113 protein-coding genes, 2 tRNA genes and 5 pseudogenes are annotated in these 111,683 nt (G+C 63.1%); 52 read left to right on the top strand and 68 right to left on the bottom strand.

Features of this window, described 5'->3' with window-relative positions; all coding sequences use genetic code 11:
• Positions 1 to 294: 294 nt before the first annotated feature.
• The 4 genes from D8Y22_RS17050 to gvpA form a co-directional block, all read right to left on the bottom strand.
• Complete coding sequence (locus D8Y22_RS17050) at positions 295 to 639, bottom strand: CHY zinc finger protein (protein ID WP_141465893.1); 345 nt, start codon at positions 637 to 639, stop codon at positions 295 to 297.
• Positions 640 to 842: 203 nt separating this feature from the next.
• Positions 843 to 1,397, bottom strand: coding sequence for a gas vesicle protein GvpO, halophile-type (gvpO, locus tag D8Y22_RS17045; RefSeq protein WP_141465892.1), 555 nt, complete (start codon positions 1,395 to 1,397; stop codon positions 843 to 845).
• Positions 1,398 to 1,424: 27 nt separating this feature from the next.
• Complete coding sequence (gvpN, locus tag D8Y22_RS17040; protein ID WP_141465891.1) at positions 1,425 to 2,456, bottom strand: gas vesicle protein GvpN; 1,032 nt, start codon at positions 2,454 to 2,456, stop codon at positions 1,425 to 1,427.
• 6 nt (positions 2,457 to 2,462) lie between these two features.
• Positions 2,463 to 2,747, bottom strand: coding sequence for a gas vesicle protein GvpA (gene gvpA / locus D8Y22_RS17035; RefSeq protein ID WP_141465890.1), 285 nt, complete (start codon positions 2,745 to 2,747; stop codon positions 2,463 to 2,465).
• 157 nt (positions 2,748 to 2,904) lie between these two features.
• On the opposite strand from gvpA, the gene D8Y22_RS17030 reads away from it, so the two are divergent.
• From D8Y22_RS17030 to gvpM, 9 genes are all read left to right on the top strand, one after another.
• Entirely contained in the window at positions 2,905 to 3,324 is a 420-nt protein-coding gene (locus D8Y22_RS17030; RefSeq protein ID WP_174811895.1) for an acyl-CoA thioesterase, read from the top strand.
• Positions 3,325 to 3,478: 154 nt separating this feature from the next.
• On the top strand, positions 3,479 to 4,102 hold the full coding sequence (locus tag D8Y22_RS17025) for a GvpL/GvpF family gas vesicle protein (protein WP_141465888.1): 624 nt from the start codon (positions 3,479 to 3,481) through the stop codon (positions 4,100 to 4,102).
• Between the two features lie 2 nt (positions 4,103 to 4,104).
• Entirely contained in the window at positions 4,105 to 4,359 is a 255-nt protein-coding gene (gvpF, locus tag D8Y22_RS17020; protein ID WP_141465887.1) for a gas vesicle protein GvpF, read from the top strand.
• Positions 4,359 to 4,979: an Hsp20/alpha crystallin family protein gene (locus D8Y22_RS17015; RefSeq protein WP_141465886.1), complete on the top strand. Its 621-nt coding sequence runs from the start codon at positions 4,359 to 4,361 to the stop codon at positions 4,977 to 4,979. The genes gvpF and D8Y22_RS17015 overlap by 1 nt, the downstream gene beginning before the upstream one ends.
• Positions 4,972 to 5,868, top strand: coding sequence for a hypothetical protein (locus D8Y22_RS17010; RefSeq protein WP_141465885.1), 897 nt, complete (start codon positions 4,972 to 4,974; stop codon positions 5,866 to 5,868). Before D8Y22_RS17015 ends, D8Y22_RS17010 begins: the two co-directional genes overlap by 8 nt.
• A 123-nt stretch (positions 5,869 to 5,991) precedes the next feature.
• Entirely contained in the window at positions 5,992 to 6,612 is a 621-nt protein-coding gene (gene gvpJ, locus D8Y22_RS17005; RefSeq protein WP_141466081.1) for a gas vesicle protein GvpJ, read from the top strand.
• A gap of 1 nt (position 6,613) precedes the next feature.
• Entirely contained in the window at positions 6,614 to 6,958 is a 345-nt protein-coding gene (locus tag D8Y22_RS17000; RefSeq protein ID WP_141465884.1) for a gas vesicle protein K, read from the top strand.
• Positions 6,955 to 7,854 carry a gas vesicle protein GvpL gene (gene gvpL, locus D8Y22_RS16995; RefSeq protein ID WP_141465883.1) on the top strand — a complete coding sequence of 300 codons (900 nt, stop codon included), beginning with the start codon at positions 6,955 to 6,957 and terminating at the stop codon, positions 7,852 to 7,854. The genes D8Y22_RS17000 and gvpL overlap by 4 nt, the downstream gene beginning before the upstream one ends.
• A complete protein-coding gene (gvpM, locus tag D8Y22_RS16990; RefSeq protein ID WP_141465882.1) occupies positions 7,851 to 8,099 on the top strand; it encodes a gas vesicle protein GvpM in 249 nt (82 codons plus the stop codon). The genes gvpL and gvpM overlap by 4 nt, the downstream gene beginning before the upstream one ends.
• Here the strand turns inward: gvpM and D8Y22_RS16985 are convergent.
• The 4 genes from D8Y22_RS16985 to D8Y22_RS16970 all read right to left on the bottom strand — a co-directional run bounded on the left by D8Y22_RS16985 (position 8,059) and on the right by D8Y22_RS16970 (position 10,383).
• Positions 8,059 to 8,307, bottom strand: a complete 249-nt coding sequence (locus tag D8Y22_RS16985; protein ID WP_141465881.1) for a glycine zipper 2TM domain-containing protein — start codon at positions 8,305 to 8,307, stop codon at positions 8,059 to 8,061. The two genes, gvpM and D8Y22_RS16985, sit on opposite strands and share 41 nt — an antisense overlap.
• A gap of 84 nt (positions 8,308 to 8,391) precedes the next feature.
• The gene (locus D8Y22_RS16980) at positions 8,392 to 9,171 is read right to left on the bottom strand and encodes an HAD-IIA family hydrolase (RefSeq protein ID WP_141465880.1); all 780 of its coding nucleotides are present in this window, start codon (positions 9,169 to 9,171) and stop codon (positions 8,392 to 8,394) included.
• 71 nt (positions 9,172 to 9,242) lie between these two features.
• Complete coding sequence (locus D8Y22_RS16975) at positions 9,243 to 9,806, bottom strand: DUF420 domain-containing protein (protein WP_141465879.1); 564 nt, start codon at positions 9,804 to 9,806, stop codon at positions 9,243 to 9,245.
• A gap of 492 nt (positions 9,807 to 10,298) precedes the next feature.
• Positions 10,299 to 10,383: transfer RNA gene (locus D8Y22_RS16970), tRNA-Leu, on the bottom strand.
• Between the two features lie 139 nt (positions 10,384 to 10,522).
• On the opposite strand from D8Y22_RS16970, the gene D8Y22_RS16965 reads away from it, so the two are divergent.
• The 6 genes from D8Y22_RS16965 to D8Y22_RS16940 all read left to right on the top strand — a co-directional run bounded on the left by D8Y22_RS16965 (position 10,523) and on the right by D8Y22_RS16940 (position 16,239).
• Complete coding sequence (locus D8Y22_RS16965) at positions 10,523 to 11,038, top strand: helix-turn-helix domain-containing protein (RefSeq protein ID WP_246084485.1); 516 nt, start codon at positions 10,523 to 10,525, stop codon at positions 11,036 to 11,038.
• Positions 11,039 to 11,105: 67 nt separating this feature from the next.
• Positions 11,106 to 12,404 (top strand): alanine--tRNA ligase-related protein, encoded by a 1,299-nt coding sequence (locus tag D8Y22_RS16960; RefSeq protein ID WP_141465877.1) that lies wholly within the window; start codon positions 11,106 to 11,108, stop codon positions 12,402 to 12,404.
• Between the two features lie 45 nt (positions 12,405 to 12,449).
• Complete coding sequence (locus D8Y22_RS16955) at positions 12,450 to 13,100, top strand: bifunctional 4-hydroxy-2-oxoglutarate aldolase/2-dehydro-3-deoxy-phosphogluconate aldolase (protein WP_141465876.1); 651 nt, start codon at positions 12,450 to 12,452, stop codon at positions 13,098 to 13,100.
• Between the two features lie 125 nt (positions 13,101 to 13,225).
• Positions 13,226 to 13,684 (top strand): response regulator, encoded by a 459-nt coding sequence (locus tag D8Y22_RS16950; protein WP_141465875.1) that lies wholly within the window; start codon positions 13,226 to 13,228, stop codon positions 13,682 to 13,684.
• A gap of 181 nt (positions 13,685 to 13,865) precedes the next feature.
• Entirely contained in the window at positions 13,866 to 14,933 is a 1,068-nt protein-coding gene (locus D8Y22_RS16945) for a glucose 1-dehydrogenase (protein ID WP_141465874.1), read from the top strand.
• 67 nt (positions 14,934 to 15,000) lie between these two features.
• Complete coding sequence (locus D8Y22_RS16940; protein WP_141465873.1) at positions 15,001 to 16,239, top strand: mandelate racemase/muconate lactonizing enzyme family protein; 1,239 nt, start codon at positions 15,001 to 15,003, stop codon at positions 16,237 to 16,239.
• Between the two features lie 25 nt (positions 16,240 to 16,264).
• On the opposite strand, the gene D8Y22_RS16935 is transcribed toward D8Y22_RS16940, so the two are convergent.
• From D8Y22_RS16935 to D8Y22_RS16925, 3 genes are all read right to left on the bottom strand, one after another.
• Entirely contained in the window at positions 16,265 to 18,229 is a 1,965-nt protein-coding gene (locus D8Y22_RS16935) for a glycoside hydrolase family 15 protein (protein WP_394348214.1), read from the bottom strand.
• An 81-nt stretch (positions 18,230 to 18,310) separates the two neighbouring features.
• Positions 18,311 to 20,512, bottom strand: coding sequence for an AAA family ATPase (locus tag D8Y22_RS16930; protein ID WP_141465871.1), 2,202 nt, complete (start codon positions 20,510 to 20,512; stop codon positions 18,311 to 18,313).
• Between the two features lie 63 nt (positions 20,513 to 20,575).
• On the bottom strand, positions 20,576 to 21,208 hold the full coding sequence (locus tag D8Y22_RS16925) for a helix-turn-helix domain-containing protein (protein ID WP_141465870.1): 633 nt from the start codon (positions 21,206 to 21,208) through the stop codon (positions 20,576 to 20,578).
• 84 nt (positions 21,209 to 21,292) lie between these two features.
• On the opposite strand from D8Y22_RS16925, the gene D8Y22_RS16920 reads away from it, so the two are divergent.
• Positions 21,293 to 22,204: a ribonucleotide-diphosphate reductase subunit beta gene (locus D8Y22_RS16920; RefSeq protein ID WP_141465869.1), complete on the top strand. Its 912-nt coding sequence runs from the start codon at positions 21,293 to 21,295 to the stop codon at positions 22,202 to 22,204.
• Positions 22,205 to 22,502: 298 nt separating this feature from the next.
• On the opposite strand, the gene D8Y22_RS16915 is transcribed toward D8Y22_RS16920, so the two are convergent.
• Entirely contained in the window at positions 22,503 to 22,748 is a 246-nt protein-coding gene (locus tag D8Y22_RS16915; protein ID WP_141465868.1) for a DUF7508 domain-containing protein, read from the bottom strand.
• 8 nt (positions 22,749 to 22,756) lie between these two features.
• Positions 22,757 to 23,257, bottom strand: a complete 501-nt coding sequence (locus D8Y22_RS16910) for a DUF5796 family protein (RefSeq protein ID WP_141465867.1) — start codon at positions 23,255 to 23,257, stop codon at positions 22,757 to 22,759.
• Positions 23,258 to 23,514: 257 nt separating this feature from the next.
• On the opposite strand from D8Y22_RS16910, the gene D8Y22_RS23175 reads away from it, so the two are divergent.
• Together D8Y22_RS23175 and D8Y22_RS16905 are read left to right on the top strand one after the other, a co-directional pair.
• The gene (locus D8Y22_RS23175) at positions 23,515 to 23,649 is read left to right on the top strand and encodes a hypothetical protein (RefSeq protein ID WP_281282408.1); all 135 of its coding nucleotides are present in this window, start codon (positions 23,515 to 23,517) and stop codon (positions 23,647 to 23,649) included.
• Positions 23,650 to 23,677: 28 nt separating this feature from the next.
• Positions 23,678 to 23,995, top strand: a complete 318-nt coding sequence (locus tag D8Y22_RS16905) for a chorismate mutase (protein ID WP_141465866.1) — start codon at positions 23,678 to 23,680, stop codon at positions 23,993 to 23,995.
• 296 nt (positions 23,996 to 24,291) lie between these two features.
• Here the strand turns inward: D8Y22_RS16905 and D8Y22_RS16900 are convergent, their stop codons facing one another.
• From D8Y22_RS16900 to D8Y22_RS16890, 3 genes and pseudogenes are all read right to left on the bottom strand, one after another.
• On the bottom strand, positions 24,292 to 24,645 hold the full coding sequence (locus tag D8Y22_RS16900; RefSeq protein WP_141465865.1) for a type II toxin-antitoxin system PemK/MazF family toxin: 354 nt from the start codon (positions 24,643 to 24,645) through the stop codon (positions 24,292 to 24,294).
• A complete protein-coding gene (locus D8Y22_RS16895) occupies positions 24,642 to 24,881 on the bottom strand; it encodes a hypothetical protein (RefSeq protein WP_141465864.1) in 240 nt (79 codons plus the stop codon). The genes D8Y22_RS16900 and D8Y22_RS16895 overlap by 4 nt, the downstream gene beginning before the upstream one ends.
• Before the next feature lie 408 nt (positions 24,882 to 25,289).
• Positions 25,290 to 25,856, bottom strand: a pseudogene (locus tag D8Y22_RS16890) (IS6 family transposase).
• A gap of 94 nt (positions 25,857 to 25,950) precedes the next feature.
• Here D8Y22_RS16890 and D8Y22_RS16885 point away from each other — a divergent pair.
• Positions 25,951 to 26,625, top strand: coding sequence for a type I 3-dehydroquinate dehydratase (locus D8Y22_RS16885; RefSeq protein ID WP_141465863.1), 675 nt, complete (start codon positions 25,951 to 25,953; stop codon positions 26,623 to 26,625).
• Positions 26,626 to 27,213: 588 nt separating this feature from the next.
• On the opposite strand, the gene D8Y22_RS16880 is transcribed toward D8Y22_RS16885, so the two are convergent.
• From D8Y22_RS16880 to trxA, 3 genes are all read right to left on the bottom strand, one after another.
• The gene (locus tag D8Y22_RS16880) at positions 27,214 to 28,161 is read right to left on the bottom strand and encodes a shikimate kinase (RefSeq protein WP_141465862.1); all 948 of its coding nucleotides are present in this window, start codon (positions 28,159 to 28,161) and stop codon (positions 27,214 to 27,216) included.
• 96 nt (positions 28,162 to 28,257) lie between these two features.
• Complete coding sequence (locus tag D8Y22_RS16875; RefSeq protein WP_141465861.1) at positions 28,258 to 28,707, bottom strand: universal stress protein; 450 nt, start codon at positions 28,705 to 28,707, stop codon at positions 28,258 to 28,260.
• 381 nt (positions 28,708 to 29,088) lie between these two features.
• On the bottom strand, positions 29,089 to 29,448 hold the full coding sequence (gene trxA, locus D8Y22_RS16870) for a thioredoxin (protein WP_141465860.1): 360 nt from the start codon (positions 29,446 to 29,448) through the stop codon (positions 29,089 to 29,091).
• 323 nt (positions 29,449 to 29,771) lie between these two features.
• Between trxA and D8Y22_RS16865 the strand changes: the two genes are divergently transcribed.
• On the top strand, positions 29,772 to 30,053 hold the full coding sequence (locus tag D8Y22_RS16865) for a hypothetical protein (protein WP_141465859.1): 282 nt from the start codon (positions 29,772 to 29,774) through the stop codon (positions 30,051 to 30,053).
• Positions 30,054 to 30,109: 56 nt separating this feature from the next.
• Here the strand turns inward: D8Y22_RS16865 and D8Y22_RS16860 are convergent, their stop codons facing one another.
• From D8Y22_RS16860 to D8Y22_RS16830, 7 genes are all read right to left on the bottom strand, one after another.
• Positions 30,110 to 30,514, bottom strand: coding sequence for a helix-turn-helix domain-containing protein (locus D8Y22_RS16860; protein ID WP_141465858.1), 405 nt, complete (start codon positions 30,512 to 30,514; stop codon positions 30,110 to 30,112).
• A gap of 168 nt (positions 30,515 to 30,682) precedes the next feature.
• Positions 30,683 to 31,375, bottom strand: a complete 693-nt coding sequence (locus D8Y22_RS16855) for a class I SAM-dependent methyltransferase (protein ID WP_141465857.1) — start codon at positions 31,373 to 31,375, stop codon at positions 30,683 to 30,685.
• 29 nt (positions 31,376 to 31,404) lie between these two features.
• Entirely contained in the window at positions 31,405 to 32,304 is a 900-nt protein-coding gene (locus D8Y22_RS16850) for a thiamine-phosphate synthase family protein (protein WP_141465856.1), read from the bottom strand.
• 607 nt (positions 32,305 to 32,911) lie between these two features.
• Complete coding sequence (locus D8Y22_RS16845) at positions 32,912 to 34,855, bottom strand: archaea-specific SMC-related protein (protein WP_141465855.1); 1,944 nt, start codon at positions 34,853 to 34,855, stop codon at positions 32,912 to 32,914.
• Between the two features lie 67 nt (positions 34,856 to 34,922).
• The gene (gene rdfA / locus D8Y22_RS16840; protein WP_141465854.1) at positions 34,923 to 35,555 is read right to left on the bottom strand and encodes a rod-determining factor RdfA; all 633 of its coding nucleotides are present in this window, start codon (positions 35,553 to 35,555) and stop codon (positions 34,923 to 34,925) included.
• 795 nt (positions 35,556 to 36,350) lie between these two features.
• The gene (locus D8Y22_RS16835; RefSeq protein WP_141465853.1) at positions 36,351 to 36,761 is read right to left on the bottom strand and encodes an acyl-CoA thioesterase; all 411 of its coding nucleotides are present in this window, start codon (positions 36,759 to 36,761) and stop codon (positions 36,351 to 36,353) included.
• A 391-nt stretch (positions 36,762 to 37,152) separates the two neighbouring features.
• The gene (locus D8Y22_RS16830) at positions 37,153 to 38,838 is read right to left on the bottom strand and encodes a thiamine pyrophosphate-binding protein (RefSeq protein WP_141465852.1); all 1,686 of its coding nucleotides are present in this window, start codon (positions 38,836 to 38,838) and stop codon (positions 37,153 to 37,155) included.
• An 832-nt stretch (positions 38,839 to 39,670) separates the two neighbouring features.
• Between D8Y22_RS16830 and D8Y22_RS16825 the strand changes: the two genes are divergently transcribed.
• Positions 39,671 to 40,522, top strand: coding sequence for a TatD family hydrolase (locus D8Y22_RS16825; protein ID WP_141465851.1), 852 nt, complete (start codon positions 39,671 to 39,673; stop codon positions 40,520 to 40,522).
• Positions 40,523 to 40,596: 74 nt separating this feature from the next.
• Positions 40,597 to 41,175, top strand: coding sequence for a DUF2150 family protein (locus D8Y22_RS16820; protein ID WP_141465850.1), 579 nt, complete (start codon positions 40,597 to 40,599; stop codon positions 41,173 to 41,175).
• Between the two features lie 58 nt (positions 41,176 to 41,233).
• On the opposite strand, the gene D8Y22_RS16815 is transcribed toward D8Y22_RS16820, so the two are convergent.
• The gene (locus D8Y22_RS16815) at positions 41,234 to 42,526 is read right to left on the bottom strand and encodes an HAD family hydrolase (RefSeq protein ID WP_141465849.1); all 1,293 of its coding nucleotides are present in this window, start codon (positions 42,524 to 42,526) and stop codon (positions 41,234 to 41,236) included.
• Between the two features lie 105 nt (positions 42,527 to 42,631).
• Here D8Y22_RS16815 and gfcR point away from each other — a divergent pair, with 105 nt between their 5' ends.
• Positions 42,632 to 43,282, top strand: coding sequence for a transcriptional regulator GfcR (gene gfcR / locus D8Y22_RS16810; protein ID WP_141465848.1), 651 nt, complete (start codon positions 42,632 to 42,634; stop codon positions 43,280 to 43,282).
• 98 nt (positions 43,283 to 43,380) lie between these two features.
• The gene (locus D8Y22_RS16805) at positions 43,381 to 45,063 is read left to right on the top strand and encodes an acyl-CoA mutase large subunit family protein (protein ID WP_141465847.1); all 1,683 of its coding nucleotides are present in this window, start codon (positions 43,381 to 43,383) and stop codon (positions 45,061 to 45,063) included.
• Positions 45,064 to 45,081: 18 nt separating this feature from the next.
• Here the strand turns inward: D8Y22_RS16805 and D8Y22_RS16800 are convergent, their stop codons facing one another.
• Positions 45,082 to 45,588 (bottom strand): GNAT family N-acetyltransferase, encoded by a 507-nt coding sequence (locus tag D8Y22_RS16800; RefSeq protein ID WP_174811894.1) that lies wholly within the window; start codon positions 45,586 to 45,588, stop codon positions 45,082 to 45,084.
• 63 nt (positions 45,589 to 45,651) lie between these two features.
• On the opposite strand from D8Y22_RS16800, the gene D8Y22_RS22485 reads away from it, so the two are divergent.
• Complete coding sequence (locus tag D8Y22_RS22485) at positions 45,652 to 45,822, top strand: hypothetical protein (RefSeq protein WP_174811893.1); 171 nt, start codon at positions 45,652 to 45,654, stop codon at positions 45,820 to 45,822.
• A gap of 11 nt (positions 45,823 to 45,833) precedes the next feature.
• Here D8Y22_RS22485 and D8Y22_RS16795 read toward each other — a convergent pair whose 3' ends face one another.
• Complete coding sequence (locus tag D8Y22_RS16795) at positions 45,834 to 46,148, bottom strand: YbjQ family protein (protein ID WP_141465845.1); 315 nt, start codon at positions 46,146 to 46,148, stop codon at positions 45,834 to 45,836.
• A 121-nt stretch (positions 46,149 to 46,269) separates the two neighbouring features.
• On the opposite strand from D8Y22_RS16795, the gene mce reads away from it, so the two are divergent.
• Positions 46,270 to 46,653, top strand: a complete 384-nt coding sequence (mce, locus tag D8Y22_RS16790) for a methylmalonyl-CoA epimerase (protein ID WP_141465844.1) — start codon at positions 46,270 to 46,272, stop codon at positions 46,651 to 46,653.
• A 112-nt stretch (positions 46,654 to 46,765) separates the two neighbouring features.
• Here the strand turns inward: mce and glmS are convergent, their stop codons facing one another.
• A complete protein-coding gene (gene glmS, locus D8Y22_RS16785) occupies positions 46,766 to 47,215 on the bottom strand; it encodes a methylaspartate mutase subunit S (RefSeq protein WP_141465843.1) in 450 nt (149 codons plus the stop codon).
• A gap of 229 nt (positions 47,216 to 47,444) precedes the next feature.
• Positions 47,445 to 48,155, bottom strand: coding sequence for a phosphoribosyltransferase family protein (locus D8Y22_RS16780; protein WP_141465842.1), 711 nt, complete (start codon positions 48,153 to 48,155; stop codon positions 47,445 to 47,447).
• A 176-nt stretch (positions 48,156 to 48,331) separates the two neighbouring features.
• Between D8Y22_RS16780 and D8Y22_RS16775 the strand changes: the two genes are divergently transcribed.
• Together D8Y22_RS16775 and D8Y22_RS16770 are read left to right on the top strand one after the other, a co-directional pair.
• Positions 48,332 to 48,538 (top strand): DUF2196 domain-containing protein, encoded by a 207-nt coding sequence (locus D8Y22_RS16775; RefSeq protein WP_141465841.1) that lies wholly within the window; start codon positions 48,332 to 48,334, stop codon positions 48,536 to 48,538.
• A 70-nt stretch (positions 48,539 to 48,608) separates the two neighbouring features.
• Positions 48,609 to 49,112: pseudogene (locus D8Y22_RS16770) on the top strand (YhjD/YihY/BrkB family envelope integrity protein); the annotation flags it as partial.
• Between the two features lie 114 nt (positions 49,113 to 49,226).
• On the opposite strand, the gene D8Y22_RS16765 reads toward D8Y22_RS16770, so the two are convergent.
• The 10 genes and pseudogenes from D8Y22_RS16765 to ppc form a co-directional block, all read right to left on the bottom strand.
• Complete coding sequence (locus D8Y22_RS16765) at positions 49,227 to 50,759, bottom strand: (R)-citramalate synthase (RefSeq protein WP_141465839.1); 1,533 nt, start codon at positions 50,757 to 50,759, stop codon at positions 49,227 to 49,229.
• Positions 50,760 to 50,933: 174 nt separating this feature from the next.
• On the bottom strand, positions 50,934 to 51,257 hold the full coding sequence (locus D8Y22_RS16760; protein WP_246084492.1) for a DUF192 domain-containing protein: 324 nt from the start codon (positions 51,255 to 51,257) through the stop codon (positions 50,934 to 50,936).
• 141 nt (positions 51,258 to 51,398) lie between these two features.
• The gene (gdhB, locus tag D8Y22_RS16755) at positions 51,399 to 52,706 is read right to left on the bottom strand and encodes a glutamate dehydrogenase GdhB (protein WP_141465838.1); all 1,308 of its coding nucleotides are present in this window, start codon (positions 52,704 to 52,706) and stop codon (positions 51,399 to 51,401) included.
• A gap of 2 nt (positions 52,707 to 52,708) precedes the next feature.
• Positions 52,709 to 52,849 (bottom strand): rubrerythrin-like domain-containing protein, encoded by a 141-nt coding sequence (locus tag D8Y22_RS16750; RefSeq protein WP_141465837.1) that lies wholly within the window; start codon positions 52,847 to 52,849, stop codon positions 52,709 to 52,711.
• A gap of 127 nt (positions 52,850 to 52,976) precedes the next feature.
• Positions 52,977 to 55,868 (bottom strand): bacterio-opsin activator domain-containing protein, encoded by a 2,892-nt coding sequence (locus tag D8Y22_RS16745; protein ID WP_141465836.1) that lies wholly within the window; start codon positions 55,866 to 55,868, stop codon positions 52,977 to 52,979.
• Between the two features lie 79 nt (positions 55,869 to 55,947).
• A pseudogene (locus D8Y22_RS16740) lies at positions 55,948 to 56,292 on the bottom strand (YhjD/YihY/BrkB family envelope integrity protein); the annotation flags it as partial.
• A gap of 168 nt (positions 56,293 to 56,460) precedes the next feature.
• A complete protein-coding gene (locus tag D8Y22_RS16735; RefSeq protein ID WP_141465834.1) occupies positions 56,461 to 56,658 on the bottom strand; it encodes a hypothetical protein in 198 nt (65 codons plus the stop codon).
• A 47-nt stretch (positions 56,659 to 56,705) separates the two neighbouring features.
• Positions 56,706 to 58,097 carry a 4Fe-4S ferredoxin N-terminal domain-containing protein gene (locus D8Y22_RS16730; protein WP_141465833.1) on the bottom strand — a complete coding sequence of 464 codons (1,392 nt, stop codon included), beginning with the start codon at positions 58,095 to 58,097 and terminating at the stop codon, positions 56,706 to 56,708.
• Positions 58,098 to 58,256: 159 nt separating this feature from the next.
• A tRNA-Ser gene (locus D8Y22_RS16725) sits at positions 58,257 to 58,341 on the bottom strand.
• A 64-nt stretch (positions 58,342 to 58,405) separates the two neighbouring features.
• Positions 58,406 to 61,144 carry a phosphoenolpyruvate carboxylase gene (ppc, locus tag D8Y22_RS16720; protein ID WP_141465832.1) on the bottom strand — a complete coding sequence of 913 codons (2,739 nt, stop codon included), beginning with the start codon at positions 61,142 to 61,144 and terminating at the stop codon, positions 58,406 to 58,408.
• 152 nt (positions 61,145 to 61,296) lie between these two features.
• On the opposite strand from ppc, the gene D8Y22_RS16715 reads away from it, so the two are divergent.
• Together D8Y22_RS16715 and D8Y22_RS16710 are read left to right on the top strand one after the other, a co-directional pair.
• Positions 61,297 to 61,746, top strand: coding sequence for a MaoC family dehydratase (locus D8Y22_RS16715; protein ID WP_141465831.1), 450 nt, complete (start codon positions 61,297 to 61,299; stop codon positions 61,744 to 61,746).
• Between the two features lie 142 nt (positions 61,747 to 61,888).
• Positions 61,889 to 62,809 (top strand): thiamine-phosphate synthase family protein, encoded by a 921-nt coding sequence (locus tag D8Y22_RS16710; RefSeq protein ID WP_141465830.1) that lies wholly within the window; start codon positions 61,889 to 61,891, stop codon positions 62,807 to 62,809.
• 45 nt (positions 62,810 to 62,854) lie between these two features.
• Here the strand turns inward: D8Y22_RS16710 and trkA are convergent, their stop codons facing one another.
• The 4 genes from trkA to cobN form a co-directional block, all read right to left on the bottom strand.
• Complete coding sequence (gene trkA / locus D8Y22_RS16705; RefSeq protein WP_141465829.1) at positions 62,855 to 64,189, bottom strand: Trk system potassium transporter TrkA; 1,335 nt, start codon at positions 64,187 to 64,189, stop codon at positions 62,855 to 62,857.
• Between the two features lie 248 nt (positions 64,190 to 64,437).
• On the bottom strand, positions 64,438 to 65,241 hold the full coding sequence (locus tag D8Y22_RS16700) for a cobalt-precorrin-7 (C(5))-methyltransferase (RefSeq protein ID WP_141465828.1): 804 nt from the start codon (positions 65,239 to 65,241) through the stop codon (positions 64,438 to 64,440).
• Positions 65,238 to 66,005, bottom strand: a complete 768-nt coding sequence (locus D8Y22_RS16695) for a precorrin-8X methylmutase (RefSeq protein ID WP_141465827.1) — start codon at positions 66,003 to 66,005, stop codon at positions 65,238 to 65,240. The genes D8Y22_RS16700 and D8Y22_RS16695 overlap by 4 nt, the downstream gene beginning before the upstream one ends.
• Positions 66,006 to 66,065: 60 nt before the next feature.
• Positions 66,066 to 69,959 (bottom strand): cobaltochelatase subunit CobN, encoded by a 3,894-nt coding sequence (gene cobN, locus D8Y22_RS16690; protein ID WP_141465826.1) that lies wholly within the window; start codon positions 69,957 to 69,959, stop codon positions 66,066 to 66,068.
• A 34-nt stretch (positions 69,960 to 69,993) separates the two neighbouring features.
• On the opposite strand from cobN, the gene D8Y22_RS16685 reads away from it, so the two are divergent.
• A complete protein-coding gene (locus D8Y22_RS16685) occupies positions 69,994 to 72,228 on the top strand; it encodes a VWA domain-containing protein (protein ID WP_141465825.1) in 2,235 nt (744 codons plus the stop codon).
• A gap of 116 nt (positions 72,229 to 72,344) precedes the next feature.
• Entirely contained in the window at positions 72,345 to 73,961 is a 1,617-nt protein-coding gene (locus D8Y22_RS16680) for a uracil-xanthine permease family protein (protein ID WP_141465824.1), read from the top strand.
• Here D8Y22_RS16680 and D8Y22_RS16675 read toward each other — a convergent pair whose 3' ends face one another.
• A complete protein-coding gene (locus D8Y22_RS16675; protein WP_141465823.1) occupies positions 73,962 to 74,588 on the bottom strand; it encodes an RAD55 family ATPase in 627 nt (208 codons plus the stop codon).
• Between the two features lie 147 nt (positions 74,589 to 74,735).
• On the opposite strand from D8Y22_RS16675, the gene pyrB reads away from it, so the two are divergent.
• The 4 genes from pyrB (at position 74,736) to D8Y22_RS16655 (ending at position 78,518) form a co-directional block, all read left to right on the top strand.
• Entirely contained in the window at positions 74,736 to 75,671 is a 936-nt protein-coding gene (gene pyrB / locus D8Y22_RS16670) for an aspartate carbamoyltransferase (protein ID WP_141465822.1), read from the top strand.
• Positions 75,664 to 76,152: an aspartate carbamoyltransferase regulatory subunit gene (pyrI, locus tag D8Y22_RS16665; protein ID WP_141465821.1), complete on the top strand. Its 489-nt coding sequence runs from the start codon at positions 75,664 to 75,666 to the stop codon at positions 76,150 to 76,152. The genes pyrB and pyrI overlap by 8 nt, the downstream gene beginning before the upstream one ends.
• Before the next feature lie 260 nt (positions 76,153 to 76,412).
• Positions 76,413 to 77,252, top strand: a complete 840-nt coding sequence (locus D8Y22_RS16660) for a hypothetical protein (protein ID WP_141465820.1) — start codon at positions 76,413 to 76,415, stop codon at positions 77,250 to 77,252.
• Between the two features lie 207 nt (positions 77,253 to 77,459).
• Positions 77,460 to 78,518 (top strand): hypothetical protein, encoded by a 1,059-nt coding sequence (locus tag D8Y22_RS16655; protein ID WP_141465819.1) that lies wholly within the window; start codon positions 77,460 to 77,462, stop codon positions 78,516 to 78,518.
• A 67-nt stretch (positions 78,519 to 78,585) separates the two neighbouring features.
• Here the strand turns inward: D8Y22_RS16655 and D8Y22_RS16650 are convergent.
• The 3 genes and pseudogenes from D8Y22_RS16650 to D8Y22_RS16640 all read right to left on the bottom strand — a co-directional run.
• Positions 78,586 to 79,218, bottom strand: a pseudogene (locus D8Y22_RS16650) (PRC-barrel domain containing protein); the annotation flags it as partial.
• Between the two features lie 220 nt (positions 79,219 to 79,438).
• Complete coding sequence (locus tag D8Y22_RS16645; protein WP_141465817.1) at positions 79,439 to 80,107, bottom strand: helix-turn-helix domain-containing protein; 669 nt, start codon at positions 80,105 to 80,107, stop codon at positions 79,439 to 79,441.
• A 379-nt stretch (positions 80,108 to 80,486) separates the two neighbouring features.
• Positions 80,487 to 80,771 (bottom strand): annotated as a pseudogene (locus tag D8Y22_RS16640) (hypothetical protein); the annotation flags it as partial.
• Positions 80,772 to 81,069: 298 nt separating this feature from the next.
• Between D8Y22_RS16640 and D8Y22_RS16635 the strand changes: the two are divergent.
• A complete protein-coding gene (locus tag D8Y22_RS16635; protein ID WP_006087710.1) occupies positions 81,070 to 81,264 on the top strand; it encodes a cold-shock protein in 195 nt (64 codons plus the stop codon).
• 221 nt (positions 81,265 to 81,485) lie between these two features.
• On the opposite strand, the gene D8Y22_RS16630 is transcribed toward D8Y22_RS16635, so the two are convergent.
• The 3 genes from D8Y22_RS16630 to D8Y22_RS16620 all read right to left on the bottom strand — a co-directional run bounded on the left by D8Y22_RS16630 (position 81,486) and on the right by D8Y22_RS16620 (position 83,558).
• Complete coding sequence (locus D8Y22_RS16630) at positions 81,486 to 82,151, bottom strand: MBL fold metallo-hydrolase (RefSeq protein WP_141465816.1); 666 nt, start codon at positions 82,149 to 82,151, stop codon at positions 81,486 to 81,488.
• A gap of 117 nt (positions 82,152 to 82,268) precedes the next feature.
• On the bottom strand, positions 82,269 to 82,871 hold the full coding sequence (dcd, locus tag D8Y22_RS16625; RefSeq protein ID WP_141465815.1) for a dCTP deaminase: 603 nt from the start codon (positions 82,869 to 82,871) through the stop codon (positions 82,269 to 82,271).
• A gap of 81 nt (positions 82,872 to 82,952) precedes the next feature.
• Positions 82,953 to 83,558 (bottom strand): DsbA family protein, encoded by a 606-nt coding sequence (locus tag D8Y22_RS16620; RefSeq protein WP_141465814.1) that lies wholly within the window; start codon positions 83,556 to 83,558, stop codon positions 82,953 to 82,955.
• A gap of 94 nt (positions 83,559 to 83,652) precedes the next feature.
• Between D8Y22_RS16620 and pth2 the strand changes: the two genes are divergently transcribed.
• The gene (gene pth2 / locus D8Y22_RS16615; protein WP_141465813.1) at positions 83,653 to 83,991 is read left to right on the top strand and encodes a peptidyl-tRNA hydrolase Pth2; all 339 of its coding nucleotides are present in this window, start codon (positions 83,653 to 83,655) and stop codon (positions 83,989 to 83,991) included.
• A gap of 54 nt (positions 83,992 to 84,045) precedes the next feature.
• Here the strand turns inward: pth2 and udk are convergent, their stop codons facing one another.
• Both udk and D8Y22_RS16605 read right to left on the bottom strand, forming a co-directional pair.
• The gene (udk, locus tag D8Y22_RS16610; protein ID WP_141466079.1) at positions 84,046 to 84,717 is read right to left on the bottom strand and encodes a uridine kinase; all 672 of its coding nucleotides are present in this window, start codon (positions 84,715 to 84,717) and stop codon (positions 84,046 to 84,048) included.
• Between the two features lie 67 nt (positions 84,718 to 84,784).
• The gene (locus tag D8Y22_RS16605) at positions 84,785 to 85,543 is read right to left on the bottom strand and encodes a hypothetical protein (protein ID WP_141465812.1); all 759 of its coding nucleotides are present in this window, start codon (positions 85,541 to 85,543) and stop codon (positions 84,785 to 84,787) included.
• Positions 85,544 to 85,655: 112 nt separating this feature from the next.
• Here D8Y22_RS16605 and D8Y22_RS16600 point away from each other — a divergent pair, with 112 nt between their 5' ends.
• The 4 genes from D8Y22_RS16600 to D8Y22_RS16585 all read left to right on the top strand — a co-directional run bounded on the left by D8Y22_RS16600 (position 85,656) and on the right by D8Y22_RS16585 (position 88,395).
• Positions 85,656 to 86,429 (top strand): AAA family ATPase, encoded by a 774-nt coding sequence (locus tag D8Y22_RS16600; protein WP_141465811.1) that lies wholly within the window; start codon positions 85,656 to 85,658, stop codon positions 86,427 to 86,429.
• 50 nt (positions 86,430 to 86,479) lie between these two features.
• Positions 86,480 to 86,689, top strand: coding sequence for a heavy-metal-associated domain-containing protein (locus D8Y22_RS16595; RefSeq protein ID WP_141465810.1), 210 nt, complete (start codon positions 86,480 to 86,482; stop codon positions 86,687 to 86,689).
• Between the two features lie 248 nt (positions 86,690 to 86,937).
• A complete protein-coding gene (gene mch, locus D8Y22_RS16590) occupies positions 86,938 to 87,870 on the top strand; it encodes a methenyltetrahydromethanopterin cyclohydrolase (RefSeq protein WP_141465809.1) in 933 nt (310 codons plus the stop codon).
• Positions 87,871 to 87,894: 24 nt separating this feature from the next.
• A complete protein-coding gene (locus tag D8Y22_RS16585) occupies positions 87,895 to 88,395 on the top strand; it encodes a hypothetical protein (protein WP_141465808.1) in 501 nt (166 codons plus the stop codon).
• A 15-nt stretch (positions 88,396 to 88,410) separates the two neighbouring features.
• On the opposite strand, the gene D8Y22_RS16580 is transcribed toward D8Y22_RS16585, so the two are convergent.
• Positions 88,411 to 89,400 carry an NAD-dependent epimerase/dehydratase family protein gene (locus D8Y22_RS16580; protein WP_141465807.1) on the bottom strand — a complete coding sequence of 330 codons (990 nt, stop codon included), beginning with the start codon at positions 89,398 to 89,400 and terminating at the stop codon, positions 88,411 to 88,413.
• An 85-nt stretch (positions 89,401 to 89,485) separates the two neighbouring features.
• On the opposite strand from D8Y22_RS16580, the gene D8Y22_RS16575 reads away from it, so the two are divergent.
• Entirely contained in the window at positions 89,486 to 90,142 is a 657-nt protein-coding gene (locus tag D8Y22_RS16575) for a helix-turn-helix domain-containing protein (RefSeq protein WP_141465806.1), read from the top strand.
• Positions 90,143 to 90,176: 34 nt separating this feature from the next.
• Here D8Y22_RS16575 and D8Y22_RS16570 read toward each other — a convergent pair whose 3' ends face one another.
• Both D8Y22_RS16570 and D8Y22_RS16565 read right to left on the bottom strand, forming a co-directional pair.
• On the bottom strand, positions 90,177 to 90,482 hold the full coding sequence (locus tag D8Y22_RS16570) for a hypothetical protein (RefSeq protein ID WP_246084484.1): 306 nt from the start codon (positions 90,480 to 90,482) through the stop codon (positions 90,177 to 90,179).
• A gap of 260 nt (positions 90,483 to 90,742) precedes the next feature.
• Positions 90,743 to 92,359 carry a GTPBP1 family GTP-binding protein gene (locus tag D8Y22_RS16565; RefSeq protein ID WP_141465805.1) on the bottom strand — a complete coding sequence of 539 codons (1,617 nt, stop codon included), beginning with the start codon at positions 92,357 to 92,359 and terminating at the stop codon, positions 90,743 to 90,745.
• Positions 92,360 to 92,502: 143 nt separating this feature from the next.
• Between D8Y22_RS16565 and D8Y22_RS22475 the strand changes: the two genes are divergently transcribed.
• Positions 92,503 to 92,679: a hypothetical protein gene (locus tag D8Y22_RS22475; protein ID WP_174811892.1), complete on the top strand. Its 177-nt coding sequence runs from the start codon at positions 92,503 to 92,505 to the stop codon at positions 92,677 to 92,679.
• Between the two features lie 4 nt (positions 92,680 to 92,683).
• Positions 92,684 to 92,947 (top strand): hypothetical protein, encoded by a 264-nt coding sequence (locus D8Y22_RS16560; protein ID WP_141465804.1) that lies wholly within the window; start codon positions 92,684 to 92,686, stop codon positions 92,945 to 92,947.
• A 3-nt stretch (positions 92,948 to 92,950) separates the two neighbouring features.
• Here the strand turns inward: D8Y22_RS16560 and D8Y22_RS16555 are convergent, their stop codons facing one another.
• The 4 genes from D8Y22_RS16555 to D8Y22_RS16540 all read right to left on the bottom strand — a co-directional run bounded on the left by D8Y22_RS16555 (position 92,951) and on the right by D8Y22_RS16540 (position 96,915).
• Complete coding sequence (locus D8Y22_RS16555; protein WP_141465803.1) at positions 92,951 to 93,274, bottom strand: hypothetical protein; 324 nt, start codon at positions 93,272 to 93,274, stop codon at positions 92,951 to 92,953.
• A gap of 75 nt (positions 93,275 to 93,349) precedes the next feature.
• Positions 93,350 to 94,102: a tRNA-dihydrouridine synthase gene (locus tag D8Y22_RS16550; RefSeq protein WP_141465802.1), complete on the bottom strand. Its 753-nt coding sequence runs from the start codon at positions 94,100 to 94,102 to the stop codon at positions 93,350 to 93,352.
• Between the two features lies 1 nt (position 94,103).
• A complete protein-coding gene (gene cofD, locus D8Y22_RS16545; protein ID WP_141465801.1) occupies positions 94,104 to 95,096 on the bottom strand; it encodes a 2-phospho-L-lactate transferase in 993 nt (330 codons plus the stop codon).
• A gap of 265 nt (positions 95,097 to 95,361) precedes the next feature.
• A complete protein-coding gene (locus D8Y22_RS16540; RefSeq protein ID WP_141465800.1) occupies positions 95,362 to 96,915 on the bottom strand; it encodes a hypothetical protein in 1,554 nt (517 codons plus the stop codon).
• A gap of 117 nt (positions 96,916 to 97,032) precedes the next feature.
• Between D8Y22_RS16540 and D8Y22_RS16535 the strand changes: the two genes are divergently transcribed.
• The 4 genes from D8Y22_RS16535 (at position 97,033) to D8Y22_RS16520 (ending at position 100,970) form a co-directional block, all read left to right on the top strand.
• Positions 97,033 to 97,611: a hypothetical protein gene (locus tag D8Y22_RS16535; RefSeq protein ID WP_141465799.1), complete on the top strand. Its 579-nt coding sequence runs from the start codon at positions 97,033 to 97,035 to the stop codon at positions 97,609 to 97,611.
• Between the two features lie 9 nt (positions 97,612 to 97,620).
• A complete protein-coding gene (locus D8Y22_RS16530; protein ID WP_141465798.1) occupies positions 97,621 to 98,586 on the top strand; it encodes a hypothetical protein in 966 nt (321 codons plus the stop codon).
• A gap of 163 nt (positions 98,587 to 98,749) precedes the next feature.
• Positions 98,750 to 100,561 carry an ATP-dependent DNA ligase LigA gene (gene ligA, locus D8Y22_RS16525; protein WP_141465797.1) on the top strand — a complete coding sequence of 604 codons (1,812 nt, stop codon included), beginning with the start codon at positions 98,750 to 98,752 and terminating at the stop codon, positions 100,559 to 100,561.
• Between the two features lie 70 nt (positions 100,562 to 100,631).
• Positions 100,632 to 100,970: a DsrE family protein gene (locus tag D8Y22_RS16520; RefSeq protein WP_141465796.1), complete on the top strand. Its 339-nt coding sequence runs from the start codon at positions 100,632 to 100,634 to the stop codon at positions 100,968 to 100,970.
• 56 nt (positions 100,971 to 101,026) lie between these two features.
• Here D8Y22_RS16520 and D8Y22_RS16515 read toward each other — a convergent pair whose 3' ends face one another.
• Positions 101,027 to 101,887 carry a UbiA family prenyltransferase gene (locus tag D8Y22_RS16515; RefSeq protein WP_141465795.1) on the bottom strand — a complete coding sequence of 287 codons (861 nt, stop codon included), beginning with the start codon at positions 101,885 to 101,887 and terminating at the stop codon, positions 101,027 to 101,029.
• Between the two features lie 113 nt (positions 101,888 to 102,000).
• Between D8Y22_RS16515 and D8Y22_RS16510 the strand changes: the two genes are divergently transcribed.
• Both D8Y22_RS16510 and D8Y22_RS16505 read left to right on the top strand, forming a co-directional pair.
• A complete protein-coding gene (locus tag D8Y22_RS16510) occupies positions 102,001 to 103,689 on the top strand; it encodes a thiamine pyrophosphate-binding protein (RefSeq protein WP_141465794.1) in 1,689 nt (562 codons plus the stop codon).
• Positions 103,690 to 104,054: 365 nt separating this feature from the next.
• Entirely contained in the window at positions 104,055 to 105,149 is a 1,095-nt protein-coding gene (locus D8Y22_RS16505; RefSeq protein ID WP_141465793.1) for a glycosyltransferase family 4 protein, read from the top strand.
• Between the two features lie 73 nt (positions 105,150 to 105,222).
• Here the strand turns inward: D8Y22_RS16505 and D8Y22_RS16500 are convergent, their stop codons facing one another.
• The 6 genes from D8Y22_RS16500 to D8Y22_RS16475 form a co-directional block, all read right to left on the bottom strand.
• Positions 105,223 to 105,696, bottom strand: coding sequence for a 50S ribosomal protein L11 (locus D8Y22_RS16500; protein WP_141465792.1), 474 nt, complete (start codon positions 105,694 to 105,696; stop codon positions 105,223 to 105,225).
• 85 nt (positions 105,697 to 105,781) lie between these two features.
• Positions 105,782 to 106,084 carry a divalent-cation tolerance protein CutA gene (cutA, locus tag D8Y22_RS16495; RefSeq protein ID WP_141465791.1) on the bottom strand — a complete coding sequence of 101 codons (303 nt, stop codon included), beginning with the start codon at positions 106,082 to 106,084 and terminating at the stop codon, positions 105,782 to 105,784.
• A gap of 67 nt (positions 106,085 to 106,151) precedes the next feature.
• A complete protein-coding gene (locus D8Y22_RS16490; protein ID WP_141465790.1) occupies positions 106,152 to 106,343 on the bottom strand; it encodes an HEWD family protein in 192 nt (63 codons plus the stop codon).
• A 90-nt stretch (positions 106,344 to 106,433) separates the two neighbouring features.
• A complete protein-coding gene (locus D8Y22_RS22470) occupies positions 106,434 to 107,864 on the bottom strand; it encodes a hypothetical protein (protein WP_174811891.1) in 1,431 nt (476 codons plus the stop codon).
• A gap of 328 nt (positions 107,865 to 108,192) precedes the next feature.
• Positions 108,193 to 109,704: a phosphoenolpyruvate carboxykinase (ATP) gene (locus D8Y22_RS16480; protein WP_141465789.1), complete on the bottom strand. Its 1,512-nt coding sequence runs from the start codon at positions 109,702 to 109,704 to the stop codon at positions 108,193 to 108,195.
• A gap of 301 nt (positions 109,705 to 110,005) precedes the next feature.
• Positions 110,006 to 111,244, bottom strand: a complete 1,239-nt coding sequence (locus D8Y22_RS16475) for an MFS transporter (RefSeq protein ID WP_141465788.1) — start codon at positions 111,242 to 111,244, stop codon at positions 110,006 to 110,008.
• 191 nt (positions 111,245 to 111,435) lie between these two features.
• Between D8Y22_RS16475 and D8Y22_RS16470 the strand changes: the two genes are divergently transcribed.
• Positions 111,436 to 111,576 (top strand): rubrerythrin-like domain-containing protein, encoded by a 141-nt coding sequence (locus D8Y22_RS16470; RefSeq protein WP_141465787.1) that lies wholly within the window; start codon positions 111,436 to 111,438, stop codon positions 111,574 to 111,576.
• The last annotated feature ends 107 nt before the right edge of the window (positions 111,577 to 111,683 follow it).

Raw genomic sequence — 111,683 nt, 5'->3', positions numbered from 1 at the left:
CGCCGCTGCATCGGTCCACTCGAAGAACCAGGATGGTATTCGTTCGAGACACGCCGCTCGGCGAGACTCGTTGCAGTCGTACTCGAGATCGGCCGCGCCAAAATGGCTGGTGAATCAAGCCAGCCGTCGACGATACGTCCAGTGTACGCAAGCCCTGACAGGCCTGCATATCGACTGACCACACTGTGATAAATAAGGCTATTCGACAGGTTCTGGAAGGTCACGATCGGCTGTCTTTCTAGCACTCGAGAAAGAATCGGAAACGCAGATATTGCATATTCTAGTCGAAACGGGCTACGCCTCGTCAGTTCGGGAGTTCGTCTCGAAGTACAACTCGGCGTGATTCGCACAACCCGGGTTGAATTCGGCGTCGCAGTCGGGACAGCGATAGTCGGCCTCGAGGTAGGCGGGAACGGTCAGTTCGGACCCGCAGACGCCACACAGGACCGAGGGCTCGTCGAAGCGAGCGCGAGGCCACGGCACGGCGTCGTGATCGGTCACCGCTTCGTGACAGCGAAAACAGGGGAAGTAATCCTCACAGCAGGCGAATCTGAAGGCGACGACGTCGCGTTCGGTGTGGTAGTGTTCACACCGCGTGTCGTCGTCGACGTCGACGCCGCGGACGGACGGGGAAGACACGAGTGATCGTTCGAACCGACGGCCTCACGGGCCTTCGGCGTTGTGAATCCCGCTTCGGGTACGTCTCGACGGGTAACTCCCCTCGCAAGTGACCACTCACCGCAAGCGACGAAACCTGGCGCTCTCGAGGTGGCGAGCCTGTAACTCGAGGTGGCATCCGCAATGGCTGGGGAGCCGAGCGAGCCGGCTCTCGAGGCCACGCCTCACTCGAAGGCCGCGGTATCGCCGCGCCGGTAGCGGTCCAGTCGGCGGTAACCGTGGACGGTCGCCTGGGTGTCGAGTTCGATCTCGTAGCGGCCGATGATGTCCTGCGTGTCGGGGACGGAGCGGCGCTCGACCACCTCGACGACGGCACGCCAGCCCTCGTCGGTGGGTGCAATCTCGCTGACGGCGTCGAACTCACGGCCGATGAGGTCGCCGGCGGTCGACTGGACGGTCCGGCGCACGGCGAGGACGCCTTCGATCTCCGAGTCGGCGTCGACATCCTCCGTGTCGACCGAATCAGGGTCGGTCTTTTCTTCCGCCGTCATCTCGGTCGCGTCGAGCTGACGGCTTCGGCTCTCGCCCTCCTCGCTCTCGGTTTCGTCCTGTTCCTCTGCGTGCTCGGTCTCGGCTGTTTGACTGTCACTCACGGTTGGATCACTCTCGTCGTGTTGGAAGCAAAATCCGTCCTCGGTGGCCGGCCGCGAACAGCGCTCGCCGTCCCCGGTGAGCGCGAGACATCGATCGGTCGCATCGTTCGTGTCGGCTTCGGCCATTGTCGGTCTCCTGTGATTAGGTCGGTCTCATACCGTCTCGGCGATCGTCGAGCGGAGTTCTTCGATATCCTCCACGCCGGCCTCGGCGACTTTCGGCGCGAGCACGTCGGTAAAGACGTCTACGAGTAGCTCGTCCTCGAACTGCCCGTCCTCGTCGCCGCCCCGTCCGTCGAACACCGTGAGCCCCTTCGCGGCGGTGATCGCCGCTCGCGTTCCGACGACGATCTCGAGGTCGTCGCGCAACGCGCGGGTGGTGCCGACGATCGTCTCGATATCGTCCTCGGGGAGGTCGACGTGGGCCTCGACGACATCGCGTTCGGTCTGCTCGTCGTAGTAGTCGACGTGGACGCCGACGAACCGGTCGAGTAACGCGTCCTGCTGGCGGTGAACGCCCGCGTACTCGGCGTCGTTCGAGGTGACGATGGCCCGGAACTCGGGGTGGACCTCGATCGTGCGATCCTCGCCGCGCTTTCCCGGGCGCTCCAAGACGCCTTCCTCGAAGACCGAGAGCAAGACGTTGTGTGCCGCGGGATCGCTGCGCGAGAACTCGTTGTAGACGAGCGTCGCACCCTCTCGCACCGCGACCGAGAGTGGGTTGTCCACCCAGCGTTCGCGGACGATCTCGGTCTGCTTGCTGACGCCGCTGACGAACCGGTCGTCTTCCGTGTAGCGCTCTCCGCCGGCGTGTGCGCCGACGAGCGCCGCCGTGTCGACGGCCTCGTCGCCGTTGAGCCAGACGACCGGCCGGCCGCGTTCGGCGGCCGCCGACAGGGCCAAGGCCGTCTTGCCACAGCCCGTCGGTCCGATCAGGTGGACCGGTTGATCGGCCTCGAGCCAGCCGGTGATCCGATCTCGGATCGATTCGACGGCGTCGGTTTCGACGAACGGCTCCGGGGTGATGTCAGCGGGGTCGGCGAGCGGAGTGTCGCCGTTTCGCTCGCGCGCGTTCGAAGCCGTTCGCGCCAGTTCTTTCTTCGCTCGTCGCCCTTCTTTCTGGGATCGATCGCTCCTGATCTTCCGACCGCGGACCTTACGCTTGCGCGAGGTGTCGTCGGCCATCGAGCGTTACTCCGCGGACTGGGGCGACGATTCGGGTCGCTGTTCGACCTCGAGCTCTTCGAGCTCCTCGAGATCGCCCTCTGCGGTGGCTTGCTCAATTTTTGCGATCTCCTCCGCGTAGTGCAGGAAGGTGTCGACGGATGCGACGACGACACGCGCTTCGATCGTCAGCAGTTCGATGCCGACGACGGACACTCGCGCCCAGATGTCGATGACGACACCCTTGTCGAGGATCCGGTCGAGTACCTCCGCCAGACTCGAGGAGTCGGGCCGTCGTTGTGGTTGTGCCATGCCGTCTTGGCGTTCACGACCGGCTCCCAACACGACTTGCACTGCGACTGCAAGCCACCGGCGGTCGCCTCGTCGGTCTCCGAGCCGGTCCGATCCGACACGTTCCGAACGGCTGATCGACCCGGACGTTTATTCGATACCGCTCCAGAGTCGTGGTATGCACGAGGTGTACGAAAATACGGTTCGCTTCGAGGAAACCGACGCCCAGGGCATCGTCTTCTTCGGCAACTACACGACCTACGCCGACGAGACGCTGATGTCGTACATGGACGCCATCGGCTACCCCTACGAGGAACGCAACCCGCTGGAGTGGGAGCTCCACGTCGTCAACGTCGACCTGTCCTATCACGCGTCCGCCGGCGTTCGGGACCGACTCGTCAACTCGATGCGCGTCTCGAGCATCGGCACCTCGAGTCTCGAGTTCGAGTACGAGTGTCGACGCGCGGCCGACGACGAACTGATCGTCAGCGGGACGCTCACCCACGTCGGCGTCGACGACGACGGCGAACCGACCCCCGTTCCCGACGATATTCTCGCGGCGATCGAGGCCTTCCAGGGCGAACTGCCGACGGCCTGACCCGCGGCGGCGGTCGAGGCCGTCCAGGGCGAACTGTCGTCCCGTTTTTCGAGCGCGTCTCGAGTGACAGCTCTTTCCGGTCGGCGACTGGCGACTGCAAGCACCACCGTCAGGCCGCGTCCTGTCGAACGACCGCCACACGTTCCTCGAGTCCATGACCAACCGCTACGTATACGGCATCGTCGATGGCGAGCCGATCGAGTTCGAGACCGACGCCGTCCACGGCGAGGAGTCCGTCTACACCATCTCCTACCGTCGGCTCGGCGCCGTCGTCTCGGATATCGAGACGACCGATCCCGAGGAGACCGACGAGGACGCACAGCGCCACGACGACGTCCTTCGGGAAATAATGGACCACGACGGCGGTCGAACCATCGTTCCGATGCAGTTCGGGATGGCCTTCGAGAGCGACCGGGCGCTGAAGAATGTCCTTCGGGGTGCGCGACCGGCGTTTCGACGCGCGATCAACGACATCGAGGGGCGGTTCGAACTCGGTCTGAAAGTCGTTCGCGACGAGGACGCCACCGTCGACGTCGACACGGTCGAAGCAGGCGTGGCCGACGCACTCGAGCCGATCGCGGCCCAGTCGGTCCCCAACGATCTGTTCAGCGACCGGCTCGTGACCAATCGATCGTATCTCGTCGACCGTGACGAGCGCGAGACGTTCGACGCGGCCGTCGCGGATCTCGAGGAGACCTACGACGATCTCACGTTTCGCTACACCGGCCCGTTCGCACCGTACAGCTTCGTCGACGTCGAAATCGGCGCCCAACGATAATCATGTTCGTACTGGACGACCTCCTGTTGCGGCCGTTCGTCGGCATCGTCGACGCACTGCATACGATGGCGCTGGACGAACTGTACGACATCGAGGCCCTCGAGGACGAGCGCAAGGAGAATCAACTGCTATACGAACTCGGCGAGCGGTCCGAAGACGAGTATCGGCGCCGCAAGGAGGAACTCGAGGCCGAACTCGAGATCGCTCGCGAGGTCCACGACCACCTGCGAAGCGGCAAGATCGAGGTAAAATCCTAATGTCCGACGACCCACACCGCGACGACGCGGACGAACCGGGAGACGAGCGCGACGACGCGAGCGGGGACGCCCCATCCGACCGCGACACCGACGGCTCGATCCTCGACGGTGGTGGAGCCTGGCTCTCGAGTCTGCTCTCCGCGCTCGAGGATCGTGGCCACGGGTCGGCGTCGGGACGGCGACGACCCGATCGCTCGACGCTCGAGTTCGACGTGTCGATCCGTTCGATCGCGGACGCGCTCGAGGAGTCGGCCGACCGCGAGCGGTCACGCCGAGACACCGACGCCACGGGTCGCGGGCGAGAACGACAGAAACGACGCCGTCGAGGACCGACGGTGTCGAACCATCACCTCTCGGCCCGCCACCGCGACGACGAACTGCTCGTGACTGCAGACGTCGCCGGGGCCGATCCGGACGCGGTGACGGTCGGCTTCTCGGATTCGACGCTGGTCGTCGCCGTCGCCGGTCGCGAACTCGAGCGCGTCGAGGTGCCCTGGACCGCTCGAACGGCCGAGGCGCGACTTCGAAACGGCGTGCTCACTGTTCGCGTGGAACCCGACGACCGCGACGGCGAGGGGACGATCGACGAGACGACCGGTTCGGAGGGTGACGATGAGTGAGACGGACGCGCTCGAGGACGGATTCGACGCGCTACTCGAGGAGGGCCAGGACGCCCTCGACAACCTCGAGTCGGTACTGGGCGACGCCGACTCGCTCGAGGACCTCGAGGGCAGTACGCTGGAGTCGGTGTTGGGGGACATCGAGACGCTCGCGGCAGTCGCGACGGAAACCGAGGAACTGCTCGAGGCGATCGACTTCAGTAACTTGCCCGACGCGGTCGACGGCGACGACCTGCTCGCGGCGATCGACGCCGGCGAGATTCCAGACGCCCTCACGGACGCAGACACCGGCGTCGGCGACGTCGTCGATTTCACGCAGGTGTTCCGGGCGATCGACTTACTCTCGGCCTGGGACGCGACGGATCTCGGGGCCATCTGGGAGGAGAAACGCGAACTCGAGGATGCGGTCGACGATATCGGCGACGGCGGCCTCGTCGAGACGGCGGCAGATGCAGTCTCCGGCGAGGGTGACGACGAGTTGGTGGGCGACGATGGACTGATCGGTGACGACGATATGCTCGAGGACGCAGACCCGGTCGAGGCGCTCGGCGACATCGACGTGATGGAGGACCCCGAGGCCTACCAGGTCGCGATCCAGCAGGGTGCGATGGCGGGCATCGACGCCTTCCGCGAGGCCTTACTCGAGACCCACGCGACGTTCAATCGACTCTACCAGTTCAACCGCGAGAAGATGCGCCGCCAGGACACCAGCCCGAACTCGCGAAATCCGACGGCGGCGTCGACGATGCCGACCGAACGCGCGGCCGTCGGCAGCGGCGTCAAACACGCGACAGTTCCACAGGACGTGCACCTCTCGACGGCCCCCAGCCGCAGGCGCATCTACGGCCAGCGGTTCGAGCGAGAACGGCAGCGACGGAGACGACGATGACTGATCCACCACCACGACCGATCCGGCGAGGTACTGCCTGCGACCGAATCCGATCTTCGAGCGAGCGTGGCCGACAGCACGATCCACGTCCGAAACGAGGCCTCGAAAAGGGAGGTGAGTGCCGTGGTCGATGACTTCCAGCCGAGCCGCCAGAAGACGGACCTCGCCGAGGTCGTCGAGATGCTGCTGGACAAGGGGATCGTTATCAACGCCGACATCGCGGTCTCGATCGGCGACACGCAACTGCTCGGCGTCCAGCTTCGTGCGGCCATCGCCTCCTTCGAAACCGCGGCGAAGTACGGCCTCGAGTTCCCCGAGGGAACCGATATGCGGCGAGTCGCCGAGGCGGCCGGCGATCCCGAACTCGCGGAGATGGAACGACCGAATCCCGCGATCGATCCGACCCGAAGCGTCAACGTGACGCCCGACGAGAGCGACGGCGGCGACGCGAACGCTGAGGGATCGAACGACGGCGAGAACCGGAGTGGCATTGTAGCCAACGACGGGGACGAAACGGACAGCAGTTTCGAGCCATCGGATCGGGGCACCGAACACCTCGGCGCGCGTCCGGACCCGGAACGGCCGACGGCCGGCGGCTTCGACATGATCAGCGACGACGAGGGTGAGCGGGATTCGGGCGACGCCGCCGAGGACGATGCGAGTGCTACCGGGGAAGGCGATACGGCGGATATCGACGACCAACCAACCACCGAAACAGCGACCGAAGAATCGGGGGGTGAGTGACGTGACGCAGATCGACGTCGGCGACGGCACGGACGCCCGCCAGGGGCTGCTCACGCTCGTCGTGACCGTCGTCGAGATTCTGATCGACGCACTCGAGCGCGAGGCAGTTCGGCGGATGGAGTCGGGCGCACTGGCCGACGAGGAGATCGAACGCCTCGGCACCCAGCTCGCGACGATCGAGGCCGAGATCGAACAGCTCAAAGCCGACGAGGGAATCGAAGACGGCGTCGAGGACCTTCGCGGGGATCTCGACGGCCTCGTCAACGACGCGATCGAGCAACTTCACGGCGAGCCGACGATCTCTCAGGCGCCCGGCTACTCGGTCTTCGGAGGTGAGCAGGAGTGAGTTTCGAGAACGCCGATCCGGGCGACCGGACCGCTGAGACGACCGATACCGCGGGGGACGTTCCGGAATTTGACGAGGGCCGGTATCTCTACTGCATCGTCCAGGCCGGGGCGGATACCACGCTCGAGACCACCGGTGTCGACGACGAGCCAGTGTCGGTCGTCGTCGAGAACGGCATCGGCGCGGTCGTCCACCCCTGCGACGGGCTCTACGACTCGTCGGATCTGACGGAGATTCGGCGCTGGCTGGTGCGCCACCAGACCGTCGTCGACGACGCCGGCGAGAGATTCGACACGCCGATCCCCTTCCAGTTCGATACGATCCTCCGGGGGGACGATGGGGCCGTCCGCGAGTGGCTCCGCGAGGAACGGGAGACTCTCGAGCGTGCACTCTCGGGACTGGCCGGCCACTGGGAGTACCGCGTCGAGGTCGTCGAGACGGATCCGATCGACGACGAGACGTTGATCGAACGCGACGAGCGACTGGCCGACCTGCAGTCCGAGATCGACGACGCCGAAGACGGTACCGCCTTTCTCCTCGAGAAACAGCGCGACCAGCGTCTGGCCGAGCGACGGGCCGCTCGTCGGGAATCGGTGACCGCCGACCTCGAGTCGCGACTGGCCGAGACGGTCCGGGAGGTCCACGCCCTCGAACGATCACCGACGGCCTCGCTCGACGCGGATGCGGTGTCGGACGAGCGCGACGAGGGCGAGACGCTCTGTCGGCTCACGCTGTTGGCCCACGAGGCCGACGAGGGGGTGGTCGGCTCGATTCTCGACGACGTAGCCTCGACCGACGGTCTCGAGGTTCGATTCACCGGCCCGTGGCCGCCGTATACGTTCGCGCCGGAACTGGGCGAGTCGGACCCACAGGACGCTGGAGGGGCGAATCCATGAGACCGAGCAAGGACCAGGAAGCGCTCGTCGACGTCCTCGATGTGCTGTTGCGAGATGGGGCCATCCTTCGGGCGGACGTGATCCTCTCCGTCGCCGACGTGCCACTCGTCGGGATCAAGCTCACCGCGGCTATCGCGGGGATGAAGACGATGACCGAGTACGGGCTCTTCGAGGAGTGGGACCTCGAACACCGCCGGTCAGCGGTTACTCGTCGGGGCTCTTACGGGTCCGGACGTCGTCGATAACCGAACTGGCGGTGTCCTGGGTATCGGCGACGAGCGCGCCGGCGAGCCCGCCGATTGCGCCGCCAGTACTGGCCGCGTTACGGCTGAACACCGCGCCGATCGCGGCACCGACTGCAGCACCGATCGCCGCGTATCGAGCGCGGCGTGCGATCGTCGTCAGATTGTCTCTTAGTGCCGAGATGTCGTCGGTCGGGAGTTTCGCTTCCATACCTAGTCCGTGGTGAGTCACGTAAATAAACATGTCTCTCGAGTCGGCGATCACGCGTCCGCTGTGAACGGCTCCGATCGCCGGCTACAGCAGCCGGTCGACCGCGGCGAGCGACTCGAGGACGTAGTCGGGTTCGATCCGCGAGGCCTCGAGCGTCGCGGGGTCGGTCACGCCGGTTTCGACGACGGCCGTCGTCATGCCGGCCCGGTTGCCGAGCGCGATGTCCGTATCGAGGCGGTCGCCGACGACGAGCGTTTTGGCGGGCTCGGTCCCGAGACGATCCATCGCCGCCTCGGCCGCGACGCTCGAGGGTTTGCCGAGGACAGCGTCGGGTTCGCGGCCGGCGACGGCTTCCATCGCGGCGAGGATCGCGCCCGAGCCCGGTATCTGGCCGTCGTCGATCGGAATCGTCGTATCCGGATCGGTGCCGTAGAAGGGAACGTCGCCCTCGAGCGCCCGCAGTGACTCCCACAGCGTGCCGTAGGAGAACTCCTTGTCGAACGAGCCGAGGACGACATCGGCTGCGTCGGGATCGTCGGTAAGCTCGACGGCCGCGCCCTCGAGAATCGCCTCGAGGCGGTCACTGCCCACGAGATACACCGTCGCACCGGGGTGATTGTCGGACAGGTACGACGCGGCGACGGCCGCCGAGGTGAGCACCCGCTCCGGATCGATGTCGATCCCGTGTGGCTCGAGTCGATCGCGATAGTAGCCACCGTCGCGGGTCGGGTTGTTCGAAAACAGGAGTCGATCACAGTCCGCGGCCTTGAGGGCTGCCAGGCCGTCGGTCACGTTCGGGAGTAACGCGTCTCCCCGAACGATCGTCCCGTCGACGTCGAGAATCGCCGCCTCGTAGTCGGTCATGGACTACTGTAGGGACGGCCGGCGATTGAGTGTTTGGAAAGGGTGTCCCCGAACCGACGCCATACGGACAATCAGTAGATGACGTGACCGAGTACGAACACGACGATGCCCAGCGAGAACGAGACGAGCCACAGCGCCGCGGCGATGCGCCCGACGCGGGCGTGGGCGGTCCGACGCAATTCCGTCACCGAGTGTGCGCCCGCGAGCAACAGCGCGTAGTAGACCAGCGGCACGCAGACGATCGCGAGCAGGATGTGGATCGCGAGCACCGGAAGGTAAACGAACTGGTAGACGGTCTCGGGGCCGGGAAACGGCTGGGGCCCGCCGGTCGCGACCAGCCGATACAGATAGAGGACGAGAAAGCTCGCGAACAGGCCGAACGACGCGACCATCGCGAGTCGGTGCCGGTCGACGTTCCCTCGACGGATCGCTCGCCACCCCACCGTGATCGTCACGATCGCGGCCGCGCTGATGCCAACGTTGACGTACGGGATCGACTCGAGCACCCACTGGGGCGCGGTCGGTACCGCCGATCGCGGAACCTGGCCGCCGGCGGCCGCAAACACCACCACCAGCGAGACGACGCTCAAGAGAACCGTCAGCGGACGGACGCGCTCTCGCGGGACGAACGTCATATGCCGACCTTCGACCGGGACGGGAAAGCCGTTTCTGTCTCTCCGCGCGACTCGACGGCGGCGCGTTCGACTCGTCGAACTCGAGCGAAGACGCCTTCGGGGTGTCGCCGACCAGCATCGGCCTGCTGGTGGACGGTCTACACCGCCCGGCGCTTGTCTTCGTGCCGTTGTGCGGCGTGCTCGCCGATCGGTACGGTCGCACTCTCCTGGATCCGGACGGCCGGTGAACGAGGTGGACGACCGAGGAGTGGTACGGATTACTGTAACGATGTACCGACGCAACCGCCGCCCGGGTCGCGGCTGTGCCGGTACATCGTTACAGTAATCCGTATCAGTATGCTGAGTCGGTAGCCCGTCGCGAAGCCGTCGCTTTTGGATCGTAGTGTTCTGAAGGAATATGCGTGGGTGATGTCCACGAAGGGAGATCACCTGCATCGTTGTGCTCGGCGGCGATGCCGCCTCGCAATTGGTGGAGATCGTCCACCCGTGCGATGCGTGGGACCGGATTCGAACCGGCGGACCCCTACGGGACAGCGCCCTCAACGCTGCGCCGTTGGCCTGGCTTGGCTACCCACGCTCGCGGTGTCTTTCTTACTGCACTCAATCGTATCCAGCGTGATTATAAAAGCCCTTTCCTTTGTGCTTGCGACTGCGTCGACCTCACACGGAACCGGGTCGAACGGAGCGTTAAAATGCGACAGTTGCCAAATGGTATCATGGCCAAATACTCGACGGGTTCGTCCTCCGGGGGCGGCGGGACGAACTGCGAACTCTGTGGCGCCGAAAGCGATTCGCTCCGGCTCGCGAACGTCGCCGGTGCCGAACTCGAGGTCTGTCGGGACTGTGCGCCCCACGACGACAGCCAGCGCGGCCCAAGCGGACAGGACCAGTCTCGCGACGACTCGCGCGAGGACGAACCGAGCCGCAAGCAGAAGGCGGCTCAGAACGTCGCCAAGGCGAACCCGGTGTGGGACGGCGACTCCGAACACTGGGAAAAAGAAGGGACGAACTACAGCGACGATCCGTTGCCGTATCTCGTCTCCTCTTACGGCGATGTCCTCGTCGAGGCGCGCCAAGAGGCGGGCTTACAGCGCGAGGAACTCGCCGAGGAACTGGGCGCTCGCGAGAAGGATCTCCTCGCGATCGAACAGGGACGAGCAACGCAGGCCGGAATCGGTGGCGGCCTCATCGAAGCCATCGAGGACTACCTCGAGATCGAACTCTCGGAGTGATCGCCGACGCGAGTGAGCGGGTGCCTCGGCGAGCAGCTTTTTGGTGGCGGACGGTAGAGTACGACCGATGAGCGGACAACGGGCAGCTGCAGAGCCGTATACGACGCGATTCGAGACCGAGGTGACCGCCGTCGACGGACGGCAAGTCCGGCTCGAGCGAAGTTACTTCTACGGAGAAAGCGGCGGCCAGCCGGCCGACCGGGGCTCGATCGGCGAGTATGAAGTCGTCGCCGTCCAACTCGTCGACGGCGAGCAGGTGCATCACCTCGCGGCGGAGCCGTCGTTCTCGCCCGGCCGGCGGGTGCTGTGTTCGATCGACCGGGCGTTTCGACTGTACTGTCTGCGGGCTCACACCGCCAGTCACGTCCTCTACGGCGCCGGCAGACGGCTTCTCGAGGACCTCGGCTACGCCGGGTTCGACATCGGCGAGCAGAAGGTTCGAGTCGACCTCGAGACGCCGACGCCGATCGACGACGAGACGATGATCGACCTCGAGCGACTGGTCAACCGCGTCGTCTGGGAGTCGCGGCCGGTCTCCTGGGAGTCGGTGCCAGTCGGGTCGGTACGGGACCGGTCGGACGTGGCGTTCAACGACGCGACCGAAGACGGCGCGCTCGAGGACGGCCGCGTTCGACTCGTGACGATCGGCGGGAAAGACAAGACCGAGAACGGACACACGACCGCGCTCCGCAATGGATCGACCGGCAGTATCGCCGACGGGGACGGTTCCGACAACTGGGACGTCGCGGCCTGTGGCGGTACTCACGTCCGGAACACGCGCGAAATCGGCCCAGTGACGGTGCTCGGCCGATCGAACCCCGGCGAAGGGAAGACCCGTCTCGAACTGGCTGTCGGGCCGATGGCGATCGATCGCCGAGCGGCGGAGAAACGGGCAGCCTTCGACGCCAAACGCGTGCTCGGAACGAGCATCGATGCGGTCGGTGACGAGGCGGCGCGACTCGTTGACGACCGGGAGGCCCTTACCGACCAACTTCGAGAGCGAGAACGCGAACTCGTCGCCGAGCGACTCGAGCGCGCATCGACGATCGACCGGGACGACGAAGGATGGCTACTCGCCGACGTCGGCGACGTGCCAACGGATGTCGTCAGCGATGTCGTTCAAGAGCAGACCGACGACGAGGGGGTGGCCGTCGGCGTGGACGACGGGCAAGCGGATGTCGTCATCGCCGTCGGCCAGAGTGACACTGGGTACGCGGTCGTCGGTGCGGTCGGTTCTCAGTCGGCGACGGCGGTTCTCGAGGAGATAACGGCGACCGTCGGCGGCGGCGGTGGTGGCTCGGCGCAACTCGCACAGGGTGGCGGGTTCGACGCGGGCCTCGAGGACGTTCGTCGCGCCCTCGAGTAAGGCTCAGTGTCAACGCTCTTAATGTAGGCGCTCGAAGACGCGCCAATGGCTTCGACCCAACAGGTCCGGGATCGAATCGTCGACGGTGGCGTCATCGCAGTACTCCGTGGGATCGACGAATCCGATATCGTCCCCGCCGCGCGAGCGATACACGAGGGTGGCGTCGACGCACTCGAGGTGACTGCCGACGGGACGCGAGCGCGCGAGAAACTCGTCGCCGTCGCCCGAGAACTGGCGGGAACCGACGCCGTCGTCGGTGCGGGAACGGTCCACGACGCCGCGACGGCCCAGTCGATGATCGACGCCGGCGCGTCGTTCGTCGTCTCGCCGCATACGGATCTCGAGGTCGTCGAGACGTGTAACCGACACGGCGTGTTGTCGGCACCCGGCGTGATGACGCCGACGGAGACGATGACGGCAATGGAGGCCGGCGCGGACGTACTCAAACTCTTTCCCGCCGCGACCGTCGGCCCGGCTCACATCAGTTCGATCCGGGGGCCGTTCGGCGACGTCGACATCGTTCCGACCGGCGGGATCTCCCAGGACAACGTCGGGGCGTATTTCGACGCCGGCGCTGTCGCCGTCGGCGCCGGCAGCGCACTCGTCGATTACGACGCGATCGCAGACGGCGATTTCGACGAAGTGCGCGAGACGGCCGCGTCGTTCGTCGAGGCCGTCGAGGCAACGCGAACGTGATCGGGACTCGGTAGTACAGTTTCCGCCCGTTCAGCTACGGAATGTCGAACAGTGACGACTCCAGATACGTGTCAGGTTACGTTAGCGCCTACGGTATTTTACCGGTGCGCTCGAAAGGGTCTGGCATGACTGGAACAGGCGATGAGCACGTAAATCTGATCGATATCTTACTGATCGAACCAAACCCAGGCGACACTCGCCTCTTTACCGAATCCTTCGCCGAGACGCAGCTAACGAACAGCGTCTACACCGTTTCCGACGGTGACGAGAGCCTCGACTTTCTCTATCAGCGAGGGGAGTTTGCAGACGCCTCACAGCCGGATCTGATTTTGCTCGAGCCGCAGTTACCGGGAACGGACGGTGCTGATATCCTCTCGAGGATGAACGACGAGCCGGTGCTCTCGGACATTCCGGTCGTCGTGTTGACGAGCTCGAGCGTCGGCGAAGAGATCATCAAATCACACGGCCTCGAAGCCGACTACTACGTCCAGAAACCGGTCGAGCCCGAGGATTTTCTCGAGTTTGTCCAGGAGATCGAGGATCTGTGGTTGTCGATCGTCCAGCAACCGCCCACGGAGAGCTAAGAAGGACCGTTGTACGCCGTCACCGGCGTAACGGGGAGCGGTTCTGTGGATGTGCCAGAAACACGTTAGACCAGACCGTATGAGTCCGTATGAATCGGCCGTTTACCTACTCTATCAGCTCGATTCCATAATTCACTACCGATTGAGTAAATGATTTAGGCTTCGGGACTAACGTGGACGTATGAAAGCGATCGCAGTCGAGCCCGGGGCTGGAACACCGGCTCTCGTCGACGTTCCCCGTCCCGAACCAGCGCGGGGCGAGGCCCTCGTTCGGACGCTTCGCGTTGGCGTCGATGGAACCGACCACGAAGTCATCGCCGGCCACCACGGTGACGTACCTGCGGGGGCGGACCAACTCGTCCTCGGTCACGAGGCCGTCGGCGTCGTCGAGGATCCGAACGGCACCGACCTCGAGCGGGGGGAGTACGTCGTCCCGACGGTCCGACGGCCGCCAAACGGCACCAACGCGTACTTCGAGCGCGGTGAGCCCGATATGGCCCCTGACGGGGAGTACGTCGAACGAGGGATCGTCGGCGCTCACGGCTTCATGGCCGAGTACGTTACCAGTCCGGCGACGGATCTGGTGGCGATTTCCGCCGACCTCGCCGAACACGGATTCCTCGTCGAGCCGATCAGCATCACCGAGAAAGCCCTCGAGCACGCCTTCGCCTCGCGAGCGGCCTTCGAGTGGGATCACGAGTCGGCGCTCGTCCTCGGAAACGGGTCGCTCGGCCTGTTGACGCTGGCGATGCTCGAGACGATCTACGACGTGGATCGGACCTATTGTCTGGGTCGACGCGACCGTCCGGATCCGTCGATCGATCTCATCGAAGCGCTGGGATCGACGTATATCGACTCTCGCGAGACGCCGGTGTCGGCGATTCCAGAGGCGTACGAAGCCGTCGACCTCGTCTACGAGGCGACCGGCTACGCCAAACACGCTTTCGAGACGGTCGACGCGCTCGCACCCAACGGCGTCGGCGTCCTCCTCGGGGTCCCCGAGCCGTGGTCGTTCGAGGTCGACGGCGGCCGACTCCACCGTGAACTCGTTCTCCACAACAAAGCGCTGCTTGGCACGGTCAACTCGAATCGCGGCCACTTCGAATCGGCGATCGACACGCTCTCACAGTTGCCCGAGTGGGTCCTTGCAGACCTCGTAACCGGTGTCTACGATCTCGAGGCGTACGACGCCGCGTTCGGGACGGGGGATGACGTTATCAAGACGGCCGTCGAATTCGATACCGTCTGATCTGCAAACGCCTCAACGAAGCGACCGATGAAAACCATTACTACGATCAAAGTAAGTAATTCAGCCTATGGGAGTCGACTACTCACAACTACACGACCCGAACGCCGAGTACACGATGCGGGACCTCTCCGCGGAGACGATGAACGTCACTCGCGAGCGCGGTGGCGGACGGGATGTCGAGATCACCGATATCCAGACCACGATGGTCGACGGCAACTTCCCCTGGACGCTCGTCCGCGTCTACACCGACGCTGGCATCGTCGGCACCGGCGAAGCCTACTGGGGGGCAGGCGCGCCCGAACTCATCGAGCGCATGGCGCCGTTTCTCCGGGGTGAGAATCCACTCGACATCGACCGTCTTACCGAACACCTCGTCCAGAAGATGTCCGGCGAGGGCTCGATCGGCGGCGTCACCGTCACCGCCATCTCCGGCATCGAGGTCGCCCTGCACGATCTGGCAGGAAAGATCCTCGAGGTGCCGGCCTACCAGTTACTCGGTGGCAAGTATCGTGACGACGTCCGCGTCTACTGCGACTGTCACACCGAAGAAGAAGCCGACCCCATCGCCTGTGCCGACGAAGCCGAACGCGTCGTCGAGGAACTGGGCTTCGACGCGCTGAAATTCGACCTCGACGTCCCCTCCGGCCACGAGAAAGACCGCGCGAACCGCCATCTCCGCGAACCGGAGATCGAACACAAGGCATCGATCGTCGAGGCCGTTACCGAACGGGTCGGCTCCCGTGCCGATGTCGCCTTCGACTGTCACTGGTCGTTTTCCGGCGGCTCCGCCAAGCGCCTCGCGAAACGCCTCGAAGAGTACGACGTCTGGTGGCTCGAGGATCCCGTCCCGCCGGAAAATCACGACGTGCAGCGAGAGGTGACCCAGTCGACGACGACGCCGATCACCGTCGGCGAGAACGTCTATCGTAACCACGGTCAGCGTCGGCTGATTGAAGGTCAGGCCGTCGACATCATCGCCCCAGACATGCCGAAGGTCGGTGGCATGCGCGAGACAGCAAAAATCGCCGACCTCGCGGATCTCTACTACGTGCCCGTCGCGATGCACAACGTCGCCTCACCGGTCGCGACCATGGCGAGTGCCCACGTCGGTGCGGCCGTCTCGAACGCCCTCGCCGTCGAGTACCACTCATACGAACTCGAGTGGTGGGCCGACCTCGTCGAGGAGGATGTCATCGACGACGGCTACATCGAGATTCCGGAACAGCCGGGCCTCGGTGTCACGCTCGACATGGATGTCGTCGCCGAACACGCCGTCGAAGGCGAGGAGATCTTCGACGAGGCCTAACCGATCGACGGAGCCGAGCCACCGCTCACGTCGTCGGCGAATCGCCGCGCCTGAACAGCGTCTCCACGTGGTCCGGGTGGAAGTTCTCGGGTGTCACGTCGCCGTCGACCTCGAGCGCTCGCGAGAGATAGGTGACGCTGTTTATTAGCCCGAGGTGGGAGAACGCCTGCGGAAAGTTCCCAAGCAAGGTTCCGTCGTCGGGATCAATCTTCTCGGCGTAGAGTCCGAGCGGGTTCGCACAGTCGAGGAGCGATTCGAAGTACTCTCGAGCGAGATCGATTCGATTCGACAGCACGAGCGCGTCGATCAGCCAGCACGAACAGAGGACGAACCCCGTCTGCTCGTCGGGACGGATCTCCGAGTCGACGAACCGGACGACGAATCCCTCGTCGGTAGTGAGGCGCTCGAGGACGGTGTCGATCGTCGACTGGACGCGGTCGTCCTCGGGTGGGAGGAACTCGTAAATCGGAATCAGCAGGGCGACGGCGTCGATCGCCTCGTCGGTCTCGAAGTGCTGGACGAAACTCTCGGCCGATTCGCTGTATCCCCGGGTTTCGATGGCCTCACGAACGGCGTCGCGACTCTCCGTCCAGCGATCGATCGGGGCCTCGAGGTCGTGGTCGGCCGCCAGTGCGAGCCCGCGATCGAGTGCGACCCAGCACAGTAGTTTCGAGTGCAGGAAGTGACGACGCTCGTCGCGAAACTCCCAGATGCCGGCGTCGCGTTCGTTCCAGTGGTCACAGACGTAGTCGACGATCGAGTAAATCGCGTCCCACTCGTCGCGAATATCCGTCGTCTCGTCGAACTGCATGGTCTCGTAGATCGCCTGCACGATCGTGCCGTAGACGTCGAGTTGCCGCTGTGGCGCCGCGCCGTTGCCGATCCGTACGGGTCCAGTCTCACGATAGCCAGCGAGATGCTCGAGTTCCCGCTCGACGATATCGGTCTCGCCGTGGAGGTCGTACAGCGGCTGGATATCTTCGGGATCGGTCCGGGCGATGTCGGCGAACCACTCGAAGTACTTCCTGGCTTCCTCGCGGTGACCGGTGTCGTGCAGTGCCTGAACGGTAAACTTGGCGTCGCGGATCCAGTTGTAGCGGTAGTCCCAGGTGCGGTCCGAACCGATCTTCTCCGGAATCGATGTCGTCGCCGCGGCGGGAATCGCCCCCGTCTCCTGATGGATGAGCAGTTTCAGGACGAGTTCCGAGCGACCGACCATCTCGTGCCAACGCTCGGGCATCGCACCGGGCGGCTCCTCACGGTGGCCGAGCCACTCCCGCCAGTAGCGCTTCGTTTCGTCGAGCGTCGCTTCGGGGTCGCCGGTCGCCAACGGTTCGCGACCGCCGTACTGGACGCCGGTCCAGCAGCTCTGGCCGGCCTCGAGCGATGCCGTGCCCGTCACGGTCGCCGACGACGATAGCTCGAGATCGTCGATAGCGCCGCCTGCATACAGCGCCAGCCGCTCGTCCTCTCCCGCAGCGAGAACGCCGTCGTCGACTCGCTCGAGTGACGGCGTCGTCCGGGCGTAATCGAACCGCGGTGCGAACTCGAGTTCGAGATCGATCTCGCCGCGGTCGCACTCGAGGCGGCGGTAGATCGCCTGCTGAAACAGTTCTTCGACCCCCGATTCGCGTTCGGCACCGGTACTCCCGTCGGGAATCGGCATGAAGTCGGTGACCGTCGCCTGCCCGTTCGCCGTCTCGAACGTGGTCTCGAGGACGTTGGTCCGGTCGACGTAGTCGAAATGCGCTTCGTAGGCCGCGGCCGGCGAAATAGCGAAGTGACCACCGTCTGCAGCGTCCAGCAGGCGAGCGAAGACGCTCGACGACTCGAGGTGAGGAAAACAACACCAATCGATCGAGCCGTGACGGCTCACGAGTGCACACCGGTCGTCGTTGCCGATAACGCCGTAGTCACGAAGTGGTGGATACTTCATGCAGGATAGTCGGTGTCGATGTAACCACCGCGTGTGCCAAGAATCGTTGGCCAGCAACCGCCGGGACGCCGTCGGCGACCGTCACAGGCGGCGACGGTCTCCGGGACTTTAGATGCGACCCGTTTTCGAATCACTTCAGGTGTCGACGTTCTCGCGTGCTGCCTCGAGGTGGCGTCGCTCGACGACGACCTCGTCGGCTTTGGCGTTTGCATCGTCGGGATCGTGCTCGCTGGCGACCTCCCGAATCGCCTTCATCGAGGCGTCTCTGACCAGCGCCTCGAGGTCGGCGCCGGTGTAACCCTCGAGGTCCGCTGCGAGATCGGCCACGTCGACGTCGTCGGCGAGCGGTTTGCCTCGGGTGTGGACCTCGAGGATCTTCTCGCGGGCCGCCTGGTCCGGTTCGCCGACGAGGACGTGCGTGTCGAGTCGGCCCGGCCGGAGCAAGGCGGGATCGATCTGGTCCTTGCGATTGGTTGCCGCGAGGACGACGAGATTCGGGTTCTCGCGCATCCCGTCGAGTTCCGTCAGGAGCTGGGAGACGACCCGTTCGGTCACTTCGTGACTCTCGCCGCGTGCACCGGTGATGGCGTCGATTTCGTCGAAGAAGACGATCGAGGGGGCGGACTGGCGGGCGCGTTCGAACACCTCGCGAATCGCCTTCTCGCTCTCCCCGACGTAGCGGTCGACGATCTCAGGGCCGTCGACCCGAACGAAGTTGACGTCCGTCTCGCCGGCCAGCGCGCGGGCAAGCAGCGTCTTGCCAGTGCCCGGCGGTCCATAGAGCAGGACGCCCGAGGGTGGATCCGTGTTGGTTTCCTCGAAGAGCCGATCGTAGGTCAGCGGCCACTCGACCGATTCCCGAAGCGTTCCTTTGGCGTCCTCGAGACCACCGACATCCGCGAAGTCAGTGGTCGGCGACTCGGCGACGTACTCGCGCATCGCGGACGGTTCGACCGACGCCAGCGCCTCGTCGAAGTGACGTTTGTGGACCAGCGGATCGCGGTTCCACGCCTCGCGTTCGTCGGTTTCGGTCGGGCGATCCCGGATCGCTGCCATCGCCGCTTCGCTCGCGACGCCGTCTAAGTCGGCACCGACGAACCCGTGCGTTCGTCGAGCGATCGTCTCGACCGTGACGTCGTCGGCGAGTGGCATCCCACGGGTGTGGACCTCGAGGATCTCCGTGCGCCCCTCCTCGTCCGGGACGCCGATCTGGATCTCGCGGTCGAAGCGCCCGCCCCGGCGAAGTGCGGGGTCGATCGTGTCGACCCGGTTGGTCGCCCCGATGACGATCACGTCACCCCGACCGTCGAGGCCGTCCATCAGCGTCAACAGTTGGCCGACGATCCGGTTTTCGGCGTCGCCCTCGTCGTCGCGGGTGCCCGCGATGGAGTCGATCTCGTCGAAGAAAATGATCGTCGGCGCGTTCGCCTCGGCCATCTCGAAGACCTCCCGCAGACGCTCTTCGGATTCGCCCTTGTACTTCGACATGATCTCCGGCCCGGAGATCGTCTCGAAGTTGGCGTCGACCTCGTTGGCGACCGCGCGGGCGATCAGCGTCTTGCCTGTCCCTGGCGGGCCGTAGAGCAAGACTCCCGAGGGTGGCTCGACGCCCAGTCGCTGAAACAGTTCTGGCTCCGACAGCGGGAGCTCGATCATCTCGCGAACGAGCTCGAGTTCCTCGTCTAACCCGCCGATGTCCTCGTAGGTGACGCCGGAACTGGGCTCGACGTCGCCGTCGTAGTCGGTCTCGGTGTTAGACGCCGTCGACTGTTCGGTCCCGCCGCTGGTGGCCGTCGACGAATCGCTCGAGGCGGTGTTCGACTCGGTCTGGACGACCCGTATCGTCGTCGAACTCGTGATGCGAACGTCCCCGCGAGGATCGGTGTCGACGACCCGGAACGGATCGGTGCCGACGCCCTCGATACGGACCTGTTCGCCGACCCGAACCGGGCGATTGCGGAGTTTCTTCGTCGCCTCGCGAGTACTGAGCTGGTCGGCACCGCTCGAGACCGATGGCGGGGGGGCGAGTGTTACGCGCTCGGCGTCCCGGATCGAGGACGTATCCTTCGAGCGAACGGTGACCGTATCCCCGACGTGGACGCCGGCGTTGGCTCGCGTGTCCGCATCGACCTGGATGGCGTTCTCGGGGATCGATGGATCCGCGGGCCAGAGCTTGGCGACGGTCCGCTCGTCGCCTTCGATGACGACGGTGTCGCCGCTCAGGACGCCGAGTCGTCGTCGCGCCTGTTCGGGGACCCGTGCGACGCCGCGACCGGCGTCGCGCTTCTCCGCGGCTTGGACCGACAGCGTCACGCCGTCGGCGTCCGATCCACTCATATCAGTTCCTTTCGCGTCGATCGTCTTGAGAATTGCCCCACGCCTCGAGCGGTCGAGTCTCGGTCACAGCGCGTTCTCGAGCACGCGGTCGATCCCGCGTCGGATGCGTTCGGACGCGGCCGGTGGCGAGATACCGAGTTCGTCAGCGATCGCCTTCGTCGAGGTTTCGCGGGGCACGGTGAAGTATCCCTCCTCACGGGCGACGAGCAGGGCGTCGTACTGTTGTTCGGTGAGCCCCAGCGGCGGACCGTCGCTGCCCGGTTCCTGGCGCAACCGCTCGAGGGAGAAGGTGCCGCCACGGTCGAGACAGAACGCCCGATACTCGGCCAACGCCTCGCGGTCGGGAAAGCGTGCTCGAGACCACCAGCCGTCGACGGTGACGATACCGCCAAGCGGGGTGGTCCCGACCTCGACGAACTTCCGGTAAATCGGCAGCGGCGGATCGGAGAGCGTAATTCGGTAGAGGGCGCTCTCCGTCGACTCGTCGACGGTGGCGTGGGCATCGACCGTTGGATCGTCTGCCAGTGCCTCGCGGAACGCTTCGTACGGACCGACGGCCCGACAGAAGACGACCGGTCGATCCGGATCGACGACGAGAATTCGATCGATGTACAGCGTGACGTCCGGCACCGCAGCAACCGCATCGGTCAATGGTAACTCGAGCGAGCGAACCTGAAACTCCGCGACGAGACCCATACCCACATGTTCGGCGACAGTATATAAATGGCTTAATGTATGAGAGTTACGCTCAACGCCGTCTGGCAAATACTCACGATCGATATGGCAACTAGCAGCCAGCCGCAGATGCAACTCGACGACGAGCGACGGTCGCATCGATACTATCGCAACGCAGTCGAACGCCATTGGGACCCACACGACATCGACCTCGAAGCCGACCTCGAGGGTGTCGCGGAGCTGTCCGAGCCCGGATTCGAGGCACTCAAAGAGTCACTCGCGAAGTTCGGTGCCGGTGAAGAGGCCGTTACCGAGGACCTCGCGCCGCTGGCCGTCGTCCTCGAGGATATCGACGATCAGCTGTTCATCACGACCCAACTCTACGAGGAGTCGAAGCACGCGGACTTCTTCGATCGCTACTGGCGGGAGGTCGTTCACACGGAAGAGCAGCGACGTGGGCAGGAGCTCTCGTCGCCGACGGCCGACCACTGGTTCGACGACGCCTACGACGAACTGTTCGAGCGCAACGAGGAAGCGATGACGAGACTTCTCGAGGAGGACACGCCCGAGACGCGGGCGAAGGCCCACTGTCACTACCACATGACGATCGAAGGGATTCTGGCTCAGACGGGCTACTACGGTCTAACGCTGGCCTACGGTGAAGACGAAGACGCGCTTCCGGATCTTCCCGGCCTCGTCGATGGACTCACACAGATCCGCGGCGACGAGGGCCGCCACGTCGGATTCGGGATGGCCCAACTGAAGGCATTGGTCGCCGAGGAGGACGTCGATCCGTCGCTCATCCGGGAGACGGTCGGCGATCTGGTCCCGCTCGTCCAGTCGAGTCTCGTGGACGGCGGCGACGGTGGCGACGGCGGTGGCGCAGATGGCCCCGGCCCGAGCCCGTCCGAACTCGCAACCTACGCGACCCAAAAGCACGAACAGCGAATGCAACAGATCACCTCCGCAAGCGCCGACATTCCGGACGTGGAAGAGCTCACACAGCTTGACGCCTGATACGGATTGCTGCAACGGTTTACCGGCGCAACCGCGAACCGACGGCGGTTGCGCCGGAAATGACTTCCAGTAATCCCGCTACGGGCGTACTCGACTCCGTCACATCACCTCTCACATCGGAGAAACGCAGATACACGTTCGCCACGTCACCGTGTGGTATGGTCGTCCAGACCCAGCGGGACGACGCCACCTGGTACGAGTGTAAACTACCCTCCCCTACGTCGCTCGGGGACAATAGCCCCGCTCATTCCGGGAACACGTTACAGCCGAACGTATCCGTGACTGCTGTCCGGACATCTCACTCGAGTCGGTCGCGATGCTCGGCGGCGAGCTCGCGGGCCTGCTCGATAGTGTGGGTCGTCGTCCAGCGAACACGGTCGTCGTCGCCGTATGCCAGCGCGCTCTTGAGGTCGTCCTGCAACGGACCGTAATCGATCGAGACTACCGTCCCCGACTCGTCGCCAAGTTCGTAGACGCCGGGTCGGTCGGGGACGCTCGAGACGGTCTCGCGGTCGAGGGATTGCCAGGATTTCTGGAGTGGCATCGACTCGATCACACCCCAGCGGTATCGTCAGCGGTGGAGCTCTCATCGTCGAGACCGCCCGAAGCCGACTGCTCGTCGACGGTTTCGGGGGCGACGAGTTCGTAGGCGTGTTCGCTCATCTCGTCTTCTGCGAAGACGAACACCCGACCGTCGACGACCTCGAGGTCGGCCTCGACCCGGATCGAATACGCTGCCGTCGAGACGGTGACCCCAGGATACAGCACCTCCTCGTCGTCTTCCTCGAGCATGACCCGACCGACGCCGGTCGTCTCGAGAATGTCGTCGTGGGTGTCGCGGTCGTTGACATAGGTCATGACCCCCTCGATCCCGTCGGGATCGGTGACGAGAACGTGGACGTGCTTGCCAGGCGGCGTCGTCAGCGACTCCGCGACCGGATCCGGCGGCCCGTGGTAAAAAACCTCACGACCGTCGAGATACTCGACGACGACTCCGCCATCGACGAGATCGACGCCGATCGTACTCGGGGCGACGTTACTGCGTGCACTCATAGTGGTCCGTTCGTTCGGATCGGGGAAAAACGGTACGTTCCCAACGACGTAGGCGCCGTTCGAGGACAACGACCTCCATGCAGGTCTTTGGATCTCGCGGCTTTCGCCAGAACGGACGGCTCCGGAACCACTCCCACATCAGCCGCGAGTACGCCGATACGTGCTCTACGGCCTGCTCGAGTCAGTGCGAAAGGGTCCATCGCAGCCCGCTCGGTGATACCGTCAGCCGTAAATACGCGGTCTGAGAGTGGTTCCGTATGGACGGCCGCGCCGTCGCGCCAGCAGCCGGATCGATCCTGAATGCGTTTGCGATCAGGGCCGGCGTTCGACTCCATCCCGCTCGAGGAGGCTACGACTGGGGGACGACCGCGGCGGAGCGAGACGATTACTGACGATGCGAACGGACGACACACATACGACATGACTCGAGAGACCGCTACAGACGGCACGGGGAATCGGACGCCGGACGAGATGAGTCTGGACGAACTGCGCGAGGAGATCGAAACGATCGATCGCGAAATCGTCGAACTGATCGCCCAGCGAACCTACGTCGCGGACACGATCGCCCAGGTCAAAGCCGAGCAGGATCTGCCGACGACCGACGAAAGCCAAGAACAACAGGTGATGGATCGGGCTGGCGAAAACGCCGAACAGTTCGATGTCGACGCGAATCTCGTCAAGGCGATCTTCCGGCTGCTGATCGAACTGAACAAGGTTGAGCAAAGGAACACTAGATAGCACTAATCGGGTTTCTAAGCGCGTGTAGCGCTAATAAGCGATTAGAAATCTTCCGGCTGCTGTTCAGTTGGTTTGTGTTGAACGGATTGAGCAGTAGACCGATCACCAGAACCAGCGGACACTACACGTGCATACGTACCTTTTTCTCGTCGGGTTCGCTCGCGTTGCTCGCTCACCGCTCCTCGAAAAATCTACGCTAAAAAGGCCGCTCGCTCCCGTTGGTCGCTCGCGGGTGCACTGCTTGCATCACGACCGCAGCGGTAACGCCTCAGCCTATACTGATCACAGCAGATACGTCAGTCCAGTCCGAGACTCAGTTTCAACGCTTCGTCCACTGCCTCCACCGACTCTCTGTCGAGACTCCCAAGCACCGAGTGAATCCGTTTTTCGATGGAGACGACACGAATTTGATCGAGGCGAATCGAGGAATCCTTCTCGAACGGCGACTCCGCTGCTTCAACGAGAACCTCGAACGGATAGCCCCGATATGTCCCCGTCGCGGGTGCAACGATAGTCGTGCTAGCATTGTTATTCCCAACGTCGTTCTGGACGACTACCGCAGGGCGAGTTTTCTTCATTTCGTGCCCTTCCGCAGGATCGAGTCGAACGATAACAACGTCGCCGCGACGAATTTCCGAGTCCTCGCTCATTTATCCAGCCTGTCCCACGCCTCGTCCGATGCTTCGTCCCACTCTTCTGCAAGCTCTTCCGCACTCTCAGATGCCTCGCGGTACGCAGCAGCCAGTTCATCTTCGTTGGGATGGTCAGATTCTACCTCAACAACGGCGACGGTCACACGCTTGTTCGCGTACTCCGTTCCGAGATAGATTCGACCTCGATCATCGGTCTCGTTAGTTCGTAGGTCCCGAGCATCTACTTTCGTCATGTTACCGACTTGGACCCACTGCTGAATAAGTGTTGCCCACTATTACCCACGGCAGATATTTTCTGTGACTCGTACCATGGATTTCATCTACCTGAACAAAGTTGAGCAGCGAGAGAATCGGTAGGATTTAAAACACACGTCTTAGATACTCTATCTCGTGAACTACTCCGCCCTACTCACTCACGGCTTGCGCCGTTCGTTCCTTGAGGACGGAGCTTCCTGCTTCTACGACGCGACTTGCAGACACGGAAAGCGTATCCACAGCATCCACGAGAACGGAGTTCTCGTGCGGGCGTCCTCAGAACCGAAGTTCTGATGGGCTGTACAAGAGCTTGCTCTTGTGAACGCTGTATCCCCGTCGCTATGCTCTGTTCGCTCCTTACGGACGAGGGCTTAGCGCCCTCTATTTCAGCTAAAGAAGTTTGAGAAACAGAAAGTCCGTCGTTTTATATCGAAGGACACGTTCAACAGCATTCCGATTTCCATGTTGCTCGGATCTGAAATCGAAGCCGTGACGCTGACATGCATCTTGTAACGAGTGCGATCCATCGACGGAAAACACGGCGTCGAAGATGTCGTGTTTCTCGGAGAATTCCGTCAGAAACGAATGAGCGAGTACCTTTGCTGTTGTCGGTTCAAGCTTTGTATGGCACAATTCGTTAGTCTCAGGATCGACTGCAGTGTACAGCCAATACTGCTCATTATTTAGTTAGATTATAGTTTCGTCAACCGAAACGTAATCCGGACACCGACCAGACCCGGGCTGTAGGTCGGCCATGAGAACCCAATTGTGAACGGTGGGCTGAGCGCGTTCGACACCAAATACCTCAATAATAGATACAGTATTCAAAAGCGAGAGTCAGCAAGATGCAGCTAAATACTGCGCTTCATTAGCAATCGCGGTGTCGCTTCTTGTTCAACAAACGCTACGGTGATCTCGTCTAAACAACCGTTGAGGCGGTCGTTTTCGGGCATAGATCACTCAGAAAACGAATCGCCTCATCCTTATCTGAACACCGCCAGTACAGACGACAGTAGATATAAATATTATACCACCACTCGTCCAGGTATGACACTCGATTTCGAGCCGTTTACGCTTGCTGCGGCGATAGCGGATCTCTCTGAGGAACCGAATGCGCGTCCGTCCGCCGACGCTATCGAGTTCCGAATGGACCTCGCCGACTCTCCGCTCGAGGCCCTCGCCGAATACGACGGCGACCTGCCTCTCATCGTGACGAACCGCGCCGAGTGGGAAGGTGGTGAGGCACCTGACGAAAACCGGATCGAGACGCTGACCACGGCAGTCGATTCTCCCAACGTCGAAGCCGTCGACATCGAACTGGCGTCACTCGAGGACGGAGACGGAACCGAACTACTCGAGGCAGCATCGCAACAGGACGTCTCGGTTATCGTTTCGACGCACAACTTCGAGGAGACACCTCCCGCAGACGAACTGAGTCGCCTCTTACGTGACGCTGGCGAATACGGCGACGTTGCCAAGCTCGCTGTCACAGCAGACGACTACGATGATACGCTCGCTCTCCTCGAGGTGACATACAAACACAGTTCACGTGGTGAAACGGTCGCTACCATGTCGATGGGTGCTGTCGGCGGTCACACGCGGGCCGTCGCGTTCGCGTACGGTTCCGCAATCGGATATGCACCGGTCGACCCGACGAAGGCAACGGCACCCGGCCAGTACGATATCGAGACGCTCCGCCGTCTCGCCGACGACCTCGTATAATGCGCTCGAGTACCAGCCACATTGCTCCGTATTTTCGGTCGCTGCTCTCTCCGATCGACCGCAGCCCGCTCACTGAATTACAATAGTCCATATGTGAGTAAAGTGACTTCGAATGGGGATCGGGCGTCCAACCCAGGGAACCAACTACTAACCATCCCTCGTTACGAAACGGCTAGTTCGAGATCCCTTCAACAACACGAACGACTCCAGTGACCGATCGATCATCGCCGTATTACCAACAGCGTCGGTCGTGAATGCAACCAGAGCACATCTGTCCAACCGACACAACTATAAAATACATTCTCTGCGATGCGATGAGAAGATAGCGCATGGCAGACACTGATGCAGGAAGTAGCTACTGAAATCGATGTACGTTCATGAAAGCAGTCAGTGCGGAAGCGACCGTTGGTTTCGCCGGCTGTATGGACGATCTCAGCGGCGAGAACGAAGAGTAGTCGACAGGAGTGCGGGACTCCACAGAGGACCATGGCAGATGCACATCTCGACGAGCTACCGAATATGGATTCTCTCAACTGGTAATTTCAATGTTCGATAAAATCCCGGGAAAGACACAAATCAAACATGTATTCATAAGATTCGTGCACCGTCTTCCACCGTCGTCGTAAACCAGACTGACCCCTCGCGAAGCTCCCACTTTTCTTTAACCGACTCGAGGGATTCTCGCTCGCCGACGGCAACAAAGCTCGGTCCGGATCCAGAAAGAGAGACGCCCTTCGTCGCTGGTAACGCTTCGAGAATCGGTTCTGCAGTAAACCGTAGCGCCGTACAAAACGCAAATCCGTTCAGCATCATCGCTTCCTTATACCTCCCCTCTACTACCATGTCGAGTATTTCGTCAGCAACCGGTGCCAACTGTTTACAACGATCGTGATCGACTTCGGAACTGAACGCCTGTTTTGGTGGCGTCCAAACCAGGACATCCCAGTCGATGGTGTCGCGTTGAATGAGCTCGTCTTCTGAATTATCTGTCACTGTCACACCACCGAACATTGATGCCGTCGCATCGTCGAACGCACCGGTCGTGGTGACGTTTGCATCCCGTGCTGCGTTGACGCCGATGCGAGTTGCTTCTAGCATCGTCACCGAGTGATCGGCGTCGTTGGTGCTAGTGGCGTCGTTTTGCCCGGTGATACGTCGCTGTCCACCATCGCTCCGGACGCCGTTCTGTGTCGTTGCATCGAGGATTGCAACGTCGAGCGCATCGAGTGTCGCCAGTACGGACGCGTTGGCGACGACGCTCGAGGATTTGAGGCCCGCGGCCATCGGAATATCACTATCGGTCGTCACGGTCGCTCCTTCCCCGTCTCCGAACCGTTCGATACAACGTTCGGCGCACCGTTCGATGAGCGTCGTATCGATGTTGGATTTTCCTTTGACCGCTCCCGTAACCGTTCCAGAATTATCGAGTTCTACAGTCGCAGTCCCGTATTTGTCGATACCGAACGCGGATCCGTATCCTGTTGCGAACGCACAAAGAATTGTCCCAGCAGCAGGAGCAGCAGCACGACCTTTCATTGAGGGTCCGTATGGAAAGAGTGTACAAAGGAATAGCGATTCATGAGTAGCTCCTCCTCACACGGTATTCGTATCATCCGGGTTCTCGAGGGCTCGTTACTCGTCGACGGGAGTCTTGACGATCGTCACCGGTCGTTCGGCCATGTTCGCGACGCGTTCGGCGACGCTACCGAGTAACCGTCGATATTCTCCCGATCGGTTTTTCGAGCCGACGACCGTCAGATCGACATCGCCTTCGTCCATGTACAGCAGGATTTCCTGGTGGGGAACGCCGTGGCGGACGACAGTTTCGGTATCGACGCCGGCGTCGGCCGCCCGGTCGGCGATCGACGCGACCGCATCGCGGCCCGCCTGCTCGAGAGCGTTCTCTAACCCCTCAAACTCGTGGACGTACTCGTCGCCGGGATAGGAGCTGTAGGCCTCCGCGTCGACGACGTAGAGGACGTGCAACTCGGCGTCGTAGCGCTGTGCTGCGTCGATCGCGTGGTCGATCGCCTCGTTGACGCCGGGGCTCAAATCCGTCGGTAACAGTATTCGGTCGTACATTTCACTTCCGTCTACTCGAGGAATGGTGATAATTCTGTGGTCAATTCTATCGGCCGTGGAACGAGGACGGATTCGATATTCTCGTTTCGGAGTGACGATACAGTGACACGAACCGTTCAATTGCTCCGTTCGGACTCGACGAGCGACTGGAGCTTGCAGTGGCGGGCCAGGATTCGAGCTATGCTTCGGCCTCGAGTGCGAACGATTCGAGATTCGCTCGTGGGCCGAAACGGCCGCCGAGAGGCCGGGGGTGTCTGATACGGATATTGTGGGTGGGTACCGGAGCGACCCCAGGACGGCTCGCGGTCTCCGGCAAAACGGTACGGCAGACGATATGAGCCGACGATAATCACATCGCGCACGTCGGGGTCGGTGTGGCGTTCAGTCGGTGTAGTTCTCGACGATCGATCGCAGTCGGTCACCTGACAATGCGCCTGTGTGCTGTTCGACCTGCTCGCCACCGGCGAAAAAGACCAGTGTCGGTACGCCGCGAACGCCGTAGTCGCCGGCGAGTTGTTGCTGCTGGTCGACGTCGACCGTCGCAACCGTCGCCGCCGTCTCCGAAGCAAGATCCTCAAGAACCGGCTCGAGCATCTTGCAGGGGCCACACCAGTCGGCATAGAAGTCGACGAGGACGACATCGTGCTCGTCGCGAACCGCCTCGAGGTGGGCGTCGCTCTCGATGTCGAGTGGATCAGTTGGTGACCGTTCCGCAGACCCATCGGATGCATCAGGTGTCATCACGCTGTCCTACGGGACGAGAGTGTTTAATTATTTTGTATTTATTATACAATATAGGCGTGCGACGATCACACCGTGGCCGTCACTCGAGCGTCAACCGGTGGACCGGACCGACAACCGAAACCATATTGGACGCTGTTGGTCGGTCTTGAGGTGCCATTATCCCTGGAATAGGACGGAAAGTCATAACTGCTACCGGGCCCGACCCCGTGGGATACCGTCGTAGCGTCGAGGCTATAGCTGCTGGCATAAACAATATCTCTGCAAGAAATATTGTGCAATATGCACAAACTATTATGCTGGGTGAGTCCGTATCGCCAACTATGGCCGACGACATCGAGACGGTACGCGTCTGGCTGGTCGAACGCACCTATTCGGACGACGAACAGAATCTGATCATTTTGATCTATGCGACACCCGATGGCACGCGATACCGCCGAAAAGAGCGGGCGCTGACGAGTTCGACGGATACGCGTTCGACGACGGCAGCAGTCACCGTCGATTCATCGAATCTCGGTACCGTCGGCGATCCGGCGGTACAAGCACAGTACGCCACCGAGGCGACCCGGATGGCCACTGAGTACGAACCAACAGATACCATTTGACGAGCGCTGATACCAGCTGACGGGGGCTAGGACGCTCGAGCGAAACGCCGATATCGTTACCCTTCGACTGTGACACTGCGGTCCTCGACCTGGTCGTACTTGTTTTCGAACTCGTGGATGAGTTGACCCATCTTGGCGTACCAGTCGTTGAGCATCCGTTGCATGTCGGTTGCGATCTGGCTCGGGTCGGTCGGATAGTAGACGTGGTAGTATCCGCCCTGATCGTAGTTGATCTGTTCTTTCTGGATGAAACCGCTCTGGAGCAACCGCTGGATCGCACGGTAGGCCGTCGAACGCTCGCGGTCGACGCGATCGGCGATGTCGTCGATCGTCAGCGGCTCTTCGCTTTCGACCAATACGCGAAAGCAATCCTTATCGAGCTGTTTGAGGCCGTGAATACACTCGAGTAACCCTTCACACTCCATATCCTGTTGCAGTTGTTCAGCCAGCGAGTTTCCCATAGTTCTATCGTCGATAGGAGACCGGCCGGTATAAGGGTTGTGTGTATATTGTGCAAACCCACAGCGATGCTCGGTAACCGTCGATATGCGCTGTACGGAGGCGATCGATGCTGGTGTCGTAATGCGGTGCAGGTCGCCAACCTCGACAGCCGGCTACCCGCGTGACAGCTACTCGAGTCGGCCGCCGGTGAGTCGAACGACCCCGAAGACGTGGGTTTCGTCGGCAACTGCACTCGAGCGCTCGCGAAGACGGCTGTGGGCGCCAGCGATCTTCTCGTCCAGGCGGCGATGGGGTTGGCCCTCGTACCGCAGCTTCGTCGTCGGCGGTGTCGACAGGACGACGACCGCCCGAAAGACGGCGTTGACCGGTAGTGCGTACCACTCGTCGCTCAACGCGGCGTTTGCGAGCACAACGTGTCCGTCCGGGCCAACCAGCTCACACCAGTCGTCGACCGCCCCCGGCGGATCCGCGAGCATTCCGACGACGAACGTTGCGAGGATAGCATCGATATCGGCCCTCCCGTCCATGGTGTCGGCGTCGAACCCGATCGGTGGCTGCGTCGCATCACCGCGAACGACGTGGACGTTGTCGTACTCGGCTGTGTGCGTGCGTGCACGCTCGAGTACCGGCCCGGTGAAGTCGATGCCGACCACAGTGCCATCGGGGCCGACCTGTTCTCGCAGGTACGGCAGGTTCGCACCCGTCCCACAGCCCATCTCGACGACGGTATCGCCGGGCTCGAGTCGACAAGCGAGTGCTCCGCGTCGACGCAGCGCCGGAATGCCGGGCGTTCGACGCGCGATCAGATCGTAAAGCCGCTCCCAGCGGCCGTAGAATTCCTGTGCAGTGTCGGCTGTCATGGTTCGTGGCTTGGAATACGCGGACGATGTTATACGAGCGAGCGAATCGTCTCTGCGACGGACTCGGCGTCGGTTCCCAACACGTAAATCAACGGCTCGATTCCCATCCCGCCGGTCTGGTACAGTACCGTCGCGTCGGGCTCGTCAGCGAGCGTCTCGGCGATTCGTCGTTCGATCGCCTCCGATTCGTCGAATTCGGCCGTGACGTATCCTGCCTCGGCGAGTGTCTCGAGCAGCGCCGGCTCGTATCTGACGTTGATCGCTGCCGAGACGTCACTCCCCTCTCGGCGGGCAGCGAGCAACACGGTCGCGACGTGCTCGGAGACGCCGAACTCGGGGTCAGCAGGGACGGTCGCCTGTCCCTTGACGTCGAAGATCCGACCCGGGACGCCGGCGACGTCGTCCAGATCGGCGGCGTCGGGGGTACACGCGACGAGGTTCGAGCCGACCGCCGGGATGAGCCCTGCGAATCCGCTCGTGTTCTCGAGCAACCGCAGTCCGCGTCGCAGCGACGAAAGCACTCGTTCAGTGGTGCGCAAGTCGCTATCCGGATCGTGAATGCGGAAACTCGAGTCGCGGTCGGCGAGACCAGGGACGGCGTCCTCGTGGAGTTGTGCGAGGAGATCACCGCCGGATTCTAACTCGCGGATCAACACCTCGATTTCGATGAGCGCCTGTACTGGGGTGACATCTCCCGACGCCAACCCGTCGGCCAACTCTTCGGTCAGGGCCTCGACGCGCTCGTCGGTCGCGATTCGATCGTTGGTCGCGACATCGGCGTGGGCGTACTTCGAGACCGCACTCTGGCTAATGCCGAGGACGGTAGCGACCTCGCTTTGCGTGAGTCCTCGCTCGCGGAGTTTCCCCGCCAGCAGCGACCGCACCGTCGGGAGAAACTCGTCGACGACGATTTCTTCGACGAATTGCATTCTATAGTAGTGTTTCGAACGCCCACCGGATAATTGTATTGTGCTCCCGAGGCCGTTCGTGATCGTGACCAGTTGTACTTCGCACCCCTAGACAGACTAGTAGATATAGAAGAAACACGAATATAGTTTCTAAACGTTCGCGTATGTATTTGGTAATCGACTGCTGTGACGCCATACGATACTCGAATCAAATTACGGTAGTAGATGCGCAGAAGGGCTCAGAAGTCCCATATGATCGTACCTGTTCGACGGACGATCCTAACACACCAGACCCCAGGAATAAATAATATGTATTTATGGCGTGTATTTTAACTATATGTGTCCATATAGCCTTTAGAATTTTAAATGTGAGCCTCTATACAGTATTAGAGCACATAATATCTACGGGTCGGGAGAGGAGGAAAGCGGCGAATAGAATGATAGGATAGGTGATCATTATAGAAGAAAACTATCTATTGTTGTATCATATCCGGATAATGAGGAGGCGATACAGCCGGTCGAATCGAGATGAGCACGCGGCGCGATTCATACGGATTGCTGTAACGATTTACCGGCGAAACCGCAGACGGGTCGCGGTTTCGGCGGTAACGACTTACAGTAAACCGTATCAGGCAACCGACATGTAGGTATACGCGTCGTCGAGTGCCGCCGCGTCTTCGTCGAGCAATGCGACGACGAGATACGGTGTGTACGCCTGTAGGTAATCGATCAGCGCTGCAATTCGCTCGGAATCGATCGCCTCGAGCGAGTCTAACAGGAGGAAGGGAACCTCCTCGTAGACCTCGTGAACCAGATAGCCCGCCAGCGCAAAGACGAGGCCGACGACCTCGCGTTCGCTCTCGCTCAAATGGTCGACCGTGTCCTCGTAGGTCGTCCCATGGGTGGTCTGTCTGACGATGTGCAGCTCGAACGTGCTTTTCGCCTCCGTCCGTCGGCCACGCGTGACCTGCGTTTCCGTCCGCTCGAGCCAGATACGGTCGATATTCTCGTAGCCGAGTCGCTCGAGGACGGTATCCATGTGGTCGTTGAACTCCTCGATCGCCGTCCGCTCGATGCGTTCGATCCGCGTGCGCAGCTCCTCGATATCCGCTACGATCGCCTCGCGGTCGGCTTCGAGGTCCTCGGCGTCTTCGAGTCGCCCTTCGATCTCGCTGATCTCGGATTCGACTTCTTCGAGTTGCGTCTCGAGCGTCCCGAGATCGTACTCGTACTGGTTGGCTTGGCGGTGCAACGCGAGGACGTCCTCTCGCATGTCCGCTTCTTGTTCCTCGATGGCTGCTTCCAGGGTGGCGATCTCGTCTCGCAGGTCGTCGCGTCGGTCGGTGAGCCTGTCGATCGTCTCGGTTGTGGTCTCGATTTCGGCGTCGATCTCGTCCTGTCGGCGGTCGATTCGCTCGCGCTCGCGTTGCTGCTGTTCGATCTCCGCGCGTCGCTCCGTGAGTGCTGCGAGCTCGTCCTCGATATTGGAAATCTCTCCGAACGTCTCCTGGCTCTGGCTCTGCAGCATCGAAATCGTCTCCTCGATCTGGTCCGCGTCGACGGTGCTTCCACACGTCCAGCAGGTGACCGAGTCGTCGGCCACCAGCTGGTCGGTCACAGCGCCGTCGTTCCCATCGCCCGGATTGGAGACGAGGCCGCCACCGGATTCCTCGAGCATCTCTTCGTTGAACTGGATCACGCTCTGGAGCTCGCTACTCTTGCTCTCGAGCCGTTGCTTGCGGGTTCGGAGCCGATCGATTTGGGCCTCGATATCTTCGTACTCGCCCATCGGCGCGTCCGGCAGGGCATCGGCCTCGTCCGCGAGTTCGGACTGTTCGCGCCGCAGCGAGTCGAGGCTCTCCCGTTCGGTTTCGATCTCGTAACGAACGGACTCGAGGTCGCCGCGTTTGTCCTGCAGTTCGGAGAGTTTCGCCTCGACATCGTTTTTTTCTTCGCGAGTCTGTTCGACGCCCTCGTCGAAGGATTCGAGTTCCGCTTCGGTTTCGGCCAGTTGCTCCGCGGTCGATTCGATCTCGGCCTCGAGCCGGGTCCGTTCTTCCTCGAGTTTCGGCAGTCGCTTCTTGCTGTCGTCGATCGCCTCGAGTTCTTGCGTTATCGACCGGCGTCGGTCGACGAGCTGATCGATCTCGGCGTTGATCTCGTCGGTATCGATCGGCTGCATGATGAGATCGCGGAGGTCGGTCTCCGTCGTGACGGCCCGTCTGGCTTCGTTAGACTCGAGTAAAAAGGCGAACAGATCCGCGAGCAGCGGCTCCTCGAGGTATGGATCGCCGTCAGTTCGGATCGTGCCGTCGACCCGTTCGAACTCCCGCGTGTACGTCTCGTTGCCGGTCGTGAGTTCGATGTGGGCATCGTCGGCATCTGCTTTCATCGATACGTCGTTGCTCCCGAGACCAGCCATAATCCCCTGCAGAAACGACGTTCGGTTCGTCGCGTTGCGCCCGGAGAGAACGGTTACTCCGGCGTCGAACTGTGCTTCTGTCTCGTCGATACCGCCGATATTAGCGATCGAAATGTCGATGTGGGTAGACTGCGGCTCTCGATTACTCATATATTCAGGTTTCTGACCAGGACGGCAATAAACGTTCCTTTCTCTTCCGACTTAGCTATGTTACTCACTAACTGTCCGAACCGACGCAGTCACACTGCGTCTCGGCGGTGAGCTCGTCGACGCTAAACTGCCTGCCACAATTCGCACACGCGATCCGAACGTCCGCGATGACGCTCGGGTTTTCGATAGTGAGGGCAGTGTTGTCATCGACGCGCTCGAGTCTGTCGTCGGTGACGGTGACGAGTTTGCGCTGGAGGCGGTCGACGGCGGTCTGGAGTTGGTCGATCGGGTCCGTCTCGGCTGGGTCGTAGCTCGCGCCACGATGGTTCTGGAGGTACGTTCTGATGGCCTGATAGGAGACGAACTCCGACTCGAGTGTCCCGACGTCGATGTCATCGCGTTCGAGCCGCCGTCGGATCCGGGTCCGATCAGCGGTGCTCGTTTCGTCGTCGGTCAGCAGTCGGTAGAAGTTCTCGACCTCGCCATCGAGTGTCTGGATACCCGCATCGCGGAGTTTCTGGCGAAGGAGTTCCTGATTGAAGTCGTCGGCGAGATCACGCAGACTCCGACGGTGTTCGTCGTCGCTCGTCCACGCAGCTTCGATTTCGGCACCGATGTCGTCCAGATCGTACTGATCGATCAAACTGACCACCTTGCTCGGCCGGCCTCGAGTGCTGCTCGAATTCTCGTCTCGACCCATACGCGATACTCATACTCGTCGCTTTAATGAGTTGCTATCGATAACAATAGACGGCCACGACACGCAGTGTGATATACGATCCGTTGTACCGATATACTGGTGGTTTCGCAGGACGGTCGTGGCCAGTCGGGACTGACGGATAGTCTGTACGATTGTCCGTCGATATCGTCACCCTCGAACGATGCCGAATCGTCGGTATAGCCCCTGTATCACTGAATACAATAACACTCGATCTACTGTTAGTGAAACGGCGATCACCGTCGAATCGCATACCAGTGATGTGTATATGGACCCCGGTGACGATCTCGTTCTTCCGTCGGACTGGCACTACGAAATTCGGCTCGAATCTGGTGCCAGTAAGCCGTATCAGTTCGGCTCGATTTCGACCGATCGTTTGCCGACGTTTCCGCCCTCGAAGGGGTGGTGTGCGGTCGACGGTGCGTCTGTTTCACACAGCATCGACGCGTGAAGCCGTACTGGCGTTAGCAATCAAGCTGGTTCAATAGCAGCGTTCCTATTCGAAATCAAACTATAGTAAATAAATTATACTTTTCGATCTATATCTGGGGGAGAATATACTAGGGTGATTCACAGAGGTCAGCGGACGGACTCTCTCAACCAGTCGAACGGACGCGTGTCACACTCAGATCAGACCATCCAGTCTCACGAAAGCCTCGTTCGTGCAGCCCCACTACTCACGGATTCGAACGAATCTCCCAGCAGATGGTGAACTGCCACCCGGAGAGCACCACCGCCAACATGCTAATTCGTCGGTGCTTGGCTTGTCGTCGGTCGTCAGACCGTCCTCTCGAGTCCCGCGTCCGCTTGGAATCGAGTACGAATGGGCTCCGGAATCGGCGTCGGATCGCCCGTTTCGGCATCGATCTGGACCAACACGGTTTCGGCCGTTGCAGCGACCCCGTCGTCGACATCGATCTCGTAAGTCATTGTGAAGCTGCTCTCACCGAGGTCGGTGACGGTGACCGAGACGGTCGGTTCGTCATCGCGGACGATCGGTTGCAGGTAGGAAATTTCGAGGTTCGCGACGATAAACGACGCTTGCTCGTAATACTCACCCAGCACGTCCGAAAAGTAGTGGACGCGGGCGGTCTCGAGGTAACTCGCGTAGACGGCGTGATTGACGTGTTCGAGGGGGTCGAGGTCGCGAAATTGGACGGGAACGTCTATCGAATATGTCTCACTCATCGTTCGGTAGCGAGGGCCGGCTGCCTAAAAGTCTCGCCCATTCTCCCGTCGACTATAGTAGCCATTGCACGTCACTACATCCCTGATCGCACGACGAATGCGCGGTTCGGAGAACAGCGTGAGCGAGAACCGCGGCATAGCGAATAGCGCGGAATCGTGACGATCAGCAGTCGACGCGTGGGAAGTACTAGTTGCAGTTGTTACTATGATCTACTCGTTCTATAGTGATAAAAAACCAAATAACTCAGACATAATGTCGGAAATATATGTATGTAAGCCATAATACTGTAGATCGAATTGCCTCGAGAGGGGGTTCTGTTAGCGTACACCACGGAGTAGCGTTCGACGCAACTCCGCCTCGGCGTTGGGATGTTGGAATACTCCCGGGCTCCTACACTTTGCTCCGGTGTCGAACGTGGTGGTTGAGCTTGCAGTCGACGACGAGTTGGCCGTCCGGTTCGGCGCCGAGTCTGTCCGCGATCGCCGTTAAATCCGCCCGGCTGCGGACAGTGTGGCCCTCGGCACCGAGCGATTCGGCGACATCGGCGATATCCGGGGCGGGGACGAGCGCCACCTCGGGGTCGTTCCCCGCGACATCCAGACTGTGATACTCGGAGTTGAGCGAACTATCGTTCATGACGATGATCGTCATCGAAACGTCGTTGCGTATCGCCGTCTCGAGCTCTTGCATGGACATCATAAACCCGGCGTCGCCACAGACGGTAACGCAGGGTTTGTCTTCGGACGCTACCGCCGTCCCGATTCCCACCGGAAGGCCGAGGCCGATGGAGGCGAAATCGAGTGTGAACGTAAAGTCTTCCGGCGGCGTCTGGATGCCGTCTAACACCCAGCGCGTGAAGTGGCCACCGTCGGCGACCACTTTCTTTGCCGCCGGGAGCAGGTCGTTCAGCTCGCGAACGAGGTCACGGGGATCCATCGTCTCGGGAACGTCGGGGTACGTCTCGTCGTTCATCGGACTCGTCTCATCGAGTCGAGCCGCGAGTTGGTCGCTCCAAAGCTCGCCCTCGCGGTCGATGTCGCGTCGTTCCAGTTCCTCGTTGATGGCTCGGACCGTCTCGCGGGCGTCACCCTGGATGCCGAGGGTCGTATCGGCGTACCGGCCGATAGCAACGGGATCGCGGTCGACGTGAATGACCTGCGTTTCCTCGCCGAAGACGTGACCCTCGTCGATCGTGTAGGGGTTCAAGCTCGCACCGACGGCAAACACGACGTTCGCTTCGCTGGCGTACTCGTTCGCGACGTTGGTTCCCCAACTCCCGGTGAACCCGAGATAGTAGGGGTGGTCCGCAAACAGGTTTCGGCCCTGTAAGGATGTCGCTAGGAGCCCGCTGGTCCGACGAGCGAGCTCCTCGAGTTCGGCTTTGGCGTTTGCTTCGACGGCACCACGACCGGCGAGGATAATCGGCGGCTGGAACGCGTCTGACTCGACGTACGTATCCACCGCTTGGCTCACGAGGTCGGGACGAGGCGTGACGGTCCCGCAGGGGAGAGCAACGCCAGTATCGGTATTGGCACCCGAAACGGTGTCGGCGTTGGTCTCGAACGACGCCGGAACGTCCATGTCGCCGTCGAGAATATCCCACGGGATCTGGACCGCGAGCGGGCCGTCCGCTACCCGAACACGTCGCAGCGCCTCCCTGAAATCGCGAACGAGCGTGTCATGGCTTCGGATCGAGACGACGGAGCCGACCGTCGACTGGAGATACGTCTCCTGTTCGAACTCCTTGACGTCGTAGCCGTCGGATAACGGGGATTCGGGGACGACGAGTAACACGTTCGAGCCCTTCTTTCGGGCGGTAACGAGGCCGTTTCCGGTCTGAGAGACGGCGGGTCCGCGTCCGACGAGACAGACGCCGATATCGTCCCCCGTGCGGGCGTACCCGTCGGCCATCGCGACTGCCCCCTGCTCGTGTCGCGTTTTGATCAATCGGAACTGGTCGGCCCACTCCGATTCCATCCGCGACATCATCGCCATCGTATCCTCCGACATCAATGTAAAGACCGTGTCGACACCGTCGTCGTGGAGCAACCGTATGATTGCCTCGTGTGCCTTCATGACGTGCCGCACGGTACTGGGTGCAGTTATTTAACCGTACTTATGTTCGAGCCCCCTCACACGGGCGTGTTCCCGTTCGACGAGTGGTCCGAAATCGCGATGTGAGAGCCAGGTTGTTTTCAATCGATCAACCCAGTACTTGTACTTCTCGCTATCTCGGTCCCACACGCCGTGTTCGACGGGCTCCTCAGAAAGTCCGTACGGATATCCCGAGTACACGCCTGTGGAAAACTGCCAATCGCGGTTACGGACCGATAGCGAGGAAATAGCGTCTCGAGTCAGTGAACTCGTTTCTCTTAGCAGAACGGGCGATGTCGATTGACGGATTGCACCGAACGCCGATCCGCACGCTTTCTTGGGTTTCAATTACCAACATTTATTTAATCTACATATGGCTGTTCATATTTTGAGCAATATTCAAACCAGGTAGATGTAGTACTATATGCACCAGATACCACGATAGTGCCGGAAAATATAACACAATGTGTTTCTTCACCCGATATTATTTATAACACCTCGAGGTTGGGCTGATTTTCCGCTACATTACTCGTGTTAGATCGGGTCAATAAAGATGCCTGATCATACAACAGCCGTGAAGCTGGCGTGTAAATAGCTGCAATTGGCACTATCGTTCTCGACTATCGGCGATCGGTACTGTCAATAGAATTGCTCACAACTATAAATATTACCTACAGAAAAATATAGTTGATATCAATTATATCTCCGAAAGGGCGTCGTAATTCAACGTCACAGTGGAGCGGCAGTCTGGTGATTGGCGGAGATGGCCATCGTGGAGGACATCGCTTTTCCTCGTGCGGGCAAACGTACGACCATGATCGACGACGAGACGCCGGTTCTCGACAACCACTTGCATCTCGACCCGGACAATCACCGCGGGATCGAGGCGGTCCGTGACTTCGCTCGACTCGGCGGCACCCACTTGCTGATAGTAAACAAACCCTCCTGGCATCTGGGCATCGAGGCCGAGACCGGCGAGGATTTTCGGGCGGTCTTCGAGCGCACCATCGACATCGTCACCGCGGCAAACGAGCTACTCGAGGGCCGCGCCTGGCCGGTGCTTGGCGTCCACCCCGGGTTGATTTCGCGGCTCGTCGACGACCGCGGATTCGAGCCGGATGAGGCCCGCGATCTGATGCAGGCCGGGATCGACATCGCTGCCGAGTATGTCGAGTCGGATCAGGCACTCGCGCTGAAATCCGGGCGGCCACACTACGACGTCGACGAGGCCGTCTGGGACGCCTCGAACGCCGTCATGCGACACGCGTTCGAACACGGTGGCGAACTGGGCTGTGCCGTGCAGCTCCACGCCGAGGCAACAACAGAGATGACCGAGGTGGCTGCGTGGGCCGAGGACGCTGGCATGCCGGCTCACACGGTCGTCAAACACTACGCTTCCGGCCGCCTCGAGGGGCCGACCCCGAGCGTCATGAGCGACACCGACCGCCTCGAGGTGGCCGTCGAGCGCGGCGACCCGTTCCTGATGGAGACCGACTACATCGACGATCCCGACCGTCCTGGGGCCGTTCTGGGACCGAAGACGGTTCCGCGCCGAGTAAACTGGTTGCTCGAGAACGGCCACGACGACGCGGTTCGGAACGCCCACGTCGAGACGCCGGAACTCGTATACGGGATATCTACGACAGAGACGCTCGAGAAAGCCTGAAACCGCAATTCGTGTTTGGTCGTTTTGTCGGAAGGTAGAGAAAGGCATTTCAAGCGGCCGGTGTAGGTGTCTGTATGAGCAATCCCCCGACCGAGTTCTACTCGGAGGAACGTTGGCAGAACTGGATCGACCGCATCAAAGACGAAGAGATCGATCCGGAGGACGAAGATTCGGCCCGACTCCTGTTGAATCTACAGGACGATACGGCGATCGCTATCGCAAAGATCGTCGCCGCCTACGACGACGGGGAACTCGAGCAGGAGAACGCGCTCGGTGAAATCGACGACGTCCGCGAGATCGTTCTCGGCGAAGTCGACATCGAGGACGAAGAGACGCTGATCCTCGTCGACGGCGTCCAGACGAGCCTCGTTTGCGTCTTTTTCGCCGCCGAGGAGTTTATCGCGAACGGGCCGGCCGAGGACGGCAGCGTCGGCGACTACCTGGGTGCGGCTGCAGACGCCGAAGCCGAAGAAGATCTGGACGCGGCACTGGGCTATGCTGCCCAGGCCGGGACGCTGATCATCGACGGCGACGAACTCGATATGACCATCGCCGAAGATCTCGAGTACGGGCTCGTCACCGAGTGGATCAACGGCCTCGACAGCCTCCAGAGTGCGATGAGCGATCCCGAGGTCGTCGAAGAAGACGAGTAGGTTCGTTTTCGGGTGCGGATAGATACTACGTCGCCACTCGACCTGATGAGAGTACTCGTCAATCGAGACGGGTCAGTCGATTGAGCGCGTAGATCGTTCGGAGCACGTCCCCACTCTTGCCCCGATCGAAGACCAGTTCGTCGGTCTCGAGGACGTGTTCCAGGGTGTCCTGTGAGGCGTGTTCGGGCGCGGCGGCGATGCCAGCGTCGTGCTCGTCCACCCATTTCATCACGCGCAGATCACTCTTGGAGTCACCCATCACGAGCGCGAACGGGTCGTCGACGCCAAGCACCTCGAGCGCGCGCTCGACGCCGACGACCTTGTTCAACTCGAGGCTGCCGATCTCGGCCGCGTCGGCCTCGTAGTAAGCGACGTCGATCCGCTCGAGGACGGCCCCAAGCTGACCGGGGATGGCCGTCGACTCGAGGTCCGGATAGGCGCTTTCGCCCTCGAGCACGGCTCTGATCTCGGGATCCTGGTTGGCGTAAAATGCGCGGGTCCAGTCGGTGATCGTTTCCCCCGCGAGTTCTCGGTTGCCGTCGAGATGGCCGTCCGAATCGCGCGTGGACCCGTTCTCGAGCGTCGAGCCGACGGCGTCGGCCAACAGATCGATCAGATAGACCAGCGCCTCGTCGATCGTCTCTCGGGCGTCACTCGAGCCGGTCTCGTAGTTGGGCTTCATCGTGACGTTGAACTCGTTGCCCTGCAGGTGACAGCCCCGTCGCAGGTTCTCGGGGGCTTCCGGGAGGATTCGCGAGCGAACGTCGTCGAAGACGGTCCTGATTTCGGGCTCGAGATCCTCGTAGAGCAGTTGCTTCGTGTCCGCACCGTGGCCCGGCGTGAAAACGCCCGTTCCCGCCTCGTAGACGATCGAGAGATTCCCGGAGTGGACGACTTCGCTGCCCAGCCCCTGAATCGCGAAGCCTTTGACGTTCTCTAAGGTTTGGCCCGTACAGATGACGATCGGGACGCCGGCCTCGTAAAACTCCGTCAGGAGGTGTAACGTCTCGCGGGGAATCTCGTTGTCCGTCCCGCCCGCAGACCGCAGCGTCTCGTCGACGTCCAACACGAGAACGTTCACCGCACGGCCGTACTTCGCCTCGAGGTCGAGCGCGGTGAAGGCCTGATCGCGCGTCGCCCGAGCAGCGACCTCGGCGAAGGTCTCACCGGCGGCAAACGCCGATCGGATCTCGTCCTTGCGAGCCTCGAGCTCTTCGGTCGCGTCCTGCCAGTGCGCTAAGGCGACCCGGGAATCGACCGGTGGGAAGACGTCGACGAACTCCTGGTATTCCCGCAACGTCGTCGTCTCGTACTGGTCGTAGAGCTGGTAGATGAGGTCGTACCGTTCCATGTCAGATAGAGGCATGGCTGTCGGATAACCGTTTTCGGTATCGACCGCACGCGATCGTTTGCAGACGACGACACGACTTTAAAAACGGCGTGCGAACGCGGAGGTATGAAAAACGTCGACGACCTGATCGAGAGCGCCGCCGACCTCGCAGACCGCGGCCTCTCGAAAGGCGAAATTGCGGACGAACTGAACGTCTCGAGAGAGACGGCGAGTTGGCTCGTCGAGCGCAGCGAAGCGACGACGGAGCCATCCGACCAGCAGACGACGCCTGTGGCCCAGGCAAACGGCCCACAGGATATCCACGTCGACTGGTCGGCGATCGGTCGGGACAGCAAACGGATGCGCTATGTCAGTGCTGCGATGGCCGATCTCCTCGCGAAACACGGCGAAGACGTCGATCTCACCGTCGGCATCGAGAAGGCCGGCGGTCCGATCGCGACGCTCGTCGCACGCGAACTCGAGACGGATCTGGCGACGTATACGCCGGCGAAACATCAGTGGGACGACGACGATATCGAGGAGCTGGGCGGCACGTTCTCGCGGAACTTCGCGGGGATTCGCAATCGCGAGTGTTACGTCGTCGACGACACGATCACGAGCGGGACGACGATGCGCGAAACGATCGATGCGATCCGCACCGAGGGCGGCGAACCACTTGCCTGTGTCGTCCTCGCGGATAAACAGGGTGTCGAGGAACTCGACGGCGTGCCGGTCTACTCGCTGCTCGGCGTCATCAGCGTCGGCAAAGAGGACTGACCGTCACGGCGAGTGCCGGGTTTGCTCTCGCTCGAGGCTGTGGGCAACCTTGTCGCGTTCATCAAACTTCAAGCCCCGGCGGCCCGTCGGTAACTATAATGTTCGATCCCGACGAACTCGAGGACATCCGTGCCAGCAAGGACGAGTGGCACGAGTCGGAAGTGCAACCGGTTCTCGAGCGCTTTGGCGAGCGCAAGGAGACGTTCACGACGGATACAGGAGGACAGGAAGTCGACCGGCTCTACACGCCGGACGATGTCGGTACCCTTGAGTATCAGGCGGATCTCGGCAATCCAGGAGAGCCGCCGTACACGCGTGGCGTCTACTCGACTGGATATCGTGGGCGGCTCTGGACGATGCGCCAGTACGCCGGGTTCTCGACGCCCGAAGATACCAACGAGCGTTATCACTACCTGCTCGATCAGGGCCAGACCGGGCTCTCGATGGCCTTTGATCTGCCGACCCAGATGGGCTACGATTCCGACGCGAGCATGGCCGCGGGCGAGATCGGGAAAGCCGGCGTCGCGATCGATTCGCTCGCGGACATGGAGACCGTCTTCGACGGCATTCCGTTGGACGAGGTCTCGACCTCGATGACCATCAACGCGCCGGCATCGGTGTTGTTGGCGATGTACATCGCCGTCGGCGACCAGCAGGGCGTCGACCGCGAGGAGCTTCGGGGGACGATTCAAAACGACCTCCTGAAGGAGTACATCGCGCGCAACACCTACATCTACCCGCCCGAACCCTCGATGCGGATCATCACGGACATCTTCGAGTTCTGTGGCGCCGAGACGCCGAAGTTCAACACGATCTCGATCTCGGGGTATCACATCCGGGAAGCCGGCTCGACGGCCGCACAGGAACTCGCTTTCACGCTCGGCAACGGCATCGAGTACGTCGAGACGGCGATCGAGGCCGGCCTCGATGTCGACGAGTTCGCGCCACAGCTCTCTTTCTTTTTCAACGGCCACAACAACATCTTCGAGGAGGTCGCGAAGTTCCGCGCGGCCCGCCGAATGTGGCACGACATCATCGACGAGCGCTTCGACCCCGACGACCCCAAATCCAAACAACTCAAGTTCCACACCCAGACCGCGGGCTCGATGCTGACAGCCCAACAGATCGAGAACAACGTCGTCCGGGTCGCCTACCAGGCGCTGGCCGCGGTACTGGGGGGTACCCAGAGCCTCCACACCAACGGCAAGGACGAAGCACTTGCGCTCCCGACCGAAGAGTCCGTCCGCACCGCCCTGCGAACCCAGCAGATCCTCGCCCACGAGTCCGGCGCGGCCGACACGATCGATCCGCTGGCGGGCAGCTACTATGTCGAGTCGCTCACCGACGAAGTCGAGGAAGAGGCCTACGAAATCTTAGACGAAGTCGAAGAACGCGGCGGCATGCTCGAGGCCGTCGAACAGCAGTGGGTCCAGCGACAGATCCAGGACACCTCCTTCGACCGCCAGAAGGAAATCGAGGAGAAAGAGCGCATCATCGTCGGCGTCAACGAGTTCGAAGTCGACGAAGACCCCGAGATGGACGTCCAGGAGATCACCGAGGAAGACCAGCAACGCCAGATCGACAGCCTCGAGTCGACGCGAGCCGACCGCGACGACGAGGCGGTCGAGGCGAAACTCGAGGCGCTGCGCGAGGCCGCCCGTGGCGACGAAAACCTGATGCCGTACATCATCGACGCGGTGAAAGTCTACGCGACGGTCGGCGAGATCTGTAACGTCATGCGCGACGAGTTCGGCGAGTATCAGCCCGGAAGCGCAGTGTAAGTTCGAAGCCGAGACGTGTCACTCGAGGGGCTTTCGCATTTCCATCACCGGCAAGTCGTGGTCGCCACCGTCGTACGTCCCGAACGGTCCGTCGGCGCCGTTCGCGTCGCGCTCGCCAACCCGTTCGAACCCACAGGCCTCGTAGAACGCGACTGCGTTGAGCGCAGCAAATACCGAGAGGCGCTCGAGTCCACGGTCTCTGGCGTGGGATTCGACGCCCTCGAGAACTCGCGTCCCGATACCGTTACCACCGTGGGACGGATCGACAAAAATACCCAACAACGAACCGGTGTTTCGACGGACGCCACCGAAGCCGACGATATCGTCGTCGACATCGGCGACGGCGACGTATCGGTCCGGACCGAATAGGTTTTCGCGAATTTCCTCGGGACCGACATCCGTCGGCGCGAGACGGGCTACCTGTTCGTCCTCGTAGCACGCGCCACCGTAGTGGTGAAGCGATACGGTGTGGATTCGCGCGATAGCCGGTGCATCCTCGAGGGTTGCCGTACGGACGGTGATCACGATACGATCACCAGGGACGGCAATACCAACAGTATTACTGTTCGCGAATCTAGATGACGGGTCGTGACTGGCCCATCGCTACAGCGATTCGGTATCCTCACCGTGTTGTTCGGCGGATTCTCAGCCTATATCGACCCCTCGAGTAGCGCCACGGCGATGACAATCATGCTGATCGGATTCGTCGTCGGTCTCGTGGGGTTCGTCCTGGAGGGGTTGGCGGCGATGGGCGACTGATCGATGTCGTGCTATCGGAGGCGAACGGCCGTCCCGTAGGCCATCACTTCCGAACCGCCGTCGGTAATCTGGGAGGTCTCGAGGCGGACGTTGACGACGGCGTCGGCACCCATCTCCTCGGCGTCGGCTTCCATTCGGGTGATCGCTTCGTCGCGGGCTTTCGTCAGGAGGTCGGAGTAGCCCTTGAGTTCGCCGCCGAAGACGTTGCGAATACCCTGTGTGATGTCCTTGCCGACGTTTTTCGCTTCGACCGTGTTGCCTCGGGCGATACCCAGTACTTCGACGATTTCTCCATCGGGGACCGTTTCAGTGTTGGCGATATACATCGACTCGAGATTGTGTCGGCCATCTCATAAGTTTTCTGACTACATTTCGAGCGTCGGCGGCGTGAAACCCACCACCAAAAGATCCCAACGCTATTTGACGGTCGGTCGACAACGAACGATCATGCACTTCGACCACGCAGGGATCGCAACAGAGGACGCACGCGAACTCGCCACGCTGTACGAGGCCCTGTTCGGTCTCGAGACCGTCCACGAGGAGGCATTCGACGGGATGCGCGTCGTCTTTCTCGAGGTCGGCGACGGCTACTTCGAACTGCTCGAGCCACTCGAGGATGGCACCATCGCCAGCTATCTCGAGGACAACGGCGCGGGCATCCACCATCTGGCGCTTTCGACCGACGACATCGAGGGCGCACTCGAGACCGTCCGCGACCACGACGTGGCGCTCATCGACGAGGAGCCACGGCCCGGCGCCTGGGGCCACTCAGTGGCGTTTTTGCATCCGAAAGACACCGGCGGAATTTTGATCGAACTCGTCGAGCACTGATACGGTTTACTGTACGTCAGTTCGCTGGGCCGACACGGCTCGCTGAGCGGATGGATACCGAAACTCGTCTTCTCGGCCAGTGACGGGCAAAATAGAACCGCTCGAGCCGTCGTCAGGCTCGGATCGTCTGGCCTTCCTGTTCGGCTTCCGAGGAGCGCATATCCAGATCGGCCCGGAGTGCTTCGATCGCTTCTTCCGGATCGGTCTCGGAGTCAAAGACCCGATCGAAGCCGAGTTCGCGGAAGAATTGTCGGGTTTCCTCGAAGTCGTCCTGCCCGACGGCGAGGTTGCCGCCGATGTAGGTGGTCACGTCCTCGAGGTCGGCGTCTGCAAACTGCTCGTGAAAGCCCTCGCAGTCCTGTTTGGCGTGTCCGTAGAGCGAAGAGACGAGTACAGCCTCGGCGTCGTGTTCGGTGGCCGCGTCGACGAACTGCTCCTGGGAGGTCTGGACGCCCAGGTTGACGACGTCGAATCCGGCTGCCTCAAACGCCTGTTCAAGGATGGTGATCCCGACGACGTGGGCGTCGGAACCGATCACGCCGAGGATGACTGTCTTCGTCATGTCCGTACCACCACAAACAGGGAGGATCACCATAAACCTAATGATTAATAATACGTTAGTCACTCACACGATTTTCGCCGGACTGCAGCGGTGTGAATACGATCGATCTGGAACTCGAACACCACCTACACGGTAATTCGATCACCTTCGTGAACTCGATGACAACAACCGTTCGAGAAAATCGCCAAACGAGGATTGGATATCGACGGCGGAACGTGATCGACCGCGATCAGACCGAGACCAGCGCGTCGACCGGGGCGTCGGTTCGCTCTCGGGCGCGTCGAATCCCGTCGTCGCCGGCCGCGATGAGCGTAAACACGCCGGCGACGTCGGCGTCCGCGGCCTCGACGATATCGAGCAGCAGTTCCTGGGTTTCGCCCGAGCGAATCAGATCGTCGACGACCAGCACCGACGATCCAGGATCGATCGCCGACGCGGGCAGGTAGTAGGTGAGTTGAATGCCGGACTCGAGGCGTTCGCGCGCCTCGATGAACTCCTCGACGGCGGTTTCCTTGCGTTTTTTCGCGTAGGCACAGGGAATGCCGTAGTAACTCGCCAGTGCCGCTGCGAGCGTGATACCGTCGGTCGCCGCGGTGAGGACGACATCCGGACGATCGAATGCGAAGCTGTTTGCGACCACGGGTGCGGCAAGATCGAGCAACGGCTGGTCGAAGACGGTGTCGGTGTTGTCGACGTATCCCTCGTCGTCGACGCGAAGCCGCGCCTCGAGTTCGGCCGCGAGGGCGGTCTTCCCGAGATCTTCGACGACCTCGCGTGCGCGATCGGTTCCCGGCAGGACGTGTCCGTTGACGTAGCGGTTGAGATCGCCAGCGGGGAGGCCGGTCTCGTCGGCGAGTTCGTCGTACGTTCGGGTTTCTTTCAACATCTGCAACACGTCGACGGCACGTAACTGGAGGGCGGCTTTCTCCGCGCGGTTCATACCGATACCCACTGTTCCGTAACTATGGGTATTTCGATCGTCGACAAGACCTGGAATCACCACGTTCGTGACTGCTTGTCGTGGTCTCGAGTCGCGCGGTCGAGCCACCGTCCAACGGCCAGCGCTGCCCTCGAATGCAGGCACGACGTTTTTCGCCGTCTGTTTCACTGCGAGGTATGTCGAACGAACGGCCGACTGCCGAGGAACTCCGACAGGGGATCACCGTCGAGGTCGTCCAGGGCGATCAGGACGTCCAATCGACCGAGCGCGAACCGATCGTCGGCGAGGTCGGGACGATCTACGAGGACAGTCCCGACGGCCCCGAAGTAGTGCTGAAAAACGGCGTCGTCGGACACGTCCAACGCATCGTCCACGACGAGTAGGCCGTCTCGACGAGTCGAAACGGCCAGTTGCCGGCCCAAGCGCTATCCGACAGTCTGTCGTCACCCCGGCATGATCGATTCGAGGCTGCTCGCGTTCGTTCGCGATGTCGCCGCCGTCGCCCGTGAGCGACAGATCAGCGTCAAATCCGCGGGGCTGGCCTACCACGGGTTCAACACGCTCGTTCCGCTAGCAATCCTCGCGTTGGTCGCCGTCACACTCGCCGACGCACTCGAGCCGCTCCTGTCGGCGATCGAGAGTGCGGCCGGGCTCGAGGGAACGCTGACCGACGGCGGACTCGAGGGTGCAACCGGCGTCGACCGCACGGGGGCAGCGATACTCGCCGTCGTGATCTTCGCCTGGAGTGCCGTGCGGCTGTTTCAGGCGGTCAACAGCGCTTTCACCGACGTCTACGGTGGTCGAAAACAGCAGTCGTACGTCGATACGGCGACGACGGTGACGGTGGTGACGCTTCTCGAGGGTCTTCTCGTGACCGCGACGGTTGTCGTCGGCGTCGTGCTTGTGGGGGTCATCGGCGTGAGCATCTCGGTCATCGTCGGCGGCGTCGTCGCGACGGTGCTCATACTGTCGGACAGAAGTCAGTGAAACGTCGGTCGCGAATTCGCGGCCGTCCTTACGGTGACGGCCGCAGTACTGCGACCGATCGTTGAATAGTTCTGTCCAACAGTATTAGTCGTCGGCCGGCGCGAGCGGTTCGGATTCGGTCGCGAGCAAGCGATCGAGTGCGTCGACCATCGCCTCGACGCTCGCGTGGGTGATATCGGCCTCGCTTCTGGCGACGGTCACCGACCGGTCGTCCCGGACCATCGTCACCTCGACCGTCACGACGGCGTCGGTACCGCCGGTGACGGCGTCGACGTGGTAGGACTCGAGTTCGGCGTCGGCCATCGAGCCGAGCGCCTGGCGCACGGCGGAGACGGCGGCGTCGACCGGGCCGGAGCCGGTGCCGCTGGCGACGCGTTCCTCGCCGTCGACCTTGAGGCGGACGCTCGCGGTGGGGACGGCGCCGCCGCTGGTCGCGTTGAGATCGCGCAGTTCGACGACCCGTTCGCGGTCGTCGCCGGCGACGTCCTCGGCGATCGCGAGCAGATCGGCGTCGGTCACGCGCCGACCGCGATCGCCCAGTTCCGTGACGCGGGTGGCGATTTCGGCAACCTCGTCCTCGCTGGCCTCGACGCCGTGTTCCTCGAGCGTCGCGGCGACGCCCGCGCGACCGGTGTGTTTACCAAGTGCGAGCCGGCGTTCGCGCCCGACGGTTTCGGGCGCGTAGGGTTCGTACATCTTGTCGTCTTTGAGCGTGCCGTCGGTGTGGATTCCGCTCTCGTGGGTGAAGGCATTCTCGCCGATGACGGCCTTGTTCGGCGCGAGTTGGACACCCGTCGCCCGCGAGACGATCTGGGCGAGATCGTACAACTCCTCGAGTTCGAGCGTCTCGACGTCGTAGACGTGCGACAGCGAGATTGCGACCTCCTCGAGAGCGACGTTGCCGGCGCGCTCGCCGAGGCCGTTGACGGTGCAGTGGACCATGTCTGCGCCGGCGGCGACGGCCGCGAGTGCGTTCGTAACGCCGAGCCCGAGGTCGTCGTGCGTGTGAGCGCTGACGGGACCGAGTTCGGCGAGTCGGGAGACGGCCTCGCGAGTATGTTCCGGGCCCGTGTGACCGACGGTGTCGGCGAAACAGAACCGGTCGGCGCCCGCCTCGAGCGACGTTGCGGCCAGTCGCTCGAGATAGTCGAGGTCGGCTCGGGAGCCGTCCTCGCCGATAACCTCGACCCAGAGGTCGTGATCGGTGGCGTACTCGACGAGGTCGGCGGTCGTCTCGAGGTTATCCCCTCGCGAGGTGCCGACTTTCTCCTCGACGTGACGGTCGCTCGATGGAACGACGATGTGGACGCCGTCGACGCCACACTCGAGTGCGAGGTCAACATCGCCTTTCATACCTCGGCAGAAACTCGTGACGCGGGCGTCGAGGTCGAGGTCGGTGACTCGCGAGATGGCCTGGCGTTCGCCCGCACCGGTACAGGCACTGCCGGCCTCGATGACGGCGACGCCGGCGCGCTCGAGTCCGCGGGCGATCTCGACCTTTTCGTCGGGGGAAAGCGAGACTCCGGGGGCTTGTTCGCCGTCGCGAAGCGTGGTGTCGAGAAGGCGGACGGTACGATCCGATGGAATCGTCTGTGCGGCGGAGTTGTGTACAGGCAAGAGTAATGAACTGCGACTACGTTCGTCGCTGAATTTCGCATCCAGCCGGGTTGCCCCGACTTCCTCTATCCTCGTCCGGCGTCGAGACGGAATCTCGTGCCATTGTATCTCAAGCTATTGTACCACCCTGACTTAAATCCGCCGGTCCGGCACGATGCGGACTCCATAGCAACGTTAGGCCGTTGTCTCGTCCTCGAGGACGATTCGATCGCCAGGTTCGACGCCGTCGGCGGTGCCTGCGGGGAGTTCGACGATGCAATCTGCCTCCTCGCGGGCGAATCCGCGCCAGGGCCGGAGTCGCTCGACGCGCGTGACAACCCCGTCTGCAATCCAGAGAACGTCGAGCGAGACGAAGACGAACAGCATGTGTACGTCGCGGGTTTTCGTCGTATCGAACCGGAACACGAGCGCGTAGGAGTCGGGCAGCCTCCGTTTTCCCATGAGGCCGCGGGTCTGACTGACGAACGAGTCCGCGACGTCGACGTCCGTCGCCAGCACGGTCCCGTCGCTGGCGGTCCGTTCCGAACCCTCGTCGGCCGACCCATCGGATCCGGTGGCGTCGCCCGGATACTGCAGGAGTCGCACGCACTCGAGTCGGTCGGGGGCGCGCAAAAAGATTCTCACATACAGCAGTCCGTATCAGGGCCAGAGTCCGCGGACCTCGTGTGCCTCGGCGATTCGAGAGAGGGCGACGACGTAGGCTGCATTTCGCCAGGTCACGTCGCGGGCTTCGACCTCCTCGCGGAGGGCGTCCCAGGCGGCGATCATCTCCTCTTCGAGTTCGGTGTTGACTCGCTCGAGTGGCCAGGCGCGTCGGTTGATGTCCTGGAGCCACTCGAAGTAGCTGACGGTGACGCCGCCGGCGTTGGCGAGGATATCCGGGATCACGTGGATGCCGCGCTCCTCCAAAATTGCGTCAGCGGCGAAGGTCGTCGGTCCGTTTGCACCCTCGACGACGATGTCGGCCTGGATGTCGTCGGCGTTGTCCGTGGTGAGGACGTTGCCGACCGCCGAGGGTGCGAGGACATCGACGTCGAGTGTGAGCAGTTCCTCGTTCGACAGACGGGTAACGTCGGTTTTCTCGGCGTAGCTCGTGACCGCTTCGGGTTCTTCGTCGTGAGACGGAATCGCAGCCACGTCGATTCCATCGGGATCGTAGATCCCGCCGTTGACGTCGCTGACGGCTACGACTGTCCCACCCCATGCATCCAGTAGGCGGGCGGCGCTGGCACCGACGCTACCGAAGCCCTGGACGGCGACGGTCGTCTCCTCGAGTGGGTAGTCGTAGTACTTACAGGTTTCGCGGGTGACGATAGCGACGCTGCGACCCGGGGCCTCCTCGCGGCCTTTCGAACCGCCGACGATGGGTGGCTTTCCGGTGACGACGCCCGGGACCGTTTCACCCTCTTGCATGCTGTAGGCGTCCATAATCCAGCCCATCGTCGCCGGATCGGTGCCCATATCGGGTGCGGGAATGTCTTTCGTCGGGCCGATGACGGCGCGGACCTCCTGGGTGAATCGGCGGGTGAGACGTTCCTTTTCGTCGCGGCTCAATGACTTCGGATCGACGACGATACCCCCTTTCGCGCCGCCGAAGGGCAGATCCATGACGGCACACTTCCAGGTCATCCACATCGCGAGTCCGACGCATTCGTCCCGTGTCACACCGGGGTGATATCGGAGCCCGCCCTTGTGGGGGCCGCGAACGCTATCGTGGTGGGCGCGATAGCCCGTAAACACGTCGACGCTGCCGTCGTCGCGCTCGAGCGGGATCGTCACCTCGTGGACTGCAGTCGGATGCTCCAGCCGCTCCCGAACGGCGTCGTCGATCTCGAGACTTGAGGCCGCGCGGGCCAGTTGTCTCCGGGCCGTCTCGAGGGCGGTTTCCGGTTCGGAGTCGGATGGCTCTTCGGTGGCGGCGACCGAAGAACGCTCGTTGGAGGCCATCGCTATTCGATGGGCATCTGACGATTCCGCATGTCTGCGCCACAATCCGGGCACGTCCCTGATGTCGGTGCGCGAACGACAGTGCCACAACTGAAGCACTCGTACAGCGATTCTTCCTCGGGGTCCAGTTTGATGTCTTTCATGGTATGAGTAGGTACGACGAGTCCCGTCGCGGCGGTCGTCGTATCCAGATATAATAGGGATATTAGGATATAGGTGTTCGTCAGATAACTAGCCTCGAAATGAGCTGGAGGTTCACTATTGAACGGGTCAGGCAGCACTTGCCGGAAGTCCGAGCTCGTCGAACAGGATCGCAAAGAGCTTCCGCTGGACGGTTCGGTTGTGGCGGTAGAACGCAGCCGGGGAAATGTCGAGCATCGTCGCAATCTCCTCGCCAGAACGCTCCCGCGGCGTCTCGAAGTAGCCGCTGTAGTACGCTAACTGGATGACCTCGAGTTGGCGATCGGTGAGCCGGTCGAGCAGTGCCGACCGCAGGTCCCGGGCCGTCGTTCGTTCGACGCGGCGTTTCGACCGGAGCTCGACGTCTGCGAACGTGTTCGAGACGATGTCGGCACTCTCTCTGGCGTCGACGGCGCTCGGAACGTCGACGACGACATCGGCCCCCGACGGTGTTGCTTCGACCCGGCGCAACAGGACCCCGTGATCGGCGAGTTGAAGCGCGAGAAACGGCGGTGCAAAGCGCAGACGGACGGTCCCGCCATCGGCCCCCCCATCACCCCCATCGCCACTCCTACCGTCGTCGATGACGCGTGCGTCCTCGACGGCGAGGAGGTCGGCCGCCGCGTGCACGATCGACTCGGGCGGTGCGCCCTCGACGGTAACGAACACCGTCGCGCCGTCCTCGTGCTGGCGGACGCCGCCGTCGAACGAGACGGTGCAGTCCGCACGTCGCGCCAGCCGTGTGAAGACGAACTGCTCGTCCGCGACCGTAAACTCGAGGCGCGTGCTCACGCTCGAGAGGAGCGCTCGCTTGCGTTCGACGGCCGCGATAGCCGAGGCGACCGTCTCTCCGAGCTCGGCCAGCACAGTCTGGCTCACCTCGTCGAAGGCACCCGGTCGGTCGGCGTAGACGGTGAGTACGCCGTAGGTGAATTCGTCGTAGGACAGTGGGACGCTGACGACCGATTGGTACTCCCGCGTGAGCGCTGCCGACCGCCAGGGCTGGTCGTGCAGGCCGTCGGCGACGTTCCCGACCACGGTCACTTCGCCCGTTCGTGCCGTCTCGACGGCGGGTTCGGCTGCGTCGCCCTCGAGTGAGACGGCGTCTAAGTACTCTCGGCCCTCGTCGGTGCCGCTGACGGCGCGCAACTCGAGGAGGTCAGAACCGGTATCGGCCGCGCCGATCCACGCGAAATCAAAGCGATCGTCGGCAGTCAGCCGATCACAGATCGCCGCCTCGATCTCCTCGCGGGTTTCCGCTCGCACCAGCGCCTGGTCGATCTCGCGGATGATCTCGTTGACCTGATCGAGGCGTGTGAGTCGCTTGTTCTGTCGTTTGAGCTCTCGATCCCGTTCGCGAAGTCGTCGTTCGCGCTCGACGCGGTCGAGGGCCGCCTCGGCGGTCGCCGCAAGCAGATCGGTGACTTCTTTGGTGACATCGTCGAACGCGTCGACGGTGTCCGATCCCGCGAGAAAGACGCCGTGATCGCCAAGCGGGACGAACGCGGCGCTTCGGAGATCGCTAGTCGGGTTCGAAAACGCGTCGGTGGATCGAAGATCAGTGACAAATCGGTTTTCGCCCTCGAGGTAGACATCGCCGGGAAGCGTCGCGTCGGCGGCCCGGTGGGATGACAGCGGGCCGTGAAGCTCGTTCATTCCGGCGGACTGTGCGGCCGGCCGCAGAACGTTTTCGTCGGTATCGAAGAGGTAGACGCCGCTTGCGTCGCAGTCGAGAATGTCGGCCGCATCGTCGGTCACGACGGTTGCGATCTCGCGGTCGGTCTCCGCGTACAGCAGTTCGCGAGCCGTTCGGTGCAACGCCGTCAGCGCGTCGTCCCGGCGCTTTCGCATCGTCACGTCACGACAGCTGTAGAGGATCGTCCCGTCCTGAATCGACACCTCGCGGACGTTGACGAGCAACGTGTGCTCGCGACCCGCCTTGTCGGTCGCCGTACACTCGATGTTCGTCAGGACGCCGTCCGCCGCGAGTTCCTCGCGGTCGAAGAGGTCGGGACCGAGCAGGTCGTCGATCGATCCCATCTCGTAGATTTCCTCGTCGTCGTACCCGAAGATGAAGTGGACGTTCGGACAGACGTAAGTGAATGCCCCCTCGTCGTCCGTAATGAGAACCGTATCGGTCATGTTGTTCAGCGTCACCCGATGGAGTTCCTCGGAGGCGCGCAACTCCGCCTCGAGTTCGGCGCGATCCGTGATGTCGGTCGCCCGCGCGAGTAGCGAGACGATCGTCCCGGCGTCGTCGCGAACCGGGCGAACTGTCACCTCGAGCGTCCGAGGAGTATCCGACCGGTGATCGCAGTCTGCGGTGACCTCGCTGCGGGCCACGTTCCCACCGGCTGCCCTCTCGAGGGCTGTGCGAAGCGGTCCATCGGCCTCGATACCGTCCCACCACGGGAGATCGACGAACGGTCGGCCGCGGACATCTCCCGCCGTCGCGTCGATCGCCGTCAGCGCAACGTCGTTCGCTCGACGCACGCTCCCGTCGGGCTCGAGTACCCAGGCGTAGCTCTCGGCGTCGTCGAACACGGCGCCGAACTGCCGTGCGCGCTCGGTTCGGTCGCGCCGTCGTCGCCCGGTGGCGATCGCTCGCTCGATCGCATCGGCCAGATCTCCCGCCGGCCGGTCGCGGGAGACGTACTCACTGGCGCCCGCGGCGACCGCCTCGCTGGCGAGTGATTCGGTCCCGTCTTCGGGAACGAAGACGACAGGACAGTGTCGGTCCGGACCGGTCACCGCTTCGAGGAGATCGAATCCACTCCCGTCGGCGAGCGTCGCCGCCGTACAGAGACAGTCGACGGGCCGCTCGTCGAGCGTCTCGAGTGCCGTCTCGACGTTCGAGACCGACTGTACGGTGTCTATACTGGCGGCATCTCGAGCACGGGCTGTTGCCGCCGCGATCGCCGTCTGTTCCTCGCGCTCGACGACCAGCACTGTCGTCTCCGTGTCGGTCCGTCCGATAGCCATTCGTCGGACCTACGGGGTCGTGACGATAGAATCCACCGGTCGCTTGCAGTAATCTCACTGGTGAATCGACGGGAGGTCGTTACTGGCGATCGGATGTCGACCACACCTGATCCATCGGTATCCACTCCGTTTCGGGATCGACGCGGTCGGCGAGGACGGCGTTTAGCACCGCACCGAGCAACAGACAGAACCCGCCGAGATAGACCCAGGTCAAGATGATGAGGACGGCGCCGGCGATGCCAAAGAGCGCGACGCTGTCGGAGGTCGCGACGTAGATCCGGAAGCCGACGGCGAGAACGGTCCAGGACAGCGCGGCGAAGACCGTCCCCGGGAGGATCTCGCCGACCGAGACAGTGGGTTCGGGAAAGAGGTAGTACATCGGAGCGAAGACGCCGATCAGCAACACGGCGAGCACGGCAGCACTGATACTGTTGGACAGAACTATTCAACGATCGGTCGCAGTACTGCGGCCGTCACCGTAAGGACGGCCGCGAATTCGCGACCGACGTTTCACTGACTTCTGTCCGACAGTATAAACTCCCGCCGTTGCTGTCGATCCGTTCGCAACTCCTCGATCCCCCACCGCGCCCGGTCAGTGAAACGGCTGGCGCTCGAGCACGCCCCACGGATCGAACAGGTAGACGACGGCCAGAAACAGCGCGACCAGAACGACGAACAGGCTGGCGAGTGCACTCAGCGACGGCAGGGCACGTAGATCGAGCGTCACCGACATTAAGGCGGCGACCCCGACCCAGAGCAGTCCCACAACGACTCGTTGACGACGATCCATACGCCGCCTTTCGGCGCCACCGACAAGAGCGTCTCGAGTTTCGTCGGCTACAGTTCGAGTCCGCCGTCGACGGTCTTCTCGTCGAGGACATCCTTGCGGTTGTCGACCATCCCCACGTCGTCGTAGGCGACCGGCCCCTCGACCTGCTCGGCGTGGGGGCCCGGTTCGTTGCCGATGTACTCGACGTTCGGGTTCGTGTTGTACTCCTCGAGCAGCCTGAACCGCGAGGAGTTGTCGCCGTACTCGCCTCTGAGAACGCGTTCGGCCTCCTCCTCGGTGAGTCCGTCGTCGTCCTCGTCGTCGGCGGGGTCTTCCTCGTCCTCGAGAATCGCGATCGCGTCCTGGATCTCGTCGTCGTCCGGATCGTGCTCGAGCGCGCGGGCGAGCGGCACGTTCTCGAGGTACTGCTGGGGGTCGCTCTCGGGATCGTTCATATCACCGAACTGGATCGCACCGGGTGGACAGGCGTCCTCGCAGGCGGTCGTCCCGACCATCTCCTCGCCCATCTGGCCGTCCTGACGAGCCGGATCGAAGATACACTTCTCCATGACGCCGCGAGGGCCGGCCCCGCTGACCCACCGGTCGCGCTGGTCGAACTGCATCTCTTCGTCCATCTCGATTGCCTCCTCGGGAGGGTCGTCCCACTGGAAGTAGTTGACACCGTAGGGGCAGGCGACCTGGCAGTACCGACAGCCAATGCAGACATCGTAATCGGTCAGGACGAGACCGCCCTCGTCTCTGGTGTGACGGGCCGTCGTCGGACACACCTTCTCGCAAGGCGCGTCGGTACAGTGCTGACAGGGCCGGATCAGGTACTGGAAATCTCGCGTGCCGGCGTCTTCGTCGTCTGGTTCGGGCGACTCGACGATCCCGTCCTCGTAGGCGATGATGTACATCCAGTTCGCCCCCTCGTTCCAGTTGTGCTCGGCGTTGCAGGCGACCACACAGGAGAGACAGCCGTCACAGACCTCGAGATCGAGCGCCATTCCCCACTGTGTCCCGTCCTCGCTCGCATCGTCGTCCTGGGCGGCGACGTTCGGCTCCGGTTCGTCCGCGCCGTTGCTCGAGGCGCCCCACGCACTGAGCCCGATCGCACCGGCACCCATGCCCATCTTCTTCATCGTGTCGCGACGCGTCTCCTCGCCGACGCCGAACCGGGACAGCGCCTGCTCGAGGCGTCCCTCTTCGCGAGCGGTCTCGATCGCTTCGGCCATCGGTCGCTCGTCCTCGCCGAACTCCTCGAGCACGTCCTCGTGGTAGCGATCGTAGAACTCGGCCTCCGATATCTCACCCTTGGTAAGTCGCATCGCGTCCTTGGCCATCTCCATGCCGAGGTCCGCGTCGTAGTCGCCCTCCTCGAGCAACGCTCTGTAGTTCTCCTGGGCGTCCTCACCCAGCGGATGGAAGGCGTCGTCACCGCTAGACTCGTCGCTACTCATCGAGGCACCTCATCTCGATACCGTCGATATCGTTCGCGTGAAACCATGCTCACTGACACAGGTGATGACCATTCCCGTGGGGGTAACAGACGGGCCTGCGAATGACGGGCACGGTATGGATATGGCTCGCTTCGCTCGTCGATTTGTGCTGCTGAAAAGCGCCGAGAGGGAGATTTGAACTCCCGAGTCCGTGAGGACAGTAGATTTCGAATCTACCGCCTTGGCCGGGCTAGGCTATCTCGGCTCATCACCTACTACCGGGGAGACGTTTTTACCCGTTTCGATTTTTCTCCCCGCCTGTGAGCGATTCACCCGGTGTTTTTCATCCCAGCCGCGATCCCCTTGACCGTTAGTCGCAGGGTCCGCTCTTCGACATCGGTCAGATGCGTGCGTCCAAGTAGGTACGTCTGGAGGACGTTCAGCGGATCGACGTAGGGGTTGCGCCGCTCGAGGTTCTCGCCGAGCCAATCCCGCGTCTGCAACTGGTCGCGTTGGCCGATCGTCGTAATCAGGTCGGCAGCATGCTCGTACTCGTCGGTCAGCCGCGGGAAGAACTGCTCGCGACGGTCGCCGTCGGCGAGGTCGGCGTACTGGGCAGCGATCTCGAGGTCGGTTCGGGACAACGAGAGCGCGGCGTTGTCGAGCGTGGTCCGGAAGAACGGCCACTCGGCGTACATCTCCTGGAGGACCGCCATGCGGTCGTCGGCGTCGCCGCCCTCACCGTCGTCGGCCGCCGCATTCGACGATCCATCGCCCGTGAGGTAGGCGTCGATACCCGTCCCGATGGCGTACCAGCCGGGCAGGATACACCGCGACTGGATCCAGGAGAACACCCACGGAATCGCCCGGAGGTCCTCGACGGTCCGCTCGCCGCTGCGCGAGGCCGGCCGGGAGCCGAGGTTTAGGTCCTCGATCACCGTAATCGGCGTTGCTTCCTCGAAGTACCGGACGAAGCCGTCGCTCTCGAGGAGGTCGCGGTACTCCCGGCGGGCAGCGTCGGCCATGGTCTCCATCGCATCGAGCCACGCCTCGGGCACGTCCTCGGTTGGGTGCTCGATGGCGTCCTGTCGAGCGCGAAGTTGGGCGTTCAACATCTGCTCGATGTTGCGCTGGGCGATCCTGGGATTGGCGTACTTCTCGGCGATGGCTTCGCCCTGCTCGGTGAACTTGACCTGGCCTGTCACCGTATCGTTGGGCAACGCGAGCAACGCCTCGTTCATCGGTCCGCCGCCGCGGGAGATCGAACCGCCCCGACCGTGAAACAGCCGCATCGTGACGTCGTGTTCGTCGCAGATCTCTCCCAGCCGGCGCTGGTTCTTGTACAGCGACCAGTTCGCAGCGAGAAAGCCGTTTTCCTTGTTCGAGTCCGAGTAGCCCAGCATGATCTCCTGGGTCCCGCCACGGGCGGCAAGCGCCTGTGCGTAGGCCTCGTTCTCGAACAGGGTTCCCATGATTCGACGCGCACCCGAGAGAGCCGACTCGGTCTCGAGCAGGGGGACGACATCGAGACCGCTGTGTTCGGGTAACGAGACGACCCCGGCCTGATCGGCCAAAAAGAGCACCTCGAGGACGTGACTTGGCTCCTCGGTCATCGAGATACAGTAGGTGTCGATCGCTTCGGTACCGTACTCGGTTTGCCACTCGCCGAGGCGGTCGAACAGCGTCAGCACCCGCGCGTCGGCCGCCGACAGACTGTCGGTCGCCCCGAGGTCGATCACCGGCTCGTCCTGTAAGATGGCGTCCGTGAGCAACTCGACTCGCTCGTCTTCCGTGAGCGTGTCGTACTCGATGCCCGCTCGCTCCAGGGCCGCTGTGATAGCGTCGGTGTGTTTCTGACGATGATCGCGCAGATCCAGACTCGCAAGCGAGAAGCCGAAGGTCGCGACCTGTCGATAGATGGGACCGAGGTGGGCGTCGACGACACTCCCCGCCCCGTTGGCGCGCAGACTCGAGGCGATGTCCTCGAGATCCGTGAGGAGTTCCTCAGCATCGTCGTAGCCGCCGGGTCGTACGTCGCCGATGCGATCGAGGCGTTCGCGCATGAGTTTGAGCTTCTGGCGGTAGGGCTCGTCCGGATACCGCTGTTCGGCCATGCTGGCGCTTCCCGGAAGCTCCGTGCGGTCGTCCTCGAGGCCGACCTGGAACGCCGAACCGACATCGATCCGACTGCCGTCCTGGCTGAGAACGCCCGAGAGCCGTTTGAGTTCGTCCCGATAGCGCTCGAGGACGACGCTGCGCTGGCGCTCGAGCGTGTTCGCAGTGACCTCGGGAGTGACGTGTGGGTTGCCGTCGCGGTCACTGCCGGCCCAGGAGCGAAACTCGAGGAGTTTGGGGACGTCGACACTCCCGTCGACGGGCTCGTCGATCGCCTCGTCGAGTTCCTGGTAAACGTCGCCGACGACGTCGAAGAGGGTGTTCTCGAGGTACCACTGAACGTTTCTGGCCTCGTCGTCGGGTTCGGGCTGGCGGTTGCGAACCTGTGGCGTCTGCCAGAGGCTCGTCACCTCGGCGTCGACGCTGTTCCAGACCGCTTTGGCTTCGTCGTCGGTCAACAGCCGCTCGTCGAGCGTCTCGAGGTCGGTCGAAATCGTCCGGAGTTTCGACTTGACGGTCTTTCGCCTGGCTTCCGTCGGATGGGCGGTAAAGGTCGGCTCGATGAGCACGTCGTCGAGAATCTGTTGGACGGTCTCGGTGTCGGACTCGCCGAGGTCGGCGGCGGCGGCCTCGAGGCTATCCGCGAGCGTTCCCTCCTGGGAGGCGGTCCGGATCGATCGAACGCGTTCGCGCTCTTCGGCGAGATTGATCAGCTCGAAATAGGTCGTAAACGCACGGGCGACGACCCGCTGGGTGTGGGGCGAAATGTCCTCAAGTTCACGTACCAGCGGCTCGCGCGAGTCGAGGTCACCCGATCGGTAGTCGATCGCCGTCCGTCGACACGACTCGACGGTGTCGAAGGCGTCGCGGGAGGCCTGGGCTTCGATGACCGTCCCGAGTAGTTCGCCGAGCTCGCGGACATCCTGTCGAACACCCCTGTTGTGTAATTCCATATCGTACCGGAGAACCGTGACTGTCAAAAAACCCATGTGATCCGTATTGGAATCTCGGTCCCGGCTGTGAGTTGCAGACCGACGATACCGTGGTGGGGTCGCCAGTGCCGCCATCCACAGTTTCTTGCAGACGGGTTTCCCAGGAGATACGTATGCGTTACTTCGAGGACATCGAAATCGGAGAAACCGAGGAGTTCGGGGAGTACCGCGTCACGGAAGACGAAATCGTCGACTTCGCCGAGCAGTACGATCCACAGCCGTTTCACACCGACGCCGGCGCCGCTGAGGAATCGGCGTTCGGCGAACTGGTCGCCTCGGGTTGGCACACCGCGTCGATGTGCATGCGCATGCTCGTCGACGACTACCTCGAGGAGCGCGCGGCCATGGGTGCGCGAGGGGTCGACGAACTCCGGTGGAAACGACCCGTCACACCCGGCGATACCCTGCGCGTTCGCACGGAAGTGATCGACAAACGCGTCTCCGAGAGCGACCCACGACGCGGCTACGTCGACAGCCGACTCGAGGGGTACAACCAGGACGACGAGGTCGTCGTCTCCTGGATCAGCCTCGGGATGCTCGAGCGACGAAATCCCGACGGGTGATGCGGGCGACCGTACGTCGTTGCCGGTCACCGCGGTCACATGGCCGCTCGTGGTTATCTCGACGGCTGTGAGGAGGCCGTACGTCAGACTGCGTTCCGTCCGAGTGATCGGATTTAAGCCGGTGTCGACGAAACCTCGAGCTATGTCTCTCGTCCTGCCGAGCGAACTCGTCGTCGATCGGTTTTTGCCGACGGTGCGGACGATGCTCGCGGAACGACTCGCCCAGCGCGGGATGACCCAGGAGGAGATCGCCGCCAATCTCGGCGTCACGCAGGCGGCCGTCAGCAAGTACGTCAGCGGTGATGGCGGCGGCGACGATCGGTTTCGCGACGACCCCGAGACGACCGCGACCGTCGATCGCATCGCCGACGGACTCTCGAGCGGTGAGATGGACGGCTACGACGCCCTGGCGGAACTCCTCTCGCTCGTTCGCAGCCTCGAGGATCGAGGGCCGATCTGCGAACTTCACGAAGAGGAGATGCCTGCGCTGCGAGGACTGGGCTGTGATCTGTGCGTTCGGGGACTCGATCCCGACGTCAGAGCCGAACGCGACGTGCTGGCGAACGTCCGGACGGCCGCACGGACGATCGCATCGACGCCGGGAATGGCCGCCTTCGTCCCCAACGTCGGCACGAACGTCGGGATGGCCCTGCCCGATGCTTCGGACGGCACCGATGTCGCTGCGATCCCCGGGCGTATCTATGCGATGAGCGGCCGCATCGAAATCCCCGCTAATCCCGAGTTCGGCGCATCACAACACGTCGCGACAGCAATCCTCGCAGCAACCGCGATCGATCCGGATCGCCGCGGTGCGATCAACGTCGCCACCGACGACGCGTTGCTCGAGGCTGGCCGGGCCCGCGGTATCGACCCCCTCGAGTTCGACGCGGACTACGAGGATCGGGGTGCACACCTCCTGAACCGATTCGACGATCGCGGCGAGGTCCCACGGCTGGCCTACCACCGCGGCGCGTTCGGCATCGAACCGGCGACCTACGTCTTCGGATCGACGGGAGCCGACGCGGCCGCGTTGCTCGAGGAACTGCTCGAGGACGCCACGTAACCGATAGCGTACTGCACGTCGGTAGCGAACTGCGCTGCTTTTCGTTTAGATCTCCTCGAGAATGTCGTCGAGAACCGCGGCATCGACGAAGACGACGACGTGATCGCCAGGTTCGATGACCGTCGTCCCGCGGGGCGTGATGCGCTCGCCGCCCCGGGAGATAGCGCCGATGACGACGCCGTTCGGAAGATCGCTCGTGACATCGACGATCGGGCCGCCGACGAGGTGGCTATCCTCGTCCACTTCGAACTCGATGACCTCCGCCCGATCGTGCTCGAGCATGGCGATCTTCTCGGTGTGTTCTGCCCGCGTAAAGCGGACGATCTCCTCGGCAGTCTCCTCGCGGGGGTTGACCGCGACGTCGATGCCGACGGTTTCGAAGAGCTCCGCGTACTGGAGATTCTCGATGACGGCGACGGTTCGATCGACGCCGAGCCGACGGGCAAGCAGCGAGACGAGCAGGTTCTTCTCGTCGCCATCCAGCGCGGCGACGACGATATCTGCCTCGTCGACGTGTTCGCGCGCCAAAAACTCGGCGTCGGTCGCGTCGCTTTCGAGCACCAGCGTGTTGGGAAGCGATTCGGCGACCTCTCGAGCGCGGTCGTGGTCTTGCTCGATCAGCCGCGGCTCGTAGCCGTGGGCTTCGAACTCGCGAGCGGCCTGATAACCGATCTCGCTGGCGCCGACGACGACGACTTCCTCTAACTGCTCGGCGTCGGCCATCGTGAGGTCGTTAGCGAAGTCGGTGACCGAATCGGGACTGCCGATGACGACGACCCGGTCGCCGGGGCGGATAACGGTATCGCCCGTCGCGACGATCATTTCGTCGTCGCGAAAAAGTGCTGCGAACGTCAGCGAATCGTATCGGTCGGCCTCGTAGATCGTCTCATCGGCGATTGGACTGTCCGGATCGACGACGAACTCCGCCATCCGAACGAGCCCACCCGCGAACATATCCACGTCCTGGGCCGCGGGGAGCCCGCAGATTCGAAAAATCGTTTGCGCAGTCAGCAGGTCCGTACAGACCATGAAATCGACGCCGAACGCGCCCTGCGAGCCCTCCCAGGTCTCGAGCAGGGTCCGACGACGCACGCGAGCGATCGTGAACGCATCGCTGATGGTCTTCGTGGCGCCACAGACGACGACGTTCGTCTCATCGCTGTCGGTACAGGCGATGACGAGATCGGCACGGTCGACCTCCGCGTCCCGGAGCGAGCCGAGTTCGGTCCCGTCGCCCCTGATCGTGAGGACATCCAGCGAGTACGTGAGTTCCTCGATCACCGCTTCGTTGGGATCGATCACGACGACGTCGTGTGATTCAGCCAGATTCGCGGCGATGGCCTTCCCGACCTCGCCGGCACCGACGATGGCTACGCGCATGGTCCCCTCTCGCAGGTCATAGCAGTCGTTACTGTTTGGTGTGACCGGTATCGGTATAAATGTCTAGTCTCGAGCGGCATCGTTCGATTCCGACCGTACTCGTCCCTGCCAAAAGGATGCTTGGCCGACCGTACTCGTCCCTGCCAAAAGGATGCTTGGTAGCGCCCGTTGTCGTGTCTACCGGACGATCGACGCACAAGCATCGCTCGTCGACCGCTCGGCAAAGAGACGATGTCACGCCGAGAGAGTTACGGCTGCCTCGACACCGGCTGCCGAACGGCCAGAACCACGAGATCGGAAAACATCGTCTCGTCTTTTCCGTCGCCGCCGGCGTGGTCGGACAGCTCCGACAGCCGAAACCGGTGGATGGTCTCATCGTCGTGAGTCAATTTCTCGAGAACCAGCGCCTCGAGATCGGGGTCGGCCCCGTTCTCGAGCAGGAACTGGGCGATGTCACCGGGCATGCGATCGTAGGGCCGAGGCAGGACGAGCAGATGCCGTTGGTCCGCCACCGCTGCCCGTGCGAGCCGATCCATGTCAGCCTCGAGGTCACCGCTTTTGTGGAGCGTGACGAACTCGGTGTCTTCCATCGGCGTTCGGGCGCGACTCGCGGCCATCTGGAGCGAGGAGATTCCAGGAACGACGCGAACGGGCCGCTCGGAGTCCTTGCTCTGTACCGCATCCTGTACCTTCCCGACGAACTGATAGCCCGAGTGGTTCGGGTCGCCCATCGCGACCGCCGTCCCGGATTCGCCAGCGGCGACGCGTTCGCCGAATGCCTCGAGTGCGTCGGCTTCGTCCTTGTAGCCACAGGTCAACAGATCGGCGTCAGTCAGATCGTCGACGAACTCGACGACGGTCGTAAAGCCGACGACGACGTCGGCGTCTTCGATCGCACGACGGCCGCGGGGGGGCAGGTACGCCTGATTGCCCGGGCCGACGCCGACGGCGTAGACGGGATCGGCCGTCGCTTCGTCGATATCCGGTTCCGCCGCTGCCGCGGCGAACGTCGACGGATCCGGACCCGCCTCGAGATCGTACTCGCCGCTCATGCGTTCTCGCCGTCCTCGTCGCCAGCGTTCTGGACGGCCCGTTCGTCGGGCGTCAGCTCCAACTCGAGTTTGCCGGTCCGGACGTCCTTGGCGACGTGGATCAGTTCGTTCGTCAGCGCGGCGGCGAGGCCGCTGCCGCCGCGGCGACCGACGTTCGTGATCGCGGGCACGTCGTACGCCTCGCTGACCTCGCGGATGCGCTGGCGACTCTCTTCGGCTTTGACGAAGCCCACCGGCGTCGCAACGATAGCCGCCGGGCGGGTCCCGTCCTCGATGCAGTCCGCGAGCGCGAACGCTGCCGTCGGCGCGTTGCCGATCGTCGCGATCGCCCCGTCGTAGACGCCCTGCTTGTCCAGTTCGAGCACCGAAGCAGCGGTTCGAGTCATCCCCGTTTTCTTCGCCAACTCGGCGCCGTTGCCGATCGCCTTGCGTTTCTCGCAGTCGTGTCCGCGGCCGGTGATCCCGGCCTTGGACATCGTGATATCGGTCACGATGGTGGCCTCCGCGAGGACGGCGCGTGCGCCGGCCCGAACCGGAGCGTCCTCGTCGTCGCCCAACTCGTCACGCCCCGTACATTCGATCAGGTGCTGGAACTCGATGTCGCCCATCGAGTGGACCGACTTCTGGCGGACGCGGTCGGCGAGCGTCTCGTCGGGGACGAACTGTCGGACGATATCCATGCTTGTCTCGGCGATGTCCATCGCGTTCTGGGTCGTCGCGCCCAGATCGGCGTACTCCTCCTCGAACTCCTGACTGTCGCTCATCGGGTATCACACTCGGTGGCTGCCGTATCGTTCGTCGGCCGCACACGTTCGGCTGGCTCGTCAATCATCGTCCGACACCTCCGCGCCGACGACCTCGTTGGTCGTTCGTGCCTCGAGATCGCCCTCGACCTCGAGGTTCAGATCGCGCAGGCGGTCGACCGTCTCGTCGTCGGCGTCCCAGAGGTCGCGCTCGATTGCCTCGAGCAGGGTATCGGTGATGGACTCGAGTGCCCACGGATTGACCTCGCGCAGCCACTCCTGTCGGTCCTCGTCGAATGCGAACTTGTCGGCGACGTCTCCCCAGAGTGTATCCGAGACGACGCCAGTCGTCGCGTCCCAGCCAAGCGTCACGTCGACGGTCGTCGAGAGGTCGCCCGCACCCTTGTAGCCGTGTTCTTCCATCGACTCGAGCCAGTCAGGGTTGAGGACCCGGGAGCGCATGGCCTTGCGGACCTTCTCCTCGTTCGTGTAGACGTCCACGTTGTCGGGATCGGAAGAATCCCCGACGTAGGAGGCCGGTTCCTCGCCGGAAATCTCGCTGACGGCGGAGATAAAGCCGCCGTGGAAGGCGTACCAGTCCGAGGAGTCGAACTCGTCTTGCTCCATCGTGTCCTCGATCTTCACGGTGGCGTCGACGCTCGAGAGTCGACGCTCGAAGGATGCGTGGGCGTCGGAAACGCGTCCGCGCGACCCCATCGCGTAGCCCCCCCACTGGACGTAGACGGAGGCGAGGTCGGCGCGGTCGTCCCAGTTGCCCTCGTCGACGGCCTTGTTCGTCCCGGCGCCGTAACCGCCGGGTTTGGTGGTGAAGACCCGATGCAGGGCTGCCTTTCGGGCGTCCGACTCGTCGAGCCCCTCCTCCTGGAGTTGCTCGGCTTCCTCCTCGACGTGTTTCTTCACGTAGTTCATCTCGAGCGGTTCGTCGAGATCGACCACGGCATTGACGGCGTCGTGGATGACGCCCGCCGCGGCGGGGAAGGCGTCCCGGAATAGCCCGGAGACCCGCGTCGTCACGTCGATTCGGGGTCGGTCGAGGTCCTCGAGTGGAATCGGCTCGACGTCGTCGATCCGGCCGGCGTCGGTCCAGACGGGTTCGACGCCCATCATCGCGAGCACCTGGGCGATCGTCTCGCCGCGCGTACGCACGGTCGGGGTTCCCCAGGCGACGACGCCGATCTCCTCGGGATACTCGTCGTTTTCGGCGTGGTGGCGCTCGAGGACGCCCGCTGCGACCTCCCGGCCCACCTGCCAGGCGGCCTTGGCAGGCACCTTTCGCGGGTCGAGCGTGTAGAAGTTCCGCGCGGTCGGCAGCAGGTCGACGCCGCCGCGGGTCGGCGCGCCGGAGCCGCCCGGCGGGACGTACTCGCCGGAGAGCGCGTCGGCGGTTCGGGGAACCTCGTCTTCGGCCCCCTGGACGCGCGGTTGGGCTTCCTCGCAGATGTACGCCAGTACCTTCCGCAGATCGTCGTGGGCACCCGATTTCGCTCGCGCGTCGCCGATCGTCTCGAGGTCGACCACGAGCAGGTTCATGTTCACCTCGTCCTCGGGGCCACCCTCGAGTTCCGACTCCGGAACGTCGAAGTTGTGTTCGGCGAGGGTTTCGATCAGGTCGACGCTCGTCTCGTAGACGATATCGGCGGCCTCGGCGTAGGTCATGCCGAGGTCCGCGTCGTACTCGCCGGGTGCGTTCAGCATCGTCTCGTAGTCGACGCCCAGCGCCTCGGCCACGCTCTCGCGTAAGCTCGGCGCGCCGGGGTTCTCGAGGCGCGTCAGCGCGACGAGATACTCGACGAGGCGCTCGTCGGCCGGCGGCTCGGACATGGTGTGGAGGCCGAGTCGGATCTGGGTGGTCTTGACGTCGGTGAGGTACTCGTGGATGCGCTCGACGAGGTCGTCGATAGCGAGGTCGTCGCCCTCTACAGCACCGTCTGCGAGCGTCGAACCGGCCTCGTCGGGGCCGCGAACGTCGGCCTTCTCGGTGATCTCGCCGGTGATCCCCAGTTCGACGGCCAGATCGAGGTCGTCGACTTTCTCGCGGATGAGCGTCTCGAGGTGTTCACCGTCGTCCGCGCGGGCGTCTTCCATGCCGGCTTCGCGATACTGATTCGCGAGTTCCTCGAGTTCCGACAGTTCGTCGTAGGTCCCCGCGTTTCGCATGACGGGCGTGAGATAGTCGACGATGGCGGCGTAGGACCGGCGCTTGGCCTGGGTCCCTTCGCCGGGGTTGTTGACGATGTAGGGGTAGACGTTCGGAATATCGTCGATCAGTTGGTCGGGTGCGCTCTCGCCGTTCAGGCCGACCGTCTTGCCGGGGAGCCACTCGAGGCTCCCGTGCGTTCCCAGGTGGACGACGGCGTCAGCCTCGAACTCGTTGCGCAGCCAGCCGTAGAACGCGTAGTAGTCGTGTGGCGGCTGGAGATCGGAGTCGTGATAGACCTTCGAGGGATCCATGCCGAACCCGCGTGGCGGCTGGACCGTGACGAGCACGTTGCCGAACTCGACGCCCGGAATCGCGAACGGACGCTCCGGCACCTCGCCCCACTCCTCGACGACGGTTTCCTGAAATCGTTCGTCCGCGTCGTCGAACCAGTCGGCGTACGTGTCCGAGGGGACGACGTCGACCGAGAGATCCCGAACGTCCTCCGGGGCGACCCACCGGTCCTCGAGCGTGAGTTGGGCGGTCAGTTTCTCGACGAGTGTCTGGCCGTCCGCTGGCAGTTCGCCGCCGAGATCGTAGTTTCGGGCCTCGAGTTCCGCGATCAAATTGACGGTCGACTCGGGACTATCGAGCCCGAACGCGGTCCCGATCCCGTCGTCGCTGGGCGGATAGTTGTGCAGGACGACCGCGATCTGTTTGTCCTCGTTCGGCGTGTGACGAAGTTCGGCCCAGTTGACCGCCAGTCGGGTCGCGTGGTCGATCCGATCTTCGATGGGGAAGTGGTGTTTCGGCGCGGAACCGATCCCGGCCTCGTCGTCGGTGCGTTCTTTCCCCGAAATTGGATGGCTGATGACGTTGCCGTCGAACTCCGGCAGCGCGACCGAGAGGGCGAGTTCGAAGCCCATCACGCCCGTGTCGCTGGATTCGTAGCGCGACCGCGAACGCATCGTCGTCACCGTCTGGAGAACGGGAACGCCGAGCCGGTCGAGGAAGACGTCTTCGGCACTCGAGCCCTCGTCGTCGGCGCTGCGCCCGCGTTCGTCCATGGAGAGAGAGAACATGAACGATGAGAGCACGGCATCCACGACGGAATCACCAGCGTCGTCGATAAGCCAGTTGTCCGTGACCCACTCGGCGTCTTCTTGCTCGTCCGTATCGGTCGCCGGGTTACAGAAGATCGGCAGGGCGTTGGCGCCCTGTTGCTCGAGCGCCCGAACCTGGGCGTCGACGTAGCGGGTGTTCTCGTGGGTCCAGTGGGATTCGTAGAACCAGATCGCGACCGTCGGCTGCTCGGGGTCGTGGGTCTCGAGCAGTTCCTCGTAGCCGACGCCCGGATAGTCCGGGTGGTAAACGCCCTCGGTCGGCAGTGCTGTCGGCTCGTCGTACGCGAGATCGTCGCCGTCGTACTCCGCAGCGAGGAACCGACACAGGTTCGCGACGTTGACTGTCCCGCCTTTCTCGAGGTAGTCGTAAACGAGGTCGCGATGGCTCGCTGCAACCGTCGTATCTTCGAACGCGAACGCGTCGCCGGTCGCCTTGACGATCACGGGGACGCCCGCGTCCTCGAGTGCACCCGTCGCGTAGTCGTACCCCGGCATGCTGTCTTCGGCGCCGTGCAGCCAGAAAATCGCTGCCGCGGCGTCGTCCAATTCCTCGACGAACTCCTCGACGTCGGCCTCGTCGTCGAAGTCGCTCTCCGATCGGACGACCAGCTCGAGGCCCTCGAGTCGGTGGGCGGCCTGGCCGATCGAGCCGAGTTCGTTCTCCGTCGCCGTGTAGATCCCGATCCGTGTCATCGCGTTTTTAAACCTCTGTTGTATTAGCCAAAGTATGGTTGCAGACGCTGGGGACAAAAAGCTGTCGTCACTGCCGTTTCCAGCGATCGTCGGGCAAGACGAGTTGAAGCGAGTACTGCTCGCGATCGCGGTCAACGACGACCTCGACGGGGCGCTGGCCGTCGGCGAAAAGGGGACCGCCAAGTCGACCGCCGTTCGCGGGTTGGTCGATCTCCTCCCCGAGCAGCGAGCCGTCGCGGACTGTCCGTACGGCTGTGCGCCCGCGGATCCGGCGTTGCAGTGTAAATCCTGCCGCGAACGAGCGCCGGAAGAGCTTCCCGTCGAGACACGACCCGTCCCGCTGGTCACCTTGCCACTCGGTGCGACCCGCGATCGCGTCGTCGGGACGCTCTCGGTCGAGGACGCCCTGGCCGGCGAGGCCGACTTCGATCCCGGCCTGCTCGCACGCGCCCATCGTGGCATCCTCTACGTCGACGAGGTGAACCTGCTCGACGACCACCTCGTCGATGTCGTCCTCGACGCCGCCGCAAGCGGGGTCAACACTGTCGAGCGAGACGGTGTCAGCGTCTCACATCCGGCCGAGTTCACGCTCGTCGGGACGATGAATCCCGAAGAGGGGGACCTCCGCCCGCAACTGCGCGATCGGTTCGCCCTCCAGGCGACCGTCGAAGGCAGCCGCGACATCGACGACCGCGTCGAAATCATCGATCGTGCCCTCGAGCACGGCGGCGCCAACGCCGATCCAGCCGTCGAGTACGCAAACGACATCGAACGGCTCCGGACGAGACTTCTCGAGGCCCGCGAGCGTCTCCCGGGCGTCGACCTCCCGACCGATTTCAAGACTGAGATCGCCGAACTCTGTCTCGAGGCCGGCGTCGACGGTCACCGCGGCGACGTGGCAATCGCCCGAACCGCGATGACCCTGTCCGCACTCGAGGGCCGAGAGACGGTCATCGAGTCCGATGTCCACGAGGCCGCCCGCTACGCGCTTCCCCACCGCTTGCGGAGCACGCCCTTCGAGGACGAACCCGATCTCGAGGACGTGCTCGAGGATCGGTTCGACGAGGAGTCGCCAGCGGATGCGGACGGAGATGGGGACGAACGGGAGTCCGGCGACGAGGACGAAGCTGGCGACGATACCGAGGGGACCGAGACGCGATCCGAATCCGACGACGAATCCGGGACGGAAGCGTCCGATGGCGACGGGGACGAGACGGCGGGGCCCGATGACGACGCCAGTGGGGAGTCGGACGACCCGAACGACGACGGCGCCGACGAGGGAGGCGGCGATCGGTCCGCGAGTGAATCGCCGACGCCGACCGAAGCGGGATCGGGAGCCGCCGGCGACACCGATGAAGCCGGCTCGAGCGACACCGATTCGGACGGCGAGGGAGACGACGATAACGGTGGACTGGACGACGCGGACGGTGAGGAGGACGCCAATCCCGTAATTCCCGGGCAGGCCCGCGGCGAGGTCGCCGGGGTCGGCCAGGCTAGCGCGCCGGACATCGACACGCCGACTGCGGAGCGTACGAACGGAGCAGGTGCGAGCGGTTCGCGCACGAGCACAACCCCGAACGTGACCAATCGAGGCGCCCGCGTCCGCACGGAATCCGCGTCGGGCGACGGGTCGATCGACGCGGCCGCATCCGTTCGTTCGGCCGCTTCGCGGGGTGAATCGAGCGTCGAGAAACAGGACCTCCAACGATCGGTGCGGACCGGCGAAACGGCGGTGACGATCGTCTTCGCCGTCGACGCCAGCGCGTCGATGCGACCCGCGATGGAGGCCGCCAAGGGCGTCGTTCTCGAGCTCCTGCGGGAGAGCTACCAGCAGCGCGACCAGGTCGCGTTCGTCGCCTTTGCGGGTGAGGACGCAGACGTTCTCCTCCCGCCGACCGACAGCGTCTCGCTGGCCGCCCGCCACCTCAAGGAACTCCCCTCCGGCGATCGGACGCCGCTGCCGGCCGGCCTCGAGACGTCACGGGCAGTCCTCGAGCGCGCCGACACCGACGCCGCAGTCGTCGTGCTCGTCACCGACGGCCGGGCCAACGTCGCCGACGGCAGTCCGACCGAGGCGACGCGTCGCGCGGCCCGCCGGCTCGCGAGTACCGGCGCGACCGTGGTCGTCGTCGACGCTGGGGACAACGCTCGAGCGGGACTTTCGAACCTCGTCGCGAGCGAAACGAACGGCGACCTGGTGGCACTCGAGTTGCTGTCGGTCGAGGCAGTTCGACGGGCAGCCGATCGGGCCGCAGAAGAGTCGTCGTGACTGTCGTCTGGGTGATGGGCCGTAGTTCCGCTCGACTTCAGCCCACGATCGAGAGCTGTTTCGGTCGAGCCGGATCAACACGTCTTTGACGCCGCTCGCTCGTTCTCCGACGAGTCATGTCGAACGACGACGCGACCGCCACCGACGGCAGCGGTGGCGTCGACGACGATATCGAGTACGGCATCGAGGATCGGCCACCGCTGGGACGGTCAACGATGCTTGGCGTCCAGCACTATCTGACGATGGTCGGTGCGAACATCGCCGTCCCGCTGATTCTGGCCGAGGCGATGGGGATGCCACCGGGAATCACGGCCCAGTTCGTCGGCACGTTCTTCGTCGTCTCGGGGATCGCGACGCTGGCCCAGACGACGTTCGGCAACCGGTATCCGATCGTCCAGGGCGCCCCGTTCTCGATGCTCGCACCCGCGCTGGCGATCGTCGCCGTCGTGACGGCCGGCGGCGTCGCGGGCCAACCCGATTGGCAGGCCGCACTCCTCCAGTTGCAGGGAGCCATCATCGTCGCCGCGGCGGTGCAGGTGGCGATGGGCTATCTCGGGCTGGTCGGGAAGCTTCGGCACCTGCTGTCGCCGGTCGTCATCGCGCCGACGATCGCACTGATCGGCCTCGCGCTGTTCGACGCCCCACAGATCACGACCACCGACCAAAGCTGGCTGCTGCTTGGACTCACACTGGGGCTCATCCTCCTTTTCTCGCAGTATCTCGACGTCAAACACGCGGCGTTCCGTCTGTACCCGGTCGTCCTCGCGATCGGGATCGCCTGGGCCATCGCCGCGGCGGTGTCGTATGCGGGGACCATCGGCAGCGACCATCCGGGATACGTCCCGCTCGAGCAGGTGGCCGACGCGACGCTACTCATGCCGATACATCCGTTCCAGTGGGGGATACCCGAGGTGACGACGGCGTTCGTCATCGGGATGTTCGCGGGCGTTCTCGCCTCGATCGTCGAGAGCATCGGCGACTACTACGCCGTCGCGAACCTCACGGGATCGGCCGCACCCAGCGAACGACGGATCAACCACGGAATCGGGATGGAAGGGCTGATGAACGTATTCTCCGGCGTGATGGGGACCGGCGGTTCGACATCCTATTCCGAAAACATCGGCGCGATCGGGCTGACCGGCGTCGCCTCCCGGTACGTCGTCCAGATCGGTGCCGCCGTCATGCTCGTCGTCGGTTTCATCGGCTACGTCGGCCAACTGATCGCGACGATTCCCGATCCGATCGTCGGCGGCCTCTTCATCGCCATGTTCGCCCAGATCGTCGCCGTCGGCGTCGCGAATCTGCGATACGTCGATCTCGAGTCCTCGCGAAATGGCTTCGTCATCGGCTTTGCACTGTTCGTTGGCCTCGCGGTGCCCGAGTACATGGCCAACTTCGAAACGACGCTTGCGTTCCGTGACGCCGTCGCCGTCGAGGCGACGATCGCGCCGCTGCTCGAGATCGGGCTCCTCGCCGACGGCGCCGCGGGCTGGATCGAGGCCGGCGCGATCGCCGTCGTCGATACGGTCTTTATCATCGGTTCGACCGGGATGGCCGTCGGTGGTCTCGCGGCGCTCGTCCTCGACAACACGATCCCGGGGACGCGCGAGGAACGCGGCCTCGCGGAGTGGAACCGAATCGCCGAGGACGACGCGGAGTTCGACTCGTTCGTGGACCGGTGGATCGGCACCGACGACGCCGACGAGACCGGCGACTCGGAACGGAACGGGTAGCTACGCGATGTCGCGGCTCGTGTCGATCGCGACCTCTTCGGTGAGTTCCAGTTTGATCGTCTCGGTAGGCTGGCCGCCCTCGCGGAACTTCGGAATCGCGAGCAGGTTCTCGAGGTCGGTGCCGGCGACGCCGGTTCGCAGGTCGAAGACGGCGTCTGCCGCGTGATGAGTACGGGGGCGGTTGTCGGGTTCGAACGAGCCTTTCAAGCAGTGCAACAGCGCGATACTGTCGGTCTCGAGCATCCGGTCTTTGAGATCGTTGAGAAAAGCGACGTAGTCGTCGGTATCGGACTGTTCTAAGAGATCCATCGTGTCGATGATGAGGTTCGCACCGTCGGGAATGGCGTCGACGAACCGACTTGCCTGCTGGAGTGGCTCCTCGCCGGTGACGTGTCGGATGGTCGGATTGCCGACGTCGGATGGCGAGTGCTCGACGGCGTGGCGTACGGCCGGTTCGGATCGTTCGGTCGTCAGATAGAGCGTGCCCCGAGCAGCCGTGAGTTCGTACAACAGGAGTTCGGATTGGCTGGCGGGCTGGGCGGTAAACGCGACGACACAGCCAGGTGGGAGCCCACCGTCGAGCTTCCGATCCAGTACGTCGATTCCGGTGTTCAGCCGACCGTCCATACAGTACCTTCTCGTTACGATACTGTCTGCATAACTCTTTGGCTTCAGCCCGAAACGACAGGGAACTAACTCATCGCGTGCGACTCGCTCACGCCGTCGACGATGAACGGGAGGTTTGAAGGTCCGTGCAAGAGCGTTGGAACATGAATGCGCCACGATCACCTCATCACGAGCAAACAACTCTCGCGGACGGACATCGAAACCGTCCTCGACCGTGCAGCCGAGATCGACGCCGATCGGGCCGCCGTCGCCGATCGCCACGCCGGAACGCTGCTCGGACTGCTCTTTTACGAGCCGAGTACGCGGACGAAGATGAGTTTCGAAACCGCGATGAAGCGTCTGGGGGGCGATATCGTCGACATGGGGGCTGTCGAATCCTCGAGCGTGACGAAAGGCGAAACGCTCGCGGATACGGTTCGGGTCATCGAGGGCTACGCCGACGCGCTCGTCTTGCGCCATCCAAAGCAAGGGGCGGCGACGATGGCCAGTGAGTTCGTCGACGTGCCGCTTTTGAACGCTGGCGACGGTGCGGGTCATCATCCGACCCAGACGCTGCTCGATCTCTATACGATCCGGGAGAACGCCGGCCTCGACGACCTGACGATCGGGATCATGGGCGACCTGAAGTACGGTCGAACCGTCCACTCGCTGTCCTACGCGCTCTCGAACTTCGATACCCGCCAGCACTTCATCAGCCCGGAGAGCCTGCAACTGCCACGCGAGGTCGTCTACGACCTCCACCAGGCCCAGGACGGCACGCAGATCCGCGAACACGACTCCCTCGAGGAGATCCTGCCGTCGCTCGACGTCCTCTATGTCACGCGCATTCAGCGCGAGCGCTTTCCCGACGAAAACGAGTACCAGCAGGTCGCCGGCGAGTACCAGATCGACCCGGAAACGCTCGAGGATGCCGCCGACGACCTGACCGTGATGCATCCGCTCCCCCGCGTCGACGAGATCGATCCGGCGATCGACGACACGGACTACGCCGCATATTTCGAACAAGCACACAACGGCGTCCCGGTGCGGATGGCGTTACTGGATTTACTCCTCTCCGACGCTCGAGGTGAGGATGATGAGTGACGACCACGACCACCACGACGGCAAAGACGACCACGAACTTCGGGTTAGCAAGATTCGTGACGGCACCGTCATCGACCACGTTCGCGGTGGGCAAGCGTTGAACGTCCTCGCAATTCTCGGTATCGACGGCAACGAGGGTGAGGAGGTTTCGATCGGGATGAACGTCCCATCCGACCGGTTCGCGCGCAAAGATATCGTCAAGGTCGAGGGCCGGGAGTTGAGCCAGGACGAGGTCGATGTCCTCTCGTTGATCGCGCCCGACGCGACGATCAACATCGTCCGCGAGTACGAGGTCATCGAAAAACACCGCGTCGAGCGCCCACCGGCGGTCGATGGCGTTCTTACGTGTCCGAACCCGGCATGTATCTCCACCGGCGACGAACCCGTCACGTCCCGATTCGAAGTGCTCGAGGAGGGCGTTCGGTGTTCGTACTGCGGAACGATCGTCCGCGACGAAATCGCGTCCCTGATCGAAACATAACCCGTCGTGCTCGAACGGTCACCGTTGGTGATTGTCCTTTCTTGTATGGACTCCATCCAGAATATCTAAGTGGGAGCCGCTCAATTACTCACTCGTATATGTCACGGACAATCAAAATCCTGATCGCCCTGGTCGTCATCGCAGTCCTCTTGAAAGTCGTCATCGGCGGCTCCTCGGAGGCCGAGATCGAGTACGATCCGATCGAATAACGCATCGAACAGTTCCGAACGGCTTACGGTGACGGCGACGTACCCCCAGGTATGTACGGCGTCGTCACGCGAAATGCAGACGAGGTCCAGTGGCCGGAGTTCGATCGCGGCTTCTACGAGGTCAAAGACGTGACCGGCCGGTCTGCCGATCCGATCGAGGACGGGGTGAACATGGTGTCGTGTTTCGGCGACAACGCGGCCGCAGACGCCGACCCGTCGCTGGTTCCCGTCGACGACATGGGCCGTCCAGCCACTCGGGATCGGTCGTACTTCGACTGGGCCTACATCTGTCCGTGTCGGGAGGACTACCGCGACGGCTTGTTCGAGATCATCGACGACTGCGTCGCGGCCAACGGCGACGTTCGACTCGACGACGTGGGTTTTCCGCGGGCCGAATACTGCCGGTGTGGCGTCTGCGAGCAGCGCTTCGAGCAAAGCGAGTTCGACGACCGCTTCGCGTGGCGCGCAAGCGTCATCACCGAGTTCGTCGAGGAAGCGGTCGATCGCATCCCCGGTACCGTCTACATGACGCTCTATCCCGACCCCTATCCTGGTCATCTCTACGAACGTGCAGGGCTCGACCTCGAGGCGCTCGAAGAACACGTCGACGAGTTCGTCGTCCCGCTGTACGACATGGCCTACGAAACGACCTACTGGCTCGAGACGATCGCTCGCGGCTTCGAGAGCGCGCTCGAGACGCCGTTTAATATCGAATTGTACGCGGTAAACGTCGATGTCGACAACCTGATTCACGCGACCGAGGTCGCAGCTGCCTACGGGAAGGATGTCTTCTTCGGCTACGAGGCGAGCAACGCTCGGGCGACGCTTCGGCGGATGCAGGCGGAGGGACGCGACGGCGTCACACACGGCGATCCCGGACCCGAGTCCTGAGCCGGCCGACGACCGATCGCGGGTAACCGTCGCTTACAGCGGGTCGTCGTAGTAGCTGTGCGTTACCGCTGGGCAATCATCTGGAACCGACGCCGGCCTTTATTTCGCTCTCAGTTGCCGACCGTACCGACCGGGGATCGACTGTCCGGGACCGCTGGTGCGACACTCGCCGGCGGCCATGCAGTCGAAATTCCCGACGTGATTCACATGAGAGACGATCAATCGAACACGGACCCGACTGGCGGAGCGTACGACGAGACGATGAATCAGAGCCAGACTGCTATCGAACAGCTGTTGGATCTTCAGCAAAACATGGCGCGGATGACTCTGAGTGCGCTGGAGTGGCAACAGACGGCCCAGAAACAGGGCATGGAGATGACCCACTCGATGATGGGGAGCGGTCCGGCCCAGCAGTTTACGCGATCGATGCTCGAGAGCTACCTGCAGGGAATGCAAGCGGCCATGCCGGAACTCGAGCGTGCCCTCGAGTCGGGGATGGAGGTATCCGCCCGCCCGACGCGGGAACTAACCGAACAGACGAGCAGCCAGATGGCCGAACAGCGGTCATCGATGGGCGAGCGCAGCCAGCCACTGGAAAGGAGTCAACGGACGGAAGGCAATCGCGGCCGACAGCTGGAGGGCAGTCGTGATCGACAGCTGGAGGGCGAGACTCACCGCGGAGAACGGCAGCCTCGACGGACGACACACACCGACAGCGCCGGCGGACAACAGCCCCGGGAGCGACACCAGCAGGGCCCTCGAGGGCGTTCCCAGCGGACGGGTGATCGGGGACAACGCTCGGACCCACAACGACCGGAGACCGGCGAATGGGTTCCTCGAGAAGAGATGCACAGCGGCGAACCCGGCGGTCAGTCGCGACAGCAAACTCCGCCGCCGGCAACCAGTGGCGGACGCGAACAACCGCAGGGTGACCGACCACCGCGAGAACAGGGGGATCGACCACCACGAGAGGCTCCACCCGAACCACAGTCCCAACTCGGGGAGCCGACTCGAGCGGACCAGTCCCAGCGCGGGCAGGAACAGCCGCGCGAGCGTGCTCAGCCTACTCGAGGGCAACGGCAATCGCCACGGTATCGACAGCAGGACCCCCAACAGCGCGGTCGCGACGAACGGGATCGGCCACAGGACCAGTACTCCCAGCGAATCGATTCGGAACGAGGGCTGACCGACGAGCACTCATCAACTGGCGATAGCGAGGCGGCGTCCGACGACAGTCAGGACGAGCAAGACGCCGACGAAGAGTAAGTCGACGCGTCAGCTATCCGTCGGTCGGCCGTTCCTCGAAAATGCGCTGTTCCTATCGGATCTCGCCGTCATCATCGCTCAGGAGATCGTCGTCATCGTCGTCCATCAATCCTTCATCGTCATCGCCGATCAAATCGTCGTCATCGTCATCGCCCATCAACCCGTCGTCATCGTCGTCCATCAATCCTTCATCGTCGTCCGTTAACCCGTCATCGTCGTCACCGATCAGGTCGTCGTCGCTCCGGCCACGGTCGCCGTCGTCGCCCATCAGCCCATCGTCATCGTCCACGAGATCGTCGTCATCGTCACCGAGCAGACCGTCATCCGTGTCGGTATCTCGATCAGCCGTCGTTCCGGCGCCGGCACTGCCGGTGGTCTCCGTACCCATTCCGGCTTCGCCGCCAGCGGCACTCGTCCCCATGCCTTCGTCGGTGGTACCCATCTCGGACTCGCTGTCCGAGAGGTCGCTCTCGAGGTGGACCGCGTCGTCGGTCACGCGGGTCACGGCCTGTTCCTGGAGGGGATAGGTGTCGTCGTCGGTGCCACCCCAGCCGAGTTTCGCTTTGATGGTGTCCGTGATCCCGGGGTCGGGCTCGACGTGAGCCGTCCCGTGTTCGACATCCGCCACGATGCCGACTTCCTCGTCTCGCGCGTTGATAACCGTCTTGCCGATATCGTCGTCAGTAAACTCTGGACTCATTGCAGTCGATAACACGACACCGACCCACACAACGGTGTGGCTTGCAAGTACCGACCGATCGGGCTCGAGTCCGTCGTTTTGCCGAACTGTGGCGACACCATCAGTAGGCGGCTGTCAAAAACGCGGTTGGAAACGGACACTCGTGGACCGCCGTGTTCGGCCGGAGGGTTCGTTCTCGACACCGTCGACAGCCCGTGGACGACGCTCGAGTCGCCGCGGATCAATCGAGCGGGATCGGCGGCGCTGTCGTTTCGTCTTCGGCGACGTTCAGTTCGGCGGTGACGAGCGCGCGGTAGGCACGGCGGAGGCGTTCGGAGAGCGCCTGGTGTGAGATGTCCAGTTCCTCGGACAGCTCCTGCATCGATACCTCGCGCGGAATCTCGAAGTAGCCGTGGTCGATGGCCGCGACCAGCGTCTCGTACTGCCGCGGCGTCAGGCCACACTGGGAGTGGCTCTCCTCGGCCAGATCGAACAGCCGGACGATCGTCGGCGAGATGTCGTTCTCGACGAGTCGGTCGTAGAGCGAACTCACGCACTCGCGATCGACCACGCGGATGCTCAACAGCCAGGTGCCACTCGAGGCTGACGCGCTCAACACCGTCCCGCCCTCTTCGAGGACGACTGCGAAGACGTCGACGGTGTCGGGATCGAACTCGAGGTCGTAGAGCCAGCGATCGTCGTCGTCGCTGATCAGCGAGTATTCCCCGATCGCGTCGGCCTCTTCTAAAGCCATCTCGACATCGTCCTGTGGCGGCCCCGAGAGCCACAGCCCGTGCCCGCTCGAGGCGATGACTCGCTCCATCTCGCAGTTCAGCGACGGTACCGTTTCGAAGAGTTCGCCAAGTCCGGTTCCCTCGGCCGGAATCTCGATGTCAGCGATCGATGTCATATGTCTCACCCCCTGCTACAACGGGGACCCGTATAATCTCACTTCCAAAGAGATTAGAAACTCTTATAGCGACTTTCGAGACATCTGAACCGTTCTTTCTGCCCGTCTGTTGGAGCCAATGGACTGTCGGTCAGACCGACTAATACGGCCGTCGGAGCGTTTTTTTCGGTGATCAGCGACCCGTCCGGGTGATCTCCGGTAAAGAACGACACCGGGTCGTATGCAACTACCCGGTCGTCGGCGACTGTCTGGTTGCCGGGGGACTGCCGAGCTACCGGTCGTCATCACTCACAGCGCCAGTGGCGGAGCCAAATCGCAGCGGCTCGAGCGCTCGAATCGTTTCGAGAAGCGCCGCGCGGTCGTCCTCACCTCGGCCGACGACCTCGATGAAGTCGTCCTCGCCACGGTTGGCGTATTCGACGGGCATCGATCCGTCGGAATCACGCGGGAAGCCGTCCTCGACCCACTCCATGAACCCCTCGCGGACCATCGGGGCCTTCACGCGACGCTCGCTGTAGAAGCGCTCGATCATCGCGAGACCCTTGTTACAGACCCGCGGGTCCCAGCGCTGTGTCGCCTGATTCCCGTCGAGATCGGTCGCCTCACCGTAGTTCATCGAGGGACCCAACCGCGTGATCTCGCCGTTCGAGACCGACGCCTCGAGGAGTTCCTCGCTGATCAGATCGCCGTCGACGATCTGGACCTCCCGAACGCGGTCGACGACCGCTCGCCTGATCTCGTCGTCGGTCTGGGGTCGCTCGGTTGTCATAGTCGACGCTACAGCACAGACGGTATTTCACCCGGCGGCTCTTCCCAAGGCCTGGGAAGACAGCACTGACGGACATCAGTCCGGACGTATCCTTGCAGCAGGCCACTCCCGGAGTGGACGAGTGGACATCGACCGTCGTGGTACCACGACCCTCGCAAAGGTTATGCCGGGTCCGATCCTACAGTTGGTTGTAATGGCAAACGGTAACGTTGATTTCTTCAACGACACAGGCGGCTACGGTTTCATTTCGACGGACGATGCGGACGATGACGTTTTCTTCCACATGGAAGACGTTGGCGGTCCGGACCTCGAAGAAGGCACAGAGATCGAATTCGATATCGAACAGGCCCCCAAGGGTCCACGCGCGACGAACGTCGTCCGCAACTAATATCGTCTATCCGTCGCCTCACGGCGACGATAACTAGCAGATCATTTTTCGCAGCGTCACCCACAGAGCAGGTGTGCCGGTCGACAGCGAGCGGGTCTTGTTTCTTGTGTCCGACCACAGCGTCGATCGGGTAGCGTATCGCCGGTGACGCCAGCGCTTGACATCCTCCCACCCCTGAAGGATGGGGTTCCGGTCGCTACGTGTCATACTCCGTCACACGTTCAGAACAGTTCGACCTGTACCCCGTCTTCCTCGAGGTCGTCAGCGAACGCCTCGGCGTCGGTTTCGATCGGATCGAACGTGTCGTAGTGGATCGGCAAGACGAGATCCGGGTCGACAGATCGAGCGAAGTCGGCGGCCTCGTGGCGATCCATCGTGAAGTGGCCGCCGATCGGCGGGACGAAGACGTTCGCCGTGACGGATTCGTGATGCACGAGGAAGTCGGAATCGGAGGGGAGAAAGACGGTGGTCCCCTCGAGCGATACCAGCAGGCCGATCCCGTCGCCCTCGGCGTGGAACGGGTTCCCGTCGTCGTCGACGTGAGCGCCGTCGGGTTCGTTGTAGGCGGGCATCGTCTCGACATCGATGCCGTCGACGGTCGCTTCGCCCTCGTGGGGGAGCTCGAGGACATCGGTCTCGAGGGCGCTGGTGTCGACACCCTCGAAGGCGGCGACTGTCGTCTCGCTCGCGGCGACGGCCTCGATGCCGTCGGGATCGTAGTGATCGAAGTCCTCGTGAGTTACGAGGACGACGTCGGCGTCGCCGGGTTCGTCCGCGAGGAGGTCACTCCAGGGATCGACGTACAGGACCGTCCCGTCGTCCGTCTCGATGCGAACGCTTGCGTGGCCGAGCCGTTCGAACTCGAGGCCGTCGTATTCGACTGTCATCGTCTCGGGATACGTGCTTCTGTGGGTTATTCGTTACCCACACACGGTGGCGCGACGCGTTCGTACACCCTGGGTGGTAACCGACGCCACCGGGTCACGCCGGCGACTCGTACTGGGTCACTCCTCGCGCTCGAGTTGGTCGCCGCCGAACTCGTCATCGCTCTGGATGCGGGAAGCCTGGGGACCGTCCTGATCCTGGTACTTCGAGCCCCGATCGCTGCCGTAGGGTCGATCGGCTTCGGTCTTGAGTTCGGTAAACGTCAACTGCGAGATGCGCATCCCTGGTGTCAGGGCAACGGGTGCACTCCCGAGATTCGACAGCTCGAGGGTGATCTGGCCGCGATATCCCGGATCGCAGAGGCCTGCTGTGGCATGAACTACCACGGCAAGCCTCCCCAGGGAAGACCGCCCCTCGACGTGGGCGATCAGATCCGCAGGAATCTCGACGCGCTCGTAGGTCGTCCCGAGGACGAAGTCGCCGGGATGCAGGATAAAGTCGTCGTCGTCGTCGACGACCGTCTCGGTGACGTACTCGTCGACCTCGCGTTCGGAGTTGGGATGGATACAGGGGATGTTCGTTCGCTGGAACTCGAGAAACTCCCGGCCGAGTCGCAGGTCGACGCTTGCGGGTTGGATCTGCAACTCGGGATTGTCGAGCGGATCGACGACGAGGTCGCCGTCCTCGAGCCGCCGCAGAATGTCCGCATCGGAGAGGATCATACCCGACGAGTCGAACGGCGCTGTGGTAAATTGCCCGATTCGATGTCGACCGCGGTCGGATCGACCGCTGATCGTCGAGCGTTACTCCCGGGCGTCGTCGATCGCCGCGGCGACGGGGTCGAACGCGATGGCCTCGAGGTCGACGATATCGCCGTCGACGAAGACGGTCGGGGTGCCGCCGACGCCGTTGGATTCGCCGTTCGAGCGGTCGGCCTCAAGGGTGTCGCGGTGGGTTTCGTCTTCGGCGGCCTCGCGAACGCTCGGCCCGTCGAGGTCGAGGTCGTCGGCGACGCTCTCGATCGTATCGTAGCCGTAGCCGTTCTGGTGTTCGTAGATCTCGCCGGCAAAGGAGAAGAAAGCGTCGTCGCCGTCGCTTTCGAAGACCTCTCGAGCGCCGCTGGCGACGGCCCACGACCAGGTGTCGTCGACCGGAATCGGGAAGTCGCGGTGCTCGTAGCGAATCGCGCCCGAATCGAGATACGCCTCCTCGAGTTGCGGAAAGACCTCGAGTTTGAAGTCTCGACAGTACGGACAGGAGAAGTCCTCGTAGACCGCGACTGTTACGTCGGCGTCCGGATCGCCTGCGACGGGCGGGTCGGGTGCGTCTTCGCTGCCGAGACAGCCGGCGGCGATTCCGGTACCGGCGGCCGCCGCGGTTCCGAGAAGCCCACGCCGTGTCAGGTTCATGACGGCCGCTAGTGATTCCGCGCGCAAATACGTATCGCATCCGGGCAACGGCTCGACCGGTGGCGATTTATCCGTCGATCGTGAGGGGAGAGCTATGAAACAGGCCATCGTCGCTCGCACCGATATCGGGATGGGTCAGGGCAAACTCGCCGCACAGGTCGCCCACGCGTCGCTGTCGGCGTACGAAACGGCGGACAGCCAGCTTCGCAACCAGTGGAAGCAGGGCGGACAGAAGAAGATCGTTCTCGAGGGCGAGAGCGAACGGCAACTGCACGAACTCTCCGAAATCGCCGACAGCGACGGCGTTGCGAACGCGCTGATCCGCGACGCCGGCCACACCCAACTCGAGCCCGGGACCGTCACGGCACTTGCCGTCGGCCCGGCGGCCGACGACCGCGTCGATCGGATCACCGGCGATCTCCCGCTGTTTTGAGGTGGCGTGGACGCGGCGTGGATCGGTTCGGTATCAGGTGGATGGCGCCGGTATCTACTCGAGCGTCGGCGAGTCGACGGACCGCTCCCGACCGGCGCTCGATCGGCCCTCGTCCTCGCGTTCGGCGTCGATCTTGTCGATCAGGAGGTCGACGGCCATCCGGTTTGCGCCTTCGGGGATGATGACGTCGGCTTGCTTGCGCGTCGGGGCAACGAACTGTTCGTGCATCGGCTTGACCGTCTCTAAATACTGTTCGATAACGCCCTCGAGGTCGCGACCGCGTTCGACGACATCGCGTTCGATTCGCCGGAGGATGCGCACGTCGGCATCGGTCATCACGTAGACCCGAAGGTCGAGCATCTCGCGGATCGTCTTGTCGAACAGCGCGAAGATTCCCTCGAGAACGATCACGTCCGACGGCTCGACCGTGATGCGTTCGTCCGTCCGGTTGTGGATCTCGAAATCGTACTGTGGCATCTCGACGGACTGGCCGAGTAACAGCGACTCGAGGTGCTCGCGAAGCAGTTCCCACTCGAAGGCATCGGGATGGTCGTAGTTCACGTCGGCCCGTTGCTCGTACTCGAGGTGAGAGAGTTCTTCGTAGTAGTTGTCGAGTGGAATCCGCGTGACCGGCTCCCCGACGGTGTCGGCGACGTTGCGTGCGACCGTCGTCTTCCCAGCCCCCGTTCCGCCGGCGATGCCGATTGCAAACGACGGGATACTCATCGTCAGTAGCTTGCGGTCGCCAGTCTTGAATCCGATGATCTCGAGCGGTGTCGACGATGCGGTCACGTTAGGACAGCTCGTCCGCGTCGTCACCGCGCGATCGATGTTCCGACAGCGCCTCTTCGATCGTCAACTCGCCGGCTGCGACCCGTCGGGCCAGCATCTCGTCGATCGCTCGATTCGTCTCGCTGTGCTCGCGTGAGCGATCCTTGATGACTTGTAACTCACCAGCTGTGGGCTCGATCTCGCGACCGTCGACGACCTCGCCCTCGAGGCGAGCGATATTCACCGCGGCCAGGACGTCTTCCATGCCGCGTGCGCCGGTACCGAGGTAGGGCGTCGTCGCGGTCTCGTCGACGAGTTCGACGCGGACATCCTCGAGGTCGTTGACGAGTTTCGTACTCTGGAGTCGGGCACCGTCACCGATTCTGACGATTGGATCGGCCGCGTCGTCGACTTCGCGCTCGATCACGTCGACAGCGTCACCGAGCGGAACCTGGAAGGCGGCGACGACGGTCTCGCCCGCGAGAACGGCGATACCCGGTTTCTTCCCGGGATCGACCCCGACGATCGTTCGCCCGCCCTCGCCCCGAACCGCGGTCAGGGCCTGATCGACCGCTCGACGCGGTTCGTCCGGCGATGCGACGATCGTCGTCACGCTCGTGGCCGAAACGTCCTCGTCGTGATCCGGACCAGTGATCACGACCGTCGTTGCGTCGGGCAGCGCCTCGTCGGGTTCGACCGTGGTAAACGTCGCGCTGCGGTCGCGTAGCTCGTTGACGACCCCGTGGTACAGCTCGAAGTCCGACGTGGCGACGACGATCACACCACGGGTTTCGGCACCGGCCAGAATAAACGTATCCGCTCGCGGTGTCGGGACGGGACTGGCCTCGAGCGGCTTCCGGGGGGTTTTTGCGCGAACGATTCGAATTTTGACCGTGAACGACGAGCCGATTTCGACCGGCTGTGGCCCGGTCGACGAGTTACTCGGCGGGGGGTTCGAACGCGGGACCGTCACACAGCTGTACGGGCCGCCGGCCGCCGGCAAGACGAACGTCGCCCTCTCGGCGGCGGTCGAGGCAGCAGTCGACGGCGGGACGGTCGTCTACATCGACACCGAAGGCGTCTCCGTCGATCGCTTCGAGCAACTGCTGTCGGCTCACGTCGAGGACGCCAAGCGAGCCGCTCGAGGCGGCTGCCACGACGCCGAGCCGGCCACCCGTGACGAAACCGGCGACCTCGATGTCGAGAGCGTCGCCTCGCGAATCGTTATCGAGGACGCGCTGGATTTCGAGGAACAGGCCGCAGCCGTTCGCGACGCCGAGGAGTTCGCACAGCGGGCTGACCTGATCGTTCTCGACAGCGCGACCGGCTTCTATCGTCTCGAGCGAACCGCCGACGGCGACGAGGGCGAAGCCTTACGAAGCGTGACGCGGCAGGTAACGCACCTCCTCTCGCTGGCCCGCAAACACGATCTCGCGGTCGTCCTGACCAACCAGGTCTTTGCCGATCCCGACGCCGATCGCACCCGCGCACTCGGCGGAAACACGCTCGAGCACTGGACCGGCGTCGTCCTACGACTCGAGCGGTTTCGGGGCGGCAAGCGACGAGCGACGCTCGAGAAGCATCGATCGAAGGCGGTCGGCGAGTCGGCCCAGTTTGCGATTACCGACAGCGGTCTCGGCGGCGGGACGGATTCGGCCCGTCGTTGACCGACGATGAAAAAACGCGCCGACGGCGGCGGGGGGTTCGAACGTCGGCTATGGAACGGACGACTCTCGAGGTCACCGGCATGGCCTGTGACGGCTGCGAATCGACCGTTGTCGAAGCCCTCGAGTCACTCTCGGGCGTCTCGTCGGCGACCGCGAATCACGAGGCCGACGAGGTACAGGTCGAACACGACACGGCGACCGTCAACGAGGAAGCGATCACGAGTACGATCGTGGATGCCGGCTACGAACCCGCGGCTTGATACGGATTGCCGTACCGATGTACGGGTGTAACCGCCACCCTGGTCGCGGATGTGGTGGAACTGACGTACAGCAAAAACGATATGCCAGAAAATATCGTCTGCGGCGTACAGTTATCGTTTCTATCGGCCGAGCCAAAACACGATACCGACGACCGGGCCTCGGAATCACCCACCGCGGCACACGGGAGTCGGACTTCCGTCAGACGACGACTGGCAACCTATTTTCGGACGGAGGGTAAAGCACGCCCATGGAAAGTCTCAACCGAATGGCGATCGAGCTGGTCGACGAGGCCCTCGAGTACGTCGAGGAGCTCAACGTCGGCGGCTACGATCTCGCTAACGACGCAGCGGTTATCGACTTCGGGCTCGAGTTCGACGGCGGTGTCGAGGCTGGACTGTTGCTCACCGAGATTCAGACGGCCGGACTGGCGACGCCGAGTTACGAACTCGGGACGATCGGCGACGCGCCGATCCCGTTCGTCGAACTGACGACCGACCAGCCGGCGCTGGCGCTGCTGTGTTCCCAGAAGGCGAGTTGGGAGCTGACGACCGACGACTTCGAGGGGCTGGGTAGTGGCCCGGCTCGAGCGCTCGTCGCTCGCGAAGAGGAGTTTCGTCGCGTCGGCTACACCGACGCCTTCGATCTGACGGCGCTTGCCGTCGAGACCACCGACGAGCCGACCGAGGCAGCCGCCGAACAGGTCGCCGAACTCGCGGAGGTCGAGCCAAGCAGTGTCTTCCTGCTTGCCTATCCGACCGCCAGTCTCGTCGGCAGCGTGACCAACGCGGCTCGAGCGGCCGAACTCGCGACGTTCCGGCTCGCCGAACTGGGCTACGACCTGCACGATATCGTCTCGGCGACGGGGCGTGCACCGGTCGCGCCCGTCGCCGACGACGAACGCACCGCGATCGCCCGCACGAACGACGCGATCGCCTACGGCGGGACGGCCCATCTCACGGTTCGAACGGACGACGATATCTTCGACGACGTCCCGTCGGCCGCCGCCACGGACCACAGCCGACCGTTCGCCGAGATCTTCGACGATTTGGACTGGCAGTTCGACGAAGTCCCCTCGGATCTGTTCGCCCCTGGGAAGGTGACGATCGACGTTCTCGGCGGTCCGACCTACGTCCACGGCGAGACCGACGAGGACCTGCTCGTCGAGTCGTTCGATCTGTAAGCAGCGAGTCCTCGATCGCCATCTATGAAATTCAAACCCGTTCCCGATCCGCCCGCCGATTTCGCGGCCATTGAGACGATTCACCGCGCCGTTCCGACCGAGCCCGATAGCGTCGACGATTGTTGTGGCGAACTCGTCGCCGAAACGCCGGTGTCGACCCGCGACGACGCGGCGACCTGGTTGACATTTCTGCGTGCGCTCGAGGCCGCCGAGGAGACCGACACCGGCTTCCAGCGACGTGATTTCGCCTCGGGGTTCGATGCCGATCGCGTCCGCCGAGCGTTTCGCGAGCGCGTCCACGGTGTCGAAACCGTCCTCGAGGTGCTCGCCGAGGCGGATCGATCGCTCACCCTCGAGGAAATGTCTCGATATCTCGCCGATCGAGAGGCGCGCGTCGGTGCGTCACGAGGGACCACTGGGGAGAGCGAGGACGACGCACGAGCGCCTCGCGTCGAGCGCCTCCTCGAGTGGGCCGTACTGTTCGACCTCGCGGAGCGAACCGACGGCCGCTATCGGTCTCGGTGAGTTCGCGCGCCGTCGTCACGCCTCGCCGACCCACTCGTAGCCGTCGGTTGTCTCGCGTATCCGTCCGTCCTCGAGCCATCGCTCCGTAACTCGTTCGAGGCCCTGCTCGTAGGTCGGAACGGCCGGTTCCCAGTCGAACGTTTCGCGGACGCGGTCGTTGGTGGTCGGCATCGAGTTCGTCAGCAGACGAACGGTATCTCGACCGACGAACGCGCGGGCGAGCCAACCGGGGAGACGCCGCGGCGACGCAGCCTCGAGGCAATCGGCGAACGTTCGGAGAAACGCAGCCAGGGTCACGGGTTCGTCGTCGACGACGTGGTACAGTCCGGTGGCGTCACCCTCGGCTGCCGCGACGAATGCGGCCGCGGCGTCGTCGACGTGAATCGTCGACAGGGTGGCGTCGCTGCGGCCCAGGAGTCCGCCACCGACAATCGGCATTCGGCCCGCAAGAAGGTCGCGTCCGAACCGGCGCGTGTGTGCGCTGTCGTGGGCGTAGAACCAGCCACCCCGCAAGGTCACTGTATCGAGGCCGCTATCGGCGGCTCGTCGCTCGAGCAGGCGCTCGGCCTCGAGTGCGGATCGGGTGGTCCGATCGGGGGTAGGCGTTGAGCGCTCGTCGAACGCGCTCCCGTCCGGCTGGCGGGCGACCCAGACGACACTTTGCATGAGAAATCGATCGGCATCGGCCTGCTGGGCTGTCTCGAGGAGGGTTCGGGTACCCGTCGTTCGAATCCGATCGTTGCGCTCCCAGTCCGATTTCGAGGGCTTCGATCCCGTGGGTATGGCGGTCGCCGCGTGGACGACGACGTCCGTGTCGTCTACGGCGTCGACGAGTGAACTCCGATCGAGAACGTCACCCTGGCGCGGCGTGGCACCACGGTCGCGAACGAGCGCCGCGCCGCCGTCGTCACGGACGAGTCCGACGACGTCGTGGCCCCGGTCGGTGAGTTGCGCGACGATACGGCGACCGAGGACGCCGGTCGATCCGGCTACGAAGACATCCATGACAGATTATTGTCGAGGGAACGGTATCGAATTTGACCCGAAGACGTGCTGTCCGTTTAAGAACCACGGCTGACCATTCGACCATATGAAACGCGTCAGGCTCACTCTCCATGGCTCGGCGATGGCATCCCATCCCGTCTTCGGGCCGCTGACCGATCCGGCGGTGGTCGATCGCGCTGAGACGCTATCCTGGAACGTCACGGACGATGGGCAGGCGACGGTCCTGATCCGGATCGAGGGCGACGCATCGACGCTGGCTGCAACCTTCGAGAACGTCACCGAAATCGAGACCGTCGAGTGGCACGCACTCGAGGACGGGACCACGCTCGCATTCGTGCGCGACGACGGAACGGCGGTGTCACGGACGGTTCTTCGGTCGTTTACGCGAGACGGACTCTTGGTCGTGCCGCCCGTCGTCTACGCGGACGCAGGCGTCTCGTTTACCGTCGTCGGCGATCGACGCGCCCTCCAGACGGCGATGGATGCCGTTCCCGAGGGAATGACGGTCGACGTTCGCGAGATCGGGACACCCGCGAAAGCGGTCGAGCCGACGAGTGCACTGAGCAAGCGCCAACTCGAGGCCGCGCGGGCCGGTCTCGAGATGGGGTACTTCGATGTCCCACGCCGAGCGAGCCACGAGGACGTGGCAGCCGAACTCGAGTGTGCACCCTCGACGGCGGCGGAGCATCTGCAACGAGCCCAATCGAAACTCGTGCGAGCGTCGCTTTCGTCGGTCGAGTGACCGGACCCCGAACAGGACAGTCTCGGGCGGGATATTACGCTCCGCGCTCGGCGTACTCGAGGAGGATCGTTCCAGCCCGAACGGCGACGTAGAGCAGCGACGTGACCATGCCGATAGCCAGTACGGCGTTGCCGAGGACGGTGACCGACAAGAGGACGTCCGCTGGAAGCGGTGACTGACCGAGCAGCACTCGGAATGGGAACGTCAGTACCCGGAGTACGATCGTCGCGGTGATGGCGACGGCGATCCAGGCCAGAAAGATGCCGGCAACGATCAGGGATTCCGAGAGCGCCCACCGGAGTCGACCGCGGGGGGAGTCAGGGAGGATCGGCTGATGCACGCGTCCGTCGGGACAAAATTCTAACGGGTTAACGGCGTCGACTCGAGCACCGGAAACGAACGATATCGGTCCGTGTCATACCGTTTACTGGAAGTCAGTTCCGGCGTAACCGCCACCCAGTCGCGGTTGCACCGGTTGACTCGCTTCGCTCCTCGACCGAGACTCGTCTCACACAGTTCGACTCACCGCCGGGACATCGGTACGGCAGACCGTCTCATACGGATTGTTGTAGCGTTTTACCGGTGATCACCGGTAAAGAACTACAACGGTCCGTATCCATCCATCGGATGGATGTCGGTAACCGTCCCGACGCCTTTGGACCGGCCCTCGCGGAAGACGAACTTCTGGCCTTCCTCGACGAGGTAGGGCCGGAACTTGAATCGCACCGTCGTTTCTCCGGTGTCACCGGGCAAGAGTCGCCCGTCGTCGGGGTAGAACGCCGCGGCTTCGCCGATGGTCTCGAGGTGGACGACGGGTTCGTAGCCGTCGCCGATTCGGGTCGGGTGGTTGAGCACCATGACTTCGGCCTCGAACTCCCGGACGGGGTCGGGATCGGCCTCGCGGGGGAGAAGCACCATGCCGCGTTCGATGGCGCTTTCTTTGATTCCCTTGAGCGCGATGCCGACGATACGGCCGGCCTGGGCTTCGTCGACGCGGTGGTAGTGCATCTCGATCGAGCGGACCTCGACCTCCTGAAAGCGACCGTCGGGCATCGGGCCGATCAGGAGTTCGTCGCCGGTTTCGACTTCACCGGCCATCACCGTTCCGGAGGCGACTGCGCCGACGCCGGTAACCGAGTAGCTGCGATCGACGTACATCCGGAACTCGCCGGTGTCCTTGGAGGTTTTTGGGAGGCGGTCGAACAGTTCGTCCAGCGTGTCCAGGCCCGCCATCGTGATCGCACTCGTCTCGACGATCGGGACGACGCGCTCGCTAATCTCGTCGATCGCGGCGTCGACCCCGTGGCGCGAAACACGAAGCGGTGACTTCTCGACCTCCCGGAGGAGTTGCTCGACCTCGCGTTCGACTTCCTCGACACGGTCCTCGTCGACGGCGTCGGTCTTGGTGATCGCGACGATGGTCGGCAGATCGGTCGCGAGTAACACGCCGAGGTGTTCGCGGGTAGTGCGGGTCGGTCCGTCGTCGGCGGCGACGACCAGCAGGCCGTAGTCGAGTTTCTGTCCGACGAGGCCGCGAATCGTCGTCCGTAACCAGGGCTCGTGGCCGACGGTGTCGACGAACGAAACCAGGCGGTCGGCCTCCTCGACGACCTCCGCGCGGTCGCCCTTCCGGTTGGGGTTTCGAACGCGAACTGGGCCCGACTCGTCGAAGCCGTAGACGGCATACGAGAGGTCCGCCGAGAGCCCCCGTTCGACCTCGTGGGGCTGGACGTCGAGGTAAGACCGCGTCGCGCCGTCGCCGTCGTCCGGGTTGCCGGTCACGAGCGAGCCAACGAGCGTACTCTTGCCGTGGTCGACGTGGCCGGCCGTCCCGACGACGACGTGTTCGTCGTCGCGCTCGAGGACGCTCCCTTCCCGAAGCGAGGCGACACCGACGATCCCCGCGCCGATGCCCCACGTCTGGACGTCGTCGATGTGGGCGTCGGCCTCCTCGGCGAGCAACGAGAGGACGTCCATCGTCTCGGAAAAGGTATCGGGGTCGATCCCGGCGAGGCCGCCGTCGTCGGTTACCCCGACTACGTACGTCGCCTCGCCATCGCCGGAGAGCAATCGGTGTCGAAGCTGGGCCGCCAGGCTCTCGCGTCGGCCACCCTCGAGGTGGACATCCCGTGAGAGTCGTTCCTTGAATTCGACGTTGCCACCATCCTGTTCGCCACGGTCCAGGGCTCGCTCGAGGAGAGCCCGGTCACGGCTCATACCCGTCGGTAGCGGCCCACAGGGCAAAAGCTTTCTCGTTACATGGTAACAAGCCCCATGGAACGGATTCAGTAGTGATGACGGTCCATCGACCGATTGTCCATCGGGGGCGGTTTCAAGGACCTCGAGGCCCTACAATCCCTATGAGTGTCAGCGGCCTCTGTCAGGTCTGTGAGTCACGGCCGGCCCAGGAGCGCTGTGACAACTGTGGGGCCCTCGTCTGTGCGTCCCACTACGAGCGCAGCCACGGGCTGTGTGCCGATTGTGCGACACAGGCTGACCCGACGCGATCAGACGACATCGATATCCGCCGGTTCTGAGCGGATGACGTCGATTCGTGACCTCCTCGCCGACTCGATCCGCGTGGGAACGACCGTTCGCGTCGCGCTCGAGCGTCGAGACGGTCGCCTCGTCGCCGACCACCCGAACGACGCGAGCCCCGTCGATATCGTCGTCGTCGAGGACGTGTGCCGTCTCGACGAACGGCCACCGGACGAACCGGTCACCGTCGAGATCCTGGACCGACTCGTCGGCGGCCGAGTCGCGGCTCGAGTGGTCGAGACGGGCGCGGACGGTTCCCAGCAGTAGGAACTAGAACTGGTACCGTCGCTCGTCGTCCATCGATGGGTACTGGTCGGCGCCGGTCATCTCGTCGAATGTCATCCCTGACAGATATTCGTCGTACGTGACGTCGAAACCCGACCGAAGGTGAAAATCCAGCGTCCCGGTTTCGACGCTGGTCTGAAAGAGCATGTGAATCGCTCGTCGGACGAGTTCGTCGGTTTCCTCGGGCTCGAGGGCGGTCTCGAGCAAGGCGAGTTCGTTTTTCGTCTCGCGGTCGAGTGAGACGGCGAGTTCGTCGTCGGCATTGGCGTATGCCTGTTCGATTTCGTCGTTGAGATCCTCGAGGCTCATGCCCGAGAGGTGGTCGGCCCGGTGGAAAGTCCTTTCGTGGTCTATCGACATCGGGCGACCACTCACCCGTTTCCGTTAGGGACGAGCTTCGGGCTGGAACCGCCGCTGTACGGCCTCACGAACGCGCTCTAAGACGATGGGGTTGTCGCTCGGCCGGCCGACGCTGACCGCGTCGGCACCGTACTCGACGTACTCGCCGACGGTCTCGTCGTCACGGACGCCGTTGTTCGCGATGACGAAGAGGTCGGTCGCTTCGGCGACATCTGCGATCACCGCCTCGGTGTCCATCGCATCGACGTGGATGAAATCAGCTCCCACCGCCTCGAGATCGGCAGCGAGCGTCGCCAGATCGACAGTCGGGACTTCCGCCCGGACTTTCACGCCGGTCGTGACGCCGGTTTCGGCCGCCGTCTCGACGTAGCGACTGAGTCGCGGTCCGTCCTGGAGGAGCGTCTCGCCACAGCCGACCGAACACAGTTCGTCCTGCCGACAGTGGGCGTTGATCTCGAGATACGCGCCCCGATTCCGACAGATGCGAGCCGCATCGGCGATCGGCTTCCGGGTCGCCGATCGAACGTTGAACGCCGGCTGCAGCGGGACATCCTCGAGCGCCGCAAGTTCGCGGTCGACAAACGCGAACGGATCGGCCGGCAGAAACTCCGTTCGATCGCGCTCGACGAGGTCGCGAGCCGCGTCTCGAGCGTCGGTATCGAGTGCGATGCCGCCGAGGAACGCCCCACCGGCGTACTCGCTGCCGGCGCGGGCCCACTCCGCGTCGGCTTCTCCGCTGAGACTCGCGAGCGCGAGCCGAGGAGTGAACGAAACCATCTCACTTTGTGCGCTCGATGGCGTCTTCGACCGCCCGAACGACCCGCTTGGCATCGGCGGGCGAATCGATCGCGATATCCGTTCGTATCGTCGGTCGATCGAACTCGGTGTCGTCGTTTTCGTCGATGATGAACGCGTCCGCGAATGGGTACGCACTGGCCAACCCCTTCGTGTTCGGCACCGCGTCAACTGCTTGCATCAACGCGCCGGCTGGGCCAGAAAAGGCCTCGTCGCCGAGAAACGGCGAGACGGCGACGACGATCGTCTCCGACAGCGCTTCAGCGATACCGGGGAGAGCAAGCAACGGCCCGATGCTGGTCACTGGGTTCGAGGGACCGATGACGACCGTCTCCTCGAGGGCCTCGAGGACACCCGGTGCCGGTGTCGCGCTCGAGGACCCCCGAAATTCAACGTTGTCGACCGCCGGTTCGCCGCCGTGACCGACCCAGTACTCCTGAAAGTGCATCATTCCCTCCTCGGTGTGGACGAGGCTGGCGACCGGATCGTCGCTCATCGGGACGAGATCGACCGAAAGGCCGAACGCGTCGGCCAGCCGATCGGTCGCCTGGCTCAGGGTCAGTCCGCGGTCGAGGAGACTCGTTCGCGTGATGTGGACGGCCCGGTCGCGGTCGCCGATGGTCATGAACTCGGCGATGCCGGAGAACCGTCGCCAGGCAGCGAGATCACGGCCGTCGGTCTGGCGCTCCTCGGAAAGATACTGCGGACCCTGGGGAAGTCCGGCCGCCGACGCGATGTCTTCTAACGCCGTATTCGTCCGGTGGGTGTCGCCCTCGAGCCCCCACCACGTTTCTCGATCGAGCACACCACCGCCCTGAAAGAGCAAGGTATCGACATCCGGTGAGACGAACAGCCCACCGAGTTCGATGTCGTCGCCAGTATTGGCGACGATCGTCGTTTCCTCCGGCGAAAACGCGGCCCCAGCCCCGTCTAAGAGCTTCGGCGTTCCGGTGCCCCCGGAGAGGAAGGTTACCATACGCTATACTCTCGCATCGGGGTACTTAATCACTGTCGCTCTCGTTGCCGGAGCGTCGTCCGGTCAGACCGCGTGATACGGGTTACTGTATACTGTCGGACAGAATTATAGTAACGACTGCAACGATGTACAGACAGTATAAGTCAGTTCCAGCGCAACCACCATCCCGGTCGCGGTTGCACCGGTTGACTCGCTTCGCTCCTCGACCGAGGCTCGTCTCACACAGTTCGACTCACCGCCGGGACATCCGGTACAGCAATCCGAGTTAGTCGCCGATCCAGTCGGCGAAGCTTCCCTCGAGCAGTGTCTCGCGCTGGCGACTCACGTAGCGTCGTTGCATCGTTTCGATCGCGTCCGCGAGCGCCGCGCCGCCCTCGAGTTCGGCGCCGACCTGTTCGTGTTTCCACCGGGCCGGCGTCGTCGCCTGCCGAACCCGGCGCCGAAGCGGATAGAGATACTTCGCGGCCTCTTCGTCCGTCAGTCCCCGGTTGACGAGCCCGTCTTCGGCGTGTGCGAGCAGATCTTCGTAGAGGGCGAGCCTGTCGGTCGTCTCCTTGCCGTCGTTCGTGATCCACGTCAATTCGGCATCGAGTCCGTCTCGCATCGCCGCGTAAAAGTTCTCGTGAGCGCGTTCCCAGTCGAGTTCGACGACCGGATGTTCGAGCCGAGTGAGACTCTCGAGGGCGCCGGCGAAGGCGGCGAGGAAGGCAGTGCTGTCGCGGACGGTTGGCTGGGCCGGAATCGGCCGGAATTCGATACGCGCGTTCGCGGCCGAGCGAGTCGGGCCACCGAAGACGGGGCGAACCCACCGCCAGTAGGTTCCGTGTTTGCGACGGAAGTGTGGGAACTGATCGTCGAATCGTTCGCCGGCCTCGACCGGCATCGGGACGATCGTGTCGTCGTCGACGATTCGATCGACTGCTTCCTCGACGGTGTCTAAGTCCCGGGGGAACCGTACCTTCCCTTCACCAGTCGAGGGATCGTTGAGCACGGTCTCGAAGACGTTGATTCGGTGTTCCATCCAGGCGTCCTCAAGGACCGTTTCGGCCGGGACATCGTCGTAGAGGTCGGCGGGGAAAAACGGCGAGTTGACCCCGAGTGCGAGCAGCGGGCCGGCGATCCGCAGCGCGTAGTTGAAGTACAGCGGGAGATCGGACGCGTGAGCCACCTGATAGTGCGGCTGGATCGACGTGATAAGACTCTCGGGCATGACGGTATCGGCCTGCAACGAAACGTTGGGTGCATCGAGCAGCATGCCGGCCGCCTCGGCGCGGTCCGTGTTGGCCATCGCGTGGTATCGCGCGGAGTCGCTCATGTTGGTCGCGATTCGGACCGATCGCTCCGAGCCGTCCTCGGTCACCGCTGTCCGCTCGACGCTGTCGGTGAGATACGTTTCCGCGTCCTCACCTTCCGGCGGGATGGTCCAGAGCCCGTCGCTGACCAGGCGCATCCGTTCGGACTGGGTCACATCGAGTGCGGTCTGGAGCCGTGCCTTGACCTCCGACTCCTGTGCTCGCAACCCGTGGGCGTTCAACGGCTGTGGGCTCGTCGTCATCTCGGCGTTGTGCAATCCCAGTTCCTTCTCGAAGCCGATGAGCTCGAGGAGGCGACGCGGGACGCGTCGCAACTCGCAGCCGTCGTCTTTGATCGCGTAGAACTCGTACTCGAGGCCGACGATCGCTTGCGGGTTGTCGAAGACGCCGTCGACGATGGCGTCTTTGATCACCTCGCCGTCCGCGCCCGTTTGCTCGCGGTAGTCCGAGGAATCGACCGAGAGCACATCGTTCACCCGGGCTGCGAGCTCCTCCTCTTCTGGCATACGTCCGTCTGCGTGGCCGACTACTGTTAAATCCACCCCTTGGCGATTGCCGGTTGCGCCACGTCCCGCCACACACCCTCCCAAAGACACTTGTTTCATACCACTGAACAGTCGAGTATGGTCACACACTCGTCACTCGAGGGGCTCGCGACGACCTGCAAGCGGTACGGTCCCGGCCGACTACCGAAGGCCGACCGACGCGCGATCGGTGCTGGCTACGCGGGAGCCTCGGCGGCGGTGGCTATCGCCCTCGCGTTCGCGGTCGGGATGGCCGTCTTCCACCTCCTCGGTTCACCCGCTGGCGTCGGCCACGTCTTCTGGGCGATGAGTGCCCTGGTCGCCGTGCCGATCGTCGTCCCCGCAGCGTTCTGTGCCAGCGCCGCCGTCTGGCGGTGGCTTCCCGAGCGGGTGCCCTACACCGGTGCCGTCGCCGGCTTGCTCGCGACCGTCCTGACGTACCTGTTGTCGCTTGCCATCGTCTTCGCGATCTTGCTCGGATTCGCTATCGCCGACGGCAGGACCGATCTCCTCGTGGAAGCCGCCGGATTCACCGTCATCATCGGCTTTTTCGCCGCGATCCTGACAGCGTGGCTGACGCTCCCGCTCGGCTGTGTCTGTGGGGCGGTGTACGAACGTGCCCGGCAGATTCCCTCGGGGCCGGCACCCACACAAAGCATTTATAAAAATAATAAGTAACTGACAGCTATGCGTCGACGAGCGGTTCTCACGTCGCTCGCGGCAGCGACAGCCGGCACGCTGGCCGGTTGTGTCGGTGTCGGCGGTGGCTGTAGCAGTGGCACCGACCTCGCGTTCGAGCCGGTCGACCCCGCCGAGATCGCCTCACGCGAGACGGCCGACGACATAGCGGCGGCGCCGGCGATGATGGCCGACCTCGCCACCCGAACGCTCGAGGGCGAGTCCCCGACCGTCGAGGTCGTCACGCGATCGCCGATCAGTTGGCTCACCTACGTCGAACGGGACGGCCAGTTCTACGAGATCCACGAGGAGACTCTCGAGAGCGGCACCGTCACCGGTCCGGCGTACGAACTCGAGCGAGACCGCGACACGGACGACGACCACGCGAGTGCAGACGCGATATCGTTCGACGAACTGCCAGTTCACGATCAGTGGCGAATCAACGACGCTGCCGGATTCACCATCGAAGAAGTCGAACACATGTCCTTTACGGCGTCGACCGTCGCCGGCTACCTCGCAGACGACGACCAGGCGGATTCAGTCCTCGCCGCAGGCGTCGACGAGCCATATCTCGCGGTCGACGGGCACCTCATCGGCCTCGAGCGACACGACGAGGACTCGACATCGGCCCACCGCATCCGACACACGGCCCAGCGAGTCGCCGAGAACGTCGACGGCTTCGCCGGCCACGTCCTCGAGCGTCGCGGCGCCGAACTCCCCGAACCGACCGAGGACGTACAGGCACTGCTCGAAGATGCCCGCGAGGACGGCGGCTCGATCAACGTCTGCGATCACGACGTCGACGATAACACCGAGGCGGAAGCGCAGCGCGAGGCCGTCCGCCGCGACGCTATCGAGGAGCTCCGGACGACCCTACAGGATCTCGAGGACGATCCCGACACCCCCGATCGGATCGAGTACGTCGAGTACGAGGGCGAGTGGCACCGCATTTCGATCTCGAACTGGGTCGTTTGAGACGGTCTGTTGTACGTCAGTTCCGGCGCGACCGCACGACGGGCCACGGTCGCGTCGGTACACCAGTCCGTACGAATGATTGTCGATCGAGAGACGACGCGTCGCCCTGGCACCCGATCACGTCTCAGAACCGTTTTACTCCCGACGCGAGTAGCCCCCGCCGATGGAGTTCGCCACGTTCGCAACGCGAGCCGCGACGATCGACGCCGAGCCAGCCGATCTCGAGATCGTCGATCACGTACGCGCGCTGCTCGAGGCGGCGGGCGAGGACCTCGAGATCGTCGCCCGATTCGTCCAGGGGCGCGTGTTTCCCGCCTGGGACTCGACGACGCTCGATATCGGCCCGCGGACGTGCTACGAGGCAATCGCGCGGGCGGCGGGAACGAACGTCGACGCCGACGATGTCGAAGAGCGACTGGCCGATCGCGGCGAGATCGGCGACGTGGCGGCGAGTTACGACTTCGGCGGGCAACAAGGCCTCGGTGCGTTCACTGGCAGGGGCGACGCTGGAGGCGATGGAAATACCGGTAGCAATGGGGGCGAGCTCACCACCCGCGAGGTCGCCGAGACGCTGTCCGACCTTGCGGCCGCCGACGGGGCTGGCAGCCAGGACCGCAAGGTCGATCTGCTGTTTGGCCTGTTCAATCGCTGCTCGAGCGTCGAGGCCAGATACCTCTCGAGACTCGTCCTCTCGGAGATGCGCATCGGCGTCGGCGAAGGGACCGTCCGCGACGCGATCGCTGCAGCGTTCGACGTTCCCGACGACCGCGTCGAACGCGCGCTGCAGGTCTCGAACGACTACGGTCGAGTCGCCCGGGTCGCCCGCGACGCTGGGCTCGAGGGGCTGGACGCGATGGACCTCGAGATCGGCCGGCCGGTGCAGGCGATGCTCGCCCAGGCCGGAACGGTGATGGGTGCACTCAAGGACTGGGACGAGGCCGGCGTGGAGTGGAAATACGACGGGGCTCGAATCCAGTTGCACCACGAGCCGCCGTCGTCGCCGGGATCGAACGGCGCGCCAGCAGGGGCGAACGACGCGGCGACGACCCGCATCTACTCGAGAAACATGGAAGACGTCACCAACGCTCTCCCCGAGGTCGTCGAGTTCGCCGAGGAAACGCTCGAGCAGCCAGCCATCCTCGACGGCGAGGTCGTCGCCGTCGACGACGCGGGCGAGCCATTACCCTTCCAGGAGGTGCTCAAGCGTTTCCGGCGCAAACACGACGTCGCGAAGGCCCGCGAGGAGATTTCGGTACGGCCCGTCTTTTTCGACTGTCTGCACGCCGCTGGCGAGGACCTGCTTTCGGAGCCGCTGACACGGCGTCACGACCGACTCGAGCAATTGCTCTCGGCCGACGAGAACTTGGATCCAGCGGCCGTCGACGGACTCTCCCTGCTCTGGTTCAGTGACGATCCCGAGGCGATCGAATCGATCGACGCTGAGGCCCTCGAGGCTGGCCACGAGGGGATCATGCTCAAGGACCCCGACTCGACGTACTCGCCCGGCCGTCGTGGGAAACACTGGCGCAAGCGCAAGCCCGACATCGAGACGCTGGATTGTGTCGTCACGGGTGCGGAGTGGGGCGAAGGACGACGGGCGACCTTCCTGGGCACCTTCGAACTCTCGGTTCGGGATGGCGACGCCAGCGAGAAGCGAGGTTCCGCCCGCTCTACGGGAGCGCCACAGCACCTCGAGACGATCGGCAAGGTCGCGACGGGGATCACCGACGAGACCCTCGCCGAGTTGACCGCGTTACTCGAGCCCCACATCGTCGCCGAGGACGGCCAGGATGTCGACCTCGAGCCCGCGGTCGTCTTCGAAGTCGGCTACGAGGAGATACAGTCCTCGCCGACGTACTCCTCGGGCTATGCCCTGCGGTTCCCCCGGTTCGTCGGCGTGCGACACGACAAGGATCCGGCGGAAGCCGACACGCTCGAGCGGGTGCAGCGCTTGCGATACGGCGGGCGTCGATAGTCCCATCGCTCGACTTGCCCTAGCGTTGCAAGCAGCAAGCCTTCACCCGGGAGCGGCCTCCAGTGCTTGTATGCAAACCGCCGTTCATCTCCTCTCCGGAGACGAAAGCGAACAGAAAACGGCCCTCGCAATCGCCAGAAACCTCGTCGACGACGCAACCGGCAGTATCGACGATGTCGCGGTCGTCGTGCAGGCCGGGGGCATCACGGTAGCCCAAGCCGGTGGCGAGAGCGAGGACGAGATCCAGGCGCTGTTAGACGACGACGTCTCGTTCAAGGCGTGTCGAAACACGCTCGAGACCGTCGAGTTCGGCGAATCAGACCTGATCGAGGGGATCGAGGTCGTCCCCGAAGGTGCGGTCGAAATTACCCGATTGCAGACCGACGGATACGCGTACGTCCGCCCGTAGTGGGTGTGGGTCAATCGAGGTCTGGGAGGTTGGCACTAGACGGACTACCCGTCAGTTCAGCCGAGTCCGACGAGCGGATCGAACCAGACCGCACCGACGAGCACCGCGAGGAAGACATACGAGCCACGCACAAGCAACATCGTCGCCAGTTCCGGTCCTGCGCGGGAGGCGACGAGTGCGACGACGCCGAACGCGAGCACCGCGAGGACAGCCGTCGGCGGAAACACCTGGACGACGGCGAACGCGACGACGAGTACCAGCGCGGTGGCCATGAGTGCGTAGGCAACGGTCGTCGCTCGAGCGGGGCCGACGACGACGGCCACCGTCCGTTTTTCGATCGATCGGTCGTAATCGTAGTCCTGGCTGTCGTCGATCACCTTGATCCCCGAGAGCAAGACCAGAAAGACGAGGGCGAAGCCGATCGCCACGGGAGAGACCGTCCCGGCCTGGACGTAGTACCCCCCAAGCAGCGAGAGGGCGATGCCCGTGGGGTAGCCAGTCGTCGCCGTCAAGGGGTTCGTGTCGAGCTGTGGCGCGTGATAGAAGGCGATCAACCACGTCGGCACCGTCAGCGCGACCGCGACCCAATCGACGGCGACGAACAAGACGAGACAACAACACGCGAACACGGTCGTCGACAGTGCCAGTCCGACGCGACAGCCCCGTTCGGTCAACGGATGGTCGTCGTCTTCACCACGGACGTGAAAATCGACGTAGCCGTCCTTGACGTGGGCCGTATAGACGGCCGCGAACATCGCGAGGACGTGGACGACCGCTATCGTCGGCGCGACATCTGCAGCGAGTATCGCGCCGAACGCCGACGCAGCAAGCGGCGGGAGCATGAACACTGGGTGGACCTGCGACCAGTACGCCCGTCCGACGGCTCTCGTCCCGCGACCGTGTCGCACCAGACTCATGTCCACAGCGACAACGAACTGAAACATAATACCCGACCTCGAGGCCCCTGCATCGGCTGTACTGGAGTTCCGAAACACACAGTTTGATGTGCCGTCCCGTACCACGAGCGAGCATGACCGAGTACACTGGTGCTGAACTCTTCACCGACGCTCTCGAGGAGTACGGCGTCGACTACGTTTTCGGGAACCCCGGGACGACCGAACTCCCGATCATGGACGCGATCAGCGGGAGCGACCTCGAGTACATTCTCGGGCTGCACGAGGACATCGCCGTCGGAATGGCATCGGGATACGCACAGCGGCGACGATACGCGTCCCATCACGACGACTCGGTGCTGCCGGTCGGTGTTGCAAACCTCCACATCGCACCGGGGCTGGCCCACGGGTTGGGGAACCTCTACGCCGCCAAGATGGCCGGCGCGCCGCTGGTCGTCACGGCGGGCAACCACAGTACGGACTTTCGACACGAAGAACCCATCCTCAGCGGCGATCTCGTCGAGATGGCCGACCAGTTCTGTAAGTGGTCCGACGAAGTGTTAGACGTCGCGGCGCTGCCGACGATGCTTCGGCGGGCGTTCAGGGTCGCGATGACGCCGCCGACCGGTCCCGTCTTCCTCGGACTGCCACTCGATGTCATGATGGCCGAGACGGACGCCGAACCCGAGCGATTCGGCGAGATACCGACCGGCGGCAGCGGCGATCCGGCCGGGATCGAGCACGCAGCCGAATTGCTCGCCGACGCGGACAGTCCGGTGTTGATCGTCGGCGATCACGTCGCCCGGTCGGGAACCGACGCCGTCGAGGCTGCGGTCGACCTCGCGGAGGCGACCGGTGCGCGCGTCCACGGCGAAATTCTCTCCTGTGAAGTCAACTTCCCGACCGACCACGAGCAGTGGGCGTCCTACGTGCCGACGAGCGAAGGACTCGCGTCGATGGTGATGGACACCGATACGATCGCGTTCGTCGGCTGTTCGACCAACACGACGCTTACCCGTCACGAGGACGCTCTCGTCGATTCCGACACCACCTGCATCCACATCGGCGACGACGCCTGGCAAGTCGGCAAGAACCAGCCCGCCGACGCCGCGGTTCTGGGCGACCCCGGTCTCGTCTTGGAGGAGCTTCGCGAACGCGTCGAGCCGAAACTTGACGCCGAGACGATCACACAGCGCCAAGAGGATGTCGCGGCGTTCAAAAAGATGGTCGAAGCCAAGATGGCCGGTATCGGCGAAGGCGATGGCGAGGACGATCCACGCGCCTCGAAGGCCGAACTCGTCGACGCGATGGAACGAGTCGCCGGCGACGCCGCCATCGTCGACGAGGGGATCACCTCGAAGTACGCCATGTTGACCCGCTGGGACCTCGAGCCCGAACAGTACACCTCGAACAAAGGTGGCGGCCTCGGCTACGGCCTCCCCGCTTCCGTCGGTGCCGCAATCGCCGAAGACCAGACAGACCAGCCTCGAGACGTGATCGGCTTCATCGGCGACGGCTCCTACCAGTACTACCCACACACGATCTACAGCGCCGCCCGCCACGACGTCGATCTCACCGTCGTCATCTCCGACAACCGCAACTACCGCATCCTGAAGAACAACACTCTCTCGATCATGGGTGGCGACGAAGACGACTACGACTTCGTCGGCATGGACTTCGAGCCTCCCGTCGACCTCGTGCAAAACGCCGAGAGCCACGGTGCACGCGCGACCCAGATCGAAACCCCCGACGGTATCGAGGGTGCACTCGAGGAAGCGCTCGCGACCGAGGGCGTCGACGTTCTCGACGTGCTGGTTCACGACTGATACGGTTTACTGTAAGTCATTTCCGGCGCACCCGTGACCCGGGCGGCGGGTGCGCCGGTAAATCGTTACAGTAATCCGTATGAGACGGACTGCCGTACCGATGTCCCGGTCCAACCGCAGCCGTGTCGCGGGCTGGCCGGCACTGACGCACAGCAGGCCGTCTGAACCGGTCGATTAGTAGTCAGTTACCTTTCTCCAAACGTTGGACGGTCGCCTCGGCCCGTTGAAAGTTATTATCCGGCAGTAGAGTGTCTGTATCTCGCCGTTACATCCGCGACGGAGGTCTGTGAAAGCGTCACAACCGTCGCTCACAGGCGCTGTGAAACGGCGGAACGAACAAGTCCCTCGCTCGCGTCCACCGAGCGATGAAAATCGGGCTGGTCATCTACGGCTCGCTCGACCAGCGGTCGGGTGGCTATCGGTACGACCGCAAGCTCGTCGAGGGTCTCGAGGACCGCGGTGACGACGTGTCGGTGATCTCGCTCCCGCGTACTGGGGTCGACGAGTCGGGGGACGATCGCCCGGCCGTCGGCGCCACCGAGGACCCGTGCAGTGACATCCGTGATCGACTCGACCGCCCCGTCGACATCCTCTTGCAGGACGAACTCTGTCGACCCACACTGGCCGCGTACAACCGGGATCTCGAGCGCCCGCGGCGGATCGTCACCGTCGTTCATCTCCTCGACTCGGCGCGTCCGGCCGATGGGTGCCAGACCGTCCCCACTCGAATCCGCGACCGCGAACGACGTTACCTCGAGTCGGTCGACGGCGCCATCGCCACTAGCGAGTTCACTCGAAAGCGGACGACTGATCTCGCGTCGGTTCCGACGACCGTCGCACCCCCGGCCGGCCGCCACAGCGGCCCAGCGGTCTCGAGCGAGGCCGTTCGCGAGCGGGCGCAAACAAGTCCGCTCGCGGTGACGTTTCTCGGGAACCTGATTCCGCGGAAGAACCTCTCGACGCTCCTGTCCGCGCTCGCCCGCGTCGACCGGGAGTGGCACCTCACCGTCGTCGGCAACCGATGCGCCGATCCGGCTACTACCCGCCAGGTCCGCGCTCGCGTTGACTCACTCGGCATCCGAGACCGCGTCTCGTATACGGGTGCCGTCGATGCAGCGACACTCGAGTCGATTCTCGACCGGACGCACGTCCTCGCGGTCCCGTCGCGGTACGAAAGCTTCGGGATGTGCTACCTCGAGGCGATGGAATACGGCGCCGTTCCGATTGCCAGCACCGTCGGCGGTGCGGGCGAGTTCGTGGCCGACGATCACAACGGCTTTCTCGTAGATCCGACCGATCTGGCGCGTATCGTCGCCATCGTCGATCGGCTCGCGGGTGACCGCGATCGACTCGCGGCGCTTGGCTGTCGAGCGCTGGCGACCGCCGACGCACACCCAACCTGGGCCGACGCCGTTACTATCTGTCGACGGTTCCTGAGAGCGCGTCTCGAGACGGAATAACGACGATCAGGGGGACGCTCGACGGGGATAGACCCGTTTCACGACCTTCGAAACGGTCAAAAATCGCGCGTAATTACGCCAGCGTGTCGTCGAACTCGCCGTCGTCGACTTTCTGCTTGAACTCGCGTGCGTCGACGCCTTCGATGGTGACACCCATCGAGGCGCAGGTGCCGACGACTTCCTTCGCGGCGTTTTTCGTGTCGTAGGCGAGCAGGTCCGGGTGTTTCTGCTCGGCGATCGTCTTGACCTGATCGATCGAGAGGTCGGCGACGAAATCTTTCTGCGGTTCGCCACTCCCGGTGTCGAAGCCAGCTTCGTCCTTGACGAGTGCCGCCGTCGGTGGGACGCCGACATCGATCGAGAACGAACCGTCCTCGTCGTACTCGACGGTGACGGGCACTTCCGTGCCGTCGAAAGCTTCCGTCTGGTCGTTGATATCCTGTACGACCGCCTGGACGTCGACGGGCGTCGGTCCGAGCTCGGGACCGAGTGGTGGGCCAGGGTTGGCCTGGCCACCCGGAACGAGCACTTCGATGGTTCCAGCCATACCCGTCACAACCCGTGCGCGAGTTTTAAGGGTTGCTTTTTCGGGCAGTCACGGTAGGTGGCGTTCTCGCAGACTGATCGTTCCGTCACTCGAGCGAGTCCCGTCGCCACCGGGCGAACGACTCGAGGACGTTACTCTCGTCGAAGCGTTCGATACAGGGAACGTCGTAGGGGTGGATCTCGAGGACGCGCTGCTCGAGTGCGTGATAGGCTGCGTCGGTCGTCTTCGCGAGCAAGATGATCTCATCGTCGTGGTGGATCTCGCCCTCCCAGCGGTAGGTGGAGGTCGTCTCGAGCTGATTGATACACGCGGCGAGTCGTTCCTCGACGAGCGTCTCGGCGATCACGTCGGCATCGGCTGGCGGGGCAGTGATGTAGACCGTTGGCATCGTCAGCAACGATATCGGCGACGCTCCAAAAAGACTCGGCGACCGTCGGCAACCGTTCGTCGGCCGATCAGTCGTCGGACTCGAGAACCGGGTTGAACGTGCCGTTGATATCCCACTCGTGTAAGCAGTGTGGGCTGCCGACCTGTTTGGTGTCGCCGTCGCGATCGATTTGCCACGCCTCGAGTTCCTCGTCCCAGTATTCAGCGCGCTCACACCGTTCGCAAACGCGGGCGGTCGGTGCTCGTACCTGTGTACTCATTGCCGGTTGTGCGAACCCGACACATATAACAGTATCTGTGTTAACTCGACCCATCAAATCGCAGAAAAGTGCGTCGGTAGTGGTGACTACTTACGAGGTAGCGGTCTCGCCGTCGTCGAACGGACCGCCGTCATCGAACGGTCCCTCGCCGTCGAACGGATCATCGTTGTCGAATGGGCCGTCGTCAGTTGGCTCGTCCTCGTCGACGGGTTCCTCCTCAACTGGTTCCTCCTCCACTGGCTCCTCAACTGGCTCCTCAACTGGCTCATCTTCGATCGGTTCCTCAACTGGTTCCTCCTCGACTGGCTCCTCCTCAACTGGTTCCTCCTCGACTGGCTCCTCCTCAACTGGCTCGTCTTCGATCGGTTCCTCGACCGGGGCGTCATCGGTATCGATGACGAAGATAGTCGCCTGGTCAATCGTCATGTGTAGTCCGGGAGCAGGCGCTGCGTCAATCGGCACGTCGTCAGGTGCATCATCGGTTTCGTCGTTGTAGTCGTCGTCACCGACCGCATCGTCCGCATCGTCGTTCATCGTATCGTCGTCGCCCGCATCAGCGGCGGCGGCTGTCCCGTCGTGCATCGGCATCTCCTCGAGGTCGTGGACGACGAAGACATCCGCTTGCTCGATGGTTACGTGGAGTTGCTCGTCGTCCGCCATGGCATCGTCTTCGTAGTCGTCATCTGCGTCGTCGTATTCATCGTCGGTCTCGAGGTCGTCTTCGTCGTCCAGACCATCTTCGTCAGGCGTGTCGCTCGGTTCCTCGTCGACACCGGGCTGGGTGACGAACTGGCTGAGGTCGACGACGTTCGCGCTCTCGATCGTGACCTCGACTTGGGCTTCGTGGACGGCAACCGGTTCGCCGTCGTACGCCTCGAGTGCGTCTGTCTCGTCGACTGCGTCATCGTCGACGGGTTCGTCCTCGAGGTCGTCGAGTTCGTCGTCGAGATCGTCGACGTGGACGAATATCGTTGCCTGGTGGACCAAGAGGTCCGCATCGGCTGGTTCGTCGTCGAGGGCGTCGTCGGCGGCCGTGTCTACCCCTTCGGCGACGACGAACGCGGTTGCGTGGTCGAGGGAGATATCAGCCTCGTCGACTGGTTCGTCCTCAACAGGCTCTTCCTCGACTGGTTCGTCATCGACCGGTTCTTCGTCGACTGGTTCTTCTTCCGCAACCGGTTCAGCCGCAGTTTCGCCGTTTTGGGCTGGGCCCGCGGCATCCGGTTCGTCTGCTTCGAACGGTTCTTCCTCGACGATCTGATCTTCCGCGACAGCGTCGCCGTCATCGTCGGCAGGCGGATCGTCCGCCGCTGGGTCCTCGGCCGGTGCGTCCTCGACATCGTCAGCAACGACGACGATCGTCGCCTGGTCGATCGCGACGTCGACCATCTCCTCGACGTCGTCGGTCGGATCTAGTTCGTCCGGTTCGTCCTGGACTCCCGTGGCACTGACCGCTGTAGCAACGCCCGAACACAGCATCACCAGCACCACGAGTACGACGAGTTTGTTGTGTACGCTCATGCCTCGCCGTGTGGCTCGAACGGGTCGGCTTGTAAACCGGTGCTGTGATTCCGGCGATAAATCGCCTATTCGGCCACGAAATAGCCGACTCACCTCAGAGAAAACGGTGGTTTCGAGTGTGTCTCGGAGAGTGATCGATCTCCCGACAACGGGACTCAGTAACCGGCTTACTGCCTCCAATGACTCATTACTCGAGCGTTGTCACGGTTTCCCGAACGAAAAACGCGACCACTACCGCGGACGGAGTCAGACGGCCTGTCGTAATCGGTACCGGCGCGACGGCGAACCACCCTGCGGTCACGCCGGGACATCGGTACAGCAAACCCTATCAGTACACTGCGTCGGCAATTTCCTCGCGGAGATCCTCGAACTGTGCCAGATACGTCCGGCGCTCGTCTCGCAGATCCTCGAGGGCAGTCTCGTAGTCCTCGAGGTGATCGGGGACGTAGTAGTCGTCGATTTCGATCCCGGGGACGTCGGCCGGAATCGTAAGACCAGTGCGATCGTCGTCGGTCCACTCGATTGCCCCGCGAGCGGTCTCGGTGAGGATAGTGACCGACTCGGTGACGCCGATATCTGCGGATTTCTCGCCGAGATAACCCGTGTTCAGGACGTAACAGTCGATGTCGAGTTCCGAGATGAGGTCGTAGAAGAGGTTACCCTCTTCGCCCGCAGACCCGATTATAAAGGGGTTCGTCCCGACGACGCGGATCGATTCGCCAGCGCGAGATGGATCACCGGCGCTGGTTTCGATCGACTCGCCGAGCATGAACGCGACGGTGGCCTGCTTGGGCGAGAGTTTCGCGACCGGCGGCATCAGCGGGTTGCGCGTGATGAAGAAGACCTGATCCATCCGGTCGAGGTCGATCTCCTCGTCGGCGCTCTCGAGTTCCTCGCGCTGGATGATGGCCCGGGAGTTCGACGTGTAGCGGTCCTCGTCGAAGTCGACCGTTCCGTCGTCGTCGACGGCGACGTTCTCTAGAATCGCCGACTCGTCGGTCGCGGCGGCGTGGAGTTCGGGCTGTTCCTCGGCGTCGAGGCCGATGGTCTTGATGAACAGTCCCTCGCCCTCGCTACCCGGCACCGAGCCGTCGGGCAGAAGGCCACAGACGTCGTCTTGCAGCATCGAGGCGTCTTCGGGGTCCTCGAGCCAGCAGCCGTGGGACGTGAGCGTCGACTTGCCGGTCGCGGACAGTCCCATAAACACCTGGCCGACGGTTCGAAGGTCGCCGTCGTCGTCACGAACGCGAACACGTTTGCTGCCAGCGTGGAGACCGATACCGCCCTGCTGTTTGAGTCGATACATGAACAGCCGGAGGAACGACTTCTTGGCCTCGCCGGTGTAGTCGCTGCCAAGCACCGCGGTGAATCCTTCGTCGGGAAGCACGCGAATTTCGGTCTCGTCGTAATCGGGGTCCTGTACCGTATAGAGGTCGGGTTCTCGACCGTCCGACGGTTCGAAGAGGTTCGCCCACGCCAGCGCGATTCGGGCGTGTTCGGTCGGAACGAACAGCCGGCAACAAAACGTCGCCTCCGAGTGACGGCCCATCAGACGGTCGATACAGACCATCTCTCGGTCGACCGCGCGCTCGAGCGCGTCGTCGACGAGATCGTGATCGCGAGACGAAAACGTGTGGTCGACGGTGTTTTTCGTTCGATCGGCACTTCGCGAGCGGAACTCGCTGACGTACGACGGGGAGCCGAACTCGGTCGTCGTCTCCTCGTGAGCGGCCAACTCCCGGAGTTCCTCGAGCGATGGATTGTACCGGACGTTCGACGCGGTGGTCGGATCGGGTAGCTGTCTGACCAGCGGACGGGCCTCCGTCCCGGTTTCGGACATATACGTACTAGCCCACTATCCGGATGCATAAACGTGGAGGATTTTACTCGCTGTGTGTCATGACGTACCCCGCGACAATCTACCGTATGGCAGTACGTACCTGTAGGAACTGTTATACGCAGATTTAGTAATTTCTGGATACTTATTCAGAGGCTGAGTAATTTTTCTCGTCACGTGGCTTGGCGCCGTCGTTCGAGTGGGTGAGATTTTTTTGAAAAAACGAATCTGGTACTCGAGATTCGAGCGGGATATCAGGGAGGAGGCGGTCGAGGGAATCGAGTCAAACGCGGTGTGTGAGTCCTCAGGTAGTCACCGGACCGTCGGCGGTAAGCAACAGGATCGACGCGAGGCCCGTCGCGGTCGTGACCGACGCGGCTAACAGCAAGAATGCCGGCTGGAAGCCAGCAGTTTCGGAGACGACGCCGACGATCGCCGGCGAGGCGGCACCGGCGGCCATCAACAACGTCCGAACGACGCCTAACCCACCGCCGGCGACATCGTCGGGGATAGCAGACATGAGATAAGCGCCTCTAACGGGACGAAATCCGTGTGAACCGATCCCCGCAGCGACGAGCGCTCCGCCGAGGAGGAGTGGGCCCGCCGATGCCGTCGTGATGACGAAGACGAGCACCGAAACGGACGCGAGTCCGAGCGTCCCGACGATGATCGGTAGTCGACCGATTCGATCGCTGAGATCGCCGGTTACCAATTGTACCAGACTCGCAGCAAAGAGGCTACTGTAGAGGATGCCAGCAGCCGCTTCCGTGAGTCCGGCTTCCGTCGTGAGATACAACGGGGCAAACGCCACGAGTCCGTTGTACATGAACGAAAACAGGACCGTCACGAGCGCAAATACCGAGAACCGCCAGTCTCGAAAGAGCACGGCATACTGCCGGATGCCGGTACTCGTATCGGCATCCGTCGCTGTATTCTCGGTCGACTCGGTCGGCACCCGCTGGGGCACCCGCCGCCAGAAAGCGATGGTCAGCGCAAGTCCGATCACTCCGGCCAGCAGGAAGAAGAGCCGCCAACTGGCACCGAGAACGAACGGGACGCTCGCGACGGCGACGACGGCAGCGGGCGCCACCACGCCACCGAACGCACCGAACGTATCGAGCATTCCGAGTGCACGTCCGGTCCGGTCAGGGTAGGTTCGGGCGAGCAACTGTACGGCGACAGTCTTGTGTGCGCCGGTACCGGCACCAAGCACGAGCATCGCCGCGACGAGGACGAGAAACGGCGAATCGACGATCAGTACCAGCGCGGCACCGGTAGAGACCGCGACACCGCCCGTGATGACGGTCACCGACCCCAACCGGTCGGCAAGGATACCGGACGGAAACTGCATCCCCGCATAGATGAGCATAAATCCCGTGAAAGCGAAGCCAAGGATCGTATTCGAAACACCGTACGTTGCCTGGATCGGGCTGAACAACGGCGGAAAGGCGTATCGAAGTGCCTTCCCCAGAAACCAGATTGCAGCCGTCAACACGAGCACGTCGTACTGCGAACTCCATCCGCTCGCAATCGGTCGCGACATTCAAACTCTCGTCCGTCCGTTCGTGACCCCGGGGACGAGAATCCTCGGATTGCTCCCGACCGTCTGCTACTACAGATTTCGATTCCCCACAAACGGTCACTCCTAGATCGAATATAGGCAGATCTGATTGTCGGAATCGATCAAAACAGTCCCAACACAACACCTTTTGTGTGTCGTTCTCGCACCCAACTATGGTCTCTGTAGACCCGTACACGCCGTCTCGAGCGCGCTACGAATGTTACGACTGTGGCTACCGAGAAGCCACCGACTCACTGGCTACGTGCCCGGAGTGTGGCGGGCGAACGAGAAACATCGCGGTTGCACGCGAGTAGCTGGGACCGCTTAGTGCCGCTTCAATCGTGATTTGCTGGATATAGCTGGCGGAGTTTGATGCGTGCATCGTCTGTCGTGAACTGCCAGTCGATAGCAGAGTCATCGT

The sequence above is a fragment of the Salinadaptatus halalkaliphilus genome (assembly GCF_006543045.1).
Taxonomy (GTDB): Archaea; Halobacteriota; Halobacteria; order Halobacteriales; family Natrialbaceae; genus Salinadaptatus; species Salinadaptatus halalkaliphilus.
This window is presented reverse-complemented; position numbering and strand designations above follow the sequence as displayed.

Coding starts and splice junctions, on each gene's coding strand:
- D8Y22_RS17030 (WP_174811895.1), top strand. CDS start 2,905: ATGCACGAGGTGTACGAAAATACGGTTCGCTTCGAGGAAACCGACGCC.
- D8Y22_RS16480 (WP_141465789.1), bottom strand. CDS start 109,704: ATGTCCGAAACCGGGACGGAGGCCCGTCCGCTGGTCAGACAGCTACCC.
- D8Y22_RS16655 (WP_141465819.1), top strand. CDS start 77,460: ATGAGAGACGATCAATCGAACACGGACCCGACTGGCGGAGCGTACGAC.
- D8Y22_RS16550 (WP_141465802.1), bottom strand. CDS start 94,102: ATGGTTTCGTTCACTCCTCGGCTCGCGCTCGCGAGTCTCAGCGGAGAA.
- D8Y22_RS16745 (WP_141465836.1), bottom strand. CDS start 55,868: ATGGCTATCGGACGGACCGACACGGAGACGACAGTGCTGGTCGTCGAG.
- D8Y22_RS16630 (WP_141465816.1), bottom strand. CDS start 82,151: ATGACAGTCGAATACGACGGCCTCGAGTTCGAACGGCTCGGCCACGCA.
- D8Y22_RS16475 (WP_141465788.1), bottom strand. CDS start 111,244: ATGTCGCGACCGATTGCGAGCGGATGGAGTTCGCAGTACGACGTGCTC.
- D8Y22_RS16855 (WP_141465857.1), bottom strand. CDS start 31,375: ATGACAGCCGACACTGCACAGGAATTCTACGGCCGCTGGGAGCGGCTT.
- D8Y22_RS16900 (WP_141465865.1), bottom strand. CDS start 24,645: ATGAGCGAGGACTCGGAAATTCGTCGCGGCGACGTTGTTATCGTTCGA.
- D8Y22_RS16880 (WP_141465862.1), bottom strand. CDS start 28,161: ATGAAAGGTCGTGCTGCTGCTCCTGCTGCTGGGACAATTCTTTGTGCG.
- D8Y22_RS22475 (WP_174811892.1), top strand. CDS start 92,503: ATGAGTGTCAGCGGCCTCTGTCAGGTCTGTGAGTCACGGCCGGCCCAG.
- D8Y22_RS16500 (WP_141465792.1), bottom strand. CDS start 105,696: ATGGCTGGAACCATCGAAGTGCTCGTTCCGGGTGGCCAGGCCAACCCT.
- D8Y22_RS16795 (WP_141465845.1), bottom strand. CDS start 46,148: ATGTATATCGCCAACACTGAAACGGTCCCCGATGGAGAAATCGTCGAA.
- D8Y22_RS16965 (WP_246084485.1), top strand. CDS start 10,523: ATGGCCAAATACTCGACGGGTTCGTCCTCCGGGGGCGGCGGGACGAAC.
- D8Y22_RS16595 (WP_141465810.1), top strand. CDS start 86,480: ATGGAACGGACGACTCTCGAGGTCACCGGCATGGCCTGTGACGGCTGC.
- D8Y22_RS16815 (WP_141465849.1), bottom strand. CDS start 42,526: ATGGAACGGTACGACCTCATCTACCAGCTCTACGACCAGTACGAGACG.
- D8Y22_RS16735 (WP_141465834.1), bottom strand. CDS start 56,658: ATGGATCGTCGTCAACGAGTCGTTGTGGGACTGCTCTGGGTCGGGGTC.
- D8Y22_RS16750 (WP_141465837.1), bottom strand. CDS start 52,849: ATGAAAGACATCAAACTGGACCCCGAGGAAGAATCGCTGTACGAGTGC.
- D8Y22_RS22470 (WP_174811891.1), bottom strand. CDS start 107,864: ATGAGCGTACACAACAAACTCGTCGTACTCGTGGTGCTGGTGATGCTG.
- D8Y22_RS16675 (WP_141465823.1), bottom strand. CDS start 74,588: ATGGACGGTCGGCTGAACACCGGAATCGACGTACTGGATCGGAAGCTC.
- gvpO (WP_141465892.1), bottom strand. CDS start 1,397: ATGGCCGAAGCCGACACGAACGATGCGACCGATCGATGTCTCGCGCTC.
- D8Y22_RS16910 (WP_141465867.1), bottom strand. CDS start 23,257: ATGAGTGCACGCAGTAACGTCGCCCCGAGTACGATCGGCGTCGATCTC.
- D8Y22_RS16505 (WP_141465793.1), top strand. CDS start 104,055: ATGAAAATCGGGCTGGTCATCTACGGCTCGCTCGACCAGCGGTCGGGT.
- cutA (WP_141465791.1), bottom strand. CDS start 106,084: ATGCCAACGGTCTACATCACTGCCCCGCCAGCCGATGCCGACGTGATC.
- D8Y22_RS16530 (WP_141465798.1), top strand. CDS start 97,621: ATGCGTCGACGAGCGGTTCTCACGTCGCTCGCGGCAGCGACAGCCGGC.
- pyrI (WP_141465821.1), top strand. CDS start 75,664: ATGAGTGACGACCACGACCACCACGACGGCAAAGACGACCACGAACTT.
- D8Y22_RS17025 (WP_141465888.1), top strand. CDS start 3,479: ATGACCAACCGCTACGTATACGGCATCGTCGATGGCGAGCCGATCGAG.
- D8Y22_RS16470 (WP_141465787.1), top strand. CDS start 111,436: ATGGTCTCTGTAGACCCGTACACGCCGTCTCGAGCGCGCTACGAATGT.
- cobN (WP_141465826.1), bottom strand. CDS start 69,959: ATGACACGGATCGGGATCTACACGGCGACGGAGAACGAACTCGGCTCG.
- D8Y22_RS16825 (WP_141465851.1), top strand. CDS start 39,671: ATGATCGACGACGAGACGCCGGTTCTCGACAACCACTTGCATCTCGAC.
- D8Y22_RS16985 (WP_141465881.1), bottom strand. CDS start 8,307: ATGGAAGCGAAACTCCCGACCGACGACATCTCGGCACTAAGAGACAAT.
- D8Y22_RS16620 (WP_141465814.1), bottom strand. CDS start 83,558: ATGAACCTGACACGGCGTGGGCTTCTCGGAACCGCGGCGGCCGCCGGT.
- glmS (WP_141465843.1), bottom strand. CDS start 47,215: ATGACGAAGACAGTCATCCTCGGCGTGATCGGTTCCGACGCCCACGTC.
- trxA (WP_141465860.1), bottom strand. CDS start 29,448: ATGACACCTGATGCATCCGATGGGTCTGCGGAACGGTCACCAACTGAT.
- D8Y22_RS16805 (WP_141465847.1), top strand. CDS start 43,381: ATGTTCGATCCCGACGAACTCGAGGACATCCGTGCCAGCAAGGACGAG.
- D8Y22_RS16915 (WP_141465868.1), bottom strand. CDS start 22,748: ATGCCACTCCAGAAATCCTGGCAATCCCTCGACCGCGAGACCGTCTCG.
- D8Y22_RS16715 (WP_141465831.1), top strand. CDS start 61,297: ATGCGTTACTTCGAGGACATCGAAATCGGAGAAACCGAGGAGTTCGGG.
- gvpM (WP_141465882.1), top strand. CDS start 7,851: ATGAGACCGAGCAAGGACCAGGAAGCGCTCGTCGACGTCCTCGATGTG.
- D8Y22_RS16660 (WP_141465820.1), top strand. CDS start 76,413: ATGTACGGCGTCGTCACGCGAAATGCAGACGAGGTCCAGTGGCCGGAG.
- gvpA (WP_141465890.1), bottom strand. CDS start 2,747: ATGGCACAACCACAACGACGGCCCGACTCCTCGAGTCTGGCGGAGGTA.
- D8Y22_RS16565 (WP_141465805.1), bottom strand. CDS start 92,359: ATGAGCCGTGACCGGGCTCTCCTCGAGCGAGCCCTGGACCGTGGCGAA.
- D8Y22_RS16835 (WP_141465853.1), bottom strand. CDS start 36,761: ATGAGTGAGACATATTCGATAGACGTTCCCGTCCAATTTCGCGACCTC.
- D8Y22_RS17015 (WP_141465886.1), top strand. CDS start 4,359: ATGTCCGACGACCCACACCGCGACGACGCGGACGAACCGGGAGACGAG.
- D8Y22_RS16905 (WP_141465866.1), top strand. CDS start 23,678: ATGACTCGAGAGACCGCTACAGACGGCACGGGGAATCGGACGCCGGAC.
- D8Y22_RS16695 (WP_141465827.1), bottom strand. CDS start 66,005: ATGAGCGACAGTCAGGAGTTCGAGGAGGAGTACGCCGATCTGGGCGCG.
- D8Y22_RS16645 (WP_141465817.1), bottom strand. CDS start 80,107: ATGACATCGATCGCTGACATCGAGATTCCGGCCGAGGGAACCGGACTT.
- D8Y22_RS16955 (WP_141465876.1), top strand. CDS start 12,450: ATGGCTTCGACCCAACAGGTCCGGGATCGAATCGTCGACGGTGGCGTC.
- D8Y22_RS16940 (WP_141465873.1), top strand. CDS start 15,001: ATGGGAGTCGACTACTCACAACTACACGACCCGAACGCCGAGTACACG.
- D8Y22_RS16700 (WP_141465828.1), bottom strand. CDS start 65,241: ATGAGCGGCGAGTACGATCTCGAGGCGGGTCCGGATCCGTCGACGTTC.
- D8Y22_RS16945 (WP_141465874.1), top strand. CDS start 13,866: ATGAAAGCGATCGCAGTCGAGCCCGGGGCTGGAACACCGGCTCTCGTC.
- D8Y22_RS16515 (WP_141465795.1), bottom strand. CDS start 101,887: ATGAGTCTGGTGCGACACGGTCGCGGGACGAGAGCCGTCGGACGGGCG.
- D8Y22_RS16680 (WP_141465824.1), top strand. CDS start 72,345: ATGTCGAACGACGACGCGACCGCCACCGACGGCAGCGGTGGCGTCGAC.
- ppc (WP_141465832.1), bottom strand. CDS start 61,144: ATGGAATTACACAACAGGGGTGTTCGACAGGATGTCCGCGAGCTCGGC.
- D8Y22_RS16920 (WP_141465869.1), top strand. CDS start 21,293: ATGGCAACTAGCAGCCAGCCGCAGATGCAACTCGACGACGAGCGACGG.
- D8Y22_RS16850 (WP_141465856.1), bottom strand. CDS start 32,304: ATGCAATTCGTCGAAGAAATCGTCGTCGACGAGTTTCTCCCGACGGTG.
- D8Y22_RS16585 (WP_141465808.1), top strand. CDS start 87,895: ATGAAATTCAAACCCGTTCCCGATCCGCCCGCCGATTTCGCGGCCATT.
- D8Y22_RS16925 (WP_141465870.1), bottom strand. CDS start 21,208: ATGGGTCTCGTCGCGGAGTTTCAGGTTCGCTCGCTCGAGTTACCATTG.
- gvpF (WP_141465887.1), top strand. CDS start 4,105: ATGTTCGTACTGGACGACCTCCTGTTGCGGCCGTTCGTCGGCATCGTC.
- D8Y22_RS16730 (WP_141465833.1), bottom strand. CDS start 58,097: ATGAGTAGCGACGAGTCTAGCGGTGACGACGCCTTCCATCCGCTGGGT.
- pyrB (WP_141465822.1), top strand. CDS start 74,736: ATGCGCCACGATCACCTCATCACGAGCAAACAACTCTCGCGGACGGAC.
- D8Y22_RS16860 (WP_141465858.1), bottom strand. CDS start 30,514: ATGGGAAACTCGCTGGCTGAACAACTGCAACAGGATATGGAGTGTGAA.
- D8Y22_RS16885 (WP_141465863.1), top strand. CDS start 25,951: ATGACACTCGATTTCGAGCCGTTTACGCTTGCTGCGGCGATAGCGGAT.
- D8Y22_RS16685 (WP_141465825.1), top strand. CDS start 69,994: ATGGTTGCAGACGCTGGGGACAAAAAGCTGTCGTCACTGCCGTTTCCA.
- D8Y22_RS16895 (WP_141465864.1), bottom strand. CDS start 24,881: ATGACGAAAGTAGATGCTCGGGACCTACGAACTAACGAGACCGATGAT.
- D8Y22_RS16510 (WP_141465794.1), top strand. CDS start 102,001: ATGACCGAGTACACTGGTGCTGAACTCTTCACCGACGCTCTCGAGGAG.
- D8Y22_RS16775 (WP_141465841.1), top strand. CDS start 48,332: ATGTCGAACGAACGGCCGACTGCCGAGGAACTCCGACAGGGGATCACC.
- D8Y22_RS16830 (WP_141465852.1), bottom strand. CDS start 38,838: ATGAAGGCACACGAGGCAATCATACGGTTGCTCCACGACGACGGTGTC.
- cofD (WP_141465801.1), bottom strand. CDS start 95,096: ATGGTAACCTTCCTCTCCGGGGGCACCGGAACGCCGAAGCTCTTAGAC.
- D8Y22_RS16865 (WP_141465859.1), top strand. CDS start 29,772: ATGGCCGACGACATCGAGACGGTACGCGTCTGGCTGGTCGAACGCACC.
- D8Y22_RS16555 (WP_141465803.1), bottom strand. CDS start 93,274: ATGAGCCTCGAGGATCTCAACGACGAAATCGAACAGGCATACGCCAAT.
- trkA (WP_141465829.1), bottom strand. CDS start 64,189: ATGCGCGTAGCCATCGTCGGTGCCGGCGAGGTCGGGAAGGCCATCGCC.
- D8Y22_RS16820 (WP_141465850.1), top strand. CDS start 40,597: ATGAGCAATCCCCCGACCGAGTTCTACTCGGAGGAACGTTGGCAGAAC.
- gvpN (WP_141465891.1), bottom strand. CDS start 2,456: ATGGCCGACGACACCTCGCGCAAGCGTAAGGTCCGCGGTCGGAAGATC.
- mce (WP_141465844.1), top strand. CDS start 46,270: ATGCACTTCGACCACGCAGGGATCGCAACAGAGGACGCACGCGAACTC.
- D8Y22_RS16950 (WP_141465875.1), top strand. CDS start 13,226: ATGACTGGAACAGGCGATGAGCACGTAAATCTGATCGATATCTTACTG.
- D8Y22_RS16930 (WP_141465871.1), bottom strand. CDS start 20,512: ATGAGTGGATCGGACGCCGACGGCGTGACGCTGTCGGTCCAAGCCGCG.
- gdhB (WP_141465838.1), bottom strand. CDS start 52,706: ATGGCCTCCAACGAGCGTTCTTCGGTCGCCGCCACCGAAGAGCCATCC.
- D8Y22_RS16540 (WP_141465800.1), bottom strand. CDS start 96,915: ATGCCAGAAGAGGAGGAGCTCGCAGCCCGGGTGAACGATGTGCTCTCG.
- D8Y22_RS16980 (WP_141465880.1), bottom strand. CDS start 9,171: ATGACCGACTACGAGGCGGCGATTCTCGACGTCGACGGGACGATCGTT.
- D8Y22_RS23175 (WP_281282408.1), top strand. CDS start 23,515: ATGGACGGCCGCGCCGTCGCGCCAGCAGCCGGATCGATCCTGAATGCG.
- gfcR (WP_141465848.1), top strand. CDS start 42,632: ATGAAAAACGTCGACGACCTGATCGAGAGCGCCGCCGACCTCGCAGAC.
- D8Y22_RS16845 (WP_141465855.1), bottom strand. CDS start 34,855: ATGAGTAATCGAGAGCCGCAGTCTACCCACATCGACATTTCGATCGCT.
- rdfA (WP_141465854.1), bottom strand. CDS start 35,555: ATGGGTCGAGACGAGAATTCGAGCAGCACTCGAGGCCGGCCGAGCAAG.
- D8Y22_RS16780 (WP_141465842.1), bottom strand. CDS start 48,155: ATGAACCGCGCGGAGAAAGCCGCCCTCCAGTTACGTGCCGTCGACGTG.
- dcd (WP_141465815.1), bottom strand. CDS start 82,871: ATGATCCTCTCCGATGCGGACATTCTGCGGCGGCTCGAGGACGGCGAC.
- D8Y22_RS16635 (WP_006087710.1), top strand. CDS start 81,070: ATGGCAAACGGTAACGTTGATTTCTTCAACGACACAGGCGGCTACGGT.
- ligA (WP_141465797.1), top strand. CDS start 98,750: ATGGAGTTCGCCACGTTCGCAACGCGAGCCGCGACGATCGACGCCGAG.
- D8Y22_RS16710 (WP_141465830.1), top strand. CDS start 61,889: ATGTCTCTCGTCCTGCCGAGCGAACTCGTCGTCGATCGGTTTTTGCCG.
- D8Y22_RS16975 (WP_141465879.1), bottom strand. CDS start 9,806: ATGACGTTCGTCCCGCGAGAGCGCGTCCGTCCGCTGACGGTTCTCTTG.
- D8Y22_RS17010 (WP_141465885.1), top strand. CDS start 4,972: ATGAGTGAGACGGACGCGCTCGAGGACGGATTCGACGCGCTACTCGAG.
- pth2 (WP_141465813.1), top strand. CDS start 83,653: ATGAAACAGGCCATCGTCGCTCGCACCGATATCGGGATGGGTCAGGGC.
- D8Y22_RS16520 (WP_141465796.1), top strand. CDS start 100,632: ATGCAAACCGCCGTTCATCTCCTCTCCGGAGACGAAAGCGAACAGAAA.
- mch (WP_141465809.1), top strand. CDS start 86,938: ATGGAAAGTCTCAACCGAATGGCGATCGAGCTGGTCGACGAGGCCCTC.
- D8Y22_RS16580 (WP_141465807.1), bottom strand. CDS start 89,400: ATGGATGTCTTCGTAGCCGGATCGACCGGCGTCCTCGGTCGCCGTATC.
- D8Y22_RS16490 (WP_141465790.1), bottom strand. CDS start 106,343: ATGAGTACACAGGTACGAGCACCGACCGCCCGCGTTTGCGAACGGTGT.
- D8Y22_RS16960 (WP_141465877.1), top strand. CDS start 11,106: ATGAGCGGACAACGGGCAGCTGCAGAGCCGTATACGACGCGATTCGAG.
- D8Y22_RS16575 (WP_141465806.1), top strand. CDS start 89,486: ATGAAACGCGTCAGGCTCACTCTCCATGGCTCGGCGATGGCATCCCAT.
- udk (WP_141466079.1), bottom strand. CDS start 84,717: ATGAGTATCCCGTCGTTTGCAATCGGCATCGCCGGCGGAACGGGGGCT.
- D8Y22_RS16875 (WP_141465861.1), bottom strand. CDS start 28,707: ATGTACGACCGAATACTGTTACCGACGGATTTGAGCCCCGGCGTCAAC.
- D8Y22_RS16560 (WP_141465804.1), top strand. CDS start 92,684: ATGACGTCGATTCGTGACCTCCTCGCCGACTCGATCCGCGTGGGAACG.
- D8Y22_RS16535 (WP_141465799.1), top strand. CDS start 97,033: ATGGTCACACACTCGTCACTCGAGGGGCTCGCGACGACCTGCAAGCGG.